General features: G+C 58.6%; 108 protein-coding genes and 1 tRNA gene (1 of these 109 cut by a window edge). 37 read left to right on the forward strand and 72 right to left on the reverse strand.

What is annotated here, in order from left to right; translation table 11 throughout:
- The 3 genes from nrdA to yfaE all read left to right on the forward strand — a co-directional run.
- On the forward strand, positions 1–787 hold the 3' end of the coding sequence (gene nrdA / locus ABLU50_RS22500; protein ID WP_043520274.1) for a class 1a ribonucleoside-diphosphate reductase subunit alpha. Its footprint begins 1499 nt before the window's first position; the window shows 787 of its 2286 coding nt (coding positions 1500–2286); the start codon falls outside the window, past its left edge; its stop codon occupies positions 785–787.
- 101 nt (positions 788–888) lie between these two features.
- Positions 889–2019 (forward strand): class Ia ribonucleoside-diphosphate reductase subunit beta, encoded by a 1131-nt coding sequence (gene nrdB / locus ABLU50_RS22505; protein WP_004140835.1) that lies wholly within the window; start codon positions 889–891, stop codon positions 2017–2019.
- A complete protein-coding gene (gene yfaE, locus ABLU50_RS22510) occupies positions 2019–2273 on the forward strand; it encodes a class I ribonucleotide reductase maintenance protein YfaE (RefSeq protein ID WP_004201692.1) in 255 nt (84 codons plus the stop codon). The genes nrdB and yfaE overlap by 1 nt, the downstream gene beginning before the upstream one ends.
- A gap of 463 nt (positions 2274–2736) precedes the next feature.
- On the opposite strand, the gene glpQ is transcribed toward yfaE, so the two are convergent.
- Together glpQ and glpT are read right to left on the reverse strand one after the other, a co-directional pair.
- Positions 2737–3807, reverse strand: coding sequence for a glycerophosphodiester phosphodiesterase (glpQ, locus tag ABLU50_RS22515; protein WP_057216327.1), 1071 nt, complete (start codon positions 3805–3807; stop codon positions 2737–2739).
- A gap of 9 nt (positions 3808–3816) precedes the next feature.
- Positions 3817–5163 carry a glycerol-3-phosphate transporter gene (glpT, locus tag ABLU50_RS22520; RefSeq protein WP_023318769.1) on the reverse strand — a complete coding sequence of 449 codons (1347 nt, stop codon included), beginning with the start codon at positions 5161–5163 and terminating at the stop codon, positions 3817–3819.
- Between the two features lie 272 nt (positions 5164–5435).
- Between glpT and glpA the strand changes: the two genes are divergently transcribed.
- The 3 genes from glpA to glpC are packed head-to-tail and all read left to right on the forward strand — an operon-like array spanning position 5436 to position 9482.
- Complete coding sequence (glpA, locus tag ABLU50_RS22525; RefSeq protein ID WP_087832072.1) at positions 5436–7058, forward strand: anaerobic glycerol-3-phosphate dehydrogenase subunit A; 1623 nt, start codon at positions 5436–5438, stop codon at positions 7056–7058.
- The gene (glpB, locus tag ABLU50_RS22530; protein WP_087832071.1) at positions 7048–8307 is read left to right on the forward strand and encodes a glycerol-3-phosphate dehydrogenase subunit GlpB; all 1260 of its coding nucleotides are present in this window, start codon (positions 7048–7050) and stop codon (positions 8305–8307) included. Before glpA ends, glpB begins: the two co-directional genes overlap by 11 nt.
- Entirely contained in the window at positions 8304–9482 is a 1179-nt protein-coding gene (gene glpC, locus ABLU50_RS22535; protein WP_043520268.1) for an anaerobic glycerol-3-phosphate dehydrogenase subunit GlpC, read from the forward strand. The genes glpB and glpC overlap by 4 nt, the downstream gene beginning before the upstream one ends.
- Positions 9483–9503: 21 nt before the next feature.
- On the opposite strand, the gene yfaU is transcribed toward glpC, so the two are convergent.
- The 6 genes from yfaU to ABLU50_RS22565 form a co-directional block, all read right to left on the reverse strand.
- Positions 9504–10307, reverse strand: a complete 804-nt coding sequence (yfaU, locus tag ABLU50_RS22540) for a 2-keto-3-deoxy-L-rhamnonate aldolase (protein WP_004201703.1) — start codon at positions 10305–10307, stop codon at positions 9504–9506.
- A 14-nt stretch (positions 10308–10321) separates the two neighbouring features.
- Entirely contained in the window at positions 10322–11611 is a 1290-nt protein-coding gene (locus ABLU50_RS22545) for an MFS transporter (protein ID WP_004201705.1), read from the reverse strand.
- 41 nt (positions 11612–11652) lie between these two features.
- Entirely contained in the window at positions 11653–12858 is a 1206-nt protein-coding gene (gene rhmD / locus ABLU50_RS22550) for an L-rhamnonate dehydratase (RefSeq protein ID WP_042948354.1), read from the reverse strand.
- Between the two features lie 10 nt (positions 12859–12868).
- A complete protein-coding gene (locus ABLU50_RS22555) occupies positions 12869–13654 on the reverse strand; it encodes an IclR family transcriptional regulator (RefSeq protein WP_087832070.1) in 786 nt (261 codons plus the stop codon).
- A gap of 203 nt (positions 13655–13857) precedes the next feature.
- Positions 13858–15054, reverse strand: a complete 1197-nt coding sequence (locus ABLU50_RS22560; protein ID WP_048325207.1) for a nicotinamide mononucleotide deamidase-related protein YfaY — start codon at positions 15052–15054, stop codon at positions 13858–13860.
- Between the two features lie 102 nt (positions 15055–15156).
- The gene (locus ABLU50_RS22565; protein ID WP_004201712.1) at positions 15157–15699 is read right to left on the reverse strand and encodes a YfaZ family outer membrane protein; all 543 of its coding nucleotides are present in this window, start codon (positions 15697–15699) and stop codon (positions 15157–15159) included.
- A gap of 414 nt (positions 15700–16113) precedes the next feature.
- Between ABLU50_RS22565 and nudI the strand changes: the two genes are divergently transcribed.
- Positions 16114–16539 carry a nucleoside triphosphatase NudI gene (gene nudI / locus ABLU50_RS22570; RefSeq protein WP_017899287.1) on the forward strand — a complete coding sequence of 142 codons (426 nt, stop codon included), beginning with the start codon at positions 16114–16116 and terminating at the stop codon, positions 16537–16539.
- Here nudI and ABLU50_RS22575 read toward each other — a convergent pair.
- Positions 16531–17937, reverse strand: a complete 1407-nt coding sequence (locus tag ABLU50_RS22575) for a sensor histidine kinase (RefSeq protein ID WP_087832069.1) — start codon at positions 17935–17937, stop codon at positions 16531–16533. The two genes, nudI and ABLU50_RS22575, sit on opposite strands and share 9 nt — an antisense overlap.
- A complete protein-coding gene (tctD, locus tag ABLU50_RS22580; protein WP_004201723.1) occupies positions 17924–18601 on the reverse strand; it encodes a transcriptional regulator TctD in 678 nt (225 codons plus the stop codon). Before tctD ends, ABLU50_RS22575 begins: the two co-directional genes overlap by 14 nt.
- 133 nt (positions 18602–18734) lie before the next feature.
- On the opposite strand from tctD, the gene ABLU50_RS22585 reads away from it, so the two are divergent.
- Genes ABLU50_RS22585 through ABLU50_RS22595 form a run of 3 tightly spaced genes read left to right on the forward strand, consistent with a single transcriptional unit; the run spans position 18735 to position 21691 of the window.
- Positions 18735–19715: a tripartite tricarboxylate transporter substrate binding protein gene (locus tag ABLU50_RS22585; RefSeq protein ID WP_017899284.1), complete on the forward strand. Its 981-nt coding sequence runs from the start codon at positions 18735–18737 to the stop codon at positions 19713–19715.
- 15 nt (positions 19716–19730) lie between these two features.
- Entirely contained in the window at positions 19731–20162 is a 432-nt protein-coding gene (locus tag ABLU50_RS22590; RefSeq protein WP_004201725.1) for a tripartite tricarboxylate transporter TctB family protein, read from the forward strand.
- An 11-nt stretch (positions 20163–20173) separates the two neighbouring features.
- A complete protein-coding gene (locus tag ABLU50_RS22595; RefSeq protein WP_004201726.1) occupies positions 20174–21691 on the forward strand; it encodes a tripartite tricarboxylate transporter permease in 1518 nt (505 codons plus the stop codon).
- On the opposite strand, the gene menE is transcribed toward ABLU50_RS22595, so the two are convergent.
- The 7 genes from menE to ABLU50_RS22630 form a co-directional block, all read right to left on the reverse strand.
- On the reverse strand, positions 21688–23049 hold the full coding sequence (gene menE / locus ABLU50_RS22600; protein WP_087832068.1) for an o-succinylbenzoate--CoA ligase: 1362 nt from the start codon (positions 23047–23049) through the stop codon (positions 21688–21690). The two genes, ABLU50_RS22595 and menE, sit on opposite strands and share 4 nt — an antisense overlap.
- Positions 23046–24011 carry an o-succinylbenzoate synthase gene (gene menC, locus ABLU50_RS22605; protein WP_087832067.1) on the reverse strand — a complete coding sequence of 322 codons (966 nt, stop codon included), beginning with the start codon at positions 24009–24011 and terminating at the stop codon, positions 23046–23048. Before menC ends, menE begins: the two co-directional genes overlap by 4 nt.
- Positions 24011–24868, reverse strand: a complete 858-nt coding sequence (gene menB, locus ABLU50_RS22610) for a 1,4-dihydroxy-2-naphthoyl-CoA synthase (protein WP_004201730.1) — start codon at positions 24866–24868, stop codon at positions 24011–24013. Before menB ends, menC begins: the two co-directional genes overlap by 1 nt.
- A 14-nt stretch (positions 24869–24882) precedes the next feature.
- A complete protein-coding gene (gene menH, locus ABLU50_RS22615) occupies positions 24883–25641 on the reverse strand; it encodes a 2-succinyl-6-hydroxy-2,4-cyclohexadiene-1-carboxylate synthase (protein WP_087832066.1) in 759 nt (252 codons plus the stop codon).
- On the reverse strand, positions 25638–27308 hold the full coding sequence (menD, locus tag ABLU50_RS22620) for a 2-succinyl-5-enolpyruvyl-6-hydroxy-3-cyclohexene-1-carboxylic-acid synthase (protein ID WP_087832065.1): 1671 nt from the start codon (positions 27306–27308) through the stop codon (positions 25638–25640). The genes menH and menD overlap by 4 nt, the downstream gene beginning before the upstream one ends.
- Positions 27309–27389: 81 nt before the next feature.
- A complete protein-coding gene (menF, locus tag ABLU50_RS22625; RefSeq protein ID WP_087832064.1) occupies positions 27390–28679 on the reverse strand; it encodes an isochorismate synthase MenF in 1290 nt (429 codons plus the stop codon).
- A 135-nt stretch (positions 28680–28814) separates the two neighbouring features.
- A complete protein-coding gene (locus ABLU50_RS22630; RefSeq protein ID WP_004201734.1) occupies positions 28815–29276 on the reverse strand; it encodes a GNAT family N-acetyltransferase in 462 nt (153 codons plus the stop codon).
- 57 nt (positions 29277–29333) lie between these two features.
- Between ABLU50_RS22630 and rnz the strand changes: the two genes are divergently transcribed.
- Complete coding sequence (gene rnz, locus ABLU50_RS22635) at positions 29334–30254, forward strand: ribonuclease Z (protein WP_087832062.1); 921 nt, start codon at positions 29334–29336, stop codon at positions 30252–30254.
- Between the two features lie 56 nt (positions 30255–30310).
- Here the strand turns inward: rnz and nuoN are convergent, their stop codons facing one another.
- The 14 genes from nuoN to ABLU50_RS22705 form a co-directional block, all read right to left on the reverse strand.
- Positions 30311–31768: an NADH-quinone oxidoreductase subunit NuoN gene (nuoN, locus tag ABLU50_RS22640; protein ID WP_004201737.1), complete on the reverse strand. Its 1458-nt coding sequence runs from the start codon at positions 31766–31768 to the stop codon at positions 30311–30313.
- Between the two features lie 6 nt (positions 31769–31774).
- Positions 31775–33304, reverse strand: a complete 1530-nt coding sequence (nuoM, locus tag ABLU50_RS22645) for an NADH-quinone oxidoreductase subunit M (protein WP_004201738.1) — start codon at positions 33302–33304, stop codon at positions 31775–31777.
- A gap of 298 nt (positions 33305–33602) precedes the next feature.
- On the reverse strand, positions 33603–35444 hold the full coding sequence (nuoL, locus tag ABLU50_RS22650) for an NADH-quinone oxidoreductase subunit L (protein WP_004201740.1): 1842 nt from the start codon (positions 35442–35444) through the stop codon (positions 33603–33605).
- The gene (nuoK, locus tag ABLU50_RS22655) at positions 35441–35743 is read right to left on the reverse strand and encodes an NADH-quinone oxidoreductase subunit NuoK (RefSeq protein WP_002913148.1); all 303 of its coding nucleotides are present in this window, start codon (positions 35741–35743) and stop codon (positions 35441–35443) included. The genes nuoL and nuoK overlap by 4 nt, the downstream gene beginning before the upstream one ends.
- A complete protein-coding gene (gene nuoJ / locus ABLU50_RS22660; protein ID WP_004201743.1) occupies positions 35740–36294 on the reverse strand; it encodes an NADH-quinone oxidoreductase subunit J in 555 nt (184 codons plus the stop codon). Before nuoJ ends, nuoK begins: the two co-directional genes overlap by 4 nt.
- Positions 36295–36304: 10 nt before the next feature.
- Positions 36305–36847 carry an NADH-quinone oxidoreductase subunit NuoI gene (nuoI, locus tag ABLU50_RS22665; RefSeq protein ID WP_002913152.1) on the reverse strand — a complete coding sequence of 181 codons (543 nt, stop codon included), beginning with the start codon at positions 36845–36847 and terminating at the stop codon, positions 36305–36307.
- A gap of 14 nt (positions 36848–36861) precedes the next feature.
- Entirely contained in the window at positions 36862–37839 is a 978-nt protein-coding gene (nuoH, locus tag ABLU50_RS22670; protein WP_002913156.1) for an NADH-quinone oxidoreductase subunit NuoH, read from the reverse strand.
- Complete coding sequence (gene nuoG / locus ABLU50_RS22675) at positions 37836–40562, reverse strand: NADH-quinone oxidoreductase subunit NuoG (RefSeq protein WP_087832061.1); 2727 nt, start codon at positions 40560–40562, stop codon at positions 37836–37838. Before nuoG ends, nuoH begins: the two co-directional genes overlap by 4 nt.
- Positions 40563–40595: 33 nt before the next feature.
- Positions 40596–41933 carry an NADH-quinone oxidoreductase subunit NuoF gene (gene nuoF / locus ABLU50_RS22680; protein ID WP_002913158.1) on the reverse strand — a complete coding sequence of 446 codons (1338 nt, stop codon included), beginning with the start codon at positions 41931–41933 and terminating at the stop codon, positions 40596–40598.
- A complete protein-coding gene (gene nuoE / locus ABLU50_RS22685; RefSeq protein WP_002913160.1) occupies positions 41930–42430 on the reverse strand; it encodes an NADH-quinone oxidoreductase subunit NuoE in 501 nt (166 codons plus the stop codon). Before nuoE ends, nuoF begins: the two co-directional genes overlap by 4 nt.
- 2 nt (positions 42431–42432) lie before the next feature.
- A complete protein-coding gene (nuoC, locus tag ABLU50_RS22690) occupies positions 42433–44241 on the reverse strand; it encodes an NADH-quinone oxidoreductase subunit C/D (protein ID WP_004201746.1) in 1809 nt (602 codons plus the stop codon).
- A gap of 87 nt (positions 44242–44328) precedes the next feature.
- Positions 44329–45003 (reverse strand): NADH-quinone oxidoreductase subunit NuoB, encoded by a 675-nt coding sequence (nuoB, locus tag ABLU50_RS22695; protein ID WP_002913178.1) that lies wholly within the window; start codon positions 45001–45003, stop codon positions 44329–44331.
- Between the two features lie 15 nt (positions 45004–45018).
- Complete coding sequence (gene nuoA, locus ABLU50_RS22700) at positions 45019–45465, reverse strand: NADH-quinone oxidoreductase subunit NuoA (RefSeq protein WP_002913181.1); 447 nt, start codon at positions 45463–45465, stop codon at positions 45019–45021.
- Between the two features lie 650 nt (positions 45466–46115).
- Positions 46116–47042: a LysR family transcriptional regulator gene (locus tag ABLU50_RS22705; RefSeq protein ID WP_004201747.1), complete on the reverse strand. Its 927-nt coding sequence runs from the start codon at positions 47040–47042 to the stop codon at positions 46116–46118.
- Positions 47043–47917: 875 nt separating this feature from the next.
- On the opposite strand from ABLU50_RS22705, the gene alaA reads away from it, so the two are divergent.
- Together alaA and yfbR are read left to right on the forward strand one after the other, a co-directional pair.
- Complete coding sequence (gene alaA / locus ABLU50_RS22710; RefSeq protein ID WP_004201748.1) at positions 47918–49135, forward strand: alanine transaminase AlaA; 1218 nt, start codon at positions 47918–47920, stop codon at positions 49133–49135.
- A gap of 81 nt (positions 49136–49216) precedes the next feature.
- Complete coding sequence (gene yfbR / locus ABLU50_RS22715) at positions 49217–49816, forward strand: 5'-deoxynucleotidase (protein ID WP_004201749.1); 600 nt, start codon at positions 49217–49219, stop codon at positions 49814–49816.
- Positions 49817–49861: 45 nt separating this feature from the next.
- On the opposite strand, the gene ABLU50_RS22720 is transcribed toward yfbR, so the two are convergent.
- From ABLU50_RS22720 to yfbV, 4 genes are all read right to left on the reverse strand, one after another.
- A complete protein-coding gene (locus ABLU50_RS22720) occupies positions 49862–51694 on the reverse strand; it encodes an SLC13 family permease (RefSeq protein ID WP_048325231.1) in 1833 nt (610 codons plus the stop codon).
- A gap of 76 nt (positions 51695–51770) precedes the next feature.
- A complete protein-coding gene (locus ABLU50_RS22725) occupies positions 51771–52430 on the reverse strand; it encodes a sugar phosphatase (protein WP_004201751.1) in 660 nt (219 codons plus the stop codon).
- An 11-nt stretch (positions 52431–52441) separates the two neighbouring features.
- The gene (locus ABLU50_RS22730; RefSeq protein WP_004201754.1) at positions 52442–52936 is read right to left on the reverse strand and encodes a YfbU family protein; all 495 of its coding nucleotides are present in this window, start codon (positions 52934–52936) and stop codon (positions 52442–52444) included.
- Between the two features lie 87 nt (positions 52937–53023).
- Complete coding sequence (yfbV, locus tag ABLU50_RS22735) at positions 53024–53479, reverse strand: terminus macrodomain insulation protein YfbV (protein ID WP_002913194.1); 456 nt, start codon at positions 53477–53479, stop codon at positions 53024–53026.
- 338 nt (positions 53480–53817) lie between these two features.
- Between yfbV and ackA the strand changes: the two genes are divergently transcribed.
- Positions 53818–55020: an acetate kinase gene (ackA, locus tag ABLU50_RS22740; RefSeq protein WP_004201756.1), complete on the forward strand. Its 1203-nt coding sequence runs from the start codon at positions 53818–53820 to the stop codon at positions 55018–55020.
- A gap of 190 nt (positions 55021–55210) precedes the next feature.
- Entirely contained in the window at positions 55211–57358 is a 2148-nt protein-coding gene (gene pta, locus ABLU50_RS22745; RefSeq protein ID WP_004201759.1) for a phosphate acetyltransferase, read from the forward strand.
- Positions 57359–57447: 89 nt separating this feature from the next.
- Here the strand turns inward: pta and yfcD are convergent, their stop codons facing one another.
- From yfcD to yfcF, 3 genes are read right to left on the reverse strand one after another with little or no spacing between them, the layout of a single operon-like run.
- On the reverse strand, positions 57448–57999 hold the full coding sequence (yfcD, locus tag ABLU50_RS22750) for an NUDIX hydrolase YfcD (protein WP_087832060.1): 552 nt from the start codon (positions 57997–57999) through the stop codon (positions 57448–57450).
- 57 nt (positions 58000–58056) lie between these two features.
- Positions 58057–58608: a phosphodiesterase gene (yfcE, locus tag ABLU50_RS22755; RefSeq protein WP_004201761.1), complete on the reverse strand. Its 552-nt coding sequence runs from the start codon at positions 58606–58608 to the stop codon at positions 58057–58059.
- Positions 58609–58664: 56 nt separating this feature from the next.
- Positions 58665–59309 (reverse strand): glutathione transferase, encoded by a 645-nt coding sequence (gene yfcF, locus ABLU50_RS22760; RefSeq protein WP_049116683.1) that lies wholly within the window; start codon positions 59307–59309, stop codon positions 58665–58667.
- A gap of 169 nt (positions 59310–59478) precedes the next feature.
- On the opposite strand from yfcF, the gene yfcG reads away from it, so the two are divergent.
- The 3 genes from yfcG to ABLU50_RS22775 all read left to right on the forward strand — a co-directional run bounded on the left by yfcG (position 59479) and on the right by ABLU50_RS22775 (position 61448).
- Entirely contained in the window at positions 59479–60108 is a 630-nt protein-coding gene (yfcG, locus tag ABLU50_RS22765) for a GSH-dependent disulfide bond oxidoreductase (RefSeq protein WP_004201763.1), read from the forward strand.
- A gap of 65 nt (positions 60109–60173) precedes the next feature.
- Complete coding sequence (folX, locus tag ABLU50_RS22770; RefSeq protein ID WP_002913200.1) at positions 60174–60536, forward strand: dihydroneopterin triphosphate 2'-epimerase; 363 nt, start codon at positions 60174–60176, stop codon at positions 60534–60536.
- Positions 60537–60554: 18 nt separating this feature from the next.
- Positions 60555–61448 carry a TIGR01777 family oxidoreductase gene (locus ABLU50_RS22775; RefSeq protein ID WP_348864942.1) on the forward strand — a complete coding sequence of 298 codons (894 nt, stop codon included), beginning with the start codon at positions 60555–60557 and terminating at the stop codon, positions 61446–61448.
- Here ABLU50_RS22775 and ABLU50_RS22780 read toward each other — a convergent pair.
- Positions 61428–61544, reverse strand: a complete 117-nt coding sequence (locus ABLU50_RS22780; protein ID WP_032425776.1) for a hypothetical protein — start codon at positions 61542–61544, stop codon at positions 61428–61430. The genes ABLU50_RS22775 and ABLU50_RS22780 overlap by 21 nt on opposite strands.
- Before the next feature lie 119 nt (positions 61545–61663).
- Between ABLU50_RS22780 and ABLU50_RS22785 the strand changes: the two genes are divergently transcribed.
- The gene (locus ABLU50_RS22785; protein ID WP_087832059.1) at positions 61664–62191 is read left to right on the forward strand and encodes a GNAT family N-acetyltransferase; all 528 of its coding nucleotides are present in this window, start codon (positions 61664–61666) and stop codon (positions 62189–62191) included.
- 5 nt (positions 62192–62196) lie between these two features.
- Here the strand turns inward: ABLU50_RS22785 and hisP are convergent, their stop codons facing one another.
- The 5 genes from hisP to argT all read right to left on the reverse strand — a co-directional run bounded on the left by hisP (position 62197) and on the right by argT (position 66276).
- Positions 62197–62970 carry a histidine ABC transporter ATP-binding protein HisP gene (gene hisP / locus ABLU50_RS22790; RefSeq protein WP_323083889.1) on the reverse strand — a complete coding sequence of 258 codons (774 nt, stop codon included), beginning with the start codon at positions 62968–62970 and terminating at the stop codon, positions 62197–62199.
- A 7-nt stretch (positions 62971–62977) separates the two neighbouring features.
- Positions 62978–63694: a histidine ABC transporter permease HisM gene (hisM, locus tag ABLU50_RS22795; protein WP_002913207.1), complete on the reverse strand. Its 717-nt coding sequence runs from the start codon at positions 63692–63694 to the stop codon at positions 62978–62980.
- Positions 63691–64377 (reverse strand): histidine ABC transporter permease HisQ, encoded by a 687-nt coding sequence (locus tag ABLU50_RS22800; protein WP_004201769.1) that lies wholly within the window; start codon positions 64375–64377, stop codon positions 63691–63693. Before ABLU50_RS22800 ends, hisM begins: the two co-directional genes overlap by 4 nt.
- A 66-nt stretch (positions 64378–64443) precedes the next feature.
- A complete protein-coding gene (gene hisJ / locus ABLU50_RS22805; RefSeq protein ID WP_002913209.1) occupies positions 64444–65226 on the reverse strand; it encodes a histidine ABC transporter substrate-binding protein HisJ in 783 nt (260 codons plus the stop codon).
- 267 nt (positions 65227–65493) lie between these two features.
- Positions 65494–66276 carry a lysine/arginine/ornithine ABC transporter substrate-binding protein ArgT gene (gene argT, locus ABLU50_RS22810; RefSeq protein WP_004180753.1) on the reverse strand — a complete coding sequence of 261 codons (783 nt, stop codon included), beginning with the start codon at positions 66274–66276 and terminating at the stop codon, positions 65494–65496.
- 40 nt (positions 66277–66316) lie between these two features.
- On the opposite strand from argT, the gene ABLU50_RS22815 reads away from it, so the two are divergent.
- The gene (locus ABLU50_RS22815) at positions 66317–66478 is read left to right on the forward strand and encodes a hypothetical protein (protein WP_004140952.1); all 162 of its coding nucleotides are present in this window, start codon (positions 66317–66319) and stop codon (positions 66476–66478) included.
- Positions 66479–66543: 65 nt separating this feature from the next.
- Here ABLU50_RS22815 and ABLU50_RS22820 read toward each other — a convergent pair whose 3' ends face one another.
- From ABLU50_RS22820 to pdxB, 10 genes are all read right to left on the reverse strand, one after another.
- On the reverse strand, positions 66544–67128 hold the full coding sequence (locus tag ABLU50_RS22820) for a UbiX family flavin prenyltransferase (RefSeq protein WP_004180755.1): 585 nt from the start codon (positions 67126–67128) through the stop codon (positions 66544–66546).
- Between the two features lie 137 nt (positions 67129–67265).
- Positions 67266–68783, reverse strand: a complete 1518-nt coding sequence (gene purF, locus ABLU50_RS22825; RefSeq protein ID WP_004180758.1) for an amidophosphoribosyltransferase — start codon at positions 68781–68783, stop codon at positions 67266–67268.
- Positions 68784–68816: 33 nt separating this feature from the next.
- Entirely contained in the window at positions 68817–69305 is a 489-nt protein-coding gene (gene cvpA / locus ABLU50_RS22830; protein ID WP_002913214.1) for a colicin V production protein, read from the reverse strand.
- 217 nt (positions 69306–69522) lie between these two features.
- Entirely contained in the window at positions 69523–70209 is a 687-nt protein-coding gene (gene dedD, locus ABLU50_RS22835) for a cell division protein DedD (RefSeq protein ID WP_004201770.1), read from the reverse strand.
- The gene (folC, locus tag ABLU50_RS22840; RefSeq protein WP_017899514.1) at positions 70199–71467 is read right to left on the reverse strand and encodes a bifunctional tetrahydrofolate synthase/dihydrofolate synthase; all 1269 of its coding nucleotides are present in this window, start codon (positions 71465–71467) and stop codon (positions 70199–70201) included. Before folC ends, dedD begins: the two co-directional genes overlap by 11 nt.
- A 75-nt stretch (positions 71468–71542) precedes the next feature.
- Entirely contained in the window at positions 71543–72463 is a 921-nt protein-coding gene (accD, locus tag ABLU50_RS22845; RefSeq protein ID WP_004201773.1) for an acetyl-CoA carboxylase, carboxyltransferase subunit beta, read from the reverse strand.
- A gap of 185 nt (positions 72464–72648) precedes the next feature.
- Positions 72649–73308 (reverse strand): DedA family protein, encoded by a 660-nt coding sequence (locus tag ABLU50_RS22850; RefSeq protein WP_002913221.1) that lies wholly within the window; start codon positions 73306–73308, stop codon positions 72649–72651.
- Positions 73309–73334: 26 nt separating this feature from the next.
- Positions 73335–74147 (reverse strand): tRNA pseudouridine(38-40) synthase TruA, encoded by an 813-nt coding sequence (gene truA / locus ABLU50_RS22855; protein ID WP_004201775.1) that lies wholly within the window; start codon positions 74145–74147, stop codon positions 73335–73337.
- Positions 74147–75160, reverse strand: a complete 1014-nt coding sequence (locus tag ABLU50_RS22860; RefSeq protein ID WP_065903338.1) for an aspartate-semialdehyde dehydrogenase — start codon at positions 75158–75160, stop codon at positions 74147–74149. Before ABLU50_RS22860 ends, truA begins: the two co-directional genes overlap by 1 nt.
- A 63-nt stretch (positions 75161–75223) precedes the next feature.
- Positions 75224–76360, reverse strand: coding sequence for a 4-phosphoerythronate dehydrogenase PdxB (pdxB, locus tag ABLU50_RS22865; RefSeq protein WP_060656167.1), 1137 nt, complete (start codon positions 76358–76360; stop codon positions 75224–75226).
- Positions 76361–76470: 110 nt separating this feature from the next.
- Between pdxB and flk the strand changes: the two genes are divergently transcribed.
- Positions 76471–77448, forward strand: coding sequence for a flagella biosynthesis regulator Flk (gene flk, locus ABLU50_RS22870; protein WP_017899511.1), 978 nt, complete (start codon positions 76471–76473; stop codon positions 77446–77448).
- Between the two features lie 86 nt (positions 77449–77534).
- On the opposite strand, the gene ABLU50_RS22875 is transcribed toward flk, so the two are convergent.
- Both ABLU50_RS22875 and fabB read right to left on the reverse strand, forming a co-directional pair.
- Positions 77535–78710: an MFS transporter gene (locus tag ABLU50_RS22875; protein ID WP_060656168.1), complete on the reverse strand. Its 1176-nt coding sequence runs from the start codon at positions 78708–78710 to the stop codon at positions 77535–77537.
- Positions 78711–78919: 209 nt separating this feature from the next.
- Entirely contained in the window at positions 78920–80140 is a 1221-nt protein-coding gene (gene fabB, locus ABLU50_RS22880) for a beta-ketoacyl-ACP synthase I (RefSeq protein ID WP_002913291.1), read from the reverse strand.
- Positions 80141–80298: 158 nt separating this feature from the next.
- Here fabB and mnmC point away from each other — a divergent pair, with 158 nt between their 5' ends.
- Positions 80299–82287, forward strand: coding sequence for a bifunctional tRNA (5-methylaminomethyl-2-thiouridine)(34)-methyltransferase MnmD/FAD-dependent 5-carboxymethylaminomethyl-2-thiouridine(34) oxidoreductase MnmC (gene mnmC, locus ABLU50_RS22885; RefSeq protein ID WP_060656228.1), 1989 nt, complete (start codon positions 80299–80301; stop codon positions 82285–82287).
- A 61-nt stretch (positions 82288–82348) separates the two neighbouring features.
- Here mnmC and ABLU50_RS22890 read toward each other — a convergent pair whose 3' ends face one another.
- From ABLU50_RS22890 to prmB, 6 genes are read right to left on the reverse strand one after another with little or no spacing between them, the layout of a single operon-like run.
- On the reverse strand, positions 82349–82630 hold the full coding sequence (locus ABLU50_RS22890; protein WP_004201785.1) for a YfcL family protein: 282 nt from the start codon (positions 82628–82630) through the stop codon (positions 82349–82351).
- Between the two features lie 31 nt (positions 82631–82661).
- A complete protein-coding gene (locus tag ABLU50_RS22895) occupies positions 82662–83210 on the reverse strand; it encodes an elongation factor P hydroxylase (RefSeq protein ID WP_087832058.1) in 549 nt (182 codons plus the stop codon).
- A complete protein-coding gene (locus ABLU50_RS22900; RefSeq protein ID WP_004201787.1) occupies positions 83210–84019 on the reverse strand; it encodes a sulfite exporter TauE/SafE family protein in 810 nt (269 codons plus the stop codon). The genes ABLU50_RS22895 and ABLU50_RS22900 overlap by 1 nt, the downstream gene beginning before the upstream one ends.
- On the reverse strand, positions 84019–84843 hold the full coding sequence (gene mepA, locus ABLU50_RS22905; RefSeq protein ID WP_004201788.1) for a penicillin-insensitive murein endopeptidase: 825 nt from the start codon (positions 84841–84843) through the stop codon (positions 84019–84021). Before mepA ends, ABLU50_RS22900 begins: the two co-directional genes overlap by 1 nt.
- Positions 84844–84845: 2 nt before the next feature.
- Positions 84846–85931, reverse strand: coding sequence for a chorismate synthase (aroC, locus tag ABLU50_RS22910; RefSeq protein WP_017899506.1), 1086 nt, complete (start codon positions 85929–85931; stop codon positions 84846–84848).
- 42 nt (positions 85932–85973) lie between these two features.
- Positions 85974–86906 carry a 50S ribosomal protein L3 N(5)-glutamine methyltransferase gene (gene prmB / locus ABLU50_RS22915; RefSeq protein WP_002913346.1) on the reverse strand — a complete coding sequence of 311 codons (933 nt, stop codon included), beginning with the start codon at positions 86904–86906 and terminating at the stop codon, positions 85974–85976.
- A 167-nt stretch (positions 86907–87073) separates the two neighbouring features.
- Between prmB and smrB the strand changes: the two genes are divergently transcribed.
- Entirely contained in the window at positions 87074–87625 is a 552-nt protein-coding gene (gene smrB / locus ABLU50_RS22920; RefSeq protein ID WP_004201792.1) for an endonuclease SmrB, read from the forward strand.
- A gap of 19 nt (positions 87626–87644) precedes the next feature.
- Here smrB and sixA read toward each other — a convergent pair whose 3' ends face one another.
- The 4 genes from sixA to ABLU50_RS22940 form a co-directional block, all read right to left on the reverse strand.
- Positions 87645–88130 (reverse strand): phosphohistidine phosphatase SixA, encoded by a 486-nt coding sequence (sixA, locus tag ABLU50_RS22925; protein ID WP_004201794.1) that lies wholly within the window; start codon positions 88128–88130, stop codon positions 87645–87647.
- Positions 88131–88339: 209 nt separating this feature from the next.
- Positions 88340–90484 carry a fatty acid oxidation complex subunit alpha FadJ gene (gene fadJ / locus ABLU50_RS22930; protein ID WP_023318793.1) on the reverse strand — a complete coding sequence of 715 codons (2145 nt, stop codon included), beginning with the start codon at positions 90482–90484 and terminating at the stop codon, positions 88340–88342.
- Positions 90484–91794 carry an acetyl-CoA C-acyltransferase FadI gene (gene fadI, locus ABLU50_RS22935; RefSeq protein WP_323083891.1) on the reverse strand — a complete coding sequence of 437 codons (1311 nt, stop codon included), beginning with the start codon at positions 91792–91794 and terminating at the stop codon, positions 90484–90486. The genes fadJ and fadI overlap by 1 nt, the downstream gene beginning before the upstream one ends.
- Before the next feature lie 158 nt (positions 91795–91952).
- Positions 91953–92237, reverse strand: a complete 285-nt coding sequence (locus ABLU50_RS22940; protein ID WP_087832057.1) for a YfcZ/YiiS family protein — start codon at positions 92235–92237, stop codon at positions 91953–91955.
- 373 nt (positions 92238–92610) lie between these two features.
- Between ABLU50_RS22940 and fadL the strand changes: the two genes are divergently transcribed.
- Entirely contained in the window at positions 92611–93933 is a 1323-nt protein-coding gene (fadL, locus tag ABLU50_RS22945) for a long-chain fatty acid transporter FadL (protein ID WP_023318794.1), read from the forward strand.
- 59 nt (positions 93934–93992) lie between these two features.
- Here fadL and mlaA read toward each other — a convergent pair whose 3' ends face one another.
- On the reverse strand, positions 93993–94754 hold the full coding sequence (gene mlaA / locus ABLU50_RS22950) for a phospholipid-binding lipoprotein MlaA (protein ID WP_004201799.1): 762 nt from the start codon (positions 94752–94754) through the stop codon (positions 93993–93995).
- Positions 94755–95043: 289 nt separating this feature from the next.
- On the opposite strand from mlaA, the gene ABLU50_RS22955 reads away from it, so the two are divergent.
- The 5 genes from ABLU50_RS22955 (at position 95044) to ABLU50_RS22975 (ending at position 99665) form a co-directional block, all read left to right on the forward strand.
- Positions 95044–95973, forward strand: a complete 930-nt coding sequence (locus ABLU50_RS22955) for a formate/nitrite transporter family protein (protein ID WP_087832056.1) — start codon at positions 95044–95046, stop codon at positions 95971–95973.
- 89 nt (positions 95974–96062) lie between these two features.
- Positions 96063–96137 (forward strand) — tRNA-Arg (locus ABLU50_RS22960).
- A gap of 363 nt (positions 96138–96500) precedes the next feature.
- Positions 96501–97838, forward strand: coding sequence for a sensor domain-containing diguanylate cyclase (locus tag ABLU50_RS22965; protein ID WP_060656171.1), 1338 nt, complete (start codon positions 96501–96503; stop codon positions 97836–97838).
- A 118-nt stretch (positions 97839–97956) separates the two neighbouring features.
- Complete coding sequence (locus ABLU50_RS22970; RefSeq protein ID WP_043520206.1) at positions 97957–98439, forward strand: WbuC family cupin fold metalloprotein; 483 nt, start codon at positions 97957–97959, stop codon at positions 98437–98439.
- A gap of 365 nt (positions 98440–98804) precedes the next feature.
- Entirely contained in the window at positions 98805–99665 is an 861-nt protein-coding gene (locus ABLU50_RS22975) for a hypothetical protein (RefSeq protein ID WP_087832055.1), read from the forward strand.
- Positions 99666–99695: 30 nt separating this feature from the next.
- Here the strand turns inward: ABLU50_RS22975 and cynR are convergent, their stop codons facing one another.
- The gene (cynR, locus tag ABLU50_RS22980) at positions 99696–100604 is read right to left on the reverse strand and encodes a transcriptional regulator CynR (RefSeq protein ID WP_087832054.1); all 909 of its coding nucleotides are present in this window, start codon (positions 100602–100604) and stop codon (positions 99696–99698) included.
- Between the two features lie 132 nt (positions 100605–100736).
- Between cynR and ABLU50_RS22985 the strand changes: the two genes are divergently transcribed.
- From ABLU50_RS22985 to ypdK, 3 genes are all read left to right on the forward strand, one after another.
- A complete protein-coding gene (locus tag ABLU50_RS22985; protein WP_049116661.1) occupies positions 100737–101195 on the forward strand; it encodes a nucleoside deaminase in 459 nt (152 codons plus the stop codon).
- On the forward strand, positions 101192–102388 hold the full coding sequence (locus tag ABLU50_RS22990; RefSeq protein WP_060656173.1) for a CynX/NimT family MFS transporter: 1197 nt from the start codon (positions 101192–101194) through the stop codon (positions 102386–102388). The genes ABLU50_RS22985 and ABLU50_RS22990 overlap by 4 nt, the downstream gene beginning before the upstream one ends.
- 337 nt (positions 102389–102725) lie before the next feature.
- Positions 102726–102797, forward strand: coding sequence for a membrane protein YpdK (gene ypdK, locus ABLU50_RS22995; protein ID WP_099119320.1), 72 nt, complete (start codon positions 102726–102728; stop codon positions 102795–102797).
- A 69-nt stretch (positions 102798–102866) separates the two neighbouring features.
- On the opposite strand, the gene alaC is transcribed toward ypdK, so the two are convergent.
- Positions 102867–104078: an alanine transaminase gene (alaC, locus tag ABLU50_RS23000; protein ID WP_087832053.1), complete on the reverse strand. Its 1212-nt coding sequence runs from the start codon at positions 104076–104078 to the stop codon at positions 102867–102869.
- 382 nt (positions 104079–104460) lie between these two features.
- Here alaC and ABLU50_RS23005 point away from each other — a divergent pair, with 382 nt between their 5' ends.
- On the forward strand, positions 104461–106158 hold the full coding sequence (locus ABLU50_RS23005; protein ID WP_023318840.1) for a sensor histidine kinase: 1698 nt from the start codon (positions 104461–104463) through the stop codon (positions 106156–106158).
- A gap of 11 nt (positions 106159–106169) precedes the next feature.
- Positions 106170–106907: a LytTR family DNA-binding domain-containing protein gene (locus ABLU50_RS23010; protein ID WP_004202028.1), complete on the forward strand. Its 738-nt coding sequence runs from the start codon at positions 106170–106172 to the stop codon at positions 106905–106907.
- 54 nt (positions 106908–106961) lie between these two features.
- On the opposite strand, the gene glk is transcribed toward ABLU50_RS23010, so the two are convergent.
- Positions 106962–107927, reverse strand: coding sequence for a glucokinase (glk, locus tag ABLU50_RS23015; RefSeq protein ID WP_004202027.1), 966 nt, complete (start codon positions 107925–107927; stop codon positions 106962–106964).
- 263 nt (positions 107928–108190) lie between these two features.
- Between glk and ABLU50_RS23020 the strand changes: the two genes are divergently transcribed.
- Positions 108191–109426 (forward strand): ion channel protein, encoded by a 1236-nt coding sequence (locus tag ABLU50_RS23020; RefSeq protein ID WP_043520431.1) that lies wholly within the window; start codon positions 108191–108193, stop codon positions 109424–109426.
- On the opposite strand, the gene ABLU50_RS23025 is transcribed toward ABLU50_RS23020, so the two are convergent.
- Positions 109423–111084: a thiamine pyrophosphate-binding protein gene (locus ABLU50_RS23025; protein ID WP_004202025.1), complete on the reverse strand. Its 1662-nt coding sequence runs from the start codon at positions 111082–111084 to the stop codon at positions 109423–109425. The genes ABLU50_RS23020 and ABLU50_RS23025 overlap by 4 nt on opposite strands.
- Positions 111085–111264: 180 nt before the next feature.
- On the opposite strand from ABLU50_RS23025, the gene mgrA reads away from it, so the two are divergent.
- Both mgrA and ABLU50_RS23035 read left to right on the forward strand, forming a co-directional pair.
- Positions 111265–112257 (forward strand): L-glyceraldehyde 3-phosphate reductase, encoded by a 993-nt coding sequence (mgrA, locus tag ABLU50_RS23030; protein ID WP_049093298.1) that lies wholly within the window; start codon positions 111265–111267, stop codon positions 112255–112257.
- A gap of 130 nt (positions 112258–112387) precedes the next feature.
- Positions 112388–112747 (forward strand): DUF2502 domain-containing protein, encoded by a 360-nt coding sequence (locus tag ABLU50_RS23035; protein ID WP_023318845.1) that lies wholly within the window; start codon positions 112388–112390, stop codon positions 112745–112747.
- A gap of 57 nt (positions 112748–112804) precedes the next feature.
- Here ABLU50_RS23035 and ABLU50_RS23040 read toward each other — a convergent pair whose 3' ends face one another.
- Positions 112805–114046, reverse strand: a complete 1242-nt coding sequence (locus tag ABLU50_RS23040; protein WP_004202021.1) for an Nramp family divalent metal transporter — start codon at positions 114044–114046, stop codon at positions 112805–112807.
- Between the last annotated feature and the right edge of the window lie 113 nt (positions 114047–114159).

Below are 114159 nucleotides of genomic sequence, written 5' to 3' on the forward strand. Positions count from 1 at the left end.
CCCGGCCGCCAAACGCGGCGCAATGGGCCGCCGTACGCTGGGCATCGGCGTGATCAACTTCGCTTACTATCTGGCGAAGCATGGCAAACGCTACTCCGACGGCAGCGCCAACAACCTGACCCACAAAACGTTCGAAGCGATTCAGTACTATCTGCTGAAGGCCTCCAACGAGCTGGCTATCGAACAGGGCGCCTGCCCGTGGTTCAACGAAACCACCTATGCGCAGGGTATCCTGCCGATCGATACCTACAAAAAAGACCTGGACAGCATCGTCAGCGAATCCCTGCACTACGACTGGGAAGCGCTTCGCGAGTCCATCAAAACCCACGGCCTGCGCAACTCTACGCTCTCCGCGCTGATGCCGTCCGAGACCTCGTCGCAGATCTCCAACGCCACCAATGGCATCGAGCCGCCGCGCGGTCACGTGAGTATCAAAGCCTCGAAGGATGGGATCCTGCGCCAGGTGGTGCCGGACTACGAAAACCTGCAGAACGCCTACGAGCTGCTGTGGGAAATGCCGAACAACGACGGCTACCTGCAGCTGGTGGGTATCATGCAGAAGTTTATCGACCAGTCGATCTCTGCGAATACCAACTACGATCCGACGCGCTTCCCTTCCGGAAAAGTGCCGATGCAGCAGTTGCTGAAAGACCTGCTCAACGCCTATAAATTCGGCGTCAAAACGCTGTACTATCACAACACCCGTGATGGCGCTGAAGACGCTCAGGATGACCTGGCCCCGTCCATTCAGGACGACGGCTGCGAAAGCGGCGCTTGTAAGATCTAAGGTATTTTTGCCGGGTGGCGCTACGCTTACCCGGCCTACGATTTTGTAGGCCCGGCCAACCCATTCCCGCCGGGCAATACAGTTCAACAGGACTCACTTCAATGGCATACACCACTTTTTCACAGACGAAAAACGATCAGTTGCTTGAGCCAATGTTTTTTGGCCAGCCGGTTAACGTGGCCCGCTACGATCAGCAAAAATACGACATCTTTGAAAAGCTGATTGAAAAGCAGCTCTCCTTCTTCTGGCGCCCGGAAGAGGTTGACGTTTCCCGCGATCGCATCGACTACCAGGCGCTGCCGGAACACGAAAAACACATTTTCATCAGCAACCTGAAGTACCAGACGCTGCTCGACTCCATCCAGGGCCGCAGCCCGAACGTCGCTCTGCTGCCGCTGATCTCCATCCCGGAGCTGGAGACCTGGGTGGAAACCTGGGCCTTCTCTGAGACCATTCACTCGCGCTCGTACACCCATATCATCCGCAACATCGTCAACGATCCGGCGACCGTGTTCGACGATATCGTCACCAACGAGCAGATCCAGAAACGTGCGGAAGGGATCTCTCACTATTATGATTCGCTGATCGAGATGACCAGCTACTGGCATCTGCTGGGCGAAGGCACCCATACCGTCAACGGCAAGACCGTGACCGTCAATCTGCGCGAGCTGAAAAAGAAACTCTATCTATGCCTGATGAGCGTCAACGCCCTGGAAGCGATCCGCTTCTACGTCAGCTTCGCCTGCTCCTTCGCCTTTGCCGAGCGCAAACTGATGGAAGGCAACGCCAAAATTATCCGCCTGATCGCCCGCGATGAAGCGCTGCACCTGACCGGCACTCAACATATGCTGAACCTGCTGCGCTCCGGCAGCGACGATCCGGAAATGGCGGAAATCGCCGAAGAGTGCAAACAGGAGTGCTATGATCTGTTCGTGCTGGCGGCCCAGCAGGAGAAAGAGTGGGCGGACTACCTGTTCCGCGACGGCTCGATGATTGGCCTGAACAAAGATATTCTCTGCCAGTACGTCGAGTACATCACCAATATCCGCATGCAGGCGGTGGGCCTTGATCTGCCGTTCCAGACCCGCTCCAACCCGATCCCGTGGATCAACACCTGGCTGGTCTCCGACAACGTTCAGGTGGCGCCGCAGGAAGTAGAGGTCAGCTCTTACCTGGTCGGCCAGATCGACTCTGAAGTCGATGCCGACGATCTGAGCAACTTCCAGCTGTAATGAAGCGGATCTTCTTGAAAATCTCTGACACTCGCCTTGAGTGTCAGGATGAACACCCTTCCCTGTTGGCTGCTCTTGAATCGCATAATATCGACGTCGAGTATCAATGCCGCGCAGGCTATTGCGGCTCCTGCCGCACCCGTCTGGTCTCCGGCCAGGTTGACTGGCTGACCGAGCCGCTGGCCTTTATCCAGCCGGGCGAGATTTTGCCCTGCTGCTGCCGGGCGAAAGGCGATATTGAGATCGAGATGTAGTCTTGTCAGGTGGCGCTACGCTTACCTGACCTACTGTTCCAGGACCGGCCGTTTACGCACTGCCGCCCTGGGCTGCTGAAACTGCCGGTGTTGACGGCCTCAAAATCGCTGAGACGTTCCCGGAAGGCCGTGGCAGCCCGCATGGATGCGGGCTGAGGGCCGTGTTTTGCATGGACGCTGCCTCGGCCCGATCCGAAGCCTGCAGGGATAAGTCGAAGGGACCGCGCAGCGGCGATTTTGCTGGCCGGAGCCCGGGGGTACAGGGGGAGGCGGCGACTGGCCTCCCCCTGTGCGCTCCCTGCGCTATGAAAGGCATAACGCAGAAGAAATATCGGGAGCACAATCTTCCAGGAAATATCATAGAACAAACGTTATTCCCGGGTCGAAATCGTTGCACGCCGAGAACCGTATCAACAAAACCGCAGTTCGTACGCCGGGTAAGGCGCAACCGCCACCCGGCTTTTTAGCGTTTCGCGTCCAGGAACTGCACCGCTTTATCCGGGAAATCGGTAAACAAGCCGTCGACGCCCGCCTGGTTATACAGCAGGTCATAGAGCTGATTAACGTTAGTCGCGTACTCCGGCAACTGATCCGCGCGCACGGTGTACGGATGCACCTGCAGATGGCTGGCGTGCGCCTCTTTCACCATCGCCGTCAGCTTCACCGCCCCCGGCTTTGAGCCTTCCGCCACCAGCATATGGTAATCCGGACCAATGCCGTCGGCGTACTGCGCAATCTGCGCCATGGCCCCCGACTTGAACATCCAGTCATAGCTGTAGTTCACCCATTGGCCATCGGCCTGTTTCTGCTGGGTTTCATTCCAGTCGGTATAGGCGATGAGCTGCACCAGATTAAGATCCATGCCCATCTTCGGCTCCAGCTCATTTTTAATGCGCTTCAGCTCGTTGGCGTCAAAGCACTGCAGATAGACCTTATCCTGCTTGCTGGTGTAGCCATACTCTTTCAGCACTTTCAGGGTGCTGGCGGCAATATCTTTGCCTTCCTGATGGTGGAACCACGGCGCTTTGATTTCCGGGTAAATACCGATGTTTTTGCCGGTGGAATGGTTCAGCCCCTGGACAAACTCAATCTCCTCTTCAAAGGTATGAATGCGGAAATCGGATTTGCCCATCGGGAAACGCCCGGGGTAGGTTTGCACGTTCTTGCCATCTTTCGGCTCAAAGCCTTCGGTAAACTTCAGCGACTTAATCTCGGCCAGGGTAAAGTCGATGGCGTAGAAACGGCCATCTTGACGCGCCCGCTGCGGGAAGCGCTGAGCGACGTCGGTCACCCGGTCGAGATAATGGTCGTGCAACACCACCAGCCGGTCGTCTTTGGTCATCACCAGGTCTTGCTCAAGGTAATCCGCCCCCTGCGCGTAGGCCATCGCTTTCGCCGGCAGGGTATGTTCGGGCAGATAACCGCTGGCGCCCCGGTGGGCGATGACAAGTTTATCCGCCGCTGTCGCGCTGAAGCACAGCGCCGAACTGGCCAACATCATGCCGCTCATTAGCGCGGTGAGTTTCATGTTCATCGTCGCTCCTTAGGCTTGTTTCAGCTGTTGATGATGGCGGCGTTCACCGAGCATCACGATAACCAGCAGGACGACCGCCAGCACGCTGCCGCCGATCATCACCATAAAGCCGCCGTCCCAGCCGAAGAAATCGACGGTGTAGCCGACGATGGCGCTCGCGGCCACGGAGCCGCCGAGATAACCGAACAGACCGGTGAAGCCTGCCGCGGTGCCGGCAGCTTTCTTCGGCGCCAGCTCCAGCGCATGCAGACCAATCAGCATCACCGGGCCGTAGATCAGGAAGCCGATAATAATCATACAGGCCATATCCACGCCCGGGTTACCCGCCGGGTTCAGCCAGTACACGATGGTAGCGATGGTCACCAGGGTCATAAAGAACACGCCGGTGGCGCCGCGGTTGCCTTTAAACACCTTATCCGACATCCAGCCGCACAGCAGGGTGCCCGGGATCCCCGCGTACTCGTACAGGAAGTAGGCCCAGGAGGATTTATCCAGCGCGAAGTGCTTCACCTCTTTCAGGTAGGTCGGCGACCAGTCGAGAATGCCGTAGCGCAGCAGATAAACGAAGACGTTGGCGACCGCGATGTACCACAGCAGCTTGTTCGGCAGAATGTACTGCATAAAGATCTGCTTCGCCGTCAGCTCTTCTTCGTGCTTTTCGCTATAGTCATCCGGATAGTCATTTTTATACTCTTCGATTGGCGGCAGGCCGCAGGATTGCGGAGTATCGCGCATCATCGCAAAGGCGAAAATCGCCAGCAGGATAGCGGCGAACGCCGGCATATAGAGCGCCGCGTGCCAGTCGTTAAACCAGGCCATACCCAACAGGAACAACAGCGGCGGGATCCCGCCGCCGACGTTATGCGCACAGTTCCACACTGAAACAATTCCGCCACGCTCTTTCTGCGACCACCAGTGGACCATGGTACGGCCGCACGGCGGCCAGCCCATCCCCTGGAACCAGCCGCAGAGGAACAGCAGCACGAACATGATCATGATGCTCGAGGTGGCCCACGGTACGAAGCCCATCACCAGCATCACCAGCGCGGCGAGGATCAGCCCCGCCGGCAGGAAAATGCGCGGATTCGAACGGTCAGAGACCGATCCCATGATGAATTTCGAAAATCCGTAGGCAATGGAGATGCCAGAAAGGGCGAAACCGAGGTCGCCGCGGGAAAAACCTTGCTCGATAAGATAGGGCATCGCCAGAGCAAAGTTCTTACGAACCAGATAGTAAGCGGCATAACCAAAGAAGATGCCGATAAAAATCTGCCAGCGTAACCGACGATAGAGCGGGTCGATCTCCGCGGCTGGCAAACGCGCTTTATGCGCGGCGGGTTTAAAAATACTTAACATATCAGCCTCCGTGGCCCTTGCTGTTTTTTACTAACGTCACGACAACAATCCCAGATTAATCACTAACTTCGAATCTGGCCGCGATGGTAGGCAATACGTAGAGCTGATACTGTGAAACATCGCACAATTTGTTACAGAAATATGACAAAAGGTTCCAATGTGAGCACGAAATCACATAACACGCTCAAATAACGCGCGAATATGCTCGAAATCAAACAATAACCTTATAGACTGTGGCTAAATGGTGTTAAACGAAAGCAAAGGAGCTGAAGATGACGGGACGTCTGGATAGCGAGGTCATAATCATCGGCGGCGGAGCAACCGGCGCCGGTATCGCCCGCGATTGCGCCCGGCGCGGATTACGCACACTGCTCATTGAGCGTCATGATATCGCCACCGGGGCCACCGGCCGTAATCATGGGCTGCTGCACAGCGGCGCCCGCTATGCGGTGACTGACAACGAATCCGCCCGCGAATGCATCAGTGAGAACCGCATCCTGCGCCGCATCGCCCGTCACTGTATCGAACCGGCCGGCGGTCTGTTCATAACCCTGCCTGAAGACGATCTGGCATATCAGCAGACCTTTATCGCCGCCTGCCAGCAGGCTGGCATAGAGGCCACGCCGCTCTCTGCGCAGGAGGCGCTGCGCCGCGAGCCCGCCGTCAACCCGGCGCTGCTGGGGGCGGTGCAGGTTCCGGACGGCACCATTGACCCGTTTCGCCTCACCGCGGCCAATATGCTCGACGCCCGCGAACACGGCGCGCAGATTCTCACCGGCTGCGAAGTCACTGGCCTGCTGCGCCAGGGCGATCGCGTCTGCGGCGTCCAGGTATACGACAGTCAGCTTCACCAGGCCCGCACGCTGTACGCCGGGGTAGTGGTTAATGCCGCCGGGATCTGGGGGCAGCGCATTGCGGAATATGCCGACCTGCGCATCACCATGTTCCCGGCGAAGGGATCGCTGTTGATTCTCGACCACCGGATTAACAACCTGGTGATCAACCGCTGCCGTAAGCCGGCCGATGCCGATATTCTGGTGCCCGGGGATACCATCTCGCTGATTGGCACCACCTCGATGCATATTCCTTATGACGAAATTGACGACAACCGGGTCACGACCGCGGAAGTCGATACCCTGCTGCGCGAAGGCGAAAAGCTGGCGCCGGTCATGGGCCGCACCCGGATCCTCCGCGCCTACTCCGGCGTCCGCCCGCTGGTGGCCAGCGACAACGATCCCTGCGGACGCAGCGTCAGCCGCGGCATCGTCCTGCTCGACCATGCTCAGCGTGACGGCATGGAAGGCTTCATTACCATCACCGGCGGCAAGCTGATGACCTATCGCCTGATGGCCGAGTGGGCCACCGACGCCGTCTGTCGTAAGCTGGGCAACACCACCCCCTGTACCACGGCCGAGAGCCCGCTGCCCGGCTCAAAGGAGCCGACGGAAAGCACCCTGCGAAAAATTATCTCCCTGCCTGGCCCGCTGCGCGGCTCTGCCGTCTACCGCCATGGCGATCGCACTCCGGCCTGGCTTGGCGACAGCCGCCAGCACCGTAGCCTGGTCTGCGAATGCGAAGCCGTCACCGCTGGTGAAGTGAAATACGCGGTGGAAAATCTGGCGGTCAACACCCTGCTCGACCTGCGCCGCCGTACCCGGATTGGCATGGGGACCTGCCAGGGGGAACTCTGCGCCTGCCGCGCCGCCGGGCTGCTGCAGCGCTTTAACGTCACCACCCCCGCGCAGTCGTTGGCCCAGCTGTCGGCGTTTCTCAATGAACGCTGGAAGGGCGTGCAGCCCATCGCCTGGGGCGACGCGCTGCGCGAAAGCGAATTCACCCGCTGGGTCTACCTCGGCCTGTGCGGACTGCCACAGGAGCATCAGGATGAAATTTGACTGCGCGATTATCGGCGGCGGACTGGCCGGTCTGCTGTGCGGCCTGACGCTGAATCAGTCCGGCCTGCGCAGCGTTATCATCAGCCGCGGGCAAAGCGCGCTGCATTTTTCTTCCGCGTCGTTAGATCTGCTCTCGGCGCTGCCGAACGGCGATAACGTCACTGACCTCGCGCAAGGTCTGCAGCAGCTCGCTGAACTGCTTCCTGAGCACCCTTATTCCCGGCTCGGGGCCGGGGCGGTGCTCGAATACGCTAAACAGACTGAAGCCCTGCTAACCGCCTGCGGGGCGGTGATGCAGGGCAACGCGCACCGCCCGCACCGGCGAGTAACGCCGCTGGGGACGCTGCGCGCGGCGTGGCTATCGCCGCAGGAGGTGCCTGTCGCGCCACTCCCCCGACAAGGGGTCTGCCTGGTGGGGATCAGCGGCTTTGCCGATTTTCAGCCGCATCTCGCCGCCGCCGCGCTCGGGCAAACCGGCGTTACCGCCGTGGCGGCGGAAATCGAGTTACCGCTGCTGGATGTGTTGCGTGACAACCCCACCGAGTTTCGCGCCGCCAATATCGCCCGCCTCCTCGACGATGAACACCACTGGCCTGCCCTGCACGCGGCGCTGCTGCCCCTGGCGCAGCAGCATGAACTGCTGATCATGCCCGCCTGCTTTGGTCTCGCCGACGATCGCCTGTACCACTGGCTGCAGGCGCGCCTGCCCTGCCCGCTGCGTCTGCTGCCGACGCTGCCGCCTTCGGTTCCCGGGATGCGCCTGCACAGTCTGCTGCAGCGGCAGTTTATTCGCGGCGGCGGCACCTGGCTTGCCGGCGATGAAGTGGTGAACATCAGCCATCAACAGGGTGCCGTCGAGGCCGTCTGGACGCGAAATCACGGCGATATTGCGCTGCGTCCGCGTTTTACCGTGCTGGCCAGCGGCAGCTTTTTCAGTAACGGTCTTGTCGCCACGCGGGAGAGCGTGCGCGAACCCATTCTTGGTCTCGATCTGCAACAGACCCTGCCGCGCGACGATTGGTACCAGCGGGACTTCTTTGCCTCCCAGCCGTGGCAGCGCTTCGGGGTGAAAACCGATGCCCTGCTGCGCCCCCTGCTGGGCGGGCAGCCGTTCAGCAATCTGTTCGCCATCGGTTCGCTGCTCGGCGGGTTCGATGCCATTCAGCTCGGCTGCGGCGGCGGGGTCTGTGCCGTCACCGCGCTGCACGCCGCCAGACAGATCCACGCCCTTGCCGGAGGCCGGCCATGAACGATACCCATTTTGAAAGCTGCATTAAGTGCACGGTCTGTACCACCACCTGTCCGGTAAGCCGGGTCAATCCGCGTTATCCCGGGCCGAAACAGGCGGGGCCGGATGGCGAACGCCTCCGCCTGAAGGATGGCGCGCTGTACGATGAGGCGCTCAAGTACTGCATCAACTGCAAGCGCTGTGAGGTGGCCTGCCCGTCGGATGTGAAAATTGGCGATATCATTCAACGCGCCCGGGCACAGTACGGCCAGCAAAAGCCGACCCTGCGCGACGCCATCCTCAGCCATACCGACCTGATGGGCACCCTTTCCACCCCCTTTGCCCCACTGGTTAATGCCACCACCGGCTTAAAACCGGTACGCCGCCTGCTCGACGCAGCGCTCCATATCGATCATCGCCGCACGCTGCCGAAATATGGCTTCGGTACCTTCCGCCGCGCTTACCGCCAGCTCGCGGCCCACCAGACGCAGTACCCTGAGCAGGTGGCCTTCTTTCATGGTTGCTACGTCAACTATAACCACCCGCAGCTGGGCAAGGACCTGATTCGCGTCGTCAATGCGCTGGGCACCGGCGTGCAGTTGTTATCAAGGGAAAAATGCTGCGGCGTGCCGCTGATCGCCAACGGCTTTTTTGACAAAGCGCGTAAGCAGGCGCTGAGCAACGTCGCCGCGATGCGGGAAAACGCGCTGCCGATCATTGCCACCTCTTCGACCTGCACCTTTACCCTGCGCGATGAATACCCTCACCTCCTGGATGTTGACAATAGCGATCTCCGCGACCGGGTGGAGCTGGCCACTCGCTGGATCTGGAAACAACTGGATAGTGGCAAAACGCTGCCGCTGCGCCGGCTGCCGCTGAAGGTGGTCTATCACACGCCGTGCCATATGGAGAAAATGGGCTGGTCGCTGTATACCCTCGAACTGCTACGGCTGATCCCCGGCCTGCAGCTGGAGGTGCTGGATTCCCAGTGCTGCGGCATCGCCGGCACCTACGGCTTTAAGACTGAGAATTACGCGGTATCCCAGGCTATCGGCGCCCCGCTGTTCCGTCAGATTGAGGAGAGCGGAGCCGACATCGTCGTCACCGACTGCGAGACCTGCAAATGGCAGATAGAAATGTCCACCAGCAAACGCTGCGAACATCCGCTGACGGTGCTGGCGCAGGCGCTCGCCTGAGTCCGGCGCCAGCCTGCGCCGTCAATAGCTCGCTTTCCCCTGCGGCTGAGCGCTGGCGGATTTAAACATCGCCAGCCGGCGGTCCAGCGCCTCGGTGTAGAGCATGGTATCGACCCCGACGGCGACGAAATTGGCCCCCCAGGCGAGACATTTTTCCGCCATCGCCGGGTCGACCGCCAGAAATCCGGCCGCTTTACCCGCCGCGCGAATGCGCCGGATGCTCTGCTCAATCACCCGCTGCACGTCAGGATGGCCAGCATCGTCCGGGTGCCCCAGCGAAGCGGAGAGATCCGCCGGACCGATAAACACCCCGTCAATGCCCTCCACCTCGAGGATAGCGTCCAGATTTTCCAGCGCGGTTCGGCTCTCTACCTGAATCAGCAGACAGAGCTCGTCATTCGCCTCCGCCATATAATTCTCCACTCTGCCCCAGCGCGCCGCCCGGGCCACGCCGGCGCCGACGCCGCGGCTACCGACGGGAGGATAACGGGTTGCCGAGACGACTTCCCGCGCCTGCTCGGCGGTATCGACCATCGGCACCAGCAACGTTCTGGCGCCAATATCCAGCACCTGTTTTATCAGGCTGCGGCTGCCCTCGACTGGACGAATCACCGGCTGACTGGCATAGGGAGCGATGGCCTGGAGCTGATGATAAAGGTCCTGAATGGTATTCGGGGCATGCTCGCCGTCGATCAGCAGCCAGTCATATCCTGAGGTGGCGGCAATCTCCGCCATATAGGAGGAGGTCGAGCTCAGCCACAGGCCAATTTGCGTCTCACCGCGTAATAATCCACGTTTGAAGGGGTTAGATAACAGTGCGTTCATAGCGATTCCTTTAATCAATGCTGTACGCTGCCGCGCTGAGGAACCGCGCGGGTGAGGCTTAATGAGAAGATGATGATCACCCCGACGATGGCCACGCCGGCCAGGGTTAACAGTCCGGCGGCGCTGCTGGCGAACAGCGTTTCGGCCTGCACGCGGACGATTGGCGCCAGAAAGCCGCCGATGGCGCCAAACAGGTTAACGAAGCCAATCCCGGCGGCCAGCGCCGTGCCGGAGAGCAGCTGCGTCGGCATCGTCCAGAAGACCGGCTGCACGGCAATCACCCCAACCGCCGCCACGCACAGCGCGATGATAGCCAGCACCGGCGCCACCAGCCCGGAAACCGCAATCCCGACCGCTGCCGCCAGCAGCGTCAGCGCGGCAATATTGCGCCGCTCGCCGGTGCGATCGGAGTAGCGAGGGATAAGCCAGGTGCCGAACAGCGCCGCCACCCATGGGATAGCCGTCACCACCGACGCAATGAAGCCGACTTTGGTGCCCAACAGCGCGGCGACCTGAGTAGGCAGGAAGAAAATCAGGCCATAGACCGCCACCTGAATGGTCATGTAAATCAGCGCCAGCTGCCAGACCCGCCCGTTACGCAGCGCATCGGACAGGCGCGAGGTGACCTTTTTCTCCTCCTCTCGCGCCAGCTCGCCGATCAGCGCCTGTTTCTCCGCAGCGCTCAGGAAGCGGGCATGCTGCGGCGAATCGTCCAGCCAGAAGAAGGTGAACGCTCCCGCGGCGACAGCAAGCAGGCCTTCAATCACAAACATCCAGAACCAGCCGGGATGGCCCATAAACCCATGCATCTCCAGCAGCGCGCCGGATAAAGGCGAACCGAGCGTCAGGGCCAGCGGCGCCCCCATATAAAAAAGCCCCATAATGCTGGCGCGGTTTTGCTGGGGAAACCACTGTGAAGTGAGGTAGATCATGCCGGGGAAGAAGCCCGCCTCCGCCGCGCCCAGCAGGGTGCGTACCAGCAGGAATTTCGCTTCCGTATCCGCCCACGCCATCGCCGCCGACAGCACGCCCCACAGCAGCGTGGTGCAGCCGATCCATTTTCTGGCGCCGAATTTGCGCATCAGCAGGTTGGCCGGTACCCCGAGAAAGGCATAGACCACAAAGAAAATCCCCGCCCCCAGCGCATAGGCTTCGTTGCTGAGGCCCGTATCCAGCTGGTAGGTCTCTTTGGCGAAACCGATATTCGAACGGTCAAGAAACGCCAGCACGTACAGCGCCAGCATAAAGGGGATTAAGCGTGCGCGGTTTTTCTTCACCACGCTCTCCAGCAGAGTGTTGCTCATCATAATATCCTCAGGCGTGGGCCGCCGGGCGGCCCGGGGGATCAGTGTTGATAAGGACGTTTCAGGTTGCAGTCGCGATTGAGCTCGACGCCAAAGCCGGGTTTATCCAGGACCGATTTATGAATGCGCCCCCTCTCAGGCACCGGCTCGCCGAGCAGGATCGGGTCGAACTGCGGACGCAGCGTGGCGCAGTCCGGACTGGTCATCAGAAACTCGCTGAACGGCGTGTTGGTGAAAGTGATCACCGCATGATGGGAGTACACCGACGAGCCGTGCGGCACCACCAGCTGCCCGCGCGCTTTAGCAATAGCCGCTATCTCCACCAGGGTGGTTAAGCCGCCGCACCAGCCGACGTCGGGCTGCATAATATCGATTCCGGTCTCAGACAGGGTGCGGAAGGACTGCAGGGTGCCGTGGTGCTCGCCGCTGGTCACCATCATCCCGGCCGGCGCCTGGCGCTTCAGCTCGCGATAACCTTCATACTGCTGCGGCGGCAGGCACTCCTCGATCCACTTGAGGTTGTAAGGGGCGCAGGCATGGGCAAGTTTGGTGGCATAGTTAACGTCCTGGCTCATCCAGCAGTCCAGCATTAACCAGAAATCCGGGCCGCATTTTTCGCGCATATCCGCCACCATGGCGACGTCTTTGCGGATCCCGGCGTCGCCATCGTGCGGCCCCCAATGGGTGGGCATTTTGCCGCCGATAAAGCCCATCTCCTGCGCCAGATCCGGACGGGCGCCGGTGGCATAGAACTGGATTTCGTCGCGTACCGCTCCGCCCAGCAGTTTGTAGACCGGCAGGCCAACCACTTTCCCGAACAGATCCCACAGCGCGAGGTCGACACAGGAGAGGGTGTTCATCACCAGACCGCCGGATCCCGCGTAGTAAAGGGTAGCGTTGAGCATCTGGTCATGGATCAGTTTGATATCGCTGACGCATTTGCCTTCGATAAAGCGGTTGAGATGTTTCTCCACGATAAAGCAGCCCATCTCTCCGGCCGTCGACACGGCAAAGCCGGTCTGCCCGTTGTCAGCCTCCACTTCCACAATCAGCGTGCCCAGCACGTTGATGCCAAACGACTGGCGGGACTGCTCATACTGTTTATATTTGCTCATCGGGGTAGCGATATGATCGTCAATCCAGTGGTTAGCCCCCTGATCGTGGTAATCGCCGCCGCCGGCGCCCTGCTCTGCTGTGGCGCCGCCGGTAAACCAGGCACGGACATGTTTAATTTTCGGTAGGGTCATGGTGTTCTCCTTATGATGAGGCGAGTTGTTCGAAGGGGCTTTTCCACCCCAGCAGTCGTGAAATATCTTTCGCGCAGGCAATCGCCTTACCGGCCAGATAATCGCGATTGTCTTCATTGATTTGCAGACGGGTGCCCACCACCGAGATGGCGGCGGTCAGGTCGTTATTGGCGTTAAACACCGGCGCGGCCACACAGCGCACATCCGGGTAGTCCTCGCCATTATCAAAGCTCCAGCCCCGGGCGCGGATCCGCCCCAGCTCCTCCCGCAGCTGTTGAGCATTGCTGATGGTCGTTGGCGTAGCCCGCTCCCACTGCAGGTCTTCGATAATCGACGCCTGAACGCTGGCGGGCTGCCAGGCCAGCAAACATTTGCCGATCCCGGAGCGGTAAAGCGACAGGCTCTTTCCTTCGTGCGAACGCACGCTAATGGTGGCGGGTGATTCAATTTTCAGAATGTAGTAGGCGTTACCGTGATCGATAATGCCCAGATGGCAGAGCAGGCCGCACTCATCCATCAGCCGGGTCAGGCGTGGCCGCGCCAGCTCGCGCAGGTCCATTTTGCTTAGCGCCTGCCCGGCCAGCTCCACCAGTTTGGTCCACAGGCAGTAGTTATCCTGATTATCCATACTGATGAAGCGCTGCTTTTTCAGCTCGCCCAGCAGCAGATAAACCGTGCTTTTCGGGATCCCCAGTTCGGCAATGATGGTGGCTGCGCTGCAGGGACCAATCCGGCTAATTAAATTGAGGATCTCAATCGCGCGGGTTAGCGCCGGGACTTTCGTTGATTCCAACATACTGGACTCCAATCCTGAATACTGGAATCAGTGTTGCGGTTGTCCGGGCGGTAAAGTGTGAGCGACATCGCGGGGCAATCGCTTTCCCGTATGCTGGACCGTTCGCAGCGGAAAATTGCGACTTAACGCACAGAATTTTTTCAGGAGAGTACAACAGGCTGGACAACCGGCGCCCGGGAGAAGCCCGTGCGCCGGGAAACGACTTACAGCGAGAGGGAATCCACCACGTTAATCCAGCCATGTTCGCTGGCCAGCGGTTGGCCATTCAGCCAGCGACGCAGCAGGTTTAATGCCATCATGGCGCAGACTTCCTGGCGTACCGCCAGGCTGTGGCGGGTGACGCTGAACTTCACCCGCAGCGCGAAGGTGCCGTCCGGGGTGGCCAGGGCCACGTTAAGATGATCGTTCTCCTGGCCGCTCACCGCCAGGGCCAGGCCGGCAAAATGGTTAATGCGCCGCTCGGCCGCCCAGCGGGCCGCCTGCGCAAGCGTCTCCTCCTGCGCCGGGACCACTTCGCTGGCCAGCAGCGGCGCGCCGGCGCGGGACAGCTGGAGCGCCAGCAGACCGCCGGTAAACTGCTCGCTGAGCGTCAGGCTCAGCTGCCGCTCCTGCAGGCAGCGTGCAATCTGCGCCGGTAACCCTTCAGTGCCTTCGAAAATCAGGCTGTCGCCAGCCACTTTACGCACTTCCGGCCACAGAGCCAGCATGGCGTCACGCTGCTCAGCCGGTCCGGTCAGCTTCAGCTCAATGATCGGCATCGACGAGCGGTAGCCCATCACGACGCCAGGCGGTAACGTCAGCGGATTGAGGCTTTGCGCCAGCTCGCTCTCCGAGCGGCCAAAGGTGGTCAGACGCAGGCATACCGGCGGCTCCGGCAGCGTAAAGCGCTGGCGCAGACGCGGTAAAATCTCCTGCTCGACCATCACTTTAAATTCAGAAGGTACGCCGGGGGTGAAAAACATCAGGCAGCGATTGAGCTGGATGGCAAAGCCGCAGGCCGTGCCCACCGGGTTATTGATCATCTCGGCGCTGGCGGGGATTTCCGCCTGCTTACGGTTGCTTTCCGCCATCGGCCGCCCACGTTCGGCAAAGAAGCGGGTCATGGTATCCAGCCACTCCGGATGCAAAATAAGCCCTTCGCCTTTCGCGGTGGCCGCGGCCAGCGCGCTCAGGTCGTCGCTGGTGGGGCCGAGGCCGCCATTGACGATCAGCACATCCGCCTGTTCGCTGCGTTCGCGCAGAATCGCCACCAGCGCATCGAGATCGTCGCCGACGGTATGACGGCGCGTTAACGGTAAACCCTGATTAAAAAAGAAATCCGCCAGCCATGCTGCATTGGTGTCAACGATTTGACCATGCAACACTTCATCGCCAGTGGACAGCATTTCCACATTCAACATTGCTCACTCCTTGCCTGCCAGGTGGCAAATACTATAACGCAAAGCGGGATGCTGACGAGGAGGAAAATCTGGCGCGGCAAGAAGAGACCGCGCCGGAGGAGATTAGAAGCTGGCGCTGGCGCCGATGTACGGGCCGTCGGCGATGGTGTTATCGCGGTTGCCATCTTTACCCGCCAGGTTCAGATAGCGATAGCCCGCCTGGATGCTGAGCGGACGCATAATGGTCCAGCTGGCGCCGACGTTGGCTTCCTGATAGCTGTCAATACCGCTGGAGAGTGAATCCGGAGAGTAGTAGTAGTCGCCATACAGACGGAAGCTGTCGCCGATTTTCCACTGCAGGCCGCCGCCGACCGCTGCCGCATAGCCTTCATCACCCTGTTTCGGGTTGGTGTATACCCCTTTACCACCCACGGTCGCGAGGAACGGCCCCAGCGGAATATTCAGACCCAGGCCTAAACCCGCGGCGTCGCCGTCGTTATCGCTGTGCAACCAGTTACCCGAAACAGCCAGACCGGTGGACTCGGTGCCGAAGCCGACCCCAAGGTTGGTGTAATGCTCGCCTGCTTCGCCGGTAACGCTGATCGCATGGGCCGCCGAAGAAACCAGCATGACGCCAGCCAGCGCCATAAAAATGCTTTTTTTCATTATTTACTCTATCCAGAAAATTAAAATCAAAGAAGTCCCGAAAAAACCCGAAAATTCTACTGCGCACTCGTCAGGAATCAATGACCTGGCGAAATGATTTTTCACAAGAGTGTAACCAGTTGCGTCTTTTTACGGCATCGGACGTTGCCGGTGCGGGGCGTCGGGAATTCAGCGTCATTCATATTGATGTTTAATATGATTTACGCCAAATACATTGACGTTAAAAGGGGCACACCGCACGATCGGCGCGGCGAGGGGGAATTCGTCGCCCTTTCCATGGCGGTGCTCCATACGGTTATTTTCGCTTAACGTAGCACTCGACAAGGCCAGGGCTTTATTTCTGTTGCGATTTACCGAGGCGGCTCGCAAACTGTTTCATCAGCCTACCGCCCTATCCCCTGAAGGAGAAAAACCATGCGTCAAAGGACGATTGTTTGCCCGCTAATCCAAAATGATGGCCATTACCTGTTGTGCAAGATGGCTGCCGACCGCGGCGTTTTTCCCGGACAATGGGCCTTATCCGGCGGCGGCGTGGAGCCGGGGGAACGTCTTGAAGAGGCGCTGCGCCGGGAAATCCGCGAAGAGCTCGGCGAAAAACTCATCCTTACCCATATTGCGCCGTGGAGCTTCCGCGATGATACCCGCGTTAAAACTTACCCCGACGGGCGCCAGGAAGCGATCTATATGATCTATCTGATCTTCGACTGCGTCAGCGCCAATCGTGACGTGACGATCAACGAGGAGTTTGACGATTACGCCTGGGTGAAAGCGGATGAGCTTAAAAACTACGATCTCAACGCCGCCACCCGCCTGACCCTGAGCATGAAGGGGCTACTCTGACGCCACGGTCGGCAGGCGCAGCGTCGCCTTCAGTCCGCCCAGGCTTTCGCTGCGCGAAAGCTGCAGGTGGCTACGATGCAGACGCGCGATATCGTTTACCAGCGCCAGCCCCAGCCCGGCACCGGGTATCGCGCCCGCGTTATCGAGGCGGCGAAACGGCATCAGCGCCTGGTGTACCTGCTGGTCGTCAATTCCCGGGCCGCTGTCTTCCACGCTGAGCAGCACGGCGTCGCCGTCGCGATGCAGGCTAAGCGTGACCGTACCATATTCCGGGGTATAGCGAATGGCATTGTCGAGCAGGTTAGCGCACAGTTCCCCCAGCAGAACGCTATCGCCTGCCACCTGTACCGCCGACTGCTCGCCCTCATAGCCAAGATCGATATGTTTGCTCCGCGCTTGCGCAATACGCGAAAAGCAGCTGTTGCGCACAATTTCCGGCAAGTTAATCACCGCAAACGCCTGCTCCCGCTGTTTTACCGTCGCCAGCTGCAGCAACCGCTCCGTTAACAAGACCGTATCGTCCAGCGTGGCGCGCATCGCCTGCAGGCTTTCGCGCCACAGTTGCGGATCGTCGCTGGCCAGTGCAACCGAAGCCTGCGTTTTCAGCACCGCCAGCGGCGTTTTCAGCTGATGGGACGCATCGGCGCTGAAGCGCTCCTGGCGGGAGATCATCACCCGCAGGCGGTCGATATAGCGGTTGAACGCGACAATCAGCAGCCGCGTTTCTGACCAGGGCAGCAGCTCCGGCAGCGGCGTCAGTAGGCCGGGTTCACGGCGCACCATCAGCGCGGAGAGCTGGCGCATGGGCCGCAGCACGCGGCGCAGCAGCCAGGCTGCCAGCACCAGCGTCAACAGGACCAGTAACCCCTGCGACACCCAGGATGAGAAGAGTAATTGTCCAGCCAGCCAGCGGCGGGACTGCAGCGTTTCGGCAATATAGATCTCCGCCATGCCCACGACGCCCCCTTCGTTGATGGGCTGCAGCAGGCGCGCCACGCGAATTGCCTGACCGCGATATTCGGTATGATAAAACCATGCCAGCGCCGGATAGAGCTGAGTTCGCGAGGTGGAGGGCGGCATCGCGGGCAGATCGTCATAGCCGGAAATAACCTTCCCCTGCGGGTCAAGCACCTTGTAATAGAGGCGATCGTTCATGTTGAGCTCGAAGCTGTCCAGCACCACCCAGGGCACATTCACCTCCAGTTGTCCTCCGCGCACCACCAGCCGTTCGGCCACCGTCCGCGCCGACGACAACAGGGTACGATCGTAGGCTTGCGTTGCCGCCTGCAGCGCGCTGACGTAGCTATTAAACGCGGAGAGTCCCCACAGCAGAACCAGCGGCAGGCCGAGAAACAGCAATAGTTGGGCATAGAGCGATTGCGGCTTACCCCATCTCATGGCGCTCGCACTCAAGCAGATAGCCTAACCCGCGCAGGGTGGTTATACGCACATTGCTCGCCTGAAGTTTCTTGCGCAGACGGTGAATATAGAGTTCGATGCTTTCCGGACTGACGTCGTCGCTGAGACTGAACACCTGTTCGAATAACTGCTGGCGCGAAACCGGGCGGGTGCGGCGAAACATCAGCACCTTCAATAACGCCAGCTCACGCGGCGTCAAAGACAGCATCTGGCCACGGAGTAAAAAATAGCCTTCGTCACAATACGCCAGCTCACCAAGCTGCTGCACCTCATGCACCTGCCCTTCGCTGCGCCGGAGCAGCGCCCGCAGGCGGGCGTCGAGCTCTTCCAGCTCAAAGGGCTTGGGTAAATAGTCATCCGCGCCGGCATTTAAACCTTTCACCCGGTCCGCTACCGCGCTGCGGGCGGTCAGCAACAGCACCGGCAGAGTCTGCCCGCGCTTGCGCAGCCGCTGGACCACTTCAAGGCCATCGTACCCCGGCATACCGATATCCAGCACCGCCAGCGCATATTGCTCGCTTTGCAGCAGATGGTCGGCCGCACGCCCGTCAGCGACGCAATCCACGGCAAAACCGCCCTGCACCAGCGCTTTTTCCAGCCAGTGAGCCAGCTCACGGTTATCCTCGGCTAATAAGAGACGCATATCACATCCTGTAACGTTGCTGCCGCATTGAAAGGGAAATGAAAGGTAACTGTTTTAACAATCATGCAACCGAATCGCCATATGTCGGTTCACATAATCAAAAAAACCTGCCCTGTACCTGCTGAGGAAGCCTATGAAAACGCCATTTCTCCGTCATCTGAGCGCCATCGCGCTGTGCCTCTGTACCACATCCGCCTTCGCCGCGGAGGCCCCGTCCCGCACCGAATGTATCGCGCCTGCTAAACCGGGCGGCGGCTTTGACCTGACCTGTAAGCTGATTCAGGTGAGCCTGATGGAAACCGGCGCCATCGAAAAACCGATGCGCGTCACCTATATGCCCGGCGGCGTGGGCGCGGTGGCCTACAACGCCATTGTCGCCCAGCGCCCGGCAGAGCCGGGGACCGTCGTCGCCTTCTCCGGCGGCTCGCTGCTAAACCTGTCGCAGGGTAAATTCGGCCGTTACAGCGTCGATGACGTGCGCTGGCTGGCGAGCGTCGGCACCGACTACGGCATGATCGCCGTGCGCGCCGATTCGCCATGGAAAGATCTGAAATCGTTTATGACCGCAATGGAGAAAAACCCCTCCAGTATCGTGATTGGCGCCGGGGCCTCCATCGGCAGTCAGGACTGGATGAAAGCGGCGCTGCTGGCGCAAAAAGCCAACGTCGACCCGCATAAAATGCGCTATGTCGCCTTTGAAGGCGGCGGCGAGCCGGTGACCGCGCTGCTCGGTAACCATGTGCAAGCAGTCTCCGGCGATCTCAGCGAGATGGTGCCCTATCTGCAGGGCAATAAAATCCGCGTGCTGGCGGTCTTCTCCAGTGAACGGCTGCCGGGCGCACTCGCCGATGTCCCCACCGCTAAAGAGCAGGGCTACGACCTGGTCTGGCCGATTATTCGCGGCTTCTTTATGGGCCCGAAAGTCAGCGACGCCGAGTACCAGTGGTGGGTCGATGAATTCACTAAACTGCAGCAAACCGAAGCATTCAAAAAGCAACGTGAACTGCGCGGCCTGTTTGAATTCAATATGAACGGCAAGGCGCTCGATACCTACGTTAAGCAGCAGGTCAGCGACTACCGCGAACAGGCGAAAGCCTTTGGCCTGGCAAAATAAACCGCGGAGGCGCTCATGAGCGATCGTATTTTTGCCGGAGTATGGCTGTTGTTATGTACTGGCGGTCTGTTTATCGCCTGGCAGATCCATAGCGAATACTCCTATGAACCCGTCGGCCCGCGCCCCTTCCCGCTCGGGATCATCGGCCTGATGCTGCTGTGCTCGGCGTTAATGCTGTTGCGTCGCCCGGACGCCGTCGAGTGGCCGGGACGGCATGTGCTGCAGCGTCTGCTGACCATGGTCGTGGTGCTGGTGGTCTACGCCTGGGGGTTTGAATGGCTCGGTTTTCCGTTGGCCACCGCGCTGCTGACGGCGATCATTGGTCTGCTGTTCGGCGCGACGCTGCCGGCGGCGGGTATTGCCGGCGTCGCGATGGGCGTGTCGTTATGGTACGCCTTCGACACCCTGCTCGATGTCACCCTGCCCCTCGGCATCTGGTTTAATTAACGGAGGCGTTTATGGATACCTGGATCTATCTCTCGCAGGGCTTCGCCGTCGCCATGACGCCGGAGAACCTGTTGATCGCCCTGATCGGCTGCTTTGTCGGAACTATCGTTGGCCTGCTGCCGGGGCTGGGGCCTATCAACGGCGTGGCGATCCTGCTGCCGCTGGCTTTCGCCCTGCATTTACCCGCGGAGTCGGCGCTGATCCTGCTGGCGACGGTCTATATCGGTTGCGAATACGGCGGGCGAATCTCATCGATTCTGTTGAACGTGCCCGGCGATGCCGCCGCCATTATGACCGCCCTCGACGGCTATCCGATGGCCCAGCAGGGTCGCGGCGGCGTTGCGCTGTCGATTTCCGCCGTCAGTTCCTTCTTTGGCTCACTGATCGCCATCGGCGGCATTATTTTGTTCGCACCGCTGCTCGCCCAGTGGTCGCTGGCGTTCGGTCCCGCGGAATACTTCGCGCTGATGGTCTTCGCCATCGCCTGTCTTGGCAGCATGATGGCGCAGAACCCGCTGAAGTCGTTCCTCGCGGCGTTAATCGGCCTGGGTCTGGCGACGGTGGGCGTAGACGCCAATACCGGGGTTTACCGCTTCACCTTCGACAGCGTCCATCTCTCCGACGGTGTGCAGTTTATTGTGGTAGTGATCGGCTTGTTCTCGGTCTCGGAGATCCTGCTGATGCTGGAGAGCACCAGCGGCGGACAAACCCTGGTGCGGAAAACCGGACGGATGCTGTTTAACACCAAAGAGGCCGCACAGTGCGTCGGCGCGACGCTGCGCTCCTCGGTGGTGGGTTTCTTCGTCGGTATTCTGCCCGGCGCCGGGGCGACCATCGCCAGCGCCATTACCTACATGACGGAGAAAAAACTCAGCGGTAACAGCGATAACTTCGGCAAGGGAGATATTCGCGGCGTGGCGGCGCCGGAAGCGGCTAATAACGCCTCCGCCTGCGGTTCCTTTATTCCCATGCTGACGCTCGGCGTGCCAGGGTCCGGCACCACCGCGGTGATGATGGGCGCGCTGACGCTGTATAACATTACGCCCGGCCCGGCGATGTTCACCGAACAGCCGGATATCGTCTGGGGGCTGATTGCCGCCCTGCTGATCGCCAACGTGATGCTGCTTATCATGAACATTCCGCTGATCGGTCTGTTCACCCGTATGCTGACCATTCCGCTGTGGTTTCTGGTCCCGGCCATCGCCGCAGTCTCCGCCGTCGGCGTTTACGCGGTACACAGCACCACTTTTGACCTGTTGCTGATGGTGGGGCTTGGCGTGCTTGGCTACATCATGCGCAAAATGCACTTCCCGATGTCGCCGCTGATCCTTGGCTTCGTGCTGGGGGAGATGCTGGAGCAGAACCTGCGTCGCGCGCTGTCCATCAGCAACGGCAACCTGGCGATCCTGTGGCAAAGTGGAGTGACCAAAACGCTGCTGGTGCTGGCCATCGCCGTGCTGGTGGTGCCGCCGCTGCTGCGTCTGCGGCGTAAACAGCGCCAGCGTCGCGCCGAAGCCAATATCGGCTAAGCCGGCGAATTGACCCATTCGCGCAGCGCCCGGCGCGAGATCTTAATCCCACCGTTCTTTAACGTTTCCGGCAGCCGCAGCCAACGCACCGGCTGCTGGAAACGCGCCAGCCGCTCCGCGCTCCATGCCGCCAGCACGCTCATCTCGCAGCCGTCATCGCATTCCACCACCGCGACCGGACGCTGGCCATATTCCGCATCGTCCAGCGGCACGACAAACGCCTGTTGTATCTGCGGATGCGCCACGATGATCCGTTCCACCTCCTCAGGCTGGATCCCTTCCCCACCGCTGAAAAAGAGATTATCCAGGCGCCCGAGGAGAGTGAGCCGTCCATTGATGATCTCGCCGCGATCGCGGGTGGCAAACCACCCTTCGTCGTTGGTCAATGGCAACAATTGACCGTCGCGCCAGTAGCCTGCGGCCATACTCGCCGCCCGCAGCCAGACCTCGCCGGCAACGATTTTCATCTCCCGCCCCGGCAACGGCGCGCCCACATCCGCCGCGCCGTCGGCCTCTTTGGCGCAGACGGTGGAAGCGAACTCGGTCAGGCCATAGCCGCAATAGGTGCGTACCCCCTGCCCCCGCGCCCGCTCGGTCAACTCGACGGGGATCGCCGCGCCGCCAAGCAGCACCGCCTTGAGGGAGAGCGCAACACCGTCATTCAGCAGGCGCCACAGCTGTGTCGGTACCAGCGAAGCATGGGTGCAGCCCTGCAGCATCTGCGCCAGCGGTTGTTTATCGCGCACCGTCAGCCGCGCGCCGGCCAGCAGCCAGCGCCACATAATCCCCTGGCCGGAGACATGAAACAGCGGCAGCGACAGCAGCCAGTCATCTTCTGCGGCAAACGGCATCAGCGCCAGCACGCCGGCGGCGCTGGCCAGATGGGCGCTGGCATCATGCACTGCCGCCTTCGGCAGACCGGTCGACCCCGAGGTCAGCGTCATTGAGGCGAAACGATCCCCGCGCCACGGCACAGCATGGGTTCCCGCTGCCGCCTGCAGGGTTAACGCCGGTAAATCCCCCGGCAGCGCATCGCCGTTAAGCACCAGCTGATGCTGGACGGTCAACGCTGGCAGCAGTTCCTGCAGCAACGCTGCGGGCAGCTGCGGATTCAGCGGCAGCACCCGCGCGCCGCACTGCAGCAGCGCCAGCCAGGCCAGCAGCGTCGAGGGCTGGTTAAAAGCCTGCAGCGCCACCCCGTGACCTGCCGTTACGCCCTGCGCGGCAAAGCCGACCGCCAGCGCGTCAACGTGGGCGCACAGGTCGCGCCAGGTCAGCGGCTGGTCATTCAGGCGCAGCGCCTGCGCCTCTCCGCGCCGCTGGCGCCAGTGGCGCCAGGGCCAGTCGCAAAAGGTCACAACAGCGCCTCCAGCGTATCCATGTTGATCATCGGCAGGGTGCTTTCCGGCCACGGCCGTACCAGTTGGGCGCTCATCAGCGACAGGGTGTCCAGTCCGGGGATGGTCTGCGGCGTCAGCCAGGCGGCAACCCGCGCCAGCTGAGTTAACCCGAGGCTGGACTCGATCGACGAACTGATCACCGCGCTCAGCCCCAGCGCATGGGCCGCGGCGACCTGCTGCTGAACCTGGTGTAAACTGCCGGTTAGCGTCGGCTTGATCACCACCGCGCGCACGCCCGGCTCGGCGACGAAGCGAAAATCCGCCTCGCGCAGGCTTTCATCCCAGGCGATAGCGATCCCGGCTTCGCGGCTAAAAGCCCGCGAGTCCTCCCGCGTTTTACAGGGCTCCTCAATAAACGCAATGCGCTGGCGATACGCCGGATTGACGTATTTCGCAAACTGCTGCGCTTTCAGCGGCGTCCAGGCCCGGTTGGCATCCAGACGCAGCTGCAGGTCGGGGATGGCTTCCAGCAGCAGATTAACCACCATGCCGTCGCGGACCGCCTCCCAGAGACCCACTTTCACCTTAGCGACTTTCTCGCCGGGCATCGCCGCCAGTCTGGCGAACAGCTCATCCGGATCGCCGGAGCAGAGCGGCGCTGCGCGATAATCCGCGGCCAGCGGCAGCTCGCCGCTGAGCTCCGCCTGCGCGCAGCTGATGCCAAACGCGACAGAGGGCAGCGCAGGAAGCGCCGGCTCCGCGCCGTCGCGCCAGGCCTGCGCCCACGCCAATAGCGCCGCCTGCGCCTCCTCCAGGGTCTCTGCGCTGAATCCCGGCAGGGGGGATATTTCCCCCCAGCCCTCCCGTTCACCCTCCCGCAGGTGGATGAACAGCCCATCGCGGGTTTTTAACCGCCGTTCGCGCAGCACCACGCCCGCGTCCATCGGTATCTGCCAGCGGTAAACCTGCGATACGCGCATTAGGGATTCCGTTTAAATTTGCTGAAGTCCGGCTGACGTTTCTGGTTGAAGGCATTGCGGCCTTCCTGCCCCTCTTCCGTCATGTAGAACAGCATGGTGGCGTTGCCCGCCAGCTCCTGCAGACCGGCCTGGCCGTCGCAGTCGGCGTTCAGCGCCGCTTTCAGGCAGCGCAGCGCCATTGGACTGTTCTGCAGCATTTCCCGACACCAGCGCACCGTCTCTTTTTCCAGATCCGCCAGCGGCACCACGGTGTTCACCAGCCCCATATCCAGCGCCTGCTGGGCGTCATACTGACGGCAGAGGAACCAGATTTCCCGCGCTTTTTTCTGCCCGACGATGCGCGCCATATAGGAGGCGCCCCAGCCGCCGTCGAAGGAGCCGACCTTCGGCCCGGTCTGACCGAAGATGGCGTTTTCCGCCGCGATGGTCAGATCGCACATCATGTGCAACACGTGGCCGCCGCCGATAGAGTAGCCGGCCACCATCGCCACCACCGGTTTCGGGCAGGTGCGGATCTGGCGCTGAAAATCGAGTACGTTGAGATGATGTACGCCGGAGTCATCCTGATAGCCGCCGTAATCACCGCGAACTTTCTGATCGCCGCCCGCGCAAAAGGCTTTCTCACCTTCGCCGGTCAGGACAATCACCCCGATATTGTCGTCATAACGGGCATCCGCCAGCGCCTGGATCATTTCTTTGACGGTCAGCGGGCGGAAGGCGTTGCGCACCTGCGGGCGGTTGATAGTGATTTTGGCAATGCCGTCGGCCGATTTGTGGTAGCGAATATCGGTATAGCCTTCGGAACAATCGTGCCATTCAACAGGGGCATAGAGCATTGCTTCATCAAGAGAGATCATAGAATGTCCTTCAGTTAACTTGCCAAAATCTGCGCCAGACAGGCAATCACCGCCGCCGGGTTGTCCCGGTGCGCGTTGTGTCCGGCATGGTGAATAAGATGGAGATCCGCCGCGAGCGCCTGGGCGATGGCATGAAACTTCGCGTCGCGCTCGCCGCACAGGTAATGAAAGGGGAAATCGCGCGCCTGCAGGGGTGCGCGCAGATCGGCCTGCCCGGCAAGGGAGGTCGCCTGCAGCATCGCCGCCAGCGTCGCGCCGTTGTTCCGGCTGCGTAAGGCGACCAGCGCCGCGCGCTGCCCGGCGTTCAGTGAAGCGAAGACCGGCTGCTGATACCAGTCGGCAAAGACCTGTGCCAACGGCTCATGGCGAAAACGGTCCGCCCAGGCGCTGTCGTTGCTGCGCCGCGCCCGCCGCGCTTCGGCATCCTGCAGGCCCGGATGGCCGCCTTCGACGATCAGGCCGCGCAGACCCGTGCGCGGCTGGCAGGCGAAGTTCATCGCCACCCGGCCCCCCAGCGAGTAGCCGATCAGCCAGTAGTTAAGTATGTTGTAACTATTAAGCGTAGCCTGCAGCAGAATATTGACCCCGGCAAAGTCCTGCACTGCGATATTCGCGGAGCCGCCGTGGCCCGGCAGATCGAGATACAGCCGCGGCCAGGCGCGAAACGCGTCGCCGACTTCCCGCCACTCGTTGCGGTCGCCGGAAAAACCGTGCAGAAAGACCAGCCAGGGATAACCCGGCTGGCCATGTTCGACAGTCACGCTGAGAGTCACAGGCGGCTTACCTGCGCCAGCAGCTGCTGGAGGGTCTGTGTGCCGTCGGTCTCATTGACCGCCAGCTCAATCACCGTCGCCCCTGCCCTGCACCAGGCGCCGGCCAGCGCCTCATCCAGCGCCTGCCAGTCAGCCGGGCGATGATAGGCCAGACCGAACATCGCCGCCGCGTGGCTGAAATCAACATCCTGCGGCATTAAGTAGAACTGGCGCCGCTCGTCCTGCGGCGTCGGCAGCATGGAGAAAATCTGCCCGCCGTTGTTGTTCACCACGATCAGCACCAGCGGCGCCGACGCCTGGCGCAGTAGAGCCAGCGAGTTGAGATCGTACAGCGCCGAAAGATCGCCGACGATGGCCAGGGTTGGCCTGGCGCTGGCGCGCTGCACGCCGGCGGCGGTGGCGATCAAGCCATCAATGCCGCTGGCGCCGCGGTTGCTGTAAACCGGGTAGCCGGCCGGCAGCTGCGCCAGGGCGTCGATCAGGCGCACCACCAGGCTGTTGCCGACAAACAGTTGCCCCTGTTCCGGCAGATAGCGGCGAATTCGCTGCGCCAGCTGCGCTTCGCCAAAGGGTTCGTTGCTGGCGACCGCCGCCTCCCACGCCTGACGGGCCAGGTCAGGAATGGCCGTCGCCCACGGCTGGCGTTTCTCCGCCGGGTGCAGCTCAAGCCAGCGGTCAACGCTGGCAAGCAGACGGCGGCCGCGGTGCTGTGCCGGATCGAGACGACCGGGCAGATTATCCACCAGCCAGTATTCATCAGGCTCGCAGGTGGCCTGCCACTGCAGAACCCGCTTGCCGGTCAGGCTGCTGCCGAGCTGAACCACGATCTGCGCCTGCGCCAGCTCGCTCACCGCTTTGCCATTGCCCAGCCACAGGTCAGCGCACGGCAGCGGCTGCCCGGTCTGCGACAGGACATCGCCGATCAGCGGCCAGCCGAGGGTTTGGGCCCACTCGGCCACTTTTTTCCCTTCGGCAGCGCTCATTCTGCCCGCCACGACCACGCCGCGCTTTTGCCGCCAGAAGAACCAGTCGCGCTGTTTCTCACTTTCCCTCTGCAGCGCCTGACGTAACCAGGGCTTATCGCTCTGCCACCAGCTGCCGAGCTGCTGCTGCCACTCCACGCCGGTATCATCCATATCGCCATACAGCGGTTCGGCGAACGGGCAGTTGATATGCACCCCGCCGGCGTGCAGCTCGCCCAGCGCCTGGTCGATGGTCGAGACCAGCCAGCGGGCGGAAATATCCTGCGAGGGACGCGGCAGAGAAATCGTCTGCGACGGATGGGAGGCGAACATCCCCGGCTGACGAATCGCCTGATTGGCGCCGCAGTCGATCAGCTCCGGCGGACGGTCGGCGGTCAGGAGAATCAGCTTTTCCCCGGTGAGACCCGCCTCAATCAGCGCCGGATAGAGGTTCGCGGTGGCGGTCCCGGAGGTCACAATGACCGCCACCGGCTGGCGACTGGCTTTCGCCAGACCGAGCGCCAGGTGGCCGAGGCCGCGTTCGTCAAAATGGGTATGATGGATAAAGGCGCGGTTTTCCGCCGCCGCCAGGGTTAAGGGTGTCGAGCGCGAGCCCGGCGCGATGCAGATATGCTGCACGCCGTGGCGCGTTAAAGCTTCCAGGATCACTGCCGCCCAGCGTCGGTTAAATGCGCTTACTGACATGAAATTGTCCGGTATCAAATATTGATGCTAAGTATAGATAAGCCAAAGTGACGGCGTTTTGATATGCATCGTCATTCCCGCTTATGGACAGAGTAGCGAGCGCAGCCCGGCCGCTTTGTTGTCAATCTCCTGCCACTCCTGCAGCGCATCGGAGCCGCTGACGATCCCCGCCCCGGCATACAGTCGCAGGGTGTCGTTGTCCACTTTCGCCGAACGCAGCGCCACGCAAAACTCGCTTTGCGCCAGCGACAGATACCCGGCGGAACCGGCGTACCATTCACGGGAAAAAGGTTCATGGCGCTGAATGAATGCCAGCGCCGGCCGCCGCGGCAGGCCGGCCACCGCGGCGGTAGGCTGCAGCTGCAGCAGACAGCGGCTGTCGTCAGGCTCCGTCAGTTCGGTCCAGATGCAGCGTCGAAGATGCTGTACCTTGCGCAACCTCACCACCTGCGGCGGCAGAACGTCCAGCGTCGAGGCCTCACTCTGCAGGCGCTGGCAGATATCCTCCACCACCAGCATGTTTTCCCGCTGATTTTTGTCGTCTTTCATCAACCAGTCGGCCAACTGCTGCGCCTTCGCGTCATCCTGATGATTAGCGACGGTGCCCGCCAGCGCTTCGGTGCGCAGCAGCGCGCCGCGCCGGCGCCACAGCCGCTCCGGCGTGGAGCCGAAAAACGCCTGACGGGCATTGAACGCCATCAGGAAATGAAAACAGTTAAGATTGCGGCTGCGGCTGGCGGCCATGATGCTCACGGCATCCAGCGGGGCGGCAAACTGCAGGTCGGTTGCCCGCGCCAGCACCACTTTATCCATGTCGCCGGCGGCGATGGCCTGCGTCGCCAGGTCTATCATTGCCTGCCACAGGGGATAATCGGAGGAGTGGCGCTCGCTCAACAGCGGCGGTACGCCGCCAGGGGTCGCCTGGGCGGTGGTCAGGCTGGCGAGAAAATCACGCGCCTTCATGGCATCGTCGCGCAGGGAGAGGTCGCTGTGCAGCACCAGCCGCATCACGGCCCTGCCGCCGCACCGACGCCATTCCAGACGCGGCAGCACCAGCCGGCCCTGCTGCGGGGCAAACGCATTCAGGCCGCAGATGCGCAGATCCTGCCGTCCGGCCTGGTGTAAAAAGCGGTTCGCCGCGTCGAGCGAGGGAAAGCTTTTTACCGCCCCCAGCGCCGCCATCTCCTCGTCGCCATTGCGCTGTTGCCAGTAGAACTGCGGCCACTGCGGCTGCTGGCCGCACCATAGCAGCGGATCGAAGGCATCATTCAGCGGAAAGGCAATATCGATAATTCGCGTGCCGGGTGAGTCAGGAAAGGGCTCACTCAGGCCGTCACGTAAACGGGCCAGCGCAGTGGAAACAGACAGCACGCAAACCTCCACGGTAGTAAAACCCCACATTATAAGGGGTTCGACGGCGGAATAGCAGTACCCATGACGAGGGAGCGGGTTTTATCTTACCTGCTCGCCGGCCCGGAACAGGGTTGGAATGTGAGTGTTGAGGGGTCAAACAGCACGGCTTTCCCGCGCCATGCCGATGTGCGGAATGCCATCCTCATCATAGACCTCAGTCACCGGCGTAAAACCGAAGTGGGCGTAAAAAGCTTGCAGGTGCGCCTGCGCCCCAAGGTAAATCGACTTTTGCGGCCAGTGCCGCTGACAGCTGGCCAGCGCCTGCGCCATCAGCTGATGGCCAAGCTTTTCGCCGCGCGCGGCGGGGCTGACGATAACCCGGCCAATCACCACCGGATCGTACATCTCTTCGCTTTTAAGGATCCGCGCATAAGCCACCAGTTCGCCATCGCGCCAGCCGAGCAGATGGCGATTTTCCCCAACCAAATCATCGCCGTCGACATCCTGATAGGCGCACTGCTGCTCCACGACAAAGACTTCGCTGCGCAGCTTCAGTAGCGCATACAGCTGGGGAACGGTGAGTTCACTATGATGGAGATCCTGCCAGGTCATCATCTGCTGCTCCTTATTGATATACTGATGTTTTGCGACTCGCCCTGAGGACACTGGACGATGGAATTAACTTTTTTGGGGACATCCGCCGGGGTGCCGACCCGCACGCGTAATATGACGTCGATAATACTCAATTTGCAACAGCCAACCCGCGCCGAAATGTGGTTGTTTGACTGCGGCGAAGGGACCCAGCATCAGTTTCTGCATACGCCCCATCATCCTGGCAAACTGAATAAGATCTTTATTACCCATTTGCACGGCGACCATCTGTTCGGCCTGCCCGGGCTGCTGTGCAGCCGCTCGATGCAGGGGAATTCGCTGCCGCTGACGGTCTACGGACCAACAGGAATAAAAGAATTCATTGACACCGCGCTGCGCCTCAGCGGCTCGTGGACCGACTATCCTCTGACCATCATCGAAGTCGGCCCCGGTCTGGTGTTCGACGAAGAGGGCTATCGGGTCACCGCGTTCCCGCTTAGCCATCCGGTGGAGTGCTACGGGTATCGCATTGAGCAACACGACAAGCCCGGCGCCCTCGACGCCGCCCAGCTGATTGCCGACGGCGTGCCTCCCGGGCCGCTGTTTAACCGCCTTAAGCGCGGTGAACAGGTGACGCTGGCGGATGGCCGGGTGATCGACGGCAGCCGCTACCTGGGGCCCGCCACGCCGGGTAAAACGCTGGCCATCTTTGGCGATACCGCCCCCTGCCCGCAGGCGCTGGAGATGGCGCGCGGGGCGGATGTGATGGTCCACGAGACCACCCTGGAGCAGGCGATGGCGGAGAAAGCCAATAGTCGCGGCCACTCCTCCAGTCAGCAGACCGCGACGCTGGCTAAAGAGGCAGGCGTCGGCACGCTTATCGCCACCCACTTTAGCTCACGCTACGATGCCGAGGGCTGCCTGCGGATGCTGGCGGAATGCCGGGAGATTTTCCCGGACACCCTGCTGGCGGAAGACTTTATGGTTTACACGGTGGCGTAACATTCCGGGCATAAAAAAACCGCCATTCCGGCGGTTTTTTTATTGAGACAATCCACTTACATCAGCGGCGTCGCCAGCTGCACGATGCTAATCAGCGGCTGCGGCCAGATACCGAGCACCAGCACCAGCAGGGCAGAGATCAGCACCACGATACCGCCGGCGCTGTACTGCCAGTTCGACGGCGCATCACGGTTCAGCTGCTCCGGCGCGCTCAGGTACAGGCTCACCGCCACGCGCAGGTAGTAGTAGAGACCGATCGCCGAGCCGACAACCACCGCGGCAACCAGCCACCACAGATGGGCGTGAACACCGACGGCCAGCACGTAGAACTTACCGATAAAGCCAAGAGTCATTGGGATACCGGCCAGGGAGAGCATCATCACCGTCATCACCGCCGACAGGATCGGACGGTGCCAGAACAGACCGCGGTAGGAGAACAGCGAGTCCGCGTCCGGGCCACGGTATGGGCTGGACATCAGGCTGACCACGCCGAACGCGCCGAGGCTGCTGAACAGGTAGCCGGCCAGGTAGACGCCAACGGCTTCCATCGACATTTCGCCGCTTTGCAGGGCGATCAGCGCCACCAGCAGATAGCCGAGGTGGGAAATAGAAGAGTAACCGAGCAGACGTTTGATATTGGTCTGGCTCAGCGCCATCAGGTTACCGAAGATGATAGAGGCGAAGGCGATCAGCCCCAGCACCACGCGCACCGCTTCGCTGTTGCCCACCGGCATGTACAGGAACAGACGCATCACCACGCCGAAGATGGCGATCTTGCTGGCGGTCGCCAGGAAGGTGGAGACCGGCGCAGGCGCCCCCTGGTAAACGTCCGGCGTCCACAGGTGGAACGGCACCAGCGACAGCTTAAAGCCAAGACCGACGATCATCAGGCCGAGACCCGCCAGCAGCAGCGGCTCGTGCAGCGTGTTGTCCGCCAGGCTCTTGCCCAGTGCAAGGAAGGACAGGTTGCCGGAGTTCGCATACACCAGCGCCATACCGAACAGCAGGAAAGAGGAGGCTGCCGCGGAGAGGATGGTGTATTTGATGCTCGCTTCCAGCGAACGCTTCTGGCGGAAGGCGTAGCCGACCAGACCGAACAGCGGCAGCGAGATTAACTCAATGCCGAGGAACAGCGCCGCCAGATGATTCGCACCGGCCAGCAGAATGCCGCCCAGGGCGGCGATCAGCACCAGCAGGTAGAACTCTTCTTTGTTGTCCTTGTAACCCTCAAGCCACGGATAGGCGAAAGTACAGGTGGCGAGACTCGCCAGCAGCACCAGCCCAGTGTAAAGCATCGCGTAGCCGTCAACGCGGATCAGCGGCGTGACGTCCATTGCCCCATTCTGGCCGACGAACCAGAGCGAGACCAGCGCGGCGTTAAGCCCGAGAACCGACAGCGTGGCATTGAGAAAATGATTGCGTCGCCACGCAATGGAGAGCATCACAACCACCACCGTCAAGCCGACGATCAGCAGCGGTAGCAGTGCGATCAGTTGTTGTGGAGTTATTGTCATGGCGAATTACGGCCTTGTAGTAGAAACAGAATTAACAAACCACTGCTGAATGTTGCTCATCGCAGCATGCGAGGTGTCGAGGATCGGCTGCGGGAAGAAGCCCAACAGCACCAGCAGCACCACCAGCAGCAGGATGATAGACAGTTCACGCAGGGACATCCCCGGCAGCGCTTTCGCCGCGATTTCGCTTTTCGCTTTACCGAAGTAAGCGCGATGCAGCATCGACAGCGAGTAAACGGACGCGAATACCAGACCAAAGGTCGAGATCACGGTGATCACCGGCACCACTTTATAGCTGCCGAACAGGATCATAAATTCGCCGACGAAGTTACCGGTGCCCGGCATCCCCAGGGTGGCGACGGCGAAGAACATCGACATCGCCGGCAGCCATTTGATTTTGCTCCACAGACCGCCCATCTGACGCATGTCACGGGTATGTAGACGTTCGTACAGCTGGCCGCAGAGAATAAACAGACCCGCCGCGGAGAGACCGTGAGCAATCATCTGGATCACCGCCCCCTGATACGCCAGCTGGCTGCCGGTGTAGATAGCAATCAGCACGAAGCCCATGTGGGACACGGAGGTGTAGGCGATGAGACGTTTGATATCAGTCTGGGCAAAGGCCATCCACGCGCCGTAGAAGATCCCGATCACGCCCAGCCACATGGCGATAGGCGCAAACTCGGCGGAGGCGTTCGGGAACAGCGGCAGCGCAAAGCGCAGCAGACCGTAGGCCGCAGTTTTCAGCAGGATCCCCGCAAGGTCGACGGAACCGGCGGTCGGCGCCTGAGAGTGGGCGTCCGGCAGCCAGCCGTGCAGCGGCACCACCGGCATTTTCACCGCGAAGGCGATGAAGAAGCCGAGCATCAGCAGATATTCCACGCCGTGGGACATCGGGGTTTTCAGTAGCTCTTCATAGTTGAAAGTCCACACGCCGGTGGCGTTGAAGTGGACGAATGCCAGCGCCAGAATGGCAATCAGCATCACCAGGCCGCTCGCCTGGGTATAGATGAAGAACTTGGTGGCCGCCGTGATACGCGTTTTACCATCAGAGGCTTTGTGGCCCCACAGCGCGATCAGGAAGTACATCGGCACCAACATCATTTCCCAGAAGAAGAAGAACAGGAACATGTCGATGGCGAGGAACACGCCGATGACGCCGCCCAGGATCCACATCAGGTTGAGGTGGAAGAAGCCCTGGTATTTTTCGATTTCGCGCCAGGAACAGAGCACCGCCAGCACGCCGAGCAGGCCGGTCAGCACTACCATCAGCAGCGACAGGCCGTCGATCGCCAGATGAATGCTAATGCCGAAGCGTGGGATCCACGGCAGCACGAACTCAGACTGCCACTGCGGAATACCCGCGGATTGCGTCAGAGAATAGCCGCCCTGCATCCACAGCTGCAGGCCAAGCACCAGCGTCAGTCCCATGGTAATCAGCGCGATCCAGCGCGGCACTTTCACGCCAAAGCGTTCGGTCTGCCAGCACAGGAAGCCGCCGATAAAGGGGATTAATATCAACCAAGGCAATAACATGGTGATTTTTATTCCTTATTTAAGTCCGGTTCAGGCTATCTTACTCGTCATAACGAACTCCGGCTGTGCTCACAATCCTCACGTACTTTAGTACGCTCCGATTGCTCCGCGCAGGCGGCGTCCACTTTGACTTCGCCGATAACGCCTGTCCTTTACGACCTGATTTTCAACGAATTCTCACAGAAAATTCACTTCGGTTTGAGGCTTGTTTTGTCAGGTGGAGCTAATGCTAACCCGACCTACGCTCCCGTAGGCCCGGCAAGCACCGCGCCGCCGGGCAACACAAAGGTTCTCAAACTCAACGCAATACCATCAGCAGCGCCAGCACCACCACCGCGCCAATGCTCATTGACGCCACATACCAGCGCAGATAGCCGTTCTCGCTCACCAGCAGGCCTTTACCTGCGAAGCGGGAGAGGAGCGCCGGGATGTTCATCAACGAGTTCAGCGGATCGCTCTTCAGCAGCCAGGCAATGCCGAGGAATGGCTTAACGAATACTTTGTCGTATAACCAGTCGAAGCCCCAGGCATGGAACCACCAGGTACCGAAGAAGCGGCCAGGCGCGCTGTTGGCGATAGAGGTCACCAGGGTGCGTTTGCCCAGCCACAGCCATGCGGCGATCAGGATGCCGGCAATAGCGATGATCCCGGAGGCAATCTCCAGCGTCATCACGCTGCCGTGCGCCAGTTCAGTGGTCTGCGGTAAGACGCCTTCCAGCGGCGGCACGATCAGCGCGCCAACGAAGGTGGACAGCACCAGCAGCACAATCAGCGGCAGATGATGGGTGATCCCCTTCCCTGCGTGCGCGTGAATTTGCTCTTTACCGTGGAACACAATGAAAATCATGCGGAAGGTGTACAGAGAGGTCATAAAGGCGCCGACCAGGCCCGCCACCATCAGGTTGATATGGCCGTTGGCCATCGCCCCCGCCAGAATCTCATCCTTACTGAAGAAGCCTGCGGTAATGAGCGGCAGAGCGGACAGCGCCGCGCCCCCCACCAGGAAGCAGACGTACACCAGCGGAATAGATTTGCGCAGGCCGCCCATCTTGAAGATGTTCTGTTCGTGATGGCAGGCGAGAATCACCGAACCAGACGACAGGAACAGCAGCGCTTTAAAGAACGCGTGAGTCATCAGATGGAAAATCGCCGCGTCCCATGCCTGCACGCCCAGCGCGAGGAACATGTAGCCAATCTGGCTCATGGTGGAGTAAGCGAGAACGCGTTTAATGTCGGTCTGCACCAGCGCGGCGAAGCCCGCCAGCACCAGGGTAACCGCCCCGACGATCCCGACCAGATGCAGCACTTCCGGCGTCATCAGGAACAGACCGTGGGTACGGGCGATCAGGTAGACGCCGGCGGTGACCATGGTCGCGGCGTGGATCAGCGCGGAAACCGGCGTCGGACCCGCCATCGCATCGGCAAGCCACGTTTGCAGCGGCAGCTGGGCGGATTTACCGACCGCGCCGCCGAGCAGCATCAGCGTCGCCCACTGCAGCGTGGTGCTGCCGTTAGCAAAGTGCTGCGGCGCCAGCTCAACCATTTCGCGGAAGTTGAGGGTACCCAGTTCGTTGTAGAGGATGAACAGCGCGAAGGCGAGGAACACGTCCCCGACGCGGGTCACCACAAACGCTTTCATCGCTGCGGCGCCGTTCTTCGGATCGGTGTAGTAGAAGCCGATCAGCAGGTAAGAGCAAAGACCCACCCCTTCCCAACCCAGGTACATCAGCAGCAGGTTGTCGGCCAGTACCAGAACCACCATGCTGGCGATAAACAGGTTGGTGTAGGCGAAGAAGCGGGAGTAGCCCTCTTCACCGCGCATATACCAGGAGGCGAACATGTGGATCAGGAAGCCGACGCCGGTCACCACGGAGAGCATGGTCAGCGACAGGCCGTCCAGCACCAGGTTGAAGCCGATGTTGAAATCCCCTACCGACATCCAGGTCCACAGCGGCACGCTGACCGCCTGTTTGCCGTTAGCGAAAAAGTCGACGCCGACATAGGCGGTGACCAGCGCCGCCAGGCCTACCGAGCCCATGCCAACGGTGGCGGAAAGGTTTTCCGACCAGCGCCCGCGGGAGAAGGCCAGCAGCACAAAGCCAATCAATGGCAAAAGAATGGTTAAGGCAAGCATGTTCATCCACGCAACTCACTTACTGAATCGATGTTCAGGTTCTGGCGGCGACGATGGAGCTGCAGCAGCAGCGCCAGACCGATACTCGCTTCCGCAGCCGCAAGGCTGATGGCGAGGATATACATAATCTGACCATCTGCCTGGCCCCAGTAGCTGCCCGCAACCACAAAGGCCAGCGCGGCGGCGTTAATCATGATTTCCAGACTGATCAACATAAACAGCAGATTGCGGCGGATCACCAGCCCCGTCAGACCAAGCACAAACAGGATGGCCGCGAGGATCAGTCCATGTGTTAAGGGGATCATGCGTGTTCCTCCGTTTTTCTTTTGTCGCTGTCGTTCACGCGGTTGCTCAGCACCTCGCCGGCGCGCTCTTCGCGACCGATGTGGAAGGCGACCACCAGGCCCGCCAGCAGCAGCATGGAGGCCAGCTCCACCGCCAGGACGTACGGCCCAAACAGCGCAATACCCACTTCTTTAGCGTTGATTGCTGCGCCGTCGATACCCTGGTCGTTAATCCCCAGAATGGCGTAAACGATAACCACCAGCAGCACTGCGGAGAGGATGGCCGGGCCAATCCAGATCCCCGGCTGCAGCCATTTGCGTTCCTGTTCGATTTCGCTGCCGCCCAGGTTGAGCATCATCACCACGAAGACGAACAGCACCATAATGGCCCCAGCGTAGACGATAATCTCCAGCGCCCCGGCGAAGTACGCGCCCAGCGAGAAGAACACCCCGGCAATCGCTAACAGCGAAATGATCAGGTACAGCAGCGCATGCACCGGATTGGTGTGGGTGACGACCCGCAAGGTTGCGAGGATGGCGATCAGGCCACAGATATAAAAAGCGAATTCCATTGCCCTCTCCTTACGGTAACAGGCTCTTGACGTCGATCGGCTTAGCTTCGTTTTCCGCTTCGCCCTTATCTTTGCCGTCGATTGCCATACCCGCCATCCGGTAGAAGTTATATTCCGGGTATTTGCCCGGACCGGAAATCAGCAGATCCTCTTTTTCGTACACCAGATCCTGACGTTTGTATTCACCCAGCTCGAAGTCAGGGGTCAACTGGATCGCCGTGGTCGGGCACGCTTCTTCGCACAGACCGCAGAAGATGCAGCGTGAGAAGTTGATGCGGAAGAACTCAGGGTACCAGCGGCCGTCTACCGTCTCTGCTTTCTGCAGCGAAATACAGCCCACCGGGCAGGCTACCGCACACAGGTTACAGGCGACGCAGCGCTCTGCACCGTCCGGATCGCGCGTCAGCACGATGCGGCCGCGATAACGCGGCGGCAAATAGACCGGCTCTTCCGGGTACATCCGGGTTTCACGTTTGGCGAAGGCATGCAGGCCAATCATCCAGATACTCCGGACCTGGGTGCCGAACCCCACCAATAATTCTTTTAAGGTCATGTTCAATTCACCCCTTATTGCGCCTGCCAGAGAATGACAGCCGCCGTTACCAACAAGTTGACCAGCGTTAATGGCAGGCATACCTTCCAGCCAAAGGACATTACCTGGTCATAGCGCGGACGCGGTAATGATGCGCGGATCAAAATGAACATCATCATGAAGAACGCGGTTTTCAGCGCGAACCAGATGAAAGGAGGTAACCACGGGCCATTCCAGCCGCCGAAGAACAGTGTGACGATCAGCGCTGAAACGGTGACGATACCGATGTATTCACCCACGAAGAACAGACCGAACTTCATGCCGGAGTATTCAATGTGGTAACCATCGGCCAGCTCCTGCTCCGCTTCCGGCTGGTCGAACGGGTGACGGTGACACACCGCCACGCCGGCGATGGCGAACGTCACGAAGCCGAAGAACTGCGGGATAACGTTCCACAGATGCGCCTGGTTGTTGACGATATCGGTCATGTTGAATGACCCCGCCTGCGCCACCACGCCCATCAGGGAGAGGCCGAGGAACACTTCGTAGCTTAGGGTCTGCGCGGAAGCACGCATCGCCCCCAGCAGGGAGTATTTGTTGTTGCTCGACCAACCGGCGAACAGCACCGCGTAAACCGCCAGGCCTGCCATCATCAGGAAGAACAGGATCCCGATGTTCAGGTCAGCCACCACCCACGTCGGGCTGACCGGCACGATAGCGAAGGCCAGCAGCAGCGAGGTAAAGGCGATAACCGGCGCCAGAGTAAAGATCACGCGATCGGAAAAGCGCGGGATCCAGTCCTCTTTAAAGAACATCTTGATCATGTCGGCGACCAGCTGCAGCGAACCGCCCCAGCCCACCCGGTTTGGCCCGTAGCGGTTCTGGAACAGACCGAGCAGACGACGCTCGCCGAAGCTCATGAACGCGCCGCAGGTGACCACCACCAGCAGAATGACCACGGCCTTCAGGATGCTTAACAGAATGTCGATAAGATCCGGCGTTAACCAGCTCATGCTTTCGCCTCCTGCAGTGAATCAATACGCGATCCGGTCAGTACCGGCGCAATGCCCGGCATGCCCATCGGTAAGCCAACCTGTCCTGCGGTCAGACCTTCAGAGATAACCAGCGGCAGACGCAGGGTCTGGCCTTCCACGCTAAAGGAGAGCATCGCCCCGGCGTTGACGCCAAGCTTCGCGGCATCCGCCGGGTTCAGCTTGATGTACGGCTCAGGCATCCGGCTCTGGAACACCGGTGCGCGCTGTGACAGCTCATCGCTGCCAAACAGGTGATAGTAAGGTGCGATACGCCATGTCCCCTCTTCCGCCTGGAAGCTGGCCGGCACCGCCGTGAAGTATTCCAGCCCGCTGGCGGAAGCTTCAAACAGGCGGACGCCCGGATCGCCATGGCGCAGTTTCCCGCCCACTTCATCCTGGAACTTGTTCCATGCCTGCGGGGAGTTCCAGCCCGGCGCCCAGGCGAACGGGATCTGCGAACGCGGGGCAGACGGCTGGTTGTTCCCTTCCATGGAGAAGGCGAACATCGTGTCTTTATCCTGCGGCTGACGCGGCTCGTGGACGCTAATGTTAGCGCGCATCGCCGTGCGGCCGCTGTAGCGGTGCGGTTCACGCGCCAGTTTCTGCCCACGAATGCGGAAGGTCGCATCCGGCGCGGCATCTTTTATGCCCGCCAGCTGCGGCAGTGCGGCAATCGCGGCATCGATAACGTGGTCCAGCTGCGTCCAGTCAACTTGACGGTTGTTAACGGTGCTGTGCAGAGAATGCAGCCAGCGCCAGCTTTCCAGCATCACGGTTTTCGCGTCGTAGTAGGCCGGGTCGTAGACCTGGAAGAAACGCTGGGCGCGGCCTTCGTTGTTCACCACGGTACCGTCGCTTTCCGCAAAGCTTGCTGCGGAGAGCACCAGGTGCGCTTTGTCCATAATCGCCGTGCGCTGATGGTCAACCACCATCACCAGCGGCGCTTTGGAGAGCGCTGCGTCGACGCGGGCGGCGGAAGCATGACGGTGAAGGTCGTTTTCCAGTACGATAACTGCGTCTGCGGCGCCGCTTTCCAGTTCGTCGAGCGCCTCCTCAAGCGAGCCGCCGCCGATCATACCCAGACCGACGCTGTTCACCGCGCGGGCAACCATGGTCACGCCGACGTCGGCGCCACGGCCTTTCAGGGCTTTCGCCACGTTAGCGGCGGCCTGGATGATCTCCATGCTGCCGGCGTTGGTCCCGGAAATAATCAGTGGTTTTTTCGCCCCGGCCAGCGCCTGGACGATGACATCGACTTTACCCTGCAGTTCGCGGCTCAGGCCGTCAACCGCCGGCGCGCTGTCGTCCAGCGCATGGGCGATGGCGAAGCCGAGACGCGCCTGATCTTCTACCGGTGCGCGGTAGGTCCACGCGGCGATGTCATCCAGGCGGGTGTCATCGATGTTGGTGACGAATAGCGGGTGCTTGGCGCGCTGGCCGATGTTGAGGATCGCCGCAATCTGCCAGTCGGCCACTTTCTGTGCCGCCGCCATTTCGCGTGCTTTCCCTTTCACCGCCTGACGCACCGCCAGCGCGACGCGCGCGCCGGTCTGGGTAATGTCTTCGCCCAGCACCAGTACCGCGTCGTAGGATTCGATATCGCGCAGGCTTGGGGTGTGGATCCCACCTTCGCGCAGCACTTTCAGCATCATCTGCAGGCGCGCTTGTTCGCCTTTGGCGATGCCGGTATAGAAATTGTCGGCGCCCACCAGCTCGCGCAGCGCAAAGTTGCTTTCAATGCTGGCGCGCGGGGAGCCGATGCCGATCACTTTCTTCGACTGGCGCAGAATATCCGCCGCGCCCTGCATCGCCTGCTCGGCGTTGAGGGTAATCAGATCGTCGCCGCGGCGCTGAACCGGCTGACGCGGACGGTCTTTCAGGTTCACATAGCCATAGCCGAAACGACCGCGGTCGCAGAGGAAGTAGCGGTTAACGGTCCCGTTATAGCGGTTTTCGATACGACGCAGCTCGCCATAGCGTTCGCCCGGGCTGATGTTGCAGCCAATGGAACACTGCTGGCAGATGCTCGGCGCAAACTGCATGTCCCACTTACGGTTATAACGCTCAGAGTGCGTTTTATCAGTGAAGACGCCGGTCGGGCAGACTTCCACCAGGTTGCCGGAGAATTCGCTTTCCAGGGTGCCATCTTCCGGGCGGCCGAAGTAGACGTTGTCGTGGGCGCCATAGACGCCCAGATCGGTGCCGTCGGCATAATCTTTGTAGTAGCGCACGCAGCGGTAGCAAGCGATGCAGCGGTTCATTTCGTGAGAAATAAACGGCCCCAGATCCTGGTTGCGGTGGGTACGCTTGGTAAAACGATAGCGGCGGAAGCTATGGCCGGTCATCACCGTCATATCCTGCAGGTGGCAGTTGCCGCCCTCTTCGCAGACCGGGCAGTCGTGCGGGTGGTTGGTCATCAGCCACTCCACCACGCTTTCGCGGAACTGCTTCGCTTCGCCGTCGTCGATAGAAATAAAGGTGCCGTCGGATGCCGGAGTCATACAGGACATCACCAGGCGACCACGCGTGTCTTCCGCGTTCTGATATTGCTTCACCGCACACTGGCGGCAAGCACCGACGCTCCCTAGCGCCGGATGCCAGCAAAAGTAGGGAATATCAAGCCCAAGAGAGAGACAAGCCTCCAGCAGGTTGTCCGCTCCGTTGACCTCGTATTCTTTGCCGTCTACATGAATCGTAGCCATTAGCGTGCTTCCAAAAATAAAAAAACCTTTAGATTACCAGCGCGTCTTAAGCAGGTTCGGCTGAATCCCGTTGATTGCATGGGTATTGCTGAACTGCTGCTTAATGCCAGCCTCGAATTCTTCGCGGAAATATTTAATCGCGCTCTGCAGCGGCTCAACCGCGCCCGGCGCGTGCGCGCAGAAGGTTTTCCCTGGGCCCAGGAATCGACACAGTTGCTCAAGCGTTTCGATATCGCCAGGCTGACCTTCGCCGCGCTCCAGGGCGCGCAGGATCTTAACGCTCCACGGCAGACCATCGCGGCACGGCGTACACCAGCCACAGGACTCGCGGGCAAAGAACTCTTCGAGGTTGCGCACCAGCGAGACCATATTGATCTCGTGGTCAACGGCCATCGCCAGCGAGGTGCCCAGACGGCTGCCCGCTTTACCAATGCTTTCGAACTCCATTGGCAGATCGAGGTGCGCTTCGGTGAGGAAGTCGGTCCCTGCCCCACCCGGCTGCCAGGCTTTAAACTTCAGGCCATCGCGCATACCGCCGGCGTAATCTTCAAGGATCTCGCGAGCCGTGGTGCCGAACGGCAGCTCCCAGACGCCCGGGTTCTTCACGCGGCCGGAGAAGCCCATCAGCTTGGTGCCGGCATCTTTACTGGTGGAGATGTTCTGGTACCACTCGACGCCGTTAGCCAGAATCGCCGGCACGTTGCACAGGGTTTCCACGTTGTTGACGCAGGTCGGCTTACCCCACACGCCGGAGCTCGCCGGGAACGGCGGCTTGGAGCGCGGGTTAGCGCGGCGGCCTTCCAGGGAGTTGATCAGCGCCGTCTCTTCGCCGCAGATATAGCGTCCTGCCCCGGTGTGGACAAACAGCTCGAAGTCAAAACCAGTGCCGAGGATGTTTTTCCCCAGCAGGCCCGCCTCGGTGGCTTCGGCAATCGCGCGGCGCAGATGCTGGGCCGCTTCGATATACTCTCCGCGCAGGAAGATGTAGCCGCGGTAAGCCTTCAGCGCAAAGGCGGAGATCAGCATGCCTTCCACCAGCAGGTGCGGGAGCTGCTCCATCAGCAGGCGGTCTTTATAGGTGCCCGGCTCCATCTCATCGGCGTTACACAGCAGGTAGCGGATGTTCATGGATTCGTCTTTCGGCATCAGGCTCCACTTCAGACCGGTGGAGAAGCCCGCGCCGCCGCGCCCTTTCAGGCCAGCGTCTTTTACCGCCGTGACGATCTCGTCCGGCGCCATGCCGGTCAGCGCTTTTCGCGCCCCTTCATAGCCATTTTTGCTGCGATACTCGTCCAGCCAGACCGGCTGCTTGTCGTCGCGCAGGCGCCAGGTGAGCGGATGCGTTTCCGCAGTACGAATTACGGTTTTCATTTGTACTGCTCCAGCAGGTCAGGAATTGCCTCCGGCGTCAGATGGCTGTGAGTGTCCTCATCAATCATCATGGTCGGTCCCTTGTCGCAGTTGCCCAGGCAGCAGGTCGGCAGCAGGGTAAAGCGGCCATCAAAGGTGGTCTGCCCTGGCTTGATGTTCAGCTTCTTCTCGATGGCGGCCTGAATCCCCTGATAGCCGGTAATGTGACACACCACGCTGTCGCAGTAGCGGATCACGTGACGGCCAACCGGCTGGCGGAAAATTTGGCTGTAGAACGTCGCCACGCCTTCGACGTCGCTGGCCGGGATGCCCAGCACATCGGCAATGGCGTAGATCGCGCCATCCGGCACCCAGCCGCGCTGTTTCTGAACGATTTTCAGCGCTTCGATGGACGCCGCACGCGGGTCTTCGTAGTGGTGCTTCTCGTGCTCAATAGCCTCACGCTCTGCCGCACTCAGCTCAAAAGCCTCGGTTTGTGGTTGTTGATTCTCGTGCATAATTAGCGGTCCACGTCTGACATAACAAAATCGATACTACCCAGATAGACGATCAGGTCGGATACCAGGCTGCCGCGGATCGCCGACGGGATCTGCTGCAGGTGCGCAAAGCTCGGCGTGCGGACGCGGGTACGGTAGCTCATGGTGCTGCCGTCGCTGGTCAGGTAGTAACTGTTAATCCCCTTGGTCGCCTCAATCATCTGGAAGGATTCGTTGGCCGGCATGACCGGGCCCCACGATACCTGCAGGAAGTGGGTGATCAGGGTTTCGATATGCTGCAGCGTGCGCTCTTTCGGCGGCGGCGTGGTCAGCGGGTGATCCGCTTTGAACGGCCCTTCCGGCATATTGTCGAGGCACTGCTGAAGAATGCGCAGGCTCTGGCGCAGCTCTTCGACTTTCAGCATCACGCGGGTGTAGCAGTCAGAAACGCCGCCACCGGTCGGGACTTCGAAGTCGAAATTTTCGTAGCCAGAATAAGGACGCCATTTACGCACGTCGAAGCCGATACCGGTGGCGCGCAGGCCTGCGCCGGTGGTGCCCCACTCCAGCGCCTCTTTGGCGGTATAGGCTGCCACGCCGACGGAACGGCCCTTCAGAATGGTGTTGCGCAGGGCGGCTTTTTCATAGGAGTCCAGACGCTTCGGCATCCACTCGAGGAACTCACGCAGCAGACGATCCCAGCCGCGCGGCAGATCGTGCGCGACGCCGCCGATGCGGAACCACGCCGGGTGCATACGGAAACCGGTGATCGCTTCCACCAGATCGTAGATTTTCTGCCGATCGGTAAAGGCGAAGAAGACCGGCGTCATCGCACCGACGTCCTGAATAAAGGTTGAGATATACAGCAGGTGGCTGTTGATGCGGAACAGTTCGGAGAGCATCACGCGGATCACGTTGACGCGATCCGGCACGGTGATCCCGGCCAGTTTTTCTACGGCCAGCACGTACGGCATCTCGTTGACGCAGCCGCCAAGGTATTCGATACGGTCGGTGTACGGGATGTAGCTGTGCCAAGACTGGCGCTCGCCCATCTTCTCGGCGCCGCGGTGGTGGTAACCGATATCCGGCACGCAGTCGACGATCTCTTCGCCATCCAGCTGCAGAATAATGCGGAAGGCACCGTGCGCGGACGGGTGGTTCGGACCGAGGTTGAGGAACATGAAATCCTCGTTGTCGGTGCCGCGTTTCATGCCCCACTCTTCCGGTTTGAAAGTCAGCGCTTCCATCTCCAGATCCTGTTTGGCTTTGGTCAGCTCAAACGGATCGAATTCGGTGGCGCGCGCCGGGTAGTCTTTACGCAGCGGGTGGCCTTCCCAGGTCGGCGGCATCATGATGCGACGCAGATTTGGGTGGCCATCAAAGGTAATACCAAACATTTCCCAGGTTTCACGCTCATACCAGTTGGCGTTGGGGAACAGTTTGGTGAAGGTTGGCAGATGCAGATCGTTTTCAGACAGCGCCACCTTGAGCATGATGTCGCGGTTGCGGTCGATGGAAATCAGGTGATAGAAAACGGAAAAATCCGCGGCGGGCAGGCCATCGCGGTGCGTGCGCAGACGTTCGTCCATACCGTGCAGGTCAAACAGCATCACGTAAGGCTTCGGCAATTTCTTCAGGAAATCACCCACCTCAAGCAGCTGCTCGCGCTTGACCCATACCACCGGTACGCCGGTGCGGGTTGGCTGAACGGTAAAGGCATCCGGCCCAAAGCGGTTGCGCAGTTCGCCGATCACCGGGTCATCAAGGTGATCGCGGGTTTGCCAGGCTGGTGCGGCGTCATGCGCGGTTAAATCGGTCATATTGTTCACCATTGCAAAAGGTCCGTGGTGACTGCCGGGCGAGACTTCGCGCTGTTGTAGATTGATTTGCGAAGTGATTCTCCCGCCCGCAGGCGCAAATTAAATCTCGTCCGGCGTCCGCAGATTGGTCACTGCAATACGTTCGCCGCGTTTACGCTCGCGTTCCGACTGCATATTGGCGCGATAGACGCCCTGATCGCCAACCACCCATGAGAGCGGACGACGTTCTTTACCAATGGACTCCTGCAGCAGCATCAGCGCCTGCATATAGGCCTCCGGACGCGGCGGGCAGCCCGGGATGTACACATCGACCGGGATGAATTTATCCACGCCCTGGACGACGGAATAGATGTCGTACATGCCGCCGGAGTTCGCGCAGGCGCCCATGGAAATCACCCACTTCGGCTCCAGCATCTGATCATAGAGACGCTGAATCACCGGCGCCATTTTGGTGAAGCAGGTTCCGGCGACCACCATCAGGTCCGCCTGACGCGGAGAGGCGCGCAGAACTTCGGCCCCAAAGCGCGCAACGTCATGCACCGCAGTGAATGACGTCACCATTTCCACATAACAGCAAGAAAGGCCGAAGTTATACGGCCAAATTGAGTTCTTACGGCCCCAGTTCACCATGTCATGCAGCGCGTGTTCGAGTTTCCCCATATACACGCTTTTGTTGACTTCCTGCTCCAGGGGGTCGGTAACGATCTCCTGTTTCTGCAGGGGGTAACGGTCGTTCTCACCGTTAGGATCTATGCGGGTGAGCGTATAATCCATCTTATTGCCTCGCTTTTACTGCATATGACGGTTAGTGGGACTGTCTGTTTCCGGGTTAACCAGCGTGCGACGGGAACGCGCAGGCGTCCAGTCAAGTGCGCCGATGCGAACGAGATAAACCAGACCAGCCAGTAGCACTAAAATGAAAATTGCGGCTTCCACAAAGCCGACCCAACCGCTCTCGCGGATGGAGGTCGACCATGCGTAGAGATACAGGGCTTCCACGTCGAAGATAACGAAGAACATGGCAACCAGATAAAACTTCGCAGAAAGACGTAAGCGGGCCGAACCAACGGAGTCGATCCCCGATTCAAACGGCGTGTTTTTGCTACGCGCGCGCGCGCGGCCGCCAAGGTACCAGCCGCCGACGAGCATCAGGCAGCACAGGCCGATAGCGATGATGAGAAATATAGCGAATGCCCAGTGATGAGCGATGACTTCAGTGGATGTTGACATACGCATTGCTTAACCAAAAAAGTGTAGCGCCAAAACCCTCTGCTCTTACTGGCAGATGAACGCCACAGCGTTTCACGGGAGGAATAAAAAATAACCGTGCAAAAAAGCGTCCCTGGAAGATGTGAGAAGCCCAGATGCCGTGGCTTTTTACCCCTTTCTTTAACCTTTTGTCAACTTTAACAAAAGTTTTCATAACATTAATTTACATTGGAATCTTTTCATTAACATTAAATGCCCTTTTATGCGAAATAACCTTGCATACTGTTCGGTTTTAGTGTTGTTGAATCGTGTCCGTTTCCGTCGTAAATCAAAAATCCCTGCTATTTTGACAGGATTTAGCCTCGATTCCTCCCCCCAAAGAGGGGTATTTTCTTGATCTGCGACACGGTTTTGTTAATTACCCCAGGAAATCGGCAACAATCCATCCGGTTTTTTAACATTAGCAGGAAGTGTTGAAAGTGCTGGGAAAAGTCGGCAAGGTGAGCGCCAGGTCACGCCAATATGCTGATTTTCTTGCAAAGAAATAAAAAAAAGATTCAAAACATCAATAATAGTGCAAAAAAAAGAGCCACCAGACGGGAAACCCACCCTTGAGGCTCTTTTTGGGCACTTACATTCTGTTACCAGTTTTTGTGATCTTTGTTAGCAAAATAACCTCACAAAATGAAGGTGCTTCCTCCCTCTTCCGGAGTAAGTGCCGGCCCGGCGCGCCAGGGATCGCTCTCCTGGCTCAGAGACTGAAAAATCGCCTGCGGTAGTTCGCCCACCGTCTGCGGATTGCAGCTAACGACGTACCGGGTATCCGGCAGGACCGGCAGGCCATCGCTGATGCCGGCCACGCGCAAATCCGGGCTCATCATTTCGACCGGACGCGCGGTGACCCCCAGCCCGGCTTTCACCGCCGCTTTCACCCCGGAGAGCGACGAGGCGCCGTGAGCCAGATGCCAGGAGACGCGGGCAGCCTCCAGCGCGGCGATGATGTCCTCACGGAACGGGCCAGGCTCTTCGAGCAAGATGAGGGGGATCGATTCCCCTTTCGCCAGCACGTAGTCCGCTGCACAGTACCAGAGGGTAGGCGACGTTCTCAGCGTGAAAGCGGTAAAACCGGGAAGCTGATGGGTGGTTAATGCCAGATCGACCTCTCCCGCGCTCAGCATCGCCATGATGACGGCATGGGGATGGACTTTAATCTCCAGCGTCATTCTGGGATAGAAGCAGCCGATGCGGTTTAACAGAAACGGCAGGATAGTATCAGCGGTTTCTTCCGACGCGCCGATGGTCAGTCCCCCCTGCAGGCTGCCATACATCAGCGACATGCAGGCTTCATCGTTAAAGCGCAGGATTTTGCGGGCATAGCCCAGCAGCTGGATGCCCTGCTCGGTCAGCAGTTTATTGCGTCCGTGACGAGCGAAAAGCTCCTTGCCAACCAGTTGCTCCAGGCGTTGCATTTGCTGGCTGACCGCGGACTGGGTACGACACACTGCGGCGGCGGCGGCGGCGAAGGTGTTCAAATCAGCGACTGCTACAAAGGTGCGCAGCAGATCGAGATCGAGGTTGAGTATCGGACGTGTTGTATTAATCATCTTTCTTCACTTACAGGTGGCTAACGCTGACCTGCCTTGTTGATGCTTTACGCCAGGTTTCCGGCTATTCCCTGAGCCTCGTGCTCACCGTCTGATGGCGGATAAACAACTGGACGAACGTTATTACATGCCAAAGTACTCGTCTGAGCAAATGCGCAGAACACCGGAGTAATATATTGTTCGTATTTCTCATTATTATTTATTACCACGGCCAGCCAGGCGTCTTACGTCGCCCCGGAAAATCGCGCAGTAGTGGTGAGAAAGCCTCTCTTTCGCCGGACTTCTTTTTGGCGAACAACGAACAATAAAATCCTGTAATAACAATATATTAAATATCAATTCAGCCATAATTCATGCCGACTACCACTGATATTAACGGCGATATTCTAACCGATTCCCATCCTTTTTATAAGCCTTAATAAGGATTAACTGAGATAATTTTAAATTTTTTTCAACATTTTATATAAATTAACAAACCTCAGATTATTACCTGTCAAAAATAATAATAATGCGCTTGCGCGCAGTTTTTTATTAAAATTATTTAACATCAAAATTACAAATCAACCGCTATGAGATTAAGAATAGCGTTTTCTAGCCGCCCCCCATTCTCCAGCGCCCCGTTTACCTAACCAACAAACCAGATAAATGATGGTAAAAAAGGCACTACATCAACATAGACGACCGAAAAAATGCCATGAAAAGGCATAAACAATAGGAAAAACCAGCAACCAACAGATAAATCAATTACGCTTAAAATCCTGCATTAGCAAAATCTTCTCCTGCAAAGCCTTCAAAACAGCGGGGAGGCGGAGTACATTGTTCCGTGCTGACTTCCACGGCAGGGAGTGGCGATAACAGCTAAAAGGTCAAGATTCATGTCCCCCATCGAAAAATCCAGCAAGTTAGAGAACGTCTGTTATGACATCCGCGGACCGGTTCTGAAAGAAGCGAAACGTCTTGAAGAAGAAGGCAATAAGGTTCTGAAACTGAACATCGGCAACCCGGCGCCCTTCGGCTTCGAAGCCCCTGACGAGATCCTCGTCGACGTCATCCGCAATCTGCCTACCGCCCAGGGATACTGCGATTCGAAAGGATTGTACTCGGCGCGTAAAGCTATCATGCAGCATTACCAGGCACGGGGAATGCGCGATGTCACCGTGGAAGATATTTACATCGGCAACGGTGTGTCCGAGCTGATTGTGCAGGCGATGCAGGCGCTGTTAAACAGTGGCGATGAGATGCTGGTTCCCGCTCCGGACTACCCGCTGTGGACGGCGGCGGTGTCTCTTTCCAGTGGTAAAGCGGTGCACTATCTGTGTGACGAATCCTCTGACTGGTTTCCGGATCTTGACGATATCCGCGCCAAAATCACGCCTCGCACCCGCGGGATCGTGATCATCAACCCCAACAACCCCACCGGCGCGGTCTACTCCAAAGAGCTGCTGCAGGAGATCGTGGAGATCGCCCGCCAGCACAACCTGATTATTTTCGCCGATGAGATCTACGACAAGATCCTCTACGACGAAGCCCAGCATCACTCGATTGCCGCTCTGGCGCCGGATCTGCTGACGGTGACCTTCAACGGACTGTCGAAAACTTACCGCGTCGCCGGCTTCCGTCAGGGCTGGATGGTGCTGAACGGCCCGAAAAAACACGCGAAAGGCTATATCGAAGGACTGGAAATGCTGGCCTCGATGCGTCTGTGTGCCAACGTGCCGGCCCAGCATGCTATCCAGACCGCGCTGGGCGGCTACCAGAGTATCAGCGAATTCATCATTCCCGGCGGGCGTCTGTATGAACAACGCAACCGCGCCTGGGAGCTGATCAACGATATTCCGGGCGTCTCCTGCATGAAGCCAAAAGGCGCGCTGTACATGTTCCCGAAAATTGACGCCAAACGCTTCAATATTCACGACGACCAGAAAATGGTGCTCGATTTCCTGCTGCAGGAGAAAGTGCTGCTGGTGCAGGGTACTGCCTTTAACTGGCCGTGGCCGGATCACGTGCGTATTGTGACCCTGCCTCGCGAAGACGACCTGGAGATGGCGATCTCCCGCTTTGGCCGCTTCCTCTCCGGCTACCATCAGCTTTAGTCGTGCTGCCGCCGGCATTTGCATCCGGCGGCGATCCCTGCGCACAATGGAACCCGATGTTGTCACTGATTAAGGGTTCCTATGAGTCAGAGTCATTTCTTTGCCCACCTCTCCCGTCTGAAACTGATTAACCGCTGGCCGCTGATGCGCAACGTGCGCACCGAAAATGTCTCCGAGCACAGCCTGCAGGTGGCGATGGTCGCCCACGCGCTGGCGGCGATTAAAAACCGCAAATTTGGCGGCCAGGTCAACCCAGAGCGTATCGCCCTGCTGGCGATGTACCACGACGCCTCCGAGGTTTTAACCGGTGATCTCCCTACCCCGGTGAAATATTTTAATTCACAGATTGCTCAGGAATATAAGGCGATTGAGAAAATCGCCCAGCAGAAGCTAGTGGATATGGTGCCTGACGAGCTGCGCGATATTTTCGAACCGCTGATTGACGAGCATCATTACAGTGAGGAAGAGCAGTCGATCGTCAAACAGGCTGACGCTCTCTGCGCCTACCTGAAATGCCTCGAAGAGCTGTCGGCGGGCAACAACGAATTTCTGCTGGCCAAAGGCCGTCTGGAAAAAACGCTGGCGTCGCGGCGCAGCGCGGAGATGGATTACTTTATGCAGGTGTTTGTCCCGAGCTTCCAGCTGTCGCTGGATGAAATCAGCCAGGATTCGCCGCTGTAATTTTTCAGGCCGGGCAGCGGTCGCCCCCTACCCGGCCTGCATATCTTAAAACGGGAAGAGCACCGGGATCAGCAGAACGCAGATCACCATCACCAGCACGGTAAAGGGCACGCCGATTTTGACAAAATCGCTAAATGAGTACTTACCCGGGCCAAGCACCAGAGTATTAACCGGCGAAGAGACCGGGGTCATAAACGCCGCCGAAGCCGCCATCGCCACCACCATGGCAAAGGGATAAGGCGACACACCCATCGACTTCGCCGCCGCCAGGGCAATAGGCGCCATCAGCACCGCGGTGGCCGTGTTAGAGATAAACAGGCCTATCGCCGCGCACATCACAAACAGGCAGCCGAGCATCAGATAAGGCCCCTCGCCTCCGGCGACGTCCATTAGTCCCTTAACCACCAGATCCACCCCACCGGTTTTCTGCAACGCCAGGGCGAACGGCATCATCCCGACAATCAGAATGATGCTCGGCCAGTGGATCGCCTTGTAGGCGCTTTCGGCGTTGATACAGCGGAATTTGCCCATCAGCAGACAGGCGATGATCGCGGCGATGGGGTTGGGGATTTCATCCGTCAGCATCAGGGCCACCATCAGCACCAGACAGAAAATCGCGTGCGGAGCCTGGCTGTGGGCCGGCGAAGCGTCATCAACCTCAACCGGCATATTGAGCACCACGAAATCCCGGCCGCGCTTCGCCAGCAGGGCAATTTGCCGCCAGTTGCCGACCACCAGCAGAATATCGCCGAGCTGCAGCGGCTCATCGACCACGGAACCATCCATCGCTTTGCCATCGCGCTTCATGCCGACGATATTGAGACCAAACCGGGTGCGGAAGGCTATCTCACGCACCGTTTTGCCTATCATCTCTGAATCCGGGATCAGCGCCACCTCCGCCATCCCCACATCCAGCGCCTGATCGGCAAAATACTCCCCGCGCAGCACCATCGGCTCGAGCATTTGCTCGCCGCAGAACTGGCGCAAGTCGACATCGGAGGCAGACATATCGATCAGCAGGACGTCGCGGGCGCGAAATTCCGAGACCCCATTAACGTTAACAATCACCCGACGGAACCGCCGCCAGCGCTCAACGCCGATCACGTTGGCACAGTAGCGCTCACGCAGCTTTAAATCATCCAGCCGCTGACCGATCATCGGCGAACCGGGTCGGATCGCCAGCCGGCGAGCGCGGCCGGTGAGGTGATATTCGCGGATCAAATCGCGAAAGGTACTTCTTTTTCGCCCATCGCGCGCGGAATCGCCATTATCCGTCTTCAGCATAAAGCGCACCGCCAGCATATAGACGATGCCCAGGATCAGCACCACCAGGCCAATCGGCGTGACGCTGAAAAAACTGAAGCCGTGCAGTCCTTCGCGCAGCAGTTCACTGTTGACCACCAGGTTGGGCGGCGTCGCCACCAGGGTCATCATCCCGCTGATAAGCCCGGCGAAGCTCAGCGGCATCATCAGCCGCGAGGGTGAGGTATTCATCCGCGCCGAGACGCTAAGGACCACCGGAATGAAAATGGCGACCACGCCGGTGGAGCTCATAAACGCGCCCAACCCGGCGACGGTGAGCATCAGGTAGATCAGCATTTTGGTTTCGCTGTTACCTGCCACGCTCACCAGCCAGGCGCCCATCTTGGTGGCCACCCCGGTACGCACCAGGCCGTCGCCGATAATAAACAGGGCGGCAATCAGGATCACGTTAGGATCGCTGAACCCGGAAAAAGCTTCAGTCAGCGTCAGCGTGCCGCTGAGGACAAAGGCGACAATGACCATCAGGGCGATAGCATCCATGCGCACCTTACCGGTAGCAAACAGCACAACCGCGATGGCCAGGAGGGATAAAACCCAAATCAATTCACCGTTCACAACGTTTCCTTGTCACAAGTGGGAGTCGACATAGTGGCATAAAAAAGCCCCGACGACGCGGGGCGAAATCATGGGTTTATGCTTTAAGACGCACATTTACCACGCCGTCAGTCTGGCGTTCAACCACCAGATCTTCCAGGCTGCTCAGCACGAGGTCAGCTTCATCCCGACGGGGGGCATCGGCGGGCACGTTGACCGCGATAGTGCGACAGCCGGCCGCCAGTCCGGAGAGGAGCCCCGCCGGCGCATCTTCCACCACCGCGCACTCCCCGGCAGGCAGACCCAGCCGCTCGGCGCCCAGCAGATAGGCGTCCGGCGCCGGCTTGCCATGCTTCACCTGCTCAGCGGTGACAAACACCTCCGGCATCGGCAGGCCCGCCGCACGGTGACGCGCATGGGCAACCGGAATCGAGCCGGAGGTGACAATCGCCCACGGGATCCCGGCCTCATTGAGCGTATTCAGCAGGGCTAACGCCCCCGGTAGAGCGACGATGCCTTCGATATCAGTGGCTTCCATCTGCTCGAGATAACGGAATTCGGCCTGGATATCCTCCTCGCTGCGACCCGGCATAAAATGGCGAATGGAGGTAATGGCCTGCTTGCCGTGAATAAAACTGAGAATTTCATCATGGTCAATGGCGAAACGATCCCCCCATTTGCACCATGAACGCTCCACCACCGGCAAGGAATCCACCAGCGTCCCGTCTAAATCGAACAGGAAACCTTTACACTGCACGGGCACCTCCCTCAGGCATTGATGATTTGGTTAATTTCGTTACTGCTCAGATGATACTGGCGTGGGCAGGCGTGCCAGACGCTCAGCATCCGCTGATATTTCTCCCACATCGGGGTCTGCGAGTTAAAGCCATGGGTGCCGGCGTCAAAGTGGCTGTAACGGCCTTCAACGTTGACCATAAAGCGCACGTAGCCGAGAAAACGCGCTTCGGTGGCGGCATCAAATCCGAGGAAGGTGACCCGACGCTCGTCGATACCCGCCGCATCTTTCAGGTTGGTCCAGGAGACGTGTAGCGCGTGGTACATCTCCATGATGTCGATTACGGTACGGCAGGTTTCTTCCGTCAGCTGGCCGAACTCGCGGTCCAGTTCACGCATCTGCAGCCCATACCCACGCTCAATGATGGTTTGCAGACGACGGTAGCGCTCCGCATTGTCCGGGTCGAGCATCGTCATCATCTTGTACTGATTGGATAAAATCAGACGCTGCGCATTGGTCATTTCCATGTTGTGACTCCTGTAGCACGGTAGGGCGTGAAATAAAGAAGGCGCATAAATCATGCGCCTTCTTTTATATGCGTTTTCCGTAGTGAATTACAAATCATCAAGGAAAGTTTTATCGAGTTGTTTGAAGGCGCGCTTAAGCGTGTCAGCCAACGCCTGATAATCGGGCTTGCCTTCGACAGGCGCCAGCGCCTGCCCCGCCTCCTGCAGTTTGCCGCGTACTTCGTAGAACCAGTTAAGAATGGAAGGCGGCAGCGGCGTCACTGAACGTTTACCCAACCACCATAACCCCTGCATCGGCAGGCTCAGTGCAAACAGCGCAGTGGCCACGGCGGGCCCCAGCTGGCCGCCCAGCGCTATCTGCCAGCAGAGGGTGAAAATGGCGATCGGCGGCATGATGCGGATGGCGTAGCGGGTGGCACGAATGATGCGGTTTTCAATAAATACCGGCGCGAGGCGCTTGTCGAGAGGCCAGGTCTTCGCGTAGTGCTGCCCGCGGTTGAACAAGCTAAAGAAGCTAACGGGGCGTTTCTCAGGGGTCGACATGGCTTTACCTCAACTTTACATATAAAACTTAAAAAATTCGTGCAAAACACCAACTATGCATGACATCGTTCAAAAGATTTTGGCAAAGGATGCCGCAATCAGGTATCCTGTGCCCGCCTGAAAGGGCGGATAGACTCTTTTGCCAGGCTAGTCAAATTATCGCATATTCTGCCATTGGCTGAAAATTATGCAAAATGGCATAAAATCAAATGTACTTATCTCATCGTGCCTGAAAACAGAACAAGGCATGATGTTAATCATAAATGTCGAGGTCATCCTGCGCTACGCTAATGACACACTGACGTTTTTTTAGCCACGTATCATAAAAAGGTACTTCCATGTCGAGTAAGTTAGTACTGGTTCTGAACTGCGGTAGCTCCTCTCTGAAATTTGCTATCCTTGACGCCGTTAACGGCGACGAATACCTGTCCGGTTTAGCGGAATGCTTCCACCTGCCAGAAGCCCGTATCAAATGGAAAATTGACGGCGGCAAACAAGAAGCCGAATTAGGCGCGGGCGCCGCGCACAGCGAAGCACTGAACTTTATCGTTAACACTATTCTGGCACAAAAACCAGAACTGTCTGCTCAGCTGACCGCAATTGGCCACCGTATCGTCCACGGCGGTGAAAAATACACCAGCTCCGTCGTCATCGACGAGTCCGTGATTCAGGGCATTAAAGACGCGGCGTCCTTCGCACCGCTGCACAACCCGGCACATCTGATCGGCATCGCTGAAGCGCTGAAATCCTTCCCGCACCTGAAAGACAAAAACGTGGCAGTATTCGATACGGCGTTCCACCAGACCATGCCGGAAGAATCCTATCTCTACGCCCTGCCGTACAGCCTGTACAAAGAGCACGGCGTTCGTCGTTACGGCGCACACGGCACCAGCCACTTCTACGTGACTCAGGAAGCCGCTAAGATCCTGAACAAGCCGGTTGAAGAGCTGAACATCATCACCTGCCACCTTGGCAACGGTGGTTCGGTTTCCGCTATTCGTAACGGCAAATGCGTTGACACCTCCATGGGTCTGACCCCGCTGGAAGGCCTGGTGATGGGTACCCGCTCCGGCGATATCGATCCGGCAATCATCTTCCATCTGCACGACACCCTGGGCATGAGCGTTGACGCCATCAACAAAATGCTGACCAAAGAGTCCGGCCTGCTGGGCCTGACCGAAGTCACCAGCGACTGCCGCTACGTAGAAGACAACTACCAGGAAAAAGCCGACGCTAAACGCGCGATGGACGTCTACTGCCACCGCCTGGCGAAATACATCGGCTCCTACACCGCGCTGATGGACGGCCGTCTCGACGCCGTGGTCTTCACCGGTGGCATCGGTGAAAACGCCGCGATGGTGCGTGAGCTGTCGCTGGGCAAACTGGGCGTACTGGGCTTCGAAGTTGACCATGAGCGTAACCTGGCTGCCCGCTTCGGCAAGTCTGGCTTCATCAACAAAGAAGGCACCCGTCCTGCCGTGGTTATCCCGACCAACGAAGAGCTGGTCATCGCGCAAGACGCCAGCCGTCTGACCGCATAATTCCACACCGCCAGCCCTGACCCGCAATACTTCGCGCTGCAGGAAGGCGGCGACACAGCAGAACCCCGGCGCATACGCGACCGGGGTGAGCAAGTAGAGCCAACGCACGTGCAACGTGGAGTATGACGGGTCGCTGGTGGTGCTGTTTTGTATCCCGCCTGATACTGGCGGTAACGAAAGAGGATATACCGTGTCCCGTACTATCATGTTAATTCCTACCGGTACCAGCGTAGGTCTGACCAGCGTCAGCCTCGGTGTGATCCGCGCTATGGAACGCAAAGGCGTTCGTCTGAGCGTCTTTAAACCTATCGCCCAGCCGCGCTCCGGCGGCGATGCCCCGGACCAGACCACCACCATCGTTCGCGCCAGCTCCTCCACCACCACCGCTGCTGAACCGCTGAAGATGAACCACGTTGAATCTCTGCTCTCCAGCAATCAGAAAGATGTGCTGATGGAAGAGATCATCGCCAACTATCACGCGAACACCCAGGACGCGGAAGTGGTGCTGGTGGAAGGCCTGGTGCCGACCCGTAAGCATCAGTTCGCTCAGGCGCTGAACTTTGAAATCGCCAAAACCCTGAACGCGGAAATCGTCTTCGTCATGTCGCAAGGTACCGATACGCCAGAACAGCTGAACGAGCGTATTGAACTGACCCGCAACAGTTTTGGCGGCGCGAAAAACACCAGCATCACCGGCGTTATCATCAACAAACTGAACGCGCCGGTCGACGAGCAGGGCCGTACCCGTCCTGACCTGTCGGAAATTTTCGACGACTCATCCAAAGCGAAAGTCGTGAAGATCGACCCGGCTCAGCTGCAAAAAGGCAGCGCGCTGCCGGTGCTGGGCGCCGTACCGTGGAGCTTCGATCTGATCGCCACCCGCGCGATCGACATGGCCCATCACCTGAATGCGACCATCATCAACGAAGGCGATATCAACACCCGCCGCGTGAAATCCGTGACCTTCTGCGCGCGCAGCATCCCGCACATGCTGGAGCACTTCCGCGCAGGCTCGCTGCTGGTTACTTCCGCAGATCGTCCTGACGTGCTGGTTGCCGCCTGCCTGGCAGCGATGAACGGCGTGGAAATCGGCGCCATCCTGCTGACCGGCGGCTATGAAATGGACGCGCGCATCAGCAAGCTGTGCGAACGCGCCTTCGCCACCGGCCTGCCGGTGTTTATGGTCAACACCAACACCTGGCAGACCTCCCTGAGCCTGCAGAGCTTCAACCTCGAAGTACCGGTTGACGATCACGAGCGCATTGAGAAAGTTCAGGAATACGTTGCCAACTACATCAACGCCGACTGGATCGAATCGCTGACCGCGACCTCCGAGCGCAGCCGTCGTCTCTCTCCGCCAGCCTTCCGCTACCAGCTGACCGAGCTGGCGCGCAAAGCCGGCAAACGCGTCGTTCTGCCGGAAGGCGACGAGCCGCGTACCGTGAAAGCTGCAGCCATCTGCGCCGAACGCGGGATCGCCACCTGTGTGCTGCTGGGCAACCCGGATGAGATTAACCGCGTTGCAGCAGCGCAGGGCGTTGAGCTGGGCGCCGGTATCGAAATCGTCGACCCGGAAGTGGTGCGCGAAAGCTACGTGGCTCGCCTGGTCGAACTGCGTAAGAACAAGGGCATGACCGAAGCCGTCGCCCGCGAGCAGCTGGAAGATAACGTGGTTCTCGGCACCCTGATGCTGGAACAGGACGAAGTCGATGGCCTGGTGTCCGGCGCGGTACACACCACCGCCAACACCATTCGTCCGCCGCTGCAGCTGATCAAAACCGCACCGGGCAGCTCGCTGGTCTCTTCCGTGTTCTTCATGCTGCTGCCGGAACAAGTTTATGTTTACGGCGACTGCGCGATCAACCCGGATCCGACCGCAGAGCAGCTGGCGGAAATCGCGATTCAGTCCGCTGACTCCGCGATTGCCTTCGGCATCGAACCGCGCGTGGCGATGCTCTCCTACTCCACCGGTACTTCCGGCGCGGGTAGCGATGTAGAAAAAGTCCGCGAAGCGACCCGTCTGGCGCAGGAAAAACGTCCTGACCTGATGATCGACGGCCCGCTGCAGTATGACGCCGCGGTGATGGCTGACGTCGCGAAATCCAAAGCGCCGAACTCGCCGGTAGCTGGCCGCGCGACCGTGTTCATCTTCCCGGATCTGAACACCGGTAACACCACATACAAAGCGGTACAGCGCTCTGCCGACCTGATCTCCATCGGGCCGATGCTGCAGGGTATGCGCAAGCCGGTCAACGATCTGTCTCGTGGCGCGCTGGTTGACGATATCGTCTACACCATCGCACTGACCGCGATCCAGTCAGCTCAGCAGCAGAAGTAATCGCCCGCTGAGAGAAAGCAAAAGGCAGCCAGATGGCTGCCTTTTTTTGTCAGGAGGCGAACAGCAGTTGCTGCCACGCGTTAGCGCGTTTATTCGCGCTCGCTCTCTTCCACGTCATCATACTCGTTGCCGGCGTTACGGGTCATCCACAGCGCCAGCGCTTTCAGCGAGTCGGGCGTGAACTCATCGCAACGGGCAGTGATCTCTTCCGGCGTTAACCAGCACACCTCGCTCACCTCCTCTTCCTGCAGGGCAAACGGCCCGTGGGAGACGCAGCTGAACAGGCTTCCCCAGACGCGGCAGAATTTATCTTCGTAGTAGAACTGGCCGTGATCGGCAAACGGCACCCCGGCGATGCCTAACTCCTCTTCCGCCTCGCGACGGGCCGACTCCAGTAGCTGCTCATCAGCCTGCACGACGCCGCCGGCGGTGGCATCCAGCATGCCCGGATGAAAGTCTTTTGTCTCGGTGCGTCGCTGCACCAGAATTTTCCCCATTCCGTCGTGAACGACGATATAGGTCGCCCGGTGGCGCAGGCACTGCGCGCGCATCTGCTCGCGGCTGGACTGTGCTATCACCTCATTGTTTTCATTAACAATATCGACCCATTCTGTGCTTGCCAAATGATTCTGTTCCGCCATCAGGAAACCTTACTTTAAAAGCGCTCTTGCGGCGCGTCTTTATGATTGAGGGCTAAATTACGGGTAAATTGCGACCTCTGCAATAACCTGATTATCATTGAGTGCTAAAACCTGCAGACGCCCCTCATCCAGTAGCCCATAGCTGGCGGAATATCCCCCTTTTGGGATACTCACTGAGCCTGGATTAAACAGAGAGAACGCCCCGCGTTTTTCAGCAACCGGAATATGAGTATGGCCATACGCCAGGACATCGCCAGCGGCAAGTGGTGGCAAATTGTCCGGGCTATAAAGATGACCGTGGGTCAGAAACAAGCGGTAGCCTTCGCCAAGCACCTGCTGCCAGGGCGCGGTCATGGGAAAACGAAGCAGCATTTGATCCACTTCGCTGTCGCAGTTACCGCGAACCGCAATGATGCGCTCCGCCACGCTGTTCAGCCGCTCGGCCACCTCCGCCGGCGCATAGCCTTCCGGCAGCGCGTTGCGTGGCCCGTGATTAAGCACATCGCCGAGGATGATCAGCCACCTGGCGCCACTTTGCGCGAACCGCTCAAGCACGCGTTCCGTCGCAGGTAGCGAACCATGAATATCGGAGGCAAACATCAGCTTCATAGGTTCCATCTCCACTGGTTACGATGCCTCTATGATAGCGGAAGCGCGGCGGGTTATCAGCCTCCGCGTTTGGCGGAAAGCGCCGCGTAACGCTGGATTGAGGCCCGCTGCCACTGGAAAGTCGCATAATCCGCCAGCGCCTCCGGCACCTCATCGCCATTGAGAACCAGACGATTGAGCATCAGCGCCAGGTCGGCATCGGCAATAGACCATTCGCCGAATAAATTTTGCCCGCCGTGGGCCAGCAGCGTGGTAGCGGTGGCAAACAGTTTTTCCGCCGACCGCTTGCCTGCCTCGCTGAGCGCCGGCATTTTCACCCCGCCAAACACCACGGCGGTGGATCGCTCTTCACGAATGGGCACCAGATCGCTGCGTAGCCAGGCCTGGATCTGCCGGGCGCGGGCCCGCTTTCGCAGATCGTGTGGATAAAGGCGCTCCCACTCAGGCGGCGCGAAACGCTCATCGAGATATTCGGTAATCGCCGAAGACTCGCTCAGCGCGAAATCGTCAACCTCCAGCAGCGGTACGCGACGGGTGGCGGTATAGCCCGTCCAGCCGGCCTGCAGATGTTCGCCGCTGCCCAGGTCGATGGTTTTAAGGCTAAAAGGCAGGCTCTTTTCCTGCAGCGCGACATAAACAGACATCACGTACGGTGAGAAAAAATCGGCATCGGACCACAGGGTAATCACAGGCTGGCTCATAACTTCCTCAGGGTTGGTAGACAGGGCAATAAACCAACATAGCCTGTCTTACCGGCGATGTCACTGCTCGTCCGCTGCGTGGCTGGCGCCCCGCTCGCGGATTTTTTCCCGGGTCGCGCAGCTTCACCTATACTCGATCAGTTTGCGACCCACGACGGCGGGAAATATTATGATCGATCTCTACTATGCACCCACCCCAAACGGCCACAAAATCACCCTGTTTCTCGAAGAGGCGCAGCTGGCCTATCGGCTAATTCGGGTCGATATTGGCAAAGGGGAGCAGTTTCATCCGCAGTTTCTGGCGATTTCGCCGAATAACAAAATTCCAGCTATCGTCGACCACATGCCTGCCGACGGCGGCGCGCCGTTGAGCGTCTTCGAGTCCGGCGCCATCCTGCTCTATCTGGCAGAAAAAAGCGGCAAGCTGCTGAGCGGGGAGCTGCGGGCGCGCTATACCACCCTGCAGTGGTTGTTCTGGCAGGTCGGCGGCCTGGGGCCGATGCTGGGGCAAAATCAGCATTTTTCCCACTCAGCGCCGCAAACCGTGCCCTACGCGATTGAGCGTTTTCAGGTGGAAACCCAGCGACTCTATGGGGTACTGAATCACCGCCTGGGATCCAGCCCGTGGCTGGGCGGGGACCACTACAGCATCGCCGACATCGCCGCCTGGCCCTGGGTAAACTGCCATGTCCGCCAGCGGATCGATCTGGCGAACTATCCGGCGGTGCATAACTGGTATGAGCGCATTAAGCAGCGGCCGGCGACGGTGGAAGCGATGCTAAAAATTCAGCCTTATTAACCCCCTGCTCGCCCGTCGCGCTTTGTTGTATGATTGCAGGACTTAAACCACGGAGGAAGCCTGCAATGTCTCAACCAGACGCCATTATTCGTATTAAGAACCTGCGCCTGCGTACTTTTATTGGTATTAAAGAGGAAGAGATCGCCAACCGCCAGGACGTGGTAGTGAATGTGGCCATTCACTACCCTGCCGATAAAGCGCGCGACAGCGAGGACATTAATGATGCGTTGAACTACCGCACCATTACCAAACGCATCATTAGCCATCTTGAGAATGGTCGTTTCTCGCTGCTGGAAAAATTAACTCAGGATGTGCTGAATATCGCATGCGAACATCACTGGGTCACATATGCTGAAGTGGAGATCGATAAACTTCACGCGCTGCGCTATGCCGACTCGGTATCCATGACCATGAGCTGGCGGCGCTAACCATGTCAGGGAGGTGGTATGAAGATCCTGCTTACTGGTGGTACCGGCCTGATTGGCCGACATCTGATACCCAGACTGCTGGAGCTTGGGCATAGCGTCACGGTCTCCACCCGACATCCGGATACCGCCCGCGCCCGTCTCGATCCGCGTGTCACGCTGTGGCGCGATTTCGACGGCCATCACCACCTCAATGACATCGATGCCGTCATCAATCTGGCGGGCGAGCCCATCGCCGATAAACGCTGGACCGCCGAGCAGAAACAGCGCTTATGCCATAGTCGCTGGGATCTCACTCAGCGGCTGGTGGGCTTGTTCCACGCCAGCGATACTCCTCCCTCCGTGCTGATCAGCGGGTCAGCCACCGGCTATTACGGCGACCTCGGCGAAGTGGTGGTGACTGAAGAAGAGCCGCCGCACAATGAGTTTACCCATAAGCTCTGCGCCCGCTGGGAGCAAATTGCCTGCGAAGCGCAAAGCGAGCGCACCCGCGTCTGTCTGCTGCGCACCGGCGTGGTACTGGCGCCGCGGGGCGGTATTCTTGGCAAAATGACCCCGGCCTTTAAGCTCGGCCTCGGTGGGCCTATCGGCAGCGGCAGACAGTACCTGGCCTGGATCCATATCGACGATATGGTTAACGGCATTCTGTGGCTGCTGGATAACGATCTGCGCGGCCCATTCAATATGGTTTCGCCCTATCCCGTGCATAACGAGCAGTTCGCGCACGCGCTGGGTCATGCGCTCAATCGACCGGCGATTTTCCGCGTTCCTGCCGCCGCCATCCGCCTGCTGATGGGGGAATCCGCTGTGCTGGTGCTCGGCGGCCAGCGCGCGCTGCCTAAGCGACTGGAAGCCGCCGGCTTCGCCTTCCGCTGGTACGATCTCGACGAAGCGCTAAAGGATGTGCTGAGTTAATGGCTGACACAGGGGAGCATTGGCTCCCCTGATTCCATTCTGCTGGCTCATGCTCCACGCCTGGATGGCCTCAGCCTGGCGCTGCAGCATCGCCATATCCCGGACAACCAACGCCCTGAAGCGCCTGAGTTCATCGCCAGCCGGCCGGTTCGCCGGTGTTACCTGGCGAAGCAAAGTGCTAAGGTAGGACTTTTCTTCTTCGAATTGACTGCCTTATGACGACCATCACCACGCCTCGCCTTTCGCTTACCCGCTTTGTTACCGATGACTGGCCCTTTTTTCTGCGCCTGCGCCAGGATCCGCAGGTGATGCGTTTTATGGGCGAAGTGTTAAGCGAGGAGGCGTTGCGCAGCGTGTTCGCCAGTCGCTGCGCCGATCCCGGCGTGTATGTTCTGCGTAATAAGCGCGGCGATGCGCTGGGCGATATTGGGCTTCGCATCAGCCCTAAAAATCCGCACGAGGCCGACGTCGGCTATGCGCTGCTGCCCGAGGCTAAGGGAAAAGGCTATGCCAGCGAAGCGCTGCGGGCGATCTGCGATTATGGTTTCAGCACGCTGGGGGTACAGGCCATCAATGCCTGGGTGTTGGGAGAGAATCGTGGATCATCGCGCCTGCTGGAGAAGCAAGGCTTTGTGCGCACGCAGGTGCTGGAGAAAGCCTATCATCTGAACGGCGTCGATTACGATGACTGGATTTACCGGCTGGAGCGTGAATCCCACCCGGCGCCCGCAGACGCCGGGTAAGCCGTTTATTTCAGCGAACCTTTCAGAAACTGCTGCAGGCGCGGGCTTTTCGGCGCGCCGAACAGCGCGTCCGGATGCCCTTCCTCTTCGATTTTTCCCTGATGCAGGAAAATGACATGCGAAGAGACGTGGCGGGCAAAGCCCATTTCGTGGGTCACCACCACCATGGTTTTCCCCTCTTCCGCCAACTGCTGCATGATGCGTAACACTTCGCCCACCAGCTCCGGATCCAGCGCGGAGGTCGGCTCATCGAACAGCAGCACTTCCGGCTCCATCGCCAGCACGCGGGCAATAGAGACACGCTGCTGCTGGCCGCCGGAAAGATGCACCGGGTATTTCGCCTGCTGACGTTCGTCTATCCCGACCTTGGCCAGGTATTTTACCGCCCGTTCGCGCGCTTCCTGTTTGCTTAAGCCCAGCACCTGAATCGGCGCCTCCATGACGTTCTCCAGCACCGTCATATGGCTCCACAGATTGAAATGCTGAAAAACCATGGTCAACCGGGTGCGCAGCAGGCGCAGCTGGTTCTTGTCGGCCACCTTCAGCTGACCGTCTTTATCCCGTACCAGGCCAATATTCTGGCCGCTGACGACGATCGTGCCTTCGCTCGGTTTTTCAAGGAAGTTAATACAGCGTAAAAAGGTACTTTTCCCGGAACCCGATGAACCGATGATACTGATAACGTCCCCGGCTTTCGCCTGCAGCGAGACCCCCTTCAGCACCTCGTGTTCCCCATAGCGTTTATGCAGATCGATAACGTTTAATTTATTGTCGGACATGGCGTTCTCAATGCGTCGAAGAAGGTTTGATATGCTGCAACCAACGCTTTTCCGCTTTACGGAACAAGCTAATCAGCACATACGAGATAATTAAATAGAGCACCGCGGCGATGCCAAAGGCGGTGAACGGCTGATAGGTGGCCGAGTTGATATCGCGGGCGATTTTCAGCAGATCCGGCACCGTAGCGGTAAATGCCAGCGCCGTCGAGTGCAGCATCAGGATCACTTCGTTACTGTAGGCCGGCAGCGCAATCCGCAGCGCGGAAGGCAGGATGATGCAGCGGTACAGTTTGACCGAAGAGAAGCCGTAGGCCCGCGCCGCTTCAATTTCGCCCGCCGGTACCGAGCGGATCGCGCCGGCGAAAATTTCGGTGGTATAAGCGCAGGTGTTCAGGGTCAGCGCCAGCACCGTACAGTTTAGCCCGCTGCGGAAAAAGGCGTTCAGCAGTTCAGTGCCTTTGACGATTTCCAGGGTGTACATACCGGAGTAAAAGACCAACAGCTGCACATACAGCGGCGTGCCGCGAAATATGTAAGTAAACAGCCAGATGGGAAACTGGATGAACTTATTGCTCGAAACGCGGCCGATTGCCAGAAAGACCGCCAGGATGCCCCCCATGACCACCGAAGAGATCAGCAACCATAAGGTAATCGCCACGCCGGTAAAGCGATAGCCGTCGGTCCACAGCAGGGATTTCCAGTATTCCTGAATAATTTCAATCACAGGTCAGCCCTCTTGACGCCAACGGTATAGCGGCGTTCGAGCAGCAGCAGTACGCCATTAGAAAGGGTGGTAAATACCAGATAAATCAGGCCGCAGACGATGGCGAAGTAGAACGGCTGCCAGGTGCTTTTGCCCGCCAGCTGCGTGGCTTTGACCACATCCTCCAGCCCCAGCAGCGAGACCAGCGCCGTCGCCTTGAGGATAACCTGCCAGTTGTTGCCGATCCCCGGCAGCGCGTAGCGCATCATCGCCGGGAACAGGATGCGCCGGAACGTCTGCCCGCCGCTGAAGCCAAAGGCGGTGGCCGCTTCGATATGCCCCTTCGGCACCGCCAGGTAGGCGCCGCGGAAGGTTTCCGTAAAATAGGCGCCATAGATAAAGCCAAGGGTAATAATCCCGGCGATCATCGGGTCAATATCAAACTGCGCCATGCCCAGCGCGTCGGTAACGCTGTTAAGCGCAATCTGCAGGCCGTAGAAAATCAACAGCATCAGCACCAGGTCGGGGACGCCGCGGATCAGTGTGGTATAGCCTTCAAATACCAGCGCCAGAGGACGATTGCTCGATAGCTTTGCGCCAGCGCCTGCCAGCCCAATCAGGACGGCGAGAACGACCGAGCTGAGCGCAAGCTCCAGGGTGACAAGCGCACCCTGCAAAATAACCTGTGAAAACCCATACAGCATGCTGCCTACCCTGTCTGTCATCCACCATTGCGCGTGAATCGGACGCGCAATGGTGAGGCGTGAGAATTATTCGCCGTATACGTTAAAATCGAAATATTTTTTCGCCAGTTTGTCGTAGGTGCCGTCCTTACGCATCTCTGCAAACGCTTTATTCAGCGCTTCGCGCAGTTCGTTGTCTTCCTTACGCAGCCCCATACCGGTGCCGACGCCGAACAGCTTTTCGTCTTTAATCGACGGACCGCCAAACTGATAATCTTTACCGATAGGCTGTTTCAGGAACCCTTCGCTGGCCGCGACCTCATCCTGGAAAGCGGCGTCAATACGGCCGGCGGTCAGGTCGGAATAGATATTGTCCTGCCCCTGATAGGAGACAATTTCGATACCTTTCGGCGCCCAGTGCTCATTACCGTAAGTTTCCTGCGTCGTACCCTGCAGCACGCCCACGCGCTTACCCTTCAGGGTGGCGAGATCCGGCGTTACCGGGCTGCCCTTTTTCACCACCAGACGCGAATCAGCCGCATACAGTTTGTCGGTGAAAGCGATTTCCTGCTGCCGCTTTTCGGTAATCGACAGCGAAGACATAATCGCGTCGATTTTCTTCGCTTTTAAAGAGGGGATCAGCGCATCCAGCGGGTTTTCCACAAAGGTACATTGGGTATTAATACGCTTACACAGCTCTTTTGCCAGATCGATATCAAAACCCACCAATTCCCCCTGCGCATTCTTCGATTCGAAGGGAGCATAAGTCGGATCGGTACCGATACGAATTTTTTGCGGAATAGCGGCAAAGACCGTGGAAACGCTGGAAAGGGCCAGCGCTAAAGAGAGAGACAACGCCAGTTTTTTCATAACTATCCTCGACAGACTGTCATTCTAACGGGTTTATTAGAACTATTAACACCAGTTATCGTGCCATTATTCGCCCCTTGAGGGCAAAGATTTATGCACCAGAAAGGCCATTTTTTTGCACCACAAACGCTTAACTATGCATTTTTTAGCCACAAAAGCGCCTGCCTTTGCACTAAAATGATCCACAGCGTCTGACGATGCACCTTTTCAGGGCTTTTACACGAGCATGGCGGCAGGCCCACCCGATAGCGCGGGCCTGCGGCAGTCTTAGTCGCCGTAGACGTTAAAATCGAAGTATTTCTTCGCCATTTTGTCGTAAGTGCCGTCTTTGCGCATCTCGCCCAGCGCTTTATCAAACGCGGCTTTCAGCTCGGCGTCGTCCTTACGCAGGCCGATACCGGTGCCGTCGCCAAAGTACTTTTTGTCTTTAACGGACGGGCCGGCAAAGGCGAAATCTTTCCCGGCAGGCTGCTTCAGGAAGCCTTCGCTGGCGGCGACTTCATCCTGCAGCGCCGCATCCAGACGACCAGCGGAGAGGTCGGAATAGATCAGGTCCTGGTTCTGATATGCCACCACGTCAACGCCCTGGCTGCGCCAGCGATCGTTAGCATAGGCTTCCTGCGTGGAGCCCTGCAGCACGCCGACGTGCTTACCTTTCAGCGCCTCCAGCGTCGGCTGGATCGGCGAGCCTTTGGCCGCGATCAGCCGGGAGTCGGCGGCATAAAGCTTGTCAGAGAAGGCGATCTCTTGCTGGCGCTTCTCGGTGATGGAGAGCGAGGAGATGATGGCGTCAATTTTCTTCGCCTTGAGGGAGGGGATCAGGGAGTCAAAATCACTGCCGACCCAGGTACATTTCACCTTAATACGGGAGCACAGTTCATTGCCTAAATCGATATCAAAGCCAACAAAGTCCCCTTTCGCGTCTTTCGACGAAAAGGGCGCATAGGTCGCGTCAGTGCCAATGCGAATGCTCTGCGGCAGAGCAGCAAACACACTGGCCGTGCTGCTCATTCCCACGAGTAAAGAGAGAGCCAGAATCGTCTTCTTCATACAGTACCCTTAAGTGTCGTGATGTGGTGCGTTGCTTGTTATGGTGATTGCCGATCAATCCTGCAGTTTTTGTGCCATCTTCCCGGTGCGTGCCGGGAACAGGGTTAAATTTGTTAAAATAAAGTTGCAGGATTGTCTTAAAAGGGAAGATACCAGCATTACTGGCGAAACCGCAGCGCCTGAGCGCAAAAAGACGAAATAAATGTCGAGGATTTGATCGGGACGACAAATTTGCACCAGCGCAGCGCAAGCGTACATTTCACGCACCTATTTGGTGCAATCCTGTGACCCTTGCCAGCGCGTAAATAAGTCTTGTTCCAGGCTAATGTCGAACTGATCGAGTACCCGGTTGACGGTCTGGTTGATAACATCATCCAGGCTTTGCGGCCGATGGTAGAAGGCCGGCACCGGCGGCATAATCACCGCCCCCAGCTCCGCAGCCTGCACCAGCAGTCGCAGATGGCCAAGATGGAACGGAGTCTCCCGCACGCAGAGCACCAGCGGACGACGCTCCTTCAGCACCACATCCGCCGCCCGCGTCAGCAGACCATCCGTGTAGCTATGGACAATACCCGAGAGCGTTTTCATTGAGCAGGGTAAAATCACCATCCCGGCGGTTTTAAACGAGCCGGAGGAGATACTGGCGGCGATGTCGCGGGCATCATGCACCACATCAGCCAGCGCCTGCACTTCACGCACGGTAAAGTCGGTCTCCATCGCCAGCGTCTGGCGCGCCGCCTGACTGAGGATCAGATGGGTTTCAATATCCGGCACATCCCGCAGCACCTGCAGCATCCGCACGCCATAGATGGCGCCGCTGGCGCCGGAAATGCCAATAATCAGTCGTTTCACGTTCTGTTACCCCTTGCGCGTCGTGCCGCAGACTTTGCCGGATTATAGCCGTTGGCGCAACCATTGACGCACCGTTGCCGGGCGAAAAAAAGGCCCGCCGTCCATCAGGAACGGCGGGCCCGCGACGCGTGAACGGCTTAACCCTCGTTGTGCATCTCGAGGTTTTCGACTTCGTTCTGCAGCTGAACCGCTTTGGCATCATCGTTACGCAGGGAATCGAGGTAGTCGAGGTACTGCTGGTCGACATCCCGGGTAACGTACACGCCGTTGAACACAGAACATTCAAACTGCTGAATATCCGGATTTTCCGCGCGCACCGCCTCGATCAGATCGTTGAGATCCTGGAAAATCAGGCCATCGGCGCCGATGATCTGGCGGATCTCATCCACTTCGCGGCCATGAGCGATAAGTTCGTTGGCGGTCGGCATATCGATACCGTACACGTTCGGGAAACGAATTTCCGGCGCGGCTGAGGCCAGATACACTTTTTTCGCCCCTGCTTCGCGCGCCATCTCGATGATCTGCTCCGAGGTGGTGCCGCGAACGATGGAATCGTCCACCAGCAGCACGTTCTTATCGCGGAACTCCGCACGGTTGGCGTTGAGCTTGCGGCGCACAGACTTACGACGCAGCTGCTGGCCCGGCATGATAAATGTGCGGCCGACGTAGCGGTTCTTCACGAAGCCCTGTCGATAAGGCTTGTCGAGGATGCGGGCGATCTCCAGCGCGATATCGCAGGAGGTCTCCGGGATCGGGATAACGACGTCAATATCCAGATCTTCCCACTCGCGGGCAATCTTCTCGCCCAGCTTGGTTCCCATATTAACGCGGGCGCTGTAGACGGAAATTTTGTCGATAAACGAGTCCGGACGGGCAAAATAGACGTACTCGAACAGGCACGGGTTGCTGACCGGGTTATCGGCGCACTGACGGGTAAACAGCTGGCCCTTCTCGGTAATATAAACCGCTTCGCCCGGCGCCACATCGCGCAGGAATTCAAAGCCAAGGGTGTCAAGCGCCACGCTTTCCGAGGCCACCATATACTCGGTGCGGCCATCGCCTACGTCACGTTTGCCCAGCACTAGCGGACGAATGCCGTTCGGGTCGCGGAAGGCCACCATGCCATGACCGATGATCATCGCCACGCAAGCGTACGCGCCGCGGATCAAGCGGTTGGTCGCCGCAATAGCGGCAAAGATGTTATCCGCTTCCAGTGGGTAGTGACGGAAGTTATCCAGCTCACTGGCGAAAATATTGAGGAGGATTTCGGAATCTGAGGTGGTATTGATGTGGCGGCGTTTTTCTTCAAACAGCTTTTTACGCAGCTCATGGGCGTTGGTCAGGTTGCCGTTATGCGCCAACGTGATGCCATACGGCGAGTTGACGTAAAACGGCTGCGCTTCGGAGGCGCTGGAGCTGCCCGCCGTGGGGTAACGCACGTGGCCAATCCCCATATTGCCCTGCATACGCTGCATATGGCGGGCTTCGAATACGTCGCTTACCAGCCCGTTAGCCTTACGCAACCGGAAGCAGTTGTTGGCATCAATGGTGATGATGCCAGCGGCATCCTGTCCACGGTGCTGGAGCACCGTTAGCGCATCATAAATCGACTGGTTAACCGGCATAACACCGGCGATACCGACAATACCGCACATACGTCTTTTCCTCGTTCAGCAACGACCTAAAGTCTATACTTTAGGCAAGAAACTTGACGAGCTTTGCAGGTATTCAAAAAACCATCTGATGACGGGGGTAAAATAGGGAATAAACTGCGACTGATGCCAGTCATCGCTCTTCGCCATCCCGGTAAAGGTGTCAAGGAAGAACAGAATAGCGGCGATGATCAGCACCCCACGTAGTGCGCCGAAGCAGATCCCCAATACCCTGTCGGTACCTGACAAACCGGTCTTCTCCACCAGCTGGCCTATCACATAGTTCACGATAGCGCCAACGATGAGCGTCACGATAAACAGCGCCGCAATAGCAATCCCATTTCGAACCCGTTCATCCTCAAAGCCCGTAAACCAGACAGACAGATCAGCGTAGTAGTGGCTGGCGACATAAAACGCGCAACCCCACGTGACTAACGATAAAGCTTCGCGAACGAAGCCGCGGATCAGGCTGACCAGGCAAGAAAGACCCAGCACCGCCATAATGGCGTAATCAATCCAGACCATATACGTCCCACGATTTTACGCCCTGTCGTCCAGTTCGGGGCGCATTCTAACAGAAAAAGAAAACGTTTGCGTAGGGATTTCCTTGCCCTACAGAAATAAAAATGGCGCTGAAAAAACATTCAACGCCAGACTGTCTTTCGCCTCTTCAGGGCGGCTGAGACAGGGTTTACGGGGCGTTTAGCCCCGCCGCGTTCTTTCCGCATCGTGGAAAAAACAATCAGTTCGGGGTGAAGCCCATCACTACCCCGCTGAGCCCGGAGATCTGTTGCAGATCGCCCAGCTGGCCCTTGAGCTTGTCTTTTGACGCATCCGGCCCGACGAGGATACGGGTAATTTTACCCTGTACCGGCGTCGAAGGCGACGTATAGACTTTGAAGCCCGACGCCCGCAGTTTACCAACGATCTCGTTCACCTTATCGGCGTTCTTCAACGCGCCCAGCTGAACCACATAGGCTTTGCCGGTCGGCGCCGGCAGGGCCGCCTGCTGCTGCGGTTGTTGCTGCTGTGGCTTAGCAGGCGGTGGCGTTGGCGTCGCGGCCTGCTGTTGCGGCTGCGGCTTCGGCTGAGGTTTAGGCTGGGGTTTCGCGGCCACTACCGGCTCCTGAACGTCATCGAAGCTGTTGCTGTTCACCGGGATACGCGACGGATCTAACGATGGCGCGGCGGCATCGCCCGCCCGCACCTCTTCCGCCGCCCCTTCCGGCGGCTGCGAAGGCAGCGCCTGAGTCGCCGCCGGCAGCATATCCGGTTCATCACGATCGCCCGGTTTCGGCACCAGCGGGATCGCGGCAAACTCATCCTGGTAATGCTTTTTCTGCCCGTCCAGCAGCCCTGGCAGGATAATCACCCCCAGCGCTACCAGCACGATTGTCCCGACTAAACGGTTCTGAAACTTACTCGCCACCGATTCTCCCCGCGTCTATCTCTTCCATAACCTGTGCGACCGTGTGAAACGAACCACACACCAGCACGGTATCTTCCACTTTAGCGTCAGCCATGGCCGCATGCCACGCCTGCGCCACGCTGCTATAGACTGTGCCGCCACGCAAATGTTCCACCAGCTGCTCCGCCGTCGCCCCGCGCGGCCCTTCCAGCGGCGCGCAGTACCAGGCGTCGACTTCCGGGGCCAGATTGGCCAACGTGCCGGCAATGTCCTTATCATGCAGCATACCAATAACCGCCAGCACGCGTCCCGTTTTCGCTAACGTTTTGAGACGCCCGGCGAGATAAGCCGCCGCGTGCGGGTTATGCGCCACATCGAGGATCACCCGCGGGGCGTCGCTGATTATCTGAAAGCGTCCCGGCAGCATCGCGTCGCGGATCCCCGCGCGCAGGATAGCGTCATCCACGGCAAGTCCGCTGGCGCGCAGCGCCGCCACGGCCGTGGCGGCGTTCGGCAACGGCACCTGAGGCAGAGGCAGGCGGCTTAACGCCCCGCCCGCGTCGCGGAAAGACCATGTCTCGCCTTCCACCTCATAGCGCCAGTCGACGCCGCGGCGCTGGAGCAGGGCGCCCTTCTCGCTCGCCACTTCAGCAATGGTGTGCGGCATATCCGGCTCCCCTACTACCGCCGGTTTTCCGGCACGGAAGATACCGGCTTTCTCCCGGCCGATACTTTCGCGATCCGGTCCCAGCCAGTCGGTATGATCGAGAGCGATGCTGGTAACCACGGCGACATCGGCATCCACGATATTAGTGGCGTCGAGACGGCCGCCGAGCCCCACCTCCAGGATCACCACATCCAGCTGCGCCTGCTTAAACAACCATAGCGCAGAGAGCGTGCCGTACTCAAAGTAGGTCAGCGAGATGTCGCCCCGCGCCGCTTCAATCTCCGCAAACGAGGCCGTATGCGCCGCCTCCGGCAGTTCCGCTCCCTGAATGCGCACGCGTTCGGTGTAACGCACCAGATGCGGAGAGCTGTAGACCCCCACTTTATAGCCGGCTGCCATCAGGACGGTTTCCAGCGTGCGGCAGGTGGTGCCTTTGCCATTGGTGCCCGCGACCGTAAAGACGAACGGCGCCGGTTTGACGATATCCATCTGCCGTGCGACCTCGCTGACGCGCGCCAGCCCCAGGTCGATGGTTTTACTGTGCAGATGTTCCAGATAAGAAAGCCACGTAGCCAGGGGCGACGTGGCCTGAGGAATAGGATCTTTTTCCATGATGCCCGCAAGAATTGACGGTTAACGCGTATGAATAAAAAAGGGCAGCGCCGCCAGGCCCTGCCCTCTGCTTTATCAGGCCTCGGGTTCCTGATCCGGTGCCGGCGGCACCACCACGCCTTCATGAGGCGTTTCCGAAGCGGCAACCGGCGCCGGCAGGTTCATCAGCTTCGCCAGAATGCTGGCCAGCTTGAGACGCATTTCCGGACGGCGAACGATCATATCGATCGCCCCTTTTTCAATCAGGAACTCACTGCGCTGGAATCCCGGCGGCAGCTTCTCACGTACGGTCTGCTCAATGACGCGAGGACCGGCAAAGCCGATCAGCGCTTTCGGCTCGGCAATGTTCAGGTCACCCAGCATCGCAAAGCTCGCCGATACGCCGCCCATGGTCGGGTCGGTCAGCACAGAGATGTACGGTAATCCGCGCTCCTGCATTTTCGCCAGCGCCGCGGAGGTTTTCGCCATCTGCATCAGCGACATCAGCGCTTCCTGCATACGGGCGCCACCGGAGGCGGAGAAGCAGATCAGCGGGCAGTTATCTTCCAGCGCCTGCTCCACCGCGCGCACAAAGCGTGCGCCAACGACGGAACCCATCGATCCCCCCATAAAGGAGAACTCAAAGGCGGCGGCCACAACCGGCATCGCGTAGAGCGTACCTTTCATTACCACCAGCGCGTCTTTCTCGCCCGTCTCTTTTTGAGCGGACGCCAGGCGGTCTTTGTATTTTTTTGAATCGCGGAACTTCAGCACATCTTTTGGCTCAAGTTCGCTTCCCAGTTCCACCAGAGAACCTTCATCCAACAGGCTATGCAGGCGATTACGCGCCGACATGCGCATATGGTGATCGCACTTAGGACAAACCTCCAGGTTGCGCTCCAGCTCGGCGCGGTAGAGTACCTGACCGCAGCTGTCGCACTTGGTCCATACACCCTCAGGAATGCTCGCCTTGCGGGTGGGAGTGATGTTGCTTTTAATTCGTTCAATCCAGCTCATTGATAACCTTTCTGCCTGAACCTGGTCGATGCCAGTTTTGTCGTAAGGGGCGCATAATGCCATTTTTGCCTCTTACAGACCATGAATGTTGCACATTAAATCATATCATCCCGGAACATGGGATAAAAAAGTGGTCAAACCGCTGCGCGTGACGCTCTGCACCGTCACGCGCAACACAGGCTAAACTACTTCGCCTGCTTCGCCGCCGCCCGCTTATGGCGAATAATCTCAATCACGCCCGGCAGGACGGAAAGCACGATGATCGCCACGATCAGCAGCTTCAGGTTCTCCTGCACCACCGGCAGATCGCCAAACAGATAGCCGGCGTAGGTGAACAGCAGCACCCACAGCAGCGCCCCGACGACGTTATAGGCCGCAAAATGACGATAGGACATATGCCCCATTCCCGCCACAAACGGCGCGAAGGTTCGGACTATCGGCACAAAGCGCGCGAGGATAATGGTTTTTCCGCCGTGACGTTCGTAGAAGCTATGGGTTTTATCCAGATAGCTGCGACGGAAAATCTTCGAGTTCGGATTGCTGAACAGCTTTTCGCCGAACAGCCGGCCAATGGTGTAGTTGACCGCATCGCCGACGATCGCCGCGATGACCATCAGCAATACCATCAGATGGACATTAAGATCGTTGGTGGGCAGGGCCGAGAGCGCGCCCGCGACGAACAGCAGGGAATCTCCCGGCAGGAACGGCGTCACCACCAGCCCGGTTTCGCAGAACAGAATCAAAAACAGAATGGCATAAACCCAGACGCCGTACTGGGCGACCAGCTCGGCCAGGTGCACATCAATATGCAGGATGAAATCAATTAAAAAATGAATCAAGTCCATGTTTGTCTTTACCCTTAATGACCCTATTAGTCCGCCAGAAACAGCGGGCCCATTGGCAGCACCGGTAAATCATAATGGGCCGGGTAATCCACCGACACCAGATACAACCCTTCCGCTTTTGCCGTTGCCGCAGCGAGCGTCCTGTCTTTTGCTGCCAGCAGTTCTGCCATCCAGCTCTCCGGCTGGTTTCCGGCGCCGATTTCCATCAGGCTGCCCACAATATTCCTGACCATATGATGTACAAAGGCATTCGCTTTGATATCCACCACCACATAAGCGCCGTAGCGGGTAACGTTAATGTGCATCACGTTGCGCCACGGGGTTCGCGACTGGCACTGCACTGCGCGAAACGAGGTAAAGTCATTCTCCCCCAGCAGACACTGCGCGGCGCGCTGCATGCGCGCGGCGTCGAGCGGCTGGTGAAAATGCGTGACGCCATGACTCAATACCGCCGGACGCAGGCGATGATTATAGATGACGTAACGATAGCGGCGCGCCGTAGCGCTGAACCGGGCATGAAAATCCGCCGGTACATGTTTGACCCAACGCACCGCGATGTCACCAGGTAAATTCGCATTTACCCCCAGCGTCCAGGCGGCATCTTTACGCTGCGCCCGGGTTTCGAAATGCACAACCTGGCCGGTGCCATGGACACCGGCGTCGGTGCGGCCGGCGCAAAAGACGGTAATCGGTTCGTTCGCCACCTGCGAGAGCGCCTTTTCCAGCTTCTCCTGCACGCTGCGCACTTCGTTTTGCCGCTGCCAGCCGTAATATTTGCTACCGTCGTACTCGATGCCCAGCGCGATTTTACAGACCGGCTGTTGCTCCATCTCAGACATCAGTACAGGTACTCCTCAATCAGCTTCTCGGCGATCTTCACCGCCATCAGCGCGCCGCCGAAGCGGACGTTATCCGCCACCGACCAGAACTGGACCTGCTCAGGCATGCCGTAATCATTATGCACGCAGCCGATGGAGAGACGGGCGTTACCGGAGGCGTCGCCAACCTGAGTAGGGAATTCGCCCTCTTCAGACAGTTCGATCTCTTCGCCGCGGGTAAAGGCGTCACGCGCCTCTTCCGCCGCCAGCGGACGCATCGCTTCAAAGTTCACCATCTGCGCATGGCCGTAGAAGACCGGCGACTGGACGACGCTGGCGGAGATCATCAGCCCGTCATCCTGCAGAATTTTGCGCGCTTCATCGACGATACGGCGCTCTTCGCGCACGCTACCTTCACGATCCGGCAGCAGCGGCAGCATGTTGAACGCCAGCTGGCGGCCAAAGAAATCGTCTTCATCGATGGGGATGCCGTTCAACAGCTTGGCGCTCTGCCCTGCCAGCGCATCCACCGCTTTTTTCCCCTGCCCTGAGGCGGAGAGGAGGTTAGTGACGCTAATGCGCGACAGTCCACCCTGATCGATAAGCGGCTTGAGCGCCGTCAGCAGCTGGCTGGTCAGACTGTTGGGCACCGCAATCAGATTGCGGTTGCGGTAATCGCCTAACACAAACGGGTTCACGTCAGGCACCACCAGCGGTACGTCCGGCTCCAGCGCAAACAGGCCGCTGAGATCGATAACCAGACACCCGGAGTTTGTGGCATCTTCGACATACGCCGCACTGGCTTCTGCGCCTGCGGCAAAGAAAGCCAGCTGGGCCTGGGTCCAGTCAAACTCGGCGGCGTCCTTGACGATCACCGACTTGCCACCAAAACGCAGATGTTCGCCCGCGCTTTCATTGCGCGCCAGAGCAAAAATCTCCCCCACCGGGAACTGGCGTTCAGCAAGAGTTTCGAGCAGGGCTTCGCCTACGGCGCCCGTTGCGCCCAGTACGGCAATATTCCAGCCTTCAGACATGGTGGTTTACTCCAGAAATAAAGCGGCCCTGCCGGAGTATCCGGCAGGGGCATTAAGAAGACATTAACGAACAGGATGATGCACGGCGTTAAAACCGAGCTGGCGCAACAGGGCCGCCGCCTGCTCATCGCTGCACTGCACGTACAGCGAAGACCATTCGCGACGTTCCTGATAATTTTTACGCAGCTTGTCGAATTCACCGGCGACGCCCGCCACCTTCCGCAGCGGCGCATCATCGCGGCGCACATCATACACCAAATGAACCAGTCTTTTCAGCGTCGGCTGATCGAGCGGGCCATGCAGGGTGATGCGGCCAAACTCCGGGGCCGGCAACAGGGTATCCAGCGCCACCTGCTGCGGATGGCCGATAAAGGCGCTATAGGCTTCGAACACCTGCGTCGTCCCGCGCGCCTTCCCTTCAAGGGTATAGCCGGCGATATGCGCCGTGCCGATATCCACTCGCTTAAGAAGCTCTACGTTGAGATCCGGCTCCGGCTCCCAAACGTCCAGCACCACGCTCAGGGACTGACCGGCTTCCAGTCGTTTCAGCAACGCAGCGTTATCCACCACCGGCCCGCGGCAGGCGTTGATCAAAATCGTTCCGGGCTTCAGGCGGCTAATCAGCGCCTCATCCGCCAGATGCAGGGTTTTATATTGCCCTTCTTTATACAGCGGGGTATGGAAGGTGATGACATCAGCTTGCTGGACCAGATCGTCGAGGGAGCGGAAGTCGCCTTCGTCGCCGCGGTCGGCACGCGGGGGATCGCAAAGCAGGGTTTTGATACCCAACGCCTCCAGGCGCTTTTGCAGCCGCCCGCCGACGTTACCGACGCCGACGATCCCGACGGTGCGATCGCGCAGCGAGAAGCCGTCACGTTCGGCCAGCATCAGCAGCGCTGAAAAGACATACTCCACCACCGCGATGGCGTTGCAGCCGGGCGCCGCGGAGAAACCAATCCCCGCCTGCTGCAGCCACGCCTGATCGACATGATCGGTGCCTGCGGTCGCGGTGCCGACGAACCTGATGGCCTTGCCGGCAAGCAATGCTTCATTGACCCGGGTGACCGAGCGCACCATTAAGGCATCCGCATCGGTCAGGGCATCGGCCGGAACCGGGCGGCCCGGGATCGCCTGCACGTCGCCTAAACGGCTAAAAAGCTCACGGGCATAGGGCATATTTTCATCAACGAGGATTTTCACAGTTCAGTACCTGTCTGAGAACGAGAGTTAACCGGGGAAGTGTGCCATAATCTGGCCGCCAGGCATACTCATCACCTGGTTCCAGTACCGCGATATCGAAAGGATGAATCATGACGCACCCCCTTGCAGATATGCCAGACCGTCCTCCTGGGCGAGGCCCATCAGGCACTGCCGCCACCGGCGAACCTTCGCTTTCCATGCAGCAACGCACCGTCCTGGAGCGATTGATCACGCGCCTGGTGGCGCTGACCTCGCAGCAGAATGCGGAAGTGTGGGCCTGCGTCAAACATGATCTCGGACTAAAAGGCGACACGCCCCTGCTGGCCCGCCATTTCAGCGCCGCAGAGGCCAGTCTCAACCAGCGCTTAGCCGCCGCGCAGGACAATCATCATCATCGCCAGACCCTGGCGCAGCTCAGCGATCTGCTCGGCCAGGGCAATAACCGCCAGGCGGTGAGCGATTATATTCGTCAGCATTATGGGCAAACGGCGCTGCATGCCCTCAGCCAGACGCAACTGGAGCACATTCTGCATCTGCTGCAGCGTGGTCAGCTGTCTATCCCGCAGCCGCAGCAGCGCCCGCCGACCCTCCGCCCGCTGTTGCCAGCCGAGCACAACACGCTCAATCAGCTGGTGACGAAGCTGGCGGCCGCCACTGGCGAACCAAGCAAGCTGATTTGGCAGTCCATGCTGGAACTTTGCGGCGTCAAGTCCGGGGAGCTGATCCCGGCGACGCACTTCACGCCGCTTTCCTACTGGCTACAGGCGCGGCAGACCCTCAGCGCGCAAACCGCGCCGACGTTGACCTCGCTGCAGGGAGCGCTCAAGCAGCCGCTTGAGGCCGCAGAGTGGCAGAAGATTGTCGACTTTGCCCGTCGCAACTGGCAGGTTACGCCGCAGACCACGCTGAGCCCGGCGCAGATCCTGGCGCTGTTGAACAAGGTGTTTGTGCTGCGGGTAGCCCGCGCCCAGGAGACGCTGGCGATCCCGCAGGAGGAGCCCGTGACCAGGCGGACATGGGCCGCTAAGCCCTGGCAGCTGGCGCTGGGAGCGGTTGTCCTGCTCCTGGTGCTGTGGCTCCTGCTGTAGCCCAGCAGGCACAGGTGGCGTTCACGGCTCCCTTTCATGCCAAACGCCACGGTGTTGACTACAGCGGTTTCAGGCCGGACAACAACTTAGCGGCGAAATGAGATGAGGGTGACGAGGATCCCCAGTGCCGCGCAGAGGGCGCCGGCAAGAAATACCGACGAGTAGCCCAGCGAAGTGGCCAGTAGACCGGTCAGCGGCCCGGTCAGGCCATAAGAGATATCCTGAAAGGCCGCATAGCCGCCGAGCGCAGTGCCGCGCACCTGCGCCGGGACGCGCTTCACCACCTCCACGCCAAGCGACGGGAAAATAAGCGAACAGCCGCATCCGGTCAGCGCCGCGCCGGCCAGCGCTACCCAGACGCCCGACGCCAGCCCCAACAGCGTCAGACCGACCGCCTCTATCAGCAGCGAGACCATCGCCACTTTAACGCCGCCAAACCGATCCGGCATCCAGCCGAACAGCACCCGCATCAGCACAAAAGCGCCGCCAAACGCCGTCAGGGTAAAGCCGGCCATCGGCCAGTGATGGCTGGCAAAATAGAGGGAGACGAAGGTGCCGATCACCGCAAAGCCGACGCCCTGCAGGCCCAGACCAATCCCCGGCCGCCAGATCATGCCGATGACGCTCCACAGTGAAGGCCGCTCGCCTCCGTGCGCCGCCACTTTGCGCACCGTCCCGTTGATGAGCCAGGCGACGAGCGGCAGTGTCATGGTGACGCCGGCGAGGACCGCCACGCCAAAATGGCTATAAATTAACAATCCCAGCGGGGCGCCCACCGCCAGCGAACCGTACATCGCCATGCCGTTCCATGACATCACTTTGCCGGAGCGGGCCGGCCCCACCAGGCCCATCCCCCAGCTCAGGTTGCCGGTCAGCAGCTGGCTTTCGCCAAACCCGAGGATCAGGCGGCCCAGCAGCAACAGGCCCAGCTTCGCGAACACCGGCAGCGGCAGCAGCGCAGCGGCCAGCCAGGCCGCACCGGCCAGGGCGCAGGCCAGCATCCCCTGCAGGACGGAACGTTTGGCGCCGTACTGGTCTGCCAGACGCCCGGCGTAGCCGCGGGTCAGAACGGTGGCGAGGAACTGGATCCCCACCGCCACGCCGACCACAGTGTTACCAAATCCCAGCTCCTGATGGACAAACAGCGGGATCACCGGCAGCGGCAAACCGACGGTCATATAGGTCAAAAAGACGGCGAATGTAATGCGAAAAAGCGAAAAATTCGCGGAAGAATGAGATGTTGTTTCAGTGACTGCGGACATGCATTACTCCAGATTCGCAGAGTAAGGCGAGCAAAGCGACACGCCCCCTCCACCTGACTATCAGGGTTAAGGCGCGTTGGTTGACGTTAAACGCTTACGCATTAGTGGAGAGACTAATGGATTCGCCAGCAGTGTGCCTGCGGGACCTTACCCTGTCAAGATGACAAAAAAGGGGAGCCGGTGGCTCCCCTCAGTGCATCGCGTGCTGATTAGGCGTTGTATTTACGCATCACCAGCGTGGCGTTGGTGCCGCCAAAGCCGAAGCTGTTGGACATCACGGTGGTCAGCTTAGCGTCAGTCGGTTTGGTGACAATGTTCAGGCCGGCAGCCTGCTCGTCCAGCTCTTCGACGTTGATGCTCGGCGCGATAAAGCCGTGCTCCAGCATCAGCAGGGAGTAGATAGCTTCCTGTACGCCCGCCGCGCCCAGCGAGTGGCCGGTCATCGCTTTGGTCGCCGAGATAGCCGGGCTGTTGTCGCCGAACACTTCGCGGATGGCGCCCAGCTCTTTCACGTCGCCGACCGGCGTGGAGGTGCCGTGAGAGTTCAGGTAGTCGATCGGGGTATCCACGCCGTGCATCGCCATCTGCATACAGCGCACAGCGCCTTCACCCGATGGGGCTACCATGTCTGCGCCATCGGAGGTTGCGCCATAGCCGACGATTTCGGCATAGATGTGCGCGCCGCGCGCCAGAGCATGTTCCAGCTCTTCCACCACGACCATACCGCCGCCGCCGGCGATAACGAAGCCGTCACGGTTGGCGTCATAGGTGCGGGAGGCTTTTTCTGGAGTGTCGTTGTATTTGGTGGACAGCGCGCCCATGGCGTCGAACTCGCAGGCCATTTCCCAGCACAGCTCTTCGCCGCCGCCGGCAAAGACGATATCCTGTTTGCCCAGCTGAATCTGCTCTACCGCATTACCGATGCAGTGTGCGGAAGTGGCGCAGGCGGAGCTGATGGAGTAGTTAACGCCGTGGATTTTAAACGGCGTGGCGAGGCAGGCGGAAACGCCGGAAGCCATCGCTTTGGTGACCACATACGGACCCACGGCTTTCAGACCACGCGGGCTACGCATGGCATCAGCGCCGAAGACCTGGAATTTCGGGGAGCCGCCGCCGGAGCCTGCGATCAGGCCGACACGCGGGTTATTCTGGTATGCTTCCGGCGCCAGACCTGCGTCGGCAACGGCCTGTTCCATGGACAGGTAAGCATAGATGGAGGCGTCGCTCATGAAGCGCACTACTTTGCGGTCAATGAGGCCAGTGGTATCCAGTTTGACGTTGCCCCATACGTGGCTGCGCATCCCTGAATCTTTAAGCTCCTGAGAGAAAGTGATCCCTGAACGTCCTTCACGCAGAGATGCCAGGACTTCCTGCTGGTTATTACCGATGCTGGAAACGATGCCCAAGCCAGTAATCACTGCACGTTTCATTAAATACCTCTGTAAGTCGCACTATTTTAAGTTTCGTGTCGCACAATAGCGTACACTTGTACGCCGAACAAGTCCGATCAGACATTTTGTGTATAAATTTGCGCCCTCAGGCACACATCGCTAAGATCGCGCTACGCCTTGTGATTCGAGTAACTTACGTGAAACAAAACGCTATACAACCCGCCAACCTGGAATTCAATGCTGAGGGTACACCTGTTTCCCGAGATTTCGACGATGTTTACTTTTCCAATGACAACGGTCTGGAAGAGACGCGCTACGTCTTTCTCGGCGGTAATCGCCTGCCGGAGCGCTTCTCCAGCCACCCTCGCCCGCTGTTGATCGTCGCGGAGAGCGGCTTCGGCACCGGGCTCAATTTCCTCACCCTCTGGCAGGCGTTTGACGTTTTTGTTCGCGATAACCCGGACGTTACCCTGCAAAGGTTACATTTCATCAGTTTTGAGAAATATCCGCTGAAGGCGGAAGATCTCCGCCTGGCGCACCAGCGCTGGCCAGAGCTGGCCCCATGGGCAGAACAGCTGCAGGCGCAATGGCCTTCGGCCTTCGCCGGGTGCCATCGTCTGCTGCTCGACGGCGGACGGGTGACGCTCGATCTGTGGTTTGGCGATATCAACGAGCTGACCAGAGAGCTGGATGATTCGCTGAATCAGCAGGTGGACGCCTGGTTTCTCGACGGCTTTGCCCCGGCGAAAAATCCCGACATGTGGACCCAGGATCTGTTCAATGCCATGGCGCGCCTGGCGCGTCCCGGCGGAACGCTGGCCACTTTTACCTCCGCCGGTTTTGTCCGCCGCGGTCTGCAGGAAGCCGGATTTACCTTGCGTAAAACCAAGGGCTTCGGCCGCAAACGGGAGATGCTGACCGGCGAGATGGCGCAAACGCTGGCCTTTCCGGCGCGCGCGCCCTGGTTCGCCCGCCGCGGCAGCGAGGCCCGCGAAGCGGCCATCGTCGGCGGCGGTATCGCCAGCGCCCTGCTCTCCCTGGCGCTGCTGCGTCGCGGCTGGCAGGTGACCCTCTACTGCGCGGACGACGCCCCGGCGCAGGGCGCCTCCGGTAATCGCCAGGGCGCGCTCTACCCGCTGTTAAGCCAGCACGATCCGGCGCTGGCGCGCTTTTTCCCGGCCGCCTTTACCTTCGCCCGCCGCACCTACGACGCGCTGCCGGTGCTGTTCGATCATCAATGGTGCGGGGTCACCCAGCTTGGCTGGGATGAAAAAAGCGCGCACAAAATCGCCCAGATGCTGGCCCTGGAGTTGCCCCCTGATATCGCCTGCGCGGTGACGGCGGATCAGGCCGCGGAGCTGACCGGCGTCGAGACCGGCTGCGGCGGCATAACCTATCCGGCCGGCGGTTGGCTGTGCCCACAGCAGCTCACCGCCGAGCTGCTGGCGCTGGCGGCGACTCGCGGTCTGCACGTGCATTATGGTTATCAGGTCGAGACGCTGAGTGCGGAAGGCGATGGCTGGCTGCTCAACCACCAGCGCTATCATCAGGCGGTCGTGCTGGCCAACGGCCACCGCATCGCGGATTTTGCGCAAACCGCGCCGTTGCCCGTCTACCCCGTGAGTGGCCAGGTCAGCCATATACCCACCACCCCGCGGCTTTCCGCCTTGCGCCAGGTGCTGTGCTACGACGGCTACCTGACGCCGCAGAATCCGCAAAACCAGCAGCATTGTATTGGCGCCAGCTACCATCGCGGCAAAACCGACACCACCTTCAGCGAAGAAGATCAGCAGCACAACCGGCAACGGCTGGTCGACTGCTTCCCGGGCGCGGAGTGGCCGCAGGACGTGGATATCAGCGCCAGTGACGCCCGCTGCGGCGTGCGCTGCGCCACCCGCGATCATCTGCCGATGGTCGGCAACGTCCCGGACTATGCGGCGACATTGACGCAATACGCCAACCTCCACGAACGGCAGGATAGCGCCGGTAGCGCGCCGGTCTTTCATAACCTGTTTATGCTTGGCGCCCTCGGATCGCGAGGCATTTGCACCGCGCCGTTAAGCGCTGAGATACTGGCGGCGCAGATGAGCGCTGAACCACTGCCGCTGGATAGCGACACCCTGGCGGCGCTGAATCCGAATCGGCTATGGGTGAGAAAACTGCTGAAGGGAAAAGCGGTGAAATAAAACCATGAGGGCAGGCAATTTCCCGGGTACGGCTGACGCCTGACCCGGGCTACAACATGGCTCAGGCCTGATTTTTTGCCTGCAGATACAGGTTTTCCCACATGCCCTGCACAAGAATTTGGTCCGGCGGCGACAGCTCGCCAGCGCCGATGGCTTTCTCCAGGCTATGGCTGACTTTGCTGTGTACCGCTTCAGCTGAATGCTCGCCCTCACCTTCCAGCTCAGCCACCGCCAGCGTCAGGTGGCCGCGCAGATAACCGCCGGCAAACAGTTCATCATCACTGGCGTGGTCTACCATGTTGTCAATCAGCGCCAGAATGCGTGATTCAAACTCCGCGATCATCGTCTTACCTCTTGTCATGTAATGTGTGGCCTTAGTGCAGGTCTTCCGGCCACGGAAAGTGTTCTGCCGTCAATGGCGGCGTTTGATAATAGTGTTGTAGTGCGCGAATAAGACGCGCCGGACGTTCGGGGATCCCTTGTTCAAGCAGAGTCATCACCTGGGCATGTACCCGGCGCTGAAAGGCGATGCGATCGGGTTCGACGTCACCTTCCAGATTGTCACAGCTGACGTTAAACGGAAATCCCGCCGCCACGCAGAACAGCCACTCCAGGGCCTGCGGTTTCACCTCGACGTCCTCAAACTGGCTTTGGGTCATTGCATCGCGACCGTCCGGGCAGTACCAGTAGCCAAAATCCACCTGTTCGCGGCGAACCTTGCCGGCGATACACCAGTGGGAGATCTCGTGCAGGGCGCTGGCAAAAAAACCGTGCGCGAACACGATACGGTGATATGGCGTGTCATCGTCTGCCGGAAGGTAGATCGGCTCATCGTCGCCTTTCACCAGGCGAGTATTAAAATCTGCGGCAAAGCAGCTATCGAAGAGATCGATCAGCTGCTGATAATGGTGTTGCTGTTGCATTAATGAATTCCCAACCACTGCAAAATCTCAGCCCCGTGGCTGTCGTAGAGAAGCTTCGCGCTCATCACCGCCGAGACGATAACGATCATCGGTCGGATCAGCGATTGCCCTTTACTCAGCACCAGCCGGGAGCCGGCGCGGGCGCCAATAAACTGTCCGGCCATCATCACAAAGCCGGTGGCCCAGATAACCTTCCCGCCGATAATAAACAGCAGCAGGCCGCCGACGTTCGAGGTGGCGTTGAGCAGTTTGGCGTGGGCCGTCGACTTCGCCAGGTTAAACCCGGCGAGGGTGACAAACGCCAGCGCATAAAACGAACCGGCGCCGGGGCCGAAAAAACCGTCGTAAAACCCGACGCTGCCGCCAGCGACCAGCGCAAACGGCAGACCGTAGAGCCGACGCTGCCGGTCCGCTTCGCCCAGTTTCGGCATCAGCAGAAAATAGAGACCGATGCCGATCACCAGCAACGGCAGGATCTGCTTAAGAATATCGGACTGCACGTGCTGGACCAGCAGCGCGCCGGCGGTTGAACCGATAAAGGTCATCAGAATATTCAGCTTCTGATCGGCGAGATTGACCACCTTGCGCCGGACAAAGTAGAGGGTCGCCGACAGCGATCCGCCGCAGGCCTGCAGCTTATTGGTCGCCAGCGCCTGGGCCGGCGGCATGCCTGCCGCCATAAGCGCCGGCACGGTCAGTAAGCCCCCGCCCCCGGCCAGTGAATCAATAAAACCGGCCAGGATGGCGACAAAAAAAAGCACCACCAGCACCAGCGGCGATACGGAAAACAACTCGATAAAACTATCCATTACAGCACATGCTCATCCAGTAGCGCCTGGCAGGAAGGCGGCAACGGCGGCGGCGTCTTCTTCACAGGTGGGGTAGACCCGGGTTTAGGTGGCTCGAACCAGCTCTGCAGCTCCGCTCCGCAGCCATCGCCGGCCGGCGGTGGCGCCTGATCTTCGCACTCCAGGCTGCCTGCCGGGCAGCGCAGACGGACGTGCATATGGGCGCGATGCTGGAACCAGGGACGAACTTTGCGCAGCCACTGGCGGTCGCTTCCCGCGTCCAGGCACAGCTGCTGTTTAATCGCCGGGTTGACGAAGATGCGGGTAACTTCGCTATCTTCCGCCGCCAGCTTGATCAGCTGGCTGATTTGCGGACTCCACAGCGACGGTACCACGCGTTTGCCATCGCTGGCGACCAGATCCAGGGCCTGCGGCTTCAGCAGCTGGGACGATGTCCAGCGCGTCTGCGGCAGCTGGAGGAAGATATCGACATCGAGGCCCGTCTGATGGCTGGCGTGGCCGCCGTTAAAACGGCCGCCTGCCGGCATCCCCATGTCGCCAATCAGCACGGTCCCCATGCCTTTATTGTGCACCTGATTGCTCAGGCGCTGAATAAACTGAATCAGATCCGGATGACCGAAGTAGCGCCGCTGATCGGTACGCATCACCTGATAGCCGACAGCGTTCAGCGGCAGCGCCTCGGCGCCAACGATACAGCCATTGGAGAACGCGCCAATCGACTGCGCGCTGCCGCCGATAGGCTGGGATATCTTCTGCCATGGCGTGGCGGCCAGGCTGCCGGCGCTGGCCAGCAGCGCCAACAGGGCGATAACGGTGTTTTTCATGGTTACCAGCGTGGAATTGTCGTCGTCACGTCGCCATTCTGCGCGCGCTGACGCATAAAATGATCCATTAAAACGATCGCCAGCATGGCCTCAGCGATCGGTACGGCGCGAATGCCGACGCACGGATCGTGACGCCCTTTGGTGATCATCTCCACCTCTTCGCCAAAGCGGTTAATGGTATGACCGGGAACGGTAATACTGGAGGTCGGCTTCAGCGCGATGTTGGCAACGATCTGCTGACCGCTGCTGATGCCGCCAAGAATGCCGCCGGCGTGGTTGCTCTGGAATCCGGCTTTGGTGATCTCATCGCGGTTTTCGCTGCCGCGCAGCTTCACCACCTCGAAACCGTCGCCAATCTCCACGCCTTTCACGGCGTTGATGCTCATCAGCGCATGGGCGATATCGGCGTCAAGGCGGTCAAAGACCGGCTCGCCAAGGCCCGGCGGTACGCCGTCGGCGACGACGGTAACTTTGGCGCCAATGGAGTCACCCTCTTTTTTCAGACCGCGCATCAGTTCATCGAGAGCGTCGATTTTCTCCGGATCCGGGCAGAAGAAGGGATTCTGTTCAACCTGTTCCCAGTCCTTAATGGCCAGCGGAATGTCGCCCATCTGCGTCAGGCAACCGCGAATGACGATGCCGAACTTCGCGGCGAGGAATTTTTTGGCAATCGCCCCGGCCGCCACGCGCATCGCGGTTTCGCGGGCGGAGGAGCGGCCGCCGCCACGATAGTCGCGTAGACCATACTTTTGTTCGTAGGTGTAATCCGCATGGCCAGGACGGAACAGATCTTTGATCGCGCCGTAATCCTGCGAACGCTGATCGGTGTTCTCAATCAGCAGCCCGATACTGGTCCCGGTGGTGACGCCTTCGAAGACGCCGGAGAGGATTTTGACCTGATCCGGCTCGCGACGCTGCGTGGTGTAACGCGAGGTGCCCGGACGACGACGATCGAGGTCGTGCTGCAGATCGGCTTCGGTCAGCGGAATGCCCGGCGGCACACCATCAACGATGCAGCCAAGCGCCAGGCCGTGCGACTCGCCGAAGGTGGTGACGCGAAAGAGTTGTCCAATTGTATTTCCTGCCATCACGGCTCCATTATTTGTCGTTATGTTGGCGTGTTGTTTTTTTTAGTCTTTATAAATACCGAAGTGCGCGCGAGCGTCAATCAGCTGCTGTTTGGTCAGCATAAAGACGCCGTCGCCACCGTTATCAAACTCAAGCCAGGTAAACGGCACGTCCGGATACTGCTCCATCAGATGTACCATGCTGTTACCGACTTCACAAATCAGAATGCCGTCGTCGCTGAGATAATCCGGCGCATTGCCGAGGATGCGGCGCGTCAGCTTCAGGCCATCGCTTCCGGAAGCCAGACCCAGAACCGGCTCATGCTCATACTCTTCCGGCAGGTCGGCCATGTCCTCTTCATCGACATACGGCGGATTAGTGACGATCAGATCGTACTGTAGCTTCGGCAGATCGCGAAACAGGTCGGAACGGATCGGGGTCACGTGATGGATCAGGCCATGGGATTCCACGTTGTGCTCGGCGACGGCCAGCGCGTCCGGGGAGATATCGACGGCGTCGACTTCGGCTTCCGGGAAGGCATAGGCGCAGGCGATGGCGATGCAGCCGCTGCCGGTGCACATATCAAGGATATGCTGCGGCTTATGGTTAATTAGACCGGCAAACTGGTTATTGATCAGTTCGCCGATCGGGGAGCGCGGCACCAGCACCCGCTCATCAACGTAAAACTCATGGCCGCAGAACCACGCTTTGTTGGTCAGATAGGCGACGGGAATACGCTCGTTCACGCGGCGAATCACCCGCTCTACAATGCGGTGTTTCTCGCTGGAGGTCAGGCGCGCAGTGCGCATATCTTCCGGGATATCCAGCGGCAGATACAGCGAAGGCAGCACCAGCTGTACCGCCTCGTCCCACGGGTTGTCAGTCCCGTGACCGTACCAGATATTAGCAGCGCTGAAACGGCTTACCGCCCAGCGCAGCATGTCCTGAATGGTATGCAGCTCATTGACTGCCTCATCAACAAAAATTTTATCCACGACATCCTCCAGGGCACACTCTGCTATAAATTCGGCGGCTAGTGTGCCATGAAGACGGCGATAAATCAGCATTCTTGCGTGGGGTGGCGGGGGAAAAAACAGGTTTTCCTTGCCCGAAGGGATATTGAGTCGGGTAAACTAGCGCAAAGTATTAATGAGAGCGGACAATGAAAAAGAAGACATCGCTTAGCGAGGAGGATCAGGCGCTGTTCCGTCAGCTGATGACCGGCACGCGGAAGATCAAACAGGACACCATCGTGCACCGCCCGCAGCGCAAGAAAATCACCGAGGTTGCCCCTAAGCGTCTGTTGCAGGAACAGGCCGACAACAGCCACTATTTTTCCGATGAGTTTCAGCCGCTACTGAATACCGAAGGCTCGACGAAATATGTCCGCGCCGACGTCAGCCATTTTGAGCTGAAAAAGCTGCGCCGTGGGGATTATTCGCCGGAACTGTTTCTCGATTTGCATGGGCTCACCCAGCAGCAGGCCAAACAGGAACTGGGCGCGCTGATTGCCGCCTGCCGCCGCGAGCATGTGTTTTGCGCCTGCGTGATGCACGGGCACGGCAAGCACATTCTCAAACAGCAAACCCCGCTGTGGCTGGCGCAGCATCCACACATCATGGCTTTTCATCAGGCGCCAAAAGAGTACGGCGGTGACGCCGCACTGCTGATTCTGATTGAGGTCGAGGAGTGGCAACCACCGGAGCTGCCTTGACGGCGAGCTCCGGGGGCCGTCAGATGGCGTTGGCCATTTTGAGGTTGCAGGGGCTTTTCTGCCAGAGGTATTCACCCTTGCCGTCGGCGTCCAGATTGACGCAGGCGATAGCCGAGGTGGTGAACATCGGGGGCGTTTCCCCCGGGCACAGCTCTGAGACGAGGTACCCCACCAGCGGCAGGTGGGAGACGACCAGCGCCGTCGCCACGCCTTCATTTGCCAGCGCCTGCAGATAGGCGCTCACCATACCTACATCGCCGCACGGCGTGAGTTCCGGCATCACGTCGACATGTTTCGGCAGGTTCATGCACTCCCCAACAATATCCAGCGTCTGTTCCGCACGCAGATAGGGACTGACAAGAACGCGCTCAATATCCACTTTTTGACCTTTCAGCCAGGTTGCCATCTGACGAGACTCATCACAACCGCATACGGTTAATGGACGAACCGAGTCGCTGGCTGCATCGAGGGCAGCGTCGCCGTGACGCATAATAAAAACTTGCATATTGCACCGCTTTTGTTAACCAGAAGCACCGAAGTTTAGCCTGCGAAGACAATACGCAGGCAACCCGGTGGCCGGGCATTGTGCCTGATCCATTCAACGAATGAAACGCTGTTTTTTACCTCAATGGCGTAAGTATAGTCAATGATTGTTTACAAAACAGCCAATCAACAGCGTCATCCGCAGCCGGATTTACCTTCTTTGACCACAACTTAGGTCAGCCGTTCATCCGCTGGCCAAAAGGTGGTCCCCTGTTCGGCCATGCGTAACAAAGTGTCACAGGGTGTAAAACGTGGGCCGTACTGGGCGGCCAGGCGCTGCAGGATCGCGGCAACTTCACCCGCGCCGATAGTATCCATATACCGGAACGGGCCGCCAAGAAATGGCGGAAACCCTATACCAAATACGGCGCCGATATCACCATCGCGCGCGCTACGGATGATCTGCTCATCAAAGCAGCGCGCCGCCTCGTTAAGCATCAGCATCACACAGCGCTCAGCCACCTGCTGCGCGGACAACCGCGACTGCGGGCGGTCGATGCCCAGCAGCGGATAGACTGCCGGGTCGGGCCGTTTTTTGCTTTTACGCCCTTTTATCTCATAAAGATAGAAACCACGATTATTTTTTCTACCTTTGCGATCGTCCTTCAAAATCGCGTCAATGATGTTTGCAGGCGGGCTAAAACGTTCTCCAAAGGCATTCTCCAGTACGGGAATAATTTTGGTGCCGGTATCGATACCCACCTCATCCAGCAGTTGAACCGGTCCCACCGGAAAACCGAATTTCACCAGGGCCTTATCAATCACCTCAACCGGTTCTCCCTCCACCAGCAGACGCATCGCTTCATTTATATACGGCGCGAGAATGCGGTTCACATAGAAGCCCGCTTTGTCCGCCACGACGATCGGCGTTTTCCCCTGACGTTTAGCCAGTTGCACCACCGTGGCAATGGTCTGCGGATCGGTTCCCTTATGCGGGATCACCTCAACCAGCGGCATTTTCTCCACCGGACTGAAAAAGTGCAGGCCGACCACCCGCTCAGGGTGGCTGGCATGGGCGGCTATATCGCCTATCGGTAACGACGACGTATTCGAGGCAAAGATAGTCTGCGGCCCGCCGTTTTGCTCCACTTCACTGACCATCCGCTGTTTCAGCGCCAGGTCTTCGAATACCGCCTCAATCACCACGTCGCGATGGGCAAAGCCCTGATAGTCGGTAGTGCCTGTGATCAGCGCCAGCTGACGATCGCGCTCGCTGGGGCGCAGTCGGCGCTGGCGAACCTGTTTGTTCAGCAGATCCCAGCTGTACTTTAAGGCGTGGTTGATCCCGCTCGGCTGAATATCTTTAATTCGCACCGGCAGTCCGCCTTTACAGGCGGTCACATAGGCGATCCCCCCGCCCATCAGGCCGCCGCCCAGTACTGCAACGCTTCTCAGCGGAGCGGGTTCCGCCTCGGCGCCACGGTCTTTTTTCAGATCGGTACTGGCAAAGAAGATCGATCGCAGCGCCTGCGACTGCGGGGTCATCGCCAGTTCGCCAAACGCGCGGGCCTCTTCGGCGTAACCGCTGCTGCAGCCGTGGGCCAGACCATTCTCGACGACCTGCAAAATTCGCTTCACCGCCGGGTAGTTGCCCTGGGTCTTGCGCTGCGTTTGCTTGCCGACGTACTGAAATAACAGATGGCGACCGAGGGGGCCCGCCAGCACGCGTTCGCGAACCGGCACCTCGCGGCTGGTCGGACGTCCCTTCAGCGCCAGCTCCACCGCCGCCTGCAGTAAAATTGTCTGCGGCACCACCTCGTCCACCAGACCGGCCTTCAGCGCCTGGCGCGGCCGTAATTGCCTGCCGGTGAGCATCATATCCAGCGCCGTGCTGACGCCGATTAGCCGCGGTAAACGCTGCGTCCCACCGGAACCCGGCAGCAGACCAAGCTGTACCTCCGGCAACCCGAGTCGGGTTTTTTCGTCATCGCTACAGATGCGGCCATGGCAGGCCAGCGCCAGCTCCAGTCCGCCGCCCAGACAGGCGCCATGGATGGCGGCAATGACCGGAATCGACAAGCCATGGATTTCGGCCATAATCTGCTGCCCCTGGCGCGCCAGCGCTTCCGCCTCCTGCGCGCTGCGGCAGCGGGCAATCATGTTGATGTCTGCGCCGGCGATAAAGTTATCGGCTTTGGCGGAGATAAATACCACGCCGCGCACCGACTTATCGTCGCGTATCTGGCGTATCAGTCCCCGCACCTGATTGCCGAACTCGGCCTTCAGGGTATTCATTTTTTCACCCGGAGCATCAATGGTGATCACCGCGATTTTGTCCGCACGGACCTCAAGCTTAAAAGCGGAAACAGTATCCATTATTCAGCCTCCACAATCATCGCCGCGCCCAGACCGCCTGCCGCGCAGGCCGTCACCAGACCAAATCCCCCTCCCCGTCGCCGCAGCTCATGCAGCGTCTGGGTGATCATCCGCGCGCCGGTGGCGGCAAAGGGGTGACCGTAGGCGATAGAGCCGCCGAGGACGTTAAATTTACTCTCATCCACCTCACCGGTGGCCTGCGCGCGGCCCAGCACCTCGCGGGAAAAGCGGTCGCTTGCCAGACACTGGAGATTGGCCAGCGTCTGCGCGGCGAAAGCTTCGTGCATATCGATAAGCGTGAGATCAGCCAGCGTCAGGCCAGCGCGCTCCAGCGCCAGCGGCGTGGACCATGCGGGCCCCAGCAGCATATCCTGCCAGACATCGATGGCGGTAAAGGCATAGCTGCGCAGATAACCCAACGGCGTCAGACCCAGCTCTTTGGCCCGCGACTCGGTCATCAGGATCACCGCCGCCGCGCCATCCGTCAGCGGCGTGCTGTTGGCGGCGGTAACGGTGCCATGTTTACGGTCGAAGGCCGGACGTAACTTTTGGTAATCCGCGAGGGTTGAATTTTTACGGATATTGTTATCCTGCTCCAGCGGTTCGCGGAAGGGAGAAGCATAGGCGGTCATCACCTCTGCGGACAGCTTGCCCTCCTCCCAGGCTTTCGCTGCCAGCTGGTGTGAACGATGTGCCAGCGCATCCTGTTGTTCCCGGGTGATCCCCCAGCTTTTCGCCATCTGCTCGGCGGTATCGCCCATCCGTAAGCCGGTTGAATATTCAGCAACCGCCGGGGGAACCGGCAGCAGGTCGCGCGGCCACAGGCGGGAAAACAGCTTCAGTTTCTGGCTCAGCGTGCGGGCTTTGTTCGCATCTACCAGCGTGCGGGCCAGCGTTTTGCTGACGCCGATAGGCAACACAGAGGAGGAGTCGGCACCGCCGGCGATACCGGCGCGGATGGTGCCGGCCATCAGGCTTTCAGCGACATTCGCCACGGCCTGGAAGCTGGTGGCGCAGGCGCGACTGACGCTGTAAGCGTCGGTGTGCACGCTCATTCCGGTACCGAGCACAATTTCCCGGGCGATATTCGGCGCCTCCGGCATCTGCACGACCTGACCGAAGACCAGTTGCTCAATGGCTTGCGCAGGAATGTCGCTGCGCGCCAGCATTTCGCCAACCACCATTTTTCCTAAATCAACGGCGGGAATGCCATGAAATGCCGTCGCCTGACGCGCAAACGGCGTGCGTAACCCTGTGACAATGGCAATGCGATCGCCCTGACGGGTGATAAGCGGTAATGCCTGACTCATAACTCTCCCCTGTTAACCAAGACAAACAAGTGGTCTGACCTGATAGCATTGTTAACTAATTTTTTACATTAAGCCAATCGGGGAAGCGAAAAATTGCGAGCCAAAACACATTGAACGGAAAAGATAACGCCCCTTTCACGGGGCGTTAAGCGGAGGGATTAACGCAGACCCAACTGGAAGATCAGGGATTCGGCCTCACAGCTAAACACAAAATCGATATCCAGCTGTACGCCGCCGTCAACGTCGACGAAGACGGGATTAATCTTGCATGGTTCAGATTCCACACTGCGGGCTTTTTCGCTCAGCGCGGCGAGCATTTGCTCTGCTTCCGCACGGTTGGCGAATACGCGGCTGTATGAGGCGGTGCAGTCAGTGTTGTCGACAATGGTCCCAACATCCATACAGCAGCAAACCGGGGTTTCATCAGCGCTACATTTACTCATCGTAGATTTCCTCTGGATATGCACCTGCGGTGCCAGACAATTTATGTGCCTATTTTACGCCCGCTCCCTGGTCTGCCTCCAGCCGATAATCGCCATCGCGGCGTTAAGTGACAGAAATCACACTTAAAAATGATCTAAAACAAAAATCACCTTTTCTCTCTCTCCTTGCCCCCGACAATTTTGCCAGCTGGATCGCGTTTCTGTTATCACAATTGAAAAACTTCATAAACAAACTTGCAGCAACTCATCTGGTCAGACCTATACTCAGCGCACTGGTCTGATTTCTCTGTTGTACCGCAGACCCTACACTTCCGCGCTTCTGTTACGGCATGTAACATAGTTTAAAAAAAAATAACTCAATGAGGTTATGGGCATGAGCCAGAAAACCCGCTTTACCCAATCTGCCCTTGCAGTGGCTGTCGCACTTGTTTCCACCCAGGCCTGGTCAGCAGGCTTCCAGCTCAACGAATTCTCTTCATCAGGGCTGGGTCGGGCCTATTCCGGTGAAGGGGCTATCGCAGACGATGCAGGCAATGCCAGTCGTAACCCGGCATTAATTATGATGTTTGACCGTCCGACCATGTCGGCGGGCGCCGTTTTTGTCGACCCGGGCGTCAATGTCTCCGGGACTTCACCCACCGGCAAAAGCCTGAATGCGGACAATATCGCCCCGACGGCGTGGGTACCTAACTTCCACTTTGTCGCGCCGATTAACGATCAGTTTGGTTGGGGGGCGTCCATCACCTCCAACTACGGCCTGGCAACCGAATACAACGATGACTATGCCGCCGGCAGCATGGGCGGGAAAACCGACCTGACCACCGCGAACTTTAACCTGAGCGGCGCCTACCGTCTCGACAGCAACTGGAGCTTCGGCTTAGGCTTTGACGCGGTCTACGCTAAGGCGAAGATCGAGCGCTATGCTGGCGATCTGGGGCAGATTGTCGCTGGCTCGGGCGCGCTGCCGCCGGCGCTGGCGGGCCAGGTAGCGAAGATCCCGGCCGACACGCAGATCGCCCATCTTAACGGCAACGCCTGGGGCTTTGGCTGGAACGCCGGTATCCTCTACGAGCTGGATAAAAATAACCGCTACGGTTTCACCTACCGTTCCGAGGTCAAGATCGACTTCGACGGTAACTACCGCAGCAGCCTGCCGGCAGCCTATAACCAGATCCTCGGCAACTTCGGTCTGCCAGCGGGTACTAATGGCCAAACCACCGACGGTTCACTGACCCTTAACCTGCCGGAAATGTGGGAGCTGTCGGGTTATAACCGCGTAGCGCCGCAGTGGGCGGTCCACTACAGTCTGACCTACACCAGCTGGAGTCAGTTCCAGGAGCTGAAAGCCACCGGCAGCAACGGCCAGACGCTCTTCTATAAAGAGGAAGGCTTTAAGGACGCCTACCGACTTGCGTTGGGGACCACCTATTATTATGACGATAACTGGACCTTCCGCACCGGTATCGCCTTCGATGACAGCCCGGTACCAGCCAACAATCGCTCCATTTCCATTCCGGATCAGGATCGCCTGTGGCTGAGCGCGGGTACCACCTACGCGTTCAACAAGGATGCGTCGGTTGACGTCGGGATTTCCTATATGCACGGGCAGCATGTTGAAATCAAGGAAGGCCCGTATACCTTCCGCTCCGAAGGGACCGCCTGGCTGTACGGCGCCAACTTCAACTACCGCTTCTGATAAGCGGCACACAACAAAAAAGGGTGAACATCATGTTCACCCTTTTTTTTCTTTGCCGATTACTGTGAATCGATATCTTTCAGTTCATCCTGAATGGCCTGGGCGTTCGGATTGTCCGCCGGGGTCAGCTTACCGCCGTTGGCGATAAAGTCATGACGCTGGAAGTAAGCTTCACGCACCATAATGTAAGGATCGGAAGACTGGCGCAGCAGGCCGTCGGAATCCAGCAGCTGAGCGCGTGTTTCAATGCCTTCCACCGCCCATTTGCCGATCGACATCGGCCAGGTCAGCCAGGAGAGCACCGGATAGAGGCCATCGGCCATATCGCCGCCTTCGTCGCGCAGGGTAAAGCTGCCGTAGAATGGCAGTTGCACATACGGACCATAGCCGACGCCATAGTGGCCAAGCGTGCTGCCGAAACGATGCGGTTCAACGCGCTGCAGCTGCGGATTAGCCATCCCGGCGACATCGATCAGCCCCCCCATCCCGAGGATGGTGTTCAGGAAGAAGCGGGTAAAGTGGACCATCCCTTTATAGGGGTCGCCCTGCAGGAAGGAGTTCACCATCACCGCCGGCTCTTCCAGGTTGCTGGTGAAGTTACTTAAGCCATTGCGCGCCGGCTGCGGAACATAGTCACGCCATGCCACCGCGACGGGACGAAGCACGTAAGGATCAACCACGTTAAAGTTGAAATTGAACATCGTGCGGTTAAACCCTTCTAACGGGTCTGAGCGCCCCTGCGGCTGATCGCCAGAGCTGGAACTGGCACATCCCACCAGCAATGTGGCGCCAAGCGCAAGCGCCGACAGGCGATAATTCATAGATGTCTCCCTGGTTTTTATGGCTATCGCGAGTTGCCATCCATGACGGAAAGACAACGTTTCCGCCCGTAAAGATGTGAGCGATTGTAACAGCACGTTGAACGATGTCTATATCACCCAAGTTGTTGATTTGATCATAGCCTGGGAATAACGAGATCGCGGGGCTCCTATTCTAGCGGAGCAATAAAAATCTGGCGTAACCATTTTTGCGATTTAAGAGTATCCCCAGCCAGTCGCCAGGGAAAGCCGCTACGCTTTAACTAGATAAATTGTCAGCGAGGGCCGTGAAATGGATGAACCAGACGATAACAAATTAAAGCCGGCGGATGACGAACGCGAGGTCGAAAGTGAAGAAAAACAGCGCGGTGAAGAGATAGAAGTTGACGAAGATCGCCTTCCCTCTCGGGCGATGGCGATCCATGAACATATTCGCCAGGAAGGGGAAAAAGAGATGGAGCGCGATGCGCTGGCCCTGCTGTGGTCGGCGATTGCGGCCGGTCTGTCGATGGGCGCCTCCCTGCTGGCGAAAGGGATTTTTCACGTCAAGCTGGAGGGGATCCCTGGCGGATTTTTACTCGAGAACCTCGGGTATACCTTCGGCTTTATTATCGTGATTATGGCCCGCCAGCAGCTGTTCACGGAAAACACGGTCACCGCCGTACTGCCGGTGATGCACAATCCCACCCCCGGAAACGTCGGTTTGCTGATGCGGCTATGGTCGGTGGTACTGGCGGGCAATCTCATCGGCACCGCGGTGGCCGCGTGGGCCTTCAATTATATGCCTGTTTTTGATGAGCCGACCCGCCAGGCCTTCGTCAGCATTGCCGAAGATGTGATGAAAAACAGCCCGACGGAGATGTTCGCCAATGCGATTATTTCCGGCTGGCTGGTCGCCACCATGGTCTGGATGTTTCCCCTTGCCGGCGCCGCCAAGATCGTGGTGATCATTCTGATGACCTGGCTTATCGCCCTGGCGGATACCACCCATATCGTGGTGGGCTCGGTAGAGATCCTCTATCTGGTATTTAACGGAAGCCTGCCCTGGAGCGACTTCATCTGGCCGTTCGCCCTGCCGACGCTGGCGGGAAATATCTGCGGCGGAACCTTCATCTTCGCGCTGTTGAGCCATGCGCAGATCCGTAACGACATGAGCAACAAGCGAAAAGCAGAAGCCCGCGCGCAGGCCGCCGGAAAAGCCAAAAACGCCAACCGGGCATAAAAAAAGCGCTCAGAATGGCGAGGGTTTAAGCAGTCAGACGGTATGGCACTTACTCAGGCGGGCGAAAAACGCTATACTCGTGCCGCCTTGTCCCCTTAGTTAAATGGATATAACGAGCCCCTCCTAAGGGCTAGTTGCAGGTTCGATTCCTGCAGGGGACACCATGACCCTCCTGTTTTATGTCGGATCCACGGCGATTTTTGATGGTTTTTCTGCAGCTCCGGTAGATAGTTCACTCAAGGTAGTACCGACCTGATCATCAATGCCCCTCCCTGTTAACGCACAAAGTGATTTATTTATAGATATAAAACCCGTTGCGCCATTCCTCTTTTTAAAAAGAGGAAAATACCAGTGTTCATTTTACAAATAAAATGAAAGACTCACAGGAAAAGACGAGCTGTAAAACGTAATGATATCTTCAGCAGCAACCGCACGAAAAGCATACTGCTCACTCCTCACCGTCATTCACAATATTGATATTCACGATCATAACAACATAGTTTTCTTACCCTGACAGGTATGACCTAATGAACAGGCCTTCAGCCTCATCAACGCTCCGGACACCGTTGTTTTTTATAGTATCTATACTGGCGCTATTTTGCTTAATTAATTTTACCACAACCTACATTAACACGATAACCACCCCGGCGCCGTTGTTGTTTTACGGCATGACCCTTATTATTCTGATATTTTACTTTTTAATATCAATAACTATCGCTTTAAAATACTTAAGTGATAAACGCTGTCTGTTTCTCATACCAGTAGCCTGTGCCTTTATTGGCTCTGCCATAATGATGATTCTTGCGTTACATAATTACAGCAAACTGTTTTATTGCAATCTCAACGACTCAATCTCATACAAGGAATTTCTGCGGTATTACTTTTACCGCAACGCCTTAACACTCACCCAAATCATCACCGCGGCATTAGTATATAGATTTCGTTCTCATCGCCTGCTGGCCTCCCATAATCACATTATTATTACCTTTGCCTGCATAAGCCTTACTTTAGCTATCGTCCTGATTGTTGGCTTTTCCTCAACGCACTTGTATGAACCAACGATTCGCTTAGCCAGTAAAATAATGGTTTACATGTGGACGCTCCTCTTTTTCACGACGATTGCATTAACCCGCTTCAGAAATATATTCTGGACAGGAATCTATTTTTACTGCTTCGTTTATATCTTAACCTTCTCTTTCTTAACAACCGCAGATGTCGCTAGCGAAAACACATGGTATAAAGCGAGGCTTTTCGAAACGCTGGGCTCCCTGATCTTTATTATTATTATTTTCCTTAATGCGTTTAAGCTTTATCAATTATCCAACAATAAATATGAGAATGCCTATCAGAACTCGATTCGTGATTATCTGACGCAGCTGTACAACCGCCGCTATTTTTACCTTGCGCTGACAAAAAAAATGCAACGGGTCTCTGTGCAAAAACCATTGTCTATCTTGTTATGCGACATCGATCATTTCAAACGCATAAATGACAAATATGGCCACTTTCAGGGAGATCTTGTTATTCAGTATGTAGCCTGGGTTCTTCAGGATCAGGTTCGAAGAGATGATATTGTGGCCAGAACAGGCGGCGAGGAATTTGCACTATTACTGCCTGACGTTGGCCAACAGCAGGCGCAACTCATCGCCGAGCGGATTCGCCAGGCTATTATCTCCCCAGGCGACGTCAGCAGCAGGGTTAAACTCCCCGAGAGCGTCACGATCAGTATCGGCCTTGCCACTACGGAGGATCCTAAAACGGTAGAGACTGAATTACTTAACCGCGCCGACGACGCCCTGTACCAGGCAAAAAAAGCAGGAAGGAATTGTGTGGTTGCCTGGCAGAAGTCCTCCTGTACTCGATAGCCTCGACAATTAACCGACAGCAACACACTTTCTGCGTACAATATCGCGTGGCCTGGGCGTCAACCTGCCGCCCTGCCGATGAAACACTCTCTGGACAACAAAGGAGCCAGGCGTTGGTATGAAACAGATCACCCTTAGCGATATGCAGCAGCAGAGCGAAGCGGCAGCCACTTCCCCGCGCTTACGTGCCCATCGCAATTTTCACCCTGAGCTGAGCGATCCGGTGCAGCGCCTGGCTATCGCTATGGAACCCGGCACCTATATCCGCCCGCACCGGCACCGACATACTTTTGAACTTTTGCTGTCGCTGAAAGGCCGCTTTGTGGTGCTAAATTTTGATGACCATGGCGTGATTACTAACCGGGTGGTGCTGGGTGAAACCTGCACGGCCCTGGAAATGGAGCCCGGCACCTGGCATACGGTGCTCTCACTTGACGCAGGAGGAATGGTATTTGAAGTCAAACAAGGCGCTTATCAGCCGCTTGCTGAAATCGACACTATGGACTGGGCGCCAGCCGAAGGGCAGCCGGGAACCGCGGAGATGATGGCCTGGTATGCCATCGCGCAGCCGGGGGATCGCTATCCCTCTGTCAGCCGATAAGCATGGCCGCCGCAAACGGATGCCGAGAGCGTCCGTTTGCGTTATCCCTGTCGTCATGGCATTTATCTCGAGAGCCGCGTTTTCCTCATGCTGTGTTCTCCCTCGTCGGAGTCATTAATAAAAAATAACAAAAAAGTGTTGTATTCAGGCGCTAAGCAAACTATTTTTCTCGAGCGAAATAAATGATAGGATAACGCAGTCAAGTTAATATCTGACGTAACAATAAGAATAATCAACTTATCGATATAATATTCTCAACGTGAATGCTTTTCATTAATCAGGTCAGGGAGCCCGGGCAATAAAACGTGGCTGTTAGATGATTACGCCCAATACTAACCGCTATTTTTTCAGCAACAAAAAACCTTATGAATATAACAGAACGGAATATCTGGAAATTAAATAATTTACCGCCAATGGAGTATTGCTCTCTCCCCCGGGCGCAAAAATTATTAAACTGCGAAATTGAAGACATTCTTCACTGGCATGATATCGGCGCGATCAATCTATGCCTGAAGCTTAACCCGACGCGGGGAACATTAAAACTCGCCGTCCTTTCTCATCAGGAAAAAGAAGTAACCAGCACATTTAATCCACTCAATTCATCGGAGACGGTGGAGACCTTCTTGTCGCCACACTCTCATATCCATAGCATTCTGCGGCTTGATGGCGATATTCCCGTCATGGAAACCCTGCGCGGGAATACCGTCACGCAGTTCAACGTCAAGGTCACTGCGTCAGGACTCTGGCATCCGCACAGCCGGAATTTAATGGCGTTACTGGAGGCGCCTGACGATATTCATCATGAAAACAGGCTCAGCATGATGCTGCCTGAGAAACCGTTTGTATATTGTCACTTCATTCCGCAGGAGGCAGAAAACCCCACCCTGTCATTGAACCGGCTCTATATTACCAGTCAGGCAATTGAGAAAATATTTGCCCATAGCATTAGCGCCCGACCGATGGATGTCACAAAAAATCCGCTACGGCAACAAACCGGTTATATCCATCAGGAATTAACCTCCCTTCCGCAAAGTGAGGTACTGCTGGAATTTATCCACGATCTAATTCAGTCCCATACTTTATTTAATGTGAAATTGCAGAAGATGGCTGAGCCAGACAAGACCCAGCTCTTTCATCACGTGCTGGAAAGGCTTAAGGAGGAAGTCATGCTGAGAGAGGAAGTCCTGCCCAATGAGGCCGACTTCAGCAGCGCAACCCACCGTTAGTCCAGGCTCGCCGCCGAGCGACGCAGGCCTTCAGGCAGGAGGCTGGCAGTTTTCCTGCTCAAGCGTTAGCGCAATCTCCCGCGCCAGGGCGATAAATTCGCGTGCCGCGGCGCTCTGCCATGCATCCCTGCGCTGTAGCAAACAGGCCGTGCGCTGCAGCAGCGCTGGTTCGAGCTCAATAGCCACTACATCATCAAACTGCCCGGCGATCGCCGCCGGCAGCAGTGTCGCAAGGGGCGTGCGCCGAATGACCGACAGAACGGCGCCGATAGAGTTGGCCTCCATCCGCACGTCAGGTTCGAGCCGATGACGACGGCAATAACGATCGATCTGCTCCCGGGTGGCAAACTCGCTGCTCAGTAAAATCAGCGGCTGCGCGTCGAGCGCCTGCAGCCGGAGCGCGCTCTCTCTGGCCAGAGGATGACTGCGGCTCACCACCAACGCGAGGGTTTCCGTCAGCAGCGGATGAACGACAATATCCCGGGAACGGCTTTCGTCAAAGGCAATGCCGACATCCAGTTCATCCTGCAGCAACATCGTTTCCATGCGCTCCTGGTTCATCTCCTGAATCAGCAATTTCACTCCGGGGTAGCGTCGATAGTAGTTTTCCACCAGCGGTCCCAGCATATAGGTGGTGAAGGTCGGCGTCATGGCAATGCGGAGTTTGCCACGCTGCAGATCCTCAGCGTCATGCAGAGCGCGCCGCCCTTCCTCAAGATCGCGTAACGCCCGGCGGGCATACTCCAGCCAGATCTCTCCGGCATCGGTTAACCGGGTATAACGGCCAGAACGGTCGAAAAGCTGAACCTCCAGCATGGCTTCAAGCTGGCGGATCTGCTGTGACAGCGCAGGCTGGGAGACGTGCAGCGCCGCGGCGGCGCGAGTAAAGCCACGGTGTTCTGCCACGGCGATAAAGTAGGAAAGATGGCGCAGGAGCATCCGCTTACCTATAAGTAATTCAACTAGGGTTAATCATAAATAAGTCTTTTAACTTATGAAACAAGTTACGTACCCTCTACGCCCGACCCGTTGCCTTTTTTCCCCTGAACATCATCTTATGCAGGAGTGACTATGTCCGCTCACGATCGCTATCTCCAGCGCGCCCTAACGCTGGCAAACCACAACATCAGCCACGGCGGTCGTCCCTTTGGCGCCGTGCTGGTGCGCCATGACGAGGTTATCGCCGAAGCCGTCAATACCTTTCATCTAAGCGGCGACCCAACGGCGCATGCCGAACTGAATGCCGTCCGCGATATTGCCGCCAGGCTGGGGAGCGAGGTTCTGCGCGAGTGCGTTATCTACGCCAGCGGACAACCTTGCCCGATGTGTCTTAGCGCCCTCTATTTAACCGGCGTGCGGGAAGTGTTTTTCGCCAACAGCAATCAGGACGGAGAGCCTTTCCAGCTATCTACCGCCGCGATTTATCAGCAGTTGCAGCAGCCGCTGGCGCAGCAGACGTTGCCGATCCATCATCGCCCGCAGCCGGAGGGGCTGGCAGTTTATCAGCGGTGGGCGGAACAGCAGCCATGAAAGGCGTATTGCGACAGAATCTGACGCTGGGGATCCTGGTGCTGATCGGCATAAATATGCGACCGCTGCTCACCTCCATCGGCCCTTTGCTTCCGGAGATCCGCGCCGCCAGCGGGATGAGCTATACCCTGGCCGCGCTACTGACCGCCCTGCCGGTGATAGCGATGGGCGTGCTGGCGCTGGCCGCCGGTTCGGTCGATCGTTACGTCGGTCAAAACCGTAGCATTGCGCTAAGCCTGCTGATTATCGCGGCGGGCGCCCTGCTGCGGGAAATCGCTCCGAATAGCGGCCTACTGCTCACCAGCGCCCTGGCCGGAGGCGTTGGCATCGGCATAATCCAGGCTGCCATCCCGGCGGTAATTAAGCGCTTGTTCGCCCGCCGGACGCCGCTGGTGATGGGGCTATGGTCAGCGGCGCTAATGGGCGGTGGCGGGTTAGGCGCTGCGTTTACGCCATGGCTGGCGTCGCATAGCACAGCATGGCGGGATGCGCTGGCCTGGTGGGCGCTCCCCGCCCTCCTCGCCCTGTTCAGCTGGCTGGCGATTTGTCGGCACCTGCCCCGCGCCCCGCATCAGACCAGCGCCGCGCCCCGGGTGGCGATTATTGGCCAGCGCCGCGCCTGGACGCTGGGACTCTATTTCGGACTGATCAACGCCGGCTACGCCAGTCTAATCGCCTGGCTGCCGCCCTACTATATGCAGCTTGGCGACAGCGCCCAGTACAGCGGCTCGCTGCTGGCGCTGCTGACGGTTGGGCAAACCGCGGGCGCGCTGTTGCTGCCGGCGCTGGCTCGCCAGGATGACCGGCGCCAGCTTCTGCTGCTTGCTCTGGCGCTACAGCTGATTGGCTTCTGCGGCTTCATCTGGCTACCGCAGCACTTCCCAGCGCTTTGGGCCCTCGCCTGCGGCGTGGGTCTGGGCGGCGCGTTTCCCCTGTGCCTGGTGCTGGCCCTCGATCACGCCGGACAACCGACGGTGGCTGGCCGGCTGGTAGCCTTTATGCAAGGTATCGGATTTATCATCGCCGGCCTGTCGCCCTGGCTTTCCGGCCTGCTGCGTAGCCTGAGCGGGAACTACACCCTTGACTGGTCCTGGCATGCGCTTTGTGTCCTGTTACTCATGGCGCTCACGCTGCGCTTTATCCCAGCGCACTACCCGGCCGAGTGGCGACAGCGCGCCTCTGATCTGCATTAAACCGGCGGCGCGTGGCAACCTGAATACCGCGCGCCAAGCCTGACTAGCCCCGCTAATCTCACTAACGAGAAACCCGTTATGGTAGCGTCGCTGGCGCTAAATTTATTACCGGGCGAAATTAATGTGTCGCCGAATCACGACACTCGTAAGTAACTAAAAATTAATAAAAAAATGCCCCTTGTTTCCCTGATTTTTTAGGCGTACATTAGCGCCATCTGGAGCACTAAACGCACAGAATTGCGAGCTGCCGCAGGGTGAGATTTCACCGGCGACAGCCCTTGAAAAACAGAACAATTAATTCATTTGAACGTCGCATAAGCGCGTGGAGTGATGAGTCGTGAAATACTTCTTTATGGGTCTCTCTTTTATGGTCATCGTTTGGGCCGGTACTTTTGCCCTGATGATCTAGACTGCAGCGGTGTCAAAAAAACGGGAGCCGACAGGCTCCCGTTTTTGTTATAGCGTATTCGCCGAAGCGCTAGGCGGCGGGCAGTAAGCCATCCGCGCGGAACATCGCCTTGATGCCGCGGATCGCCTGACGCGTCCGGTCCCGGTTCTCGATCAGCGCGAAGCGGACATGGGTATCGCCATAATCGCCAAAGCCAATCCCCGGAGAGACGCAAACCTTCGCTTCGTTAAGCAGCTTTTTCGCAAACTCCAGCGAGCCCATGTCGGCATAAGGTTCCGGAATTTTCGCCCAGACGTACATGGACGCCTTCGGACACTCAACCATCCAGCCGGCCTCGTGGAGCCCTTTCACCAGCACATCGCGGCGGCGCTTATACTGTTCCGCGATATCCCGCACGCATTGCTGATCGCCCTCCAGGGCCGCTATCGCCGCCACCTGCAGCGGCGTAAACGTGCCGTAGTCATGGTAGCTTTTGATGCGGGCGAGCGCGTTCACCAGGGTCTTATTGCCGACCATAAAGCCAATTCGCCAGCCGGCCATGTTATAGCTTTTCGACAGGGTAAAGAACTCGACGGCGACATCGCGCGCACCAGGCACCTGCATAATGGAGGGCGCTTTCCAGCCGTCATACACGATATCGGCATAGGCCAGATCGTGGACGACCAGGATGTCATACTGCTTCGCCAGGGCGACAACCTTTTCAAAGAAATCCAGCTCGACGCACTGCGCGGTCGGATTCGAGGGAAAGCCAAGGATCATCATCTTCGGCTTCGGATAGCTTTCGCGGATGGCGCGTTCCAGTTCGTTAAAGAAATCCACCCCTTCCACCAGCGGCACCGAGCGCACCTGCGCCCCGGCAATCACCGCGCCGTAGATATGGATCGGATAGCTGGGGTTCGGCACCAGCACGGTGTCGCCATGATCCAGCGTCGCCAGCATCAGGTGCGCCAGCCCCTCTTTCGAACCAATGGTGACAATCGCTTCCGATTCCGGATCGATATCGACGTTATAGCGTTCTTCATACCAGCGCGAAATAGCGCGACGCAGGCGTGGGATCCCCCGCGAAGTTGAGTAACCATGGGTGTCAGGCCGCTGCGCGACGGTGCAGAGTTTTTCCACGATATGCGGCGGCGTCGCGCCATCGGGATTGCCCATACTGAAATCGATAATATCTTCGCCGCGCCGGCGCGCAGCCATTTTCAGTTCGGCAGTAATATTAAAAACGTACGGGGGGAGACGATCGATACGCGTAAAACGGCGTTCAGGACTGGATTCAGCCATAGGTTCCTCTGATTAACGTTAGCGCCCGGACCGTCCGAGCGACGCTGCCGCTGTTGCGGCTCGTTTAGAAAATAACCTGAAAAAAAACACGTTGTCGAGAGCCCTGACGAAAAATAATCACTGGCGTTAAAAACGGGTATCGTCTGCGCTAAATACGGCAGTACGCCGCGGGATGAATACCGTTTTGTATGCAAGTGGTAACATATTGATATCTTTTCTATCACCGGTATTTATCGTTTCCCCTGCTGTCTAGCGGTACATCGCCCCCCACAAATCAATCCCCTTTTAAAAGTGCGTCTTTTCCTCATTATTTTTCTGCGGCTGGTCTTCTGTCGTCAGGTTTTTTATCATGTTCTTTTCTGGCCACTGACGCGGCGCACCCATGCACGAAATCTTTACTATGATGCTGGCGGTCTATGATCGTGCGGCCCTGATGCTTATTTGCCTGTTTTTCCTTATTCGCCTGCGCCTGTTCCGCGAACTGCTGCATAAATCAGCGCATACGCCGAAAGAGCTGCTGGCTGTCACCGCCATCTTCTCGCTGTTCGCGCTCTTCAGTACCTGGTCCGGTGTGCCGGTGGAAGGATCGCTGGTAAACGTGCGCATCATCGCCGTGATGTCCGGCGGGATCCTGTTTGGCCCATGGGTGGGAGCCATTGTCGGGGTGATTGCCGGTGTGCACCGCTATCTGATTGATATTGACGGCGTGACCGCCGTACCCTGCTTTATCACCAGCATCATCGCCGGTCTGCTGTCGGGGTTGATTAACCGCAAGGTGGCCCGCGATCAACGCTGGAAAATCGGCATTCTGGCCGGCATGCTCTGCGAGACCCTGACCATGATCCTGGTGATAGTCTGGGCGCCCTCTCTGAGCCTCGGTCTGGATATCGTCTCGAAAATTGGTATCCCGATGATCCTTGGCAGCGTCTGCATCGGCTTTATCGTACTGCTGGTGCAGAGCGTGGAAGGGGAAAAGGAGGCCAGCGCTGCGCGGCAGGCGAAACTGGCGCTAGACATTGCCAACAAAACCCTGCCGCTGTTCCGGCAGGTCAACAGCGATTCTCTGCGCCAGGTTTGCGACATCATCCGCCGCGACATTACCGCCGACGCGGTGGCAATCACCAATACGGAACACGTGCTGGCCTACGTGGGCGTCGGTGAAGCCAACTATCAACACCATGACGATGTCATCAGCCCCACCACCCGACAGGCCATTCGTTATGGAAAGATCATTATAAAAAACAATGACGAAGCCCACCGCACGCCGGAGATCCACTCCTTAATGGTCATCCCGCTGTGGGAAAAAGGGGTGGTCACCGGCACGCTAAAAATCTATTACTGCCACGCCCATCGCATCACCTCGACGCTGCAGGAGATGGCGATAGGCCTGTCACAAATCATCTCCACCCAGCTGGAGGTTTCCCGCGCCGAACAGCTGCGGGAGATGGCCAACAAAGCGGAGCTGCGCGCTCTGCAAAGTAAGATTAACCCGCACTTTTTATTCAATGCCCTGAACGCGATCTCCTCCTCGATTCGCCTTAATCCGGACACCGCGCGCCAGCTCATTTTTAATCTGTCGCGCTATCTGCGCTATAACATCGAATTAAAAGACGATGAGCAGATCGATATCAAACGAGAGCTGTATCAGATCAAAGATTACATCGCCATTGAACAGGCGCGATTCGGCGACAAACTGACGGTCATCTATGATATTGACGACGACGTCAGTTGCGTAATCCCGAGCCTGCTTATCCAGCCCCTGGTGGAAAATGCCATTGTGCACGGCATTCAGCCGTGTAAAGGGAAAGGGGTGGTGACGATCGGCATCAATGAGTGCGGCAATCGGGTTCGCATCAGCGTTCGCGACACCGGCAACGGCATCGATCCCGCCGTGGTCGCCCGCGTGGAAGCCGATGAAATGCCAGGTAACAAAATCGGCCTGCTCAACGTTCATCATCGGGTGAAACTGCTCTACGGCGAGGGGCTGCATATCCGCACCCTGACGCCAGGAACGGAAATCGCCTTTTATGTCCCCAATCACTCTACGCCGCAGGCGCTGACGGAGTCTCTGTTGTCATGAGCGGAGAAAAGATGAAAGTTATCATTGTGGAGGATGAGTTTCTGGCCCAACAGGAGCTCTCCTGGCTTATCAACACCCACAGCCAGATGGAGATCGTCGGCAGCTTTGACGACGGTCTGGACGTGCTGAAATTTCTCCAGCACAACAAGGTCGACGCCATCTTTCTCGATATCAATATTCCGTCGCTGGATGGCGTTCTGCTGGCGCAGAACATCAGCCAGTTCGCCCATAAGCCTTTTATCGTTTTTATCACCGCGTGGAAAGAACACGCCGTGGAAGCCTTTGAGCTGGAGGCGTTTGACTACATTCTGAAGCCCTACCAGGAGTCGCGCATCATCAATATGCTGCAGAAGCTGACCGCCGCCTGGCAGCAGCAAAATAACGCCGCCTCCGGGCTAGCCAGCGCGGCGCCTCGGGAAAACGACACCATCAATCTGATAAAAGATGAGCGGATCATCGTCACCAGTATCCATGATATCTATTATGCAGAGGCGCACGAGAAGATGACCTTCGTCTACACTCGCCGGGAGTCTTTCGTCATGCCGATGAACATTACCGAATTCTGCAGCAAACTGCCCACCGCACATTTCTTTCGCTGTCACCGCTCGTACTGTGTGAATCTCAGCAAAATTCGTGAAATTGAGCCATGGTTTAACAATACCTACGTGCTACGCCTGCGCGACCTGGAGTTTCAGGTTCCGGTCAGTCGCAGTAAAGTGAAAGAGTTTCGCCAGCTGATGAATCTGTAGACGACGGGGAGCCCCGCCTTGCCGGGCTACGGCGGTAGCCCGGGAGGAATGCGCTTACAGCACCTGACCCAGCGTCTGACGCAGATGCGCGCCGGAGCCCAGCAGGCCTGGGTTGTCATGCACGATCAGGTAAACCGGGATATCCTGGACATAGGCTTTAAATCGGCCTTTGTCCTCAAAACCGCCGCGGAAGCCGGAGGCTTTAAAGAACTCCAGGAAGCGCGGCACGATGCCGCCGGCGATATACACGCCGCCAAACGTCCCCAGGGTCAGCGCCAGGTTTCCACCGAAGCGCCCCATAATGACGCAGAACAGCGACAGCGCCCGGCGACAGTCGGTGCAGCTATCCGCCAGCGCCCGCTCGGTGACCTCACGCGGCTGCAGGTTCTCCGGCAGTCGACCATCCGATTTGACTATCGCGCGATAGAGGTTGACCAGACCAGGCCCCGAGAGCACGCGTTCTGCGGAGACGTGCCCCAGTTCAGCGCGCAGCTCTTCCAGAATAATGCCCTCTTCTTCACTGTTCGGCGCAAAATCGACATGGCCGCCTTCGCCAGGCAGGCTGACCCAACGCTTATCAACGTGCACCAGATGGGCTACGCCCAGCCCGGTTCCGGCGCCATAAACGGCGATCGGTTTGCCGGCTACCGGCGCGCTGCCGCCGAACTGAATCAGGTGCTCAGCTTTCAGCATCGGGATGGCCATTGAAACGGCGGTGAAATCGTTAATAATCTCCAGGTGCGCAAAGCCAAGGTTGCGCTTCATCTCGGCGATGGAGAAGGCCCAGGTATGGTTGGTCATCGCCACCCAGTCGCCGGTGATCGGGCAAGCGATGGCGATACAGCCTTCGCTGACCGTCACCTGATGCTCCTCGAGATAGACGCGCACCACAGCCTCCAGACTGGGGTAATCGAGCCCGGAATAGGTCTTTGCACGAGAGATCTCTCCGCTCGCCAGATCACACAGCGCCAGGCGGGCGTTGGTCCCCCCGACATCTCCTACTAAAGCAAATTTTGTCATTCCGTTACGGCTCCGCTAAAGTCAAAATAAATCTTTTGGCACACTGTAAATTCATGGCGGCTTAACAACAACGTCCAACTCGCGGACGCCCCTTGTTTAGCGACACAGGTCACATTTAGTTTGTAATCAATGCAAAGTAGCCTATTAACGAGGCCACGGGTATCAGACGCCGCCTTAACTTTATCGTTTCAGCACCATTTGCATCGACGGTCCCCGTCGACAAAGGCAAAGTAGTGCTCCTGAACTTTAACAAGGACATTTTCATGCTCCATCCTCGCGCCAGAACAATGCTGATCCTGTCGGTGCCAGCTATCCTGATTGGCATCGCCTCCAGTTTGATCCTGATCGGCGCGATGAAAGTTGCCGCGTTGCTGCAGCGCATCCTGTGGAGCAATCTGCCTGTGCAGTTTGGGGTGAGCGCCGACAACCCGCTGTGGATCATCGCCATTCTCACGGCGACGGGGATCGCGGTGGGCCTGGTCGTCCGTTACAGCCCGGGGCACGCCGGGCCGGACCCGGCGACCGAGTCGTTAATCGGCGCGCCTATTGCCACCGGCGCGCTGCCCGGGCTGCTGGCGGCGCTGATCCTTGGCCTCGCCGGCGGCGTCAGCCTGGGCCCGGAGCATCCAATTATGGTGGTGAATATTGCGCTGGCCGTCGCCGTCGGCTCCCGACTGTTCCCCCGGGTCAGCTCTCTGGACTGGACCATTCTCGCGGCCTCAGGCACCATCGGCGCCCTCTTCGGCACCCCGGTGGCCGCCGCGCTGATTTTTTCGCAAACCCTGAACAGCAGCAACGAGTCGCCGCTGTGGGATCGTCTGTTTGCCCCGATGCTTGCCGCCGCCGCGGGCGCGCTGACGACCGGGCTGTTTTTCCACCCCCACTTCACGCTGCCGATCGCGCACTATAGCCAGATGCACTTCGTCGATATCGTCAGCGGCATGATCGTCGCCCTGATCGCTATCGCTGTCGGTATGGTCGCCGTCTGGTGTCTGCCGCGCCTGCACACGCTGATGCATCGCCTGAAAAACCCAATCCTGACGCTGGGCCTCGGCGGCTTGCTGTTAGGGATCCTTGGGACCATTGGCGGACATTTAACGTTGTTTAAGGGGCTGGATGAGATGCAGCAGTTGGCCTTCAGCCAGACGCTGACCGCCTCGGATTATCTGCTCATTGCGCTGGTCAAACTGGCTGCGCTGGTTCTCGCCTCGGCCTGCGGCTTTCGCGGCGGGCGGATTTTCCCCGCGGTCTTCGTCGGCGTGGCGCTGGGGCTGATGCTGCATGCCCACGTGGACGCCGTGCCGGCGGCAATTACCGTCTCCTGCGCGATCCTCGGCATGGTGCTGGTCGTCACCCGCGACGGCTGGCTGAGCCTGTTTATGGCCGCTGTGGTGGTTCCGGACACCACGCTGCTGCCGCTGCTGTGCATTGTGATGCTCCCGGCCTGGCTGCTGCTGGCCGGGAGGCCCTTAATGATTGCCAGACACCATACCGACTAAACGCGGCTGTTTCGTTCCTCCAGCGCCTGCGTCACCGCGCGCAGGAAATCGGGGATATCCATTTTCGGCAGCATCACTTCCACCAGGGTGAGAGTATCGGAGGTGATACTCTCCGCCATCGCCTCCCGTAGCTCAGCAGTGTGCGTAACCCGCCAGCAGCGCGAGGCAACGTCCGGGGCGAAGGCTTCCGGCAGGCGCCGCCAGTCCCACAGGGCAATATCATTGTAGCGCTGCTCCGGACCGTGAATCGCCCGTTCTACGGTATACCCTTCGTTATTCAGCAGCAGAATAAGCGGCTTTTGTTTATCGCGCAGCATAGAGCCCATTTCCTGAATCGTCAGCTGGGCGGCGCCATCGCCGACGATCAGCACCACTCGCCGCTCTGCCGCCGCGGTTTGCGCGCCATAGGCGGCCGGGAGGGTAAAACCAATCGATCCCCACAGCGGCTGGACGATCAGCGATGCCTCAGAGGGGAGCTTAAGCGCCGCGATGCCAAATGCCGCCGTCCCCTGATCGGCGAGGATAATATCGCCGGGGCGCAGCGCATCCTGCACTGTCGACCAGAAATTCTTCTGGGTTAACTCGCCTTCGCCCTCCTCTTCCACTTCCGGCGCCACGACCTGAGGCGCCGCCCACTCCGCCGCCAGCGGTGCGGAAAGGGACATCAGCGCAGCCAGGGCTTGATCCATCGGCACGCCGCTGAACCAGTGATCGCCCACCCTGACCGCGAAAGGCTGGATCTCTATCGTCTTCTCCCGCGCCAGATGCTGGGTGAATCCTGCGGTGATAGTGTCGGTGAAGCGCGTCCCAATGCAGATGATGGTGTCGGCGTTTTCGATAGCCTCCCGGGTCTGCGGCGCGCTGGCGATGCCGCTGTAGGTGCCGACAAAACCTCTCTGCTGCTCATCGAACAGCCCCTTGCCCATGAGCATGGTGGCGTGGGCGACGGGGGTTTTCGCTACCCACTCCCGGAGCGTGTTCTGCAGGCCATAGCGTTGCGCGAGGAAGTCCGCCAGCAGGGAAATGCGTCGACTGCCCCGCAGCAGGCGGCTGGCATGTTCGCAGAATCCGGCGAGCTGGTTTTGATCCGCCGGAGCGGCCTCCACCAGCAAGCGCTGCGCTGGGGCAATCGCTGCCGCTCTGGCGACATCGGCCGGCAACATCAGATAGCCAGGTCGATGATGCGTCAGCATATCGCGCAGAACACGGTCGATCTCATGGCAGGCGTTGCCAGCGGTCAGCAGCGCCTGGCTACAGGTGATCTGCTCGCTCATTCGCGCAAAATGGCGGAAATCGCCGTCACCCAGGGTGTGATGCAGCAGTTCGCCGCGCTGCTGAGCGCCAGTGGAGGGCGCACCGACGATATGTAATACCGGAATATGCTCCGCATAGCTTCCCGCCACGCCGTTCAGGGCGCTTAGTTCGCCGACGCCGTAGGTTGTTAGTAACGCGCCGGCCCCCTTAATGCGTGCATAACCGTCAGCAGCATAGGCCGCATTCAGCTCGTTGGCGCAGCCGACCCACCCCAAGGCGCTGTGCGCGATGACGCGATCGAGAAACTGTAAGTTGTAATCTCCTGGTACGCCGAACAAGCGGTCAATACCGCAGTCAACAAGGCGATCCAGCAGATAATCCCCAATAGTGTAGGTCGGTTGCATGTCCATTATCCTCATTTTGGTGCAGGTGTAATTTGAGTATTGAATAAGCGATCCGCCTGTCCAGAAGGGGGACGATAAAGCCGGTGTAAAGCAATAGTTACGCCTAAAAAGCGGTGTACTCCACGCAAAACATTGATTAGTGTAAACGTATACACACCTTGTTTTATCTGCGGAGGAAGAATGGTTTACCAGGCAAGCACCACGCGATATCAAACGATGGCCTATCGTCGCTGCGGGAGCAGCGGCCTTCAGCTCCCGGCTATTTCTCTCGGTCTGTGGCATAACTTTGGCGATGAAACGCGGGTGGAAACCAGCCGGCAGATGCTCCTGCACGCGTTTGATCTCGGCATTACCCATTTCGACCTGGCCAATAATTATGGGCCGCCGCCGGGCTCGGCGGAGAGCAATTTTGGCCGCATCCTTAAAGAGGCCCTCCTGCCCTATCGCGATGAGTTGATCATCTCCACCAAAGCGGGTTACACCATGTGGGACGGCCCTTACGGCGACTGGGGTTCACGCAAATACCTGGTGGCCAGTCTGAACCAGAGCCTGCGGCGCATGGGGCTGGAGTATGTCGATATTTTTTATCATCACCGCCCGGACCCGGAGACACCGCTGACGGAAACGATGCGCGCGCTCGATCATCTTGTCCGCCAGGGTAAAGCGTTGTACGTCGGCCTCTCTAACTATCCGCTCGCCCAGGCGCGAGAAGCGGTGAAAATCCTTAACGACCTCGGCACCCCCTGCGTCATTCACCAGCCTCGCTACTCCATGTTTGAACGCGGTGTGGAAGAGGGATTACTGGATTTTTTGCAGACCGAAGGGGTGGGAAGTATAGCGTTTTCACCGCTGGCCGGCGGCCAGCTAACCGACCGCTATCTTAACGGCATTCCGGCAGACTCACGCGCCGCCAGCAGCAGTCGTTTTCTGCAGCCGGAGCAACTGACCCGCGCCAAATTAGAAAAAATTCGTCAGCTGAATACGCTGGCGGAAGCCCGCGGGCAGAAGCTGTCGCAGATGGCGCTGGCCTGGGTGCTGCGCGAGGAGAAAGTCACCTCCGTGCTGATCGGCGCCAGCAAAACCGCCCAGCTGGATGATGCGGTTGGGATGCTGAAAAACCGTCATTTCAGCGCCGAGGAGTGCGCGGCGATTGATGCCATCCTGGCGCTGTAAAGCAAATGTTACTTTAGCAAAAAGTGCTCTTTTCTGCGCTTTCGGAGTTCGTCCGATGCGACGGGTCTTTACCGGCCCGTAATATCAGGTTAACAGGCCGCTTACGGCCCCGATCGTGAAGGAGAAGAGTATGTTCAGGTCACTGATTCTGGCAGCAGTACTGCTGGCCGCAGCGCCACTAGTCGCTAACGCTGGTGAAATCACCCTGCTGCCATCAGTAAAATTACAAATAGGCGATCGTGACAATTACGGTAACTACTGGGACGGTGGCGGCTGGCGCGACCGTGATTACTGGCGTCGTCACTATGAATGGCGTGATAACCGTTGGCATCGTCATGACAACGGCTGGCACAAAGGCTGGTACAAAGGCAGAGATAAAGCCTGGGAGCGCGGCTATCGCGCGGGCTGGAGCGACCGCGACGACCATCGCGGCGGCTGGGGACGTGGTCCCGGCGGACGCGGTCACGGTCATGGACATGGCCATCACTAACAGACGAAAAGGGGAGCCCATCGGCTCCCCTTTGCTTTATTCCGCTGCAGGAAGTCATCAATCCACCCCGAGCAGCGATCCCACAATTAACCAGCCGTTCAGGCTCACCACAATGGCGACTATCGCCCAGCCGATGCCTCTCACCCAACGGGTATTCACCAGGTCTCCCATTAGCTTTGCATTGCTGGTAAATATCAGCAGCGGCACCAGGGCAAGCGCAATACCAAAGCTGAGCAACACCTGACTCATCACCAGAATACGCGTTGGATCCAGTCCCAGCAGAATGACGACAAACGACGGCAGCATGGTGACCGCCCGGCGAAACCACAGCGGAATATGAAAGCGGATGAAGCCCTGCATGACCACCTGACCTGCGAGAGTTCCCACCACCGTCGAGGATAAACCTGCAGCGACCAGGCTGAGGCCAAAGATGGTCGCCGCCGCGTGGCTCAGGAGTGGCTCCAGCGTTCTGTAAGCCTGATCGAGATCGGCGACGCCGGTATGGCCGTTGAAGTGGAATGCCGCCGCGGCGGTCGCCATCATCGCCAGGTTAACGAACCCGGCAATGGTCATGGCGATCGCCACATCCCAGCGGGTCGCGTTATAGCGTTCTTTTCGCGTCCCGCCGTGCAGATGCTGGGTAAGCGAGGAGTGTAAGTAGATCACGTGCGGCATAATAGTGGCCCCCAGCACCCCGGCGGCTAAGAATACCGCCTCGCCGTTGGGCAGCGTAGGGATCGCCAGCCCTTTGGTCAGGGGAGCCAGCGCGGGCTGGGAAAAGATCAATTCAACGACATAGGCGACGGCAACAAACAGCAGCAAGCCACCAATCACCTTCTCCAGCGGTTTTTGCCCGCGCCGCTGCAGCATCAGGATCAGGAAGGTCGCCACCCCGGTCAGCACCGCCCCTTGCAGAAGCGATACGCCCAGCACCAGCTTAAAGCCAATCGCAGCGCCGATAAATTCGGCCAGATCGGTGGCCATGGCGATGATTTCCGCCTGTACCCAGTAAAACCACACGACCGGGCGCGGGTAATGGTCGCGGATCTGCTCGGCCAGGTTTTTACCGGTGGCAATGCCCAGTTTGGCAGAGAGCACCTGGATCAGCATCGCCATCAGGTTGGCCCATACTACGACCCACAGCAGCTGATAGCCAAAGCTGGCGCCAGCCTGAATATTCGTGGCGAAATTACCCGGATCGATATAGCCAATGGCAGCGACGAAAGCGGGCCCCATTAAGGCGAGCTTCACCTTGCGCGCGGCGCGACTACTGCTATTCTCAACGCGACTGCTAGTCATCTTCTGCCTCTGGAAATATAGCCTTTGCTATGTTTCATGCTATCAAAATGCGAATGATTATCAAGTTCATTTAGAATGGAGATAATAATTGCTGTGATAGGAGGGAACAATTG

The sequence above is a fragment of the Klebsiella sp. GG_Kp173 genome, from assembly GCF_040062415.1.
GTDB classification, from domain to species: Bacteria; Pseudomonadota; Gammaproteobacteria; order Enterobacterales; family Enterobacteriaceae; genus Klebsiella; species Klebsiella quasipneumoniae.

Bases quoted from the DNA above. Each gene is read 5' to 3' on its own strand.
- ABLU50_RS22940 (WP_087832057.1), bottom strand. From the start codon at position 92,237: ATGAGTAAATGTAGCGCTGATGAAACCCCGGTTTGCTGCTGTATGGAT.
- ABLU50_RS22970 (WP_043520206.1), top strand. From the start codon at position 97,957: ATGAAACAGATCACCCTTAGCGATATGCAGCAGCAGAGCGAAGCGGCA.
- ABLU50_RS22985 (WP_049116661.1), top strand. From the start codon at position 100,737: ATGTCCGCTCACGATCGCTATCTCCAGCGCGCCCTAACGCTGGCAAAC.
- ABLU50_RS22900 (WP_004201787.1), bottom strand. From the start codon at position 84,019: ATGGATAGTTTTATCGAGTTGTTTTCCGTATCGCCGCTGGTGCTGGTG.
- rnz (WP_087832062.1), top strand. From the start codon at position 29,334: ATGGAATTAACTTTTTTGGGGACATCCGCCGGGGTGCCGACCCGCACG.
- ABLU50_RS22585 (WP_017899284.1), top strand. From the start codon at position 18,735: ATGAAAACGCCATTTCTCCGTCATCTGAGCGCCATCGCGCTGTGCCTC.
- nuoI (WP_002913152.1), bottom strand. From the start codon at position 36,847: ATGACCTTAAAAGAATTATTGGTGGGGTTCGGCACCCAGGTCCGGAGT.
- folX (WP_002913200.1), top strand. From the start codon at position 60,174: ATGTCTCAACCAGACGCCATTATTCGTATTAAGAACCTGCGCCTGCGT.
- nuoH (WP_002913156.1), bottom strand. From the start codon at position 37,839: ATGAGCTGGTTAACGCCGGATCTTATCGACATTCTGTTAAGCATCCTG.
- ABLU50_RS22595 (WP_004201726.1), top strand. From the start codon at position 20,174: ATGGATACCTGGATCTATCTCTCGCAGGGCTTCGCCGTCGCCATGACG.
- nuoF (WP_002913158.1), bottom strand. From the start codon at position 41,933: ATGAAAACCGTAATTCGTACTGCGGAAACGCATCCGCTCACCTGGCGC.
- ABLU50_RS22800 (WP_004201769.1), bottom strand. From the start codon at position 64,377: ATGCTGTATGGGTTTTCACAGGTTATTTTGCAGGGTGCGCTTGTCACC.
- purF (WP_004180758.1), bottom strand. From the start codon at position 68,783: ATGTGCGGTATTGTCGGTATCGCCGGTGTTATGCCGGTTAACCAGTCG.
- ABLU50_RS22630 (WP_004201734.1), bottom strand. From the start codon at position 29,276: ATGATGACCTGGCAGGATCTCCATCATAGTGAACTCACCGTTCCCCAG.
- nrdB (WP_004140835.1), top strand. From the start codon at position 889: ATGGCATACACCACTTTTTCACAGACGAAAAACGATCAGTTGCTTGAG.
- nuoM (WP_004201738.1), bottom strand. From the start codon at position 33,304: ATGTTATTGCCTTGGTTGATATTAATCCCCTTTATCGGCGGCTTCCTG.
- ABLU50_RS23025 (WP_004202025.1), bottom strand. From the start codon at position 111,084: ATGCAACCGACCTACACTATTGGGGATTATCTGCTGGATCGCCTTGTT.
- ABLU50_RS22590 (WP_004201725.1), top strand. From the start codon at position 19,731: ATGAGCGATCGTATTTTTGCCGGAGTATGGCTGTTGTTATGTACTGGC.
- fadI (WP_323083891.1), bottom strand. From the start codon at position 91,794: ATGAGTCAGGCATTACCGCTTATCACCCGTCAGGGCGATCGCATTGCC.
- yfaU (WP_004201703.1), bottom strand. From the start codon at position 10,307: ATGAACGCACTGTTATCTAACCCCTTCAAACGTGGATTATTACGCGGT.
- mlaA (WP_004201799.1), bottom strand. From the start codon at position 94,754: ATGAATTATCGCCTGTCGGCGCTTGCGCTTGGCGCCACATTGCTGGTG.
- yfcG (WP_004201763.1), top strand. From the start codon at position 59,479: ATGATCGATCTCTACTATGCACCCACCCCAAACGGCCACAAAATCACC.
- smrB (WP_004201792.1), top strand. From the start codon at position 87,074: ATGAAAAAGAAGACATCGCTTAGCGAGGAGGATCAGGCGCTGTTCCGT.
- ABLU50_RS22895 (WP_087832058.1), bottom strand. From the start codon at position 83,210: ATGCAACAGCAACACCATTATCAGCAGCTGATCGATCTCTTCGATAGC.
- alaA (WP_004201748.1), top strand. From the start codon at position 47,918: ATGTCCCCCATCGAAAAATCCAGCAAGTTAGAGAACGTCTGTTATGAC.
- cynR (WP_087832054.1), bottom strand. From the start codon at position 100,604: ATGCTCCTGCGCCATCTTTCCTACTTTATCGCCGTGGCAGAACACCGT.
- ABLU50_RS22850 (WP_002913221.1), bottom strand. From the start codon at position 73,308: ATGGACTTGATTCATTTTTTAATTGATTTCATCCTGCATATTGATGTG.
- ABLU50_RS22890 (WP_004201785.1), bottom strand. From the start codon at position 82,630: ATGATCGCGGAGTTTGAATCACGCATTCTGGCGCTGATTGACAACATG.
- fadL (WP_023318794.1), top strand. From the start codon at position 92,611: ATGAGCCAGAAAACCCGCTTTACCCAATCTGCCCTTGCAGTGGCTGTC.
- glpT (WP_023318769.1), bottom strand. From the start codon at position 5,163: ATGTTAAGTATTTTTAAACCCGCCGCGCATAAAGCGCGTTTGCCAGCC.
- alaC (WP_087832053.1), bottom strand. From the start codon at position 104,078: ATGGCTGAATCCAGTCCTGAACGCCGTTTTACGCGTATCGATCGTCTC.
- ABLU50_RS22565 (WP_004201712.1), bottom strand. From the start codon at position 15,699: ATGAAAAAAAGCATTTTTATGGCGCTGGCTGGCGTCATGCTGGTTTCT.
- ABLU50_RS23005 (WP_023318840.1), top strand. From the start codon at position 104,461: ATGCACGAAATCTTTACTATGATGCTGGCGGTCTATGATCGTGCGGCC.
- glpQ (WP_057216327.1), bottom strand. From the start codon at position 3,807: ATGAACATGAAACTCACCGCGCTAATGAGCGGCATGATGTTGGCCAGT.
- sixA (WP_004201794.1), bottom strand. From the start codon at position 88,130: ATGCAAGTTTTTATTATGCGTCACGGCGACGCTGCCCTCGATGCAGCC.
- nuoC (WP_004201746.1), bottom strand. From the start codon at position 44,241: ATGGTGAACAATATGACCGATTTAACCGCGCATGACGCCGCACCAGCC.
- nuoK (WP_002913148.1), bottom strand. From the start codon at position 35,743: ATGATCCCCTTAACACATGGACTGATCCTCGCGGCCATCCTGTTTGTG.
- mepA (WP_004201788.1), bottom strand. From the start codon at position 84,843: ATGAAAAACACCGTTATCGCCCTGTTGGCGCTGCTGGCCAGCGCCGGC.
- ABLU50_RS22815 (WP_004140952.1), top strand. From the start codon at position 66,317: ATGGTGATTGCCGATCAATCCTGCAGTTTTTGTGCCATCTTCCCGGTG.
- flk (WP_017899511.1), top strand. From the start codon at position 76,471: ATGACGCACCCCCTTGCAGATATGCCAGACCGTCCTCCTGGGCGAGGC.
- ABLU50_RS22705 (WP_004201747.1), bottom strand. From the start codon at position 47,042: ATGATTAATACAACACGTCCGATACTCAACCTCGATCTCGATCTGCTG.
- ABLU50_RS22780 (WP_032425776.1), bottom strand. From the start codon at position 61,544: ATGGCGATGCTGCAGCGCCAGGCTGAGGCCATCCAGGCGTGGAGCATG.
- ABLU50_RS22730 (WP_004201754.1), bottom strand. From the start codon at position 52,936: ATGGAAATGACCAATGCGCAGCGTCTGATTTTATCCAATCAGTACAAG.
- hisJ (WP_002913209.1), bottom strand. From the start codon at position 65,226: ATGAAAAAACTGGCGTTGTCTCTCTCTTTAGCGCTGGCCCTTTCCAGC.
- glpC (WP_043520268.1), top strand. From the start codon at position 8,304: ATGAACGATACCCATTTTGAAAGCTGCATTAAGTGCACGGTCTGTACC.
- mgrA (WP_049093298.1), top strand. From the start codon at position 111,265: ATGGTTTACCAGGCAAGCACCACGCGATATCAAACGATGGCCTATCGT.
- ABLU50_RS22545 (WP_004201705.1), bottom strand. From the start codon at position 11,611: ATGAGCAACACTCTGCTGGAGAGCGTGGTGAAGAAAAACCGCGCACGC.
- ABLU50_RS22860 (WP_065903338.1), bottom strand. From the start codon at position 75,160: ATGTCTGAAGGCTGGAATATTGCCGTACTGGGCGCAACGGGCGCCGTA.
- menD (WP_087832065.1), bottom strand. From the start codon at position 27,308: ATGTCAGTAAGCGCATTTAACCGACGCTGGGCGGCAGTGATCCTGGAA.
- ABLU50_RS22990 (WP_060656173.1), top strand. From the start codon at position 101,192: ATGAAAGGCGTATTGCGACAGAATCTGACGCTGGGGATCCTGGTGCTG.
- ABLU50_RS22955 (WP_087832056.1), top strand. From the start codon at position 95,044: ATGGATGAACCAGACGATAACAAATTAAAGCCGGCGGATGACGAACGC.
- ABLU50_RS22560 (WP_048325207.1), bottom strand. From the start codon at position 15,054: ATGTTGAATGTGGAAATGCTGTCCACTGGCGATGAAGTGTTGCATGGT.
- glpB (WP_087832071.1), top strand. From the start codon at position 7,048: ATGAAATTTGACTGCGCGATTATCGGCGGCGGACTGGCCGGTCTGCTG.
- yfaE (WP_004201692.1), top strand. From the start codon at position 2,019: ATGAAGCGGATCTTCTTGAAAATCTCTGACACTCGCCTTGAGTGTCAG.
- fadJ (WP_023318793.1), bottom strand. From the start codon at position 90,484: ATGGATACTGTTTCCGCTTTTAAGCTTGAGGTCCGTGCGGACAAAATC.
- nuoA (WP_002913181.1), bottom strand. From the start codon at position 45,465: ATGCGTATGTCAACATCCACTGAAGTCATCGCTCATCACTGGGCATTC.
- ABLU50_RS23010 (WP_004202028.1), top strand. From the start codon at position 106,170: ATGAAAGTTATCATTGTGGAGGATGAGTTTCTGGCCCAACAGGAGCTC.
- ABLU50_RS23020 (WP_043520431.1), top strand. From the start codon at position 108,191: ATGCTCCATCCTCGCGCCAGAACAATGCTGATCCTGTCGGTGCCAGCT.
- ackA (WP_004201756.1), top strand. From the start codon at position 53,818: ATGTCGAGTAAGTTAGTACTGGTTCTGAACTGCGGTAGCTCCTCTCTG.
- glpA (WP_087832072.1), top strand. From the start codon at position 5,436: ATGACGGGACGTCTGGATAGCGAGGTCATAATCATCGGCGGCGGAGCA.
- ABLU50_RS22965 (WP_060656171.1), top strand. From the start codon at position 96,501: ATGAACAGGCCTTCAGCCTCATCAACGCTCCGGACACCGTTGTTTTTT.
- nuoE (WP_002913160.1), bottom strand. From the start codon at position 42,430: ATGCACGAGAATCAACAACCACAAACCGAGGCTTTTGAGCTGAGTGCG.
- ABLU50_RS23035 (WP_023318845.1), top strand. From the start codon at position 112,388: ATGTTCAGGTCACTGATTCTGGCAGCAGTACTGCTGGCCGCAGCGCCA.
- truA (WP_004201775.1), bottom strand. From the start codon at position 74,147: ATGTCTGAGATGGAGCAACAGCCGGTCTGTAAAATCGCGCTGGGCATC.
- nuoL (WP_004201740.1), bottom strand. From the start codon at position 35,444: ATGAACATGCTTGCCTTAACCATTCTTTTGCCATTGATTGGCTTTGTG.
- yfbV (WP_002913194.1), bottom strand. From the start codon at position 53,479: ATGTCGACCCCTGAGAAACGCCCCGTTAGCTTCTTTAGCTTGTTCAAC.
- folC (WP_017899514.1), bottom strand. From the start codon at position 71,467: ATGGAAAAAGATCCTATTCCTCAGGCCACGTCGCCCCTGGCTACGTGG.
- menC (WP_087832067.1), bottom strand. From the start codon at position 24,011: ATGCGCGTATCGCAGGTTTACCGCTGGCAGATACCGATGGACGCGGGC.
- nuoG (WP_087832061.1), bottom strand. From the start codon at position 40,562: ATGGCTACGATTCATGTAGACGGCAAAGAATACGAGGTCAACGGAGCG.
- fabB (WP_002913291.1), bottom strand. From the start codon at position 80,140: ATGAAACGTGCAGTGATTACTGGCTTGGGCATCGTTTCCAGCATCGGT.
- ABLU50_RS23040 (WP_004202021.1), bottom strand. From the start codon at position 114,046: ATGACTAGCAGTCGCGTTGAGAATAGCAGTAGTCGCGCCGCGCGCAAG.
- nuoB (WP_002913178.1), bottom strand. From the start codon at position 45,003: ATGGATTATACGCTCACCCGCATAGATCCTAACGGTGAGAACGACCGT.
- tctD (WP_004201723.1), bottom strand. From the start codon at position 18,601: ATGCGTCTCTTATTAGCCGAGGATAACCGTGAGCTGGCTCACTGGCTG.
- yfcF (WP_049116683.1), bottom strand. From the start codon at position 59,309: ATGAGCCAGCCTGTGATTACCCTGTGGTCCGATGCCGATTTTTTCTCA.
- nuoN (WP_004201737.1), bottom strand. From the start codon at position 31,768: ATGACAATAACTCCACAACAACTGATCGCACTGCTACCGCTGCTGATC.
- hisP (WP_323083889.1), bottom strand. From the start codon at position 62,970: ATGTCCGACAATAAATTAAACGTTATCGATCTGCATAAACGCTATGGG.
- rhmD (WP_042948354.1), bottom strand. From the start codon at position 12,858: ATGACCCTACCGAAAATTAAACATGTCCGTGCCTGGTTTACCGGCGGC.
- glk (WP_004202027.1), bottom strand. From the start codon at position 107,927: ATGACAAAATTTGCTTTAGTAGGAGATGTCGGGGGGACCAACGCCCGC.
- ABLU50_RS22785 (WP_087832059.1), top strand. From the start codon at position 61,664: ATGACGACCATCACCACGCCTCGCCTTTCGCTTACCCGCTTTGTTACC.
- argT (WP_004180753.1), bottom strand. From the start codon at position 66,276: ATGAAGAAGACGATTCTGGCTCTCTCTTTACTCGTGGGAATGAGCAGC.
- ABLU50_RS22775 (WP_348864942.1), top strand. From the start codon at position 60,555: ATGAAGATCCTGCTTACTGGTGGTACCGGCCTGATTGGCCGACATCTG.
- ABLU50_RS22875 (WP_060656168.1), bottom strand. From the start codon at position 78,710: ATGTCCGCAGTCACTGAAACAACATCTCATTCTTCCGCGAATTTTTCG.
- aroC (WP_017899506.1), bottom strand. From the start codon at position 85,931: ATGGCAGGAAATACAATTGGACAACTCTTTCGCGTCACCACCTTCGGC.
- ABLU50_RS22975 (WP_087832055.1), top strand. From the start codon at position 98,805: ATGAATATAACAGAACGGAATATCTGGAAATTAAATAATTTACCGCCA.
- yfbR (WP_004201749.1), top strand. From the start codon at position 49,217: ATGAGTCAGAGTCATTTCTTTGCCCACCTCTCCCGTCTGAAACTGATT.
- ABLU50_RS22555 (WP_087832070.1), bottom strand. From the start codon at position 13,654: ATGTTGGAATCAACGAAAGTCCCGGCGCTAACCCGCGCGATTGAGATC.
- accD (WP_004201773.1), bottom strand. From the start codon at position 72,463: ATGAGCTGGATTGAACGAATTAAAAGCAACATCACTCCCACCCGCAAG.
- cvpA (WP_002913214.1), bottom strand. From the start codon at position 69,305: ATGGTCTGGATTGATTACGCCATTATGGCGGTGCTGGGTCTTTCTTGC.
- yfcE (WP_004201761.1), bottom strand. From the start codon at position 58,608: ATGAAGCTGATGTTTGCCTCCGATATTCATGGTTCGCTACCTGCGACG.
- nuoJ (WP_004201743.1), bottom strand. From the start codon at position 36,294: ATGGAATTCGCTTTTTATATCTGTGGCCTGATCGCCATCCTCGCAACC.
- menB (WP_004201730.1), bottom strand. From the start codon at position 24,868: ATGATCTCTCTTGATGAAGCAATGCTCTATGCCCCTGTTGAATGGCAC.
- yfcD (WP_087832060.1), bottom strand. From the start codon at position 57,999: ATGGCGGAACAGAATCATTTGGCAAGCACAGAATGGGTCGATATTGTT.
- ABLU50_RS22575 (WP_087832069.1), bottom strand. From the start codon at position 17,937: ATGAGATGGGGTAAGCCGCAATCGCTCTATGCCCAACTATTGCTGTTT.
- nudI (WP_017899287.1), top strand. From the start codon at position 16,114: ATGCGTCAAAGGACGATTGTTTGCCCGCTAATCCAAAATGATGGCCAT.